Annotated in this window: 87 protein-coding genes, 2 tRNA genes, 4 rRNA genes and 2 pseudogenes (2 of these 95 running past the window's edge); 54 read left to right on the top strand and 41 right to left on the bottom strand. The window is 59.3% G+C overall.

Annotated features, from left to right (window positions below; genetic code table 11):
- The 7 genes from AB4P97_RS24880 to AB4P97_RS24850 all read right to left on the bottom strand — a co-directional run.
- Nucleotides 1–828, bottom strand: partial view of an efflux transporter outer membrane subunit gene (locus tag AB4P97_RS24880; protein WP_200892951.1) — the 5' portion only. It extends 723 nt beyond the left edge of the window; the window shows 828 of its 1,551 coding nt (coding positions 1–828); the start codon lies at nucleotides 826–828; its stop codon lies beyond the left edge, outside the window.
- Nucleotides 825–1,895 (bottom strand): HlyD family secretion protein, encoded by a 1,071-nt coding sequence (locus tag AB4P97_RS24875; RefSeq protein ID WP_395601740.1) that lies wholly within the window; start codon nucleotides 1,893–1,895, stop codon nucleotides 825–827. Before AB4P97_RS24875 ends, AB4P97_RS24880 begins: the two co-directional genes overlap by 4 nt.
- A 26-nt stretch (nucleotides 1,896–1,921) precedes the next feature.
- Nucleotides 1,922–3,460 (bottom strand): MFS transporter, encoded by a 1,539-nt coding sequence (locus tag AB4P97_RS24870; RefSeq protein WP_273878041.1) that lies wholly within the window; start codon nucleotides 3,458–3,460, stop codon nucleotides 1,922–1,924.
- 191 nt (nucleotides 3,461–3,651) lie between these two features.
- Entirely contained in the window at nucleotides 3,652–4,569 is a 918-nt protein-coding gene (locus tag AB4P97_RS24865) for a LysR family transcriptional regulator (RefSeq protein WP_395601739.1), read from the bottom strand.
- Between the two features lie 256 nt (nucleotides 4,570–4,825).
- Nucleotides 4,826–6,193, bottom strand: coding sequence for an HlyD family type I secretion periplasmic adaptor subunit (locus AB4P97_RS24860; protein WP_042557032.1), 1,368 nt, complete (start codon nucleotides 6,191–6,193; stop codon nucleotides 4,826–4,828).
- The gene (locus AB4P97_RS24855) at nucleotides 6,183–8,339 is read right to left on the bottom strand and encodes a type I secretion system permease/ATPase (protein ID WP_042557031.1); all 2,157 of its coding nucleotides are present in this window, start codon (nucleotides 8,337–8,339) and stop codon (nucleotides 6,183–6,185) included. The genes AB4P97_RS24860 and AB4P97_RS24855 overlap by 11 nt, the downstream gene beginning before the upstream one ends.
- A gap of 33 nt (nucleotides 8,340–8,372) precedes the next feature.
- The gene (locus AB4P97_RS24850; protein WP_395601738.1) at nucleotides 8,373–9,725 is read right to left on the bottom strand and encodes a TolC family outer membrane protein; all 1,353 of its coding nucleotides are present in this window, start codon (nucleotides 9,723–9,725) and stop codon (nucleotides 8,373–8,375) included.
- Between the two features lie 358 nt (nucleotides 9,726–10,083).
- Here AB4P97_RS24850 and AB4P97_RS24845 point away from each other — a divergent pair, with 358 nt between their 5' ends.
- The gene (locus AB4P97_RS24845) at nucleotides 10,084–26,322 is read left to right on the top strand and encodes a LapA family giant adhesin (RefSeq protein WP_395601737.1); all 16,239 of its coding nucleotides are present in this window, start codon (nucleotides 10,084–10,086) and stop codon (nucleotides 26,320–26,322) included.
- 148 nt (nucleotides 26,323–26,470) lie between these two features.
- Nucleotides 26,471–26,809, top strand: a complete 339-nt coding sequence (locus tag AB4P97_RS24840; RefSeq protein ID WP_042557024.1) for a hypothetical protein — start codon at nucleotides 26,471–26,473, stop codon at nucleotides 26,807–26,809.
- 98 nt (nucleotides 26,810–26,907) lie between these two features.
- On the opposite strand, the gene lapD is transcribed toward AB4P97_RS24840, so the two are convergent.
- Together lapD and lapG are read right to left on the bottom strand one after the other, a co-directional pair.
- Nucleotides 26,908–28,854, bottom strand: a complete 1,947-nt coding sequence (gene lapD / locus AB4P97_RS24835; RefSeq protein ID WP_395601736.1) for a cyclic di-GMP receptor LapD — start codon at nucleotides 28,852–28,854, stop codon at nucleotides 26,908–26,910.
- A gap of 14 nt (nucleotides 28,855–28,868) precedes the next feature.
- On the bottom strand, nucleotides 28,869–29,561 hold the full coding sequence (gene lapG, locus AB4P97_RS24830) for a cysteine protease LapG (protein ID WP_115148447.1): 693 nt from the start codon (nucleotides 29,559–29,561) through the stop codon (nucleotides 28,869–28,871).
- Between the two features lie 197 nt (nucleotides 29,562–29,758).
- Between lapG and AB4P97_RS24825 the strand changes: the two genes are divergently transcribed.
- The 5 genes from AB4P97_RS24825 (at nucleotide 29,759) to AB4P97_RS24805 (ending at nucleotide 36,836) form a co-directional block, all read left to right on the top strand.
- On the top strand, nucleotides 29,759–30,469 hold the full coding sequence (locus tag AB4P97_RS24825; protein ID WP_042557021.1) for a GntR family transcriptional regulator: 711 nt from the start codon (nucleotides 29,759–29,761) through the stop codon (nucleotides 30,467–30,469).
- A 768-nt stretch (nucleotides 30,470–31,237) separates the two neighbouring features.
- Nucleotides 31,238–32,014 (top strand): DUF3050 domain-containing protein, encoded by a 777-nt coding sequence (locus AB4P97_RS24820; RefSeq protein ID WP_395601735.1) that lies wholly within the window; start codon nucleotides 31,238–31,240, stop codon nucleotides 32,012–32,014.
- Nucleotides 32,011–32,940: a diiron oxygenase gene (locus AB4P97_RS24815; protein WP_395601734.1), complete on the top strand. Its 930-nt coding sequence runs from the start codon at nucleotides 32,011–32,013 to the stop codon at nucleotides 32,938–32,940. Before AB4P97_RS24820 ends, AB4P97_RS24815 begins: the two co-directional genes overlap by 4 nt.
- A 10-nt stretch (nucleotides 32,941–32,950) precedes the next feature.
- Nucleotides 32,951–36,346 carry an amino acid adenylation domain-containing protein gene (locus tag AB4P97_RS24810; protein WP_395601733.1) on the top strand — a complete coding sequence of 1,132 codons (3,396 nt, stop codon included), beginning with the start codon at nucleotides 32,951–32,953 and terminating at the stop codon, nucleotides 36,344–36,346.
- A gap of 22 nt (nucleotides 36,347–36,368) precedes the next feature.
- Nucleotides 36,369–36,836 carry an SRPBCC family protein gene (locus AB4P97_RS24805; protein WP_042557017.1) on the top strand — a complete coding sequence of 156 codons (468 nt, stop codon included), beginning with the start codon at nucleotides 36,369–36,371 and terminating at the stop codon, nucleotides 36,834–36,836.
- A 135-nt stretch (nucleotides 36,837–36,971) separates the two neighbouring features.
- On the opposite strand, the gene AB4P97_RS24800 is transcribed toward AB4P97_RS24805, so the two are convergent.
- Together AB4P97_RS24800 and AB4P97_RS24795 are read right to left on the bottom strand one after the other, a co-directional pair.
- A complete protein-coding gene (locus AB4P97_RS24800; RefSeq protein ID WP_371857642.1) occupies nucleotides 36,972–37,757 on the bottom strand; it encodes a methyl-accepting chemotaxis protein in 786 nt (261 codons plus the stop codon).
- Nucleotides 37,758–37,874: 117 nt separating this feature from the next.
- Nucleotides 37,875–38,852 (bottom strand): annotated as a pseudogene (locus AB4P97_RS24795) (cache domain-containing protein); the annotation flags it as partial.
- Between the two features lie 329 nt (nucleotides 38,853–39,181).
- On the opposite strand from AB4P97_RS24795, the gene AB4P97_RS24790 reads away from it, so the two are divergent.
- The 4 genes and pseudogenes from AB4P97_RS24790 to AB4P97_RS24775 all read left to right on the top strand — a co-directional run.
- The gene (locus AB4P97_RS24790; RefSeq protein ID WP_200616467.1) at nucleotides 39,182–39,682 is read left to right on the top strand and encodes a sigma-70 family RNA polymerase sigma factor; all 501 of its coding nucleotides are present in this window, start codon (nucleotides 39,182–39,184) and stop codon (nucleotides 39,680–39,682) included.
- Entirely contained in the window at nucleotides 39,682–40,683 is a 1,002-nt protein-coding gene (locus tag AB4P97_RS24785; RefSeq protein WP_395601732.1) for a FecR domain-containing protein, read from the top strand. The genes AB4P97_RS24790 and AB4P97_RS24785 overlap by 1 nt, the downstream gene beginning before the upstream one ends.
- Nucleotides 40,684–40,770: 87 nt before the next feature.
- Complete coding sequence (locus AB4P97_RS24780; protein WP_395601731.1) at nucleotides 40,771–43,275, top strand: TonB-dependent siderophore receptor; 2,505 nt, start codon at nucleotides 40,771–40,773, stop codon at nucleotides 43,273–43,275.
- 150 nt (nucleotides 43,276–43,425) lie between these two features.
- Nucleotides 43,426–43,632: pseudogene (locus AB4P97_RS24775) on the top strand (PepSY domain-containing protein); the annotation flags it as partial.
- Nucleotides 43,633–43,744: 112 nt separating this feature from the next.
- Here the strand turns inward: AB4P97_RS24775 and rrf (AB4P97_RS24770) are convergent.
- From rrf (AB4P97_RS24770) to AB4P97_RS24735, 8 genes are all read right to left on the bottom strand, one after another.
- Nucleotides 43,745–43,860: ribosomal RNA gene (rrf, locus tag AB4P97_RS24770) — 5S ribosomal RNA — on the bottom strand.
- A gap of 105 nt (nucleotides 43,861–43,965) precedes the next feature.
- A 5S ribosomal RNA gene (rrf, locus tag AB4P97_RS24765) occupies nucleotides 43,966–44,081 on the bottom strand.
- A 157-nt stretch (nucleotides 44,082–44,238) separates the two neighbouring features.
- A 23S ribosomal RNA gene (locus AB4P97_RS24760) occupies nucleotides 44,239–47,132 on the bottom strand.
- 241 nt (nucleotides 47,133–47,373) lie between these two features.
- Nucleotides 47,374–47,449, bottom strand: a tRNA-Ala gene (locus AB4P97_RS24755).
- Between the two features lie 10 nt (nucleotides 47,450–47,459).
- Nucleotides 47,460–47,536: transfer RNA gene (locus AB4P97_RS24750), tRNA-Ile, on the bottom strand.
- Nucleotides 47,537–47,659: 123 nt separating this feature from the next.
- A 16S ribosomal RNA gene (locus AB4P97_RS24745) occupies nucleotides 47,660–49,196 on the bottom strand.
- The 16S, 23S and 5S rRNA genes sit together here with 2 tRNA genes alongside, the layout of an rRNA operon.
- A gap of 644 nt (nucleotides 49,197–49,840) precedes the next feature.
- Nucleotides 49,841–51,061, bottom strand: a complete 1,221-nt coding sequence (locus tag AB4P97_RS24740) for a CaiB/BaiF CoA-transferase family protein (RefSeq protein ID WP_047299228.1) — start codon at nucleotides 51,059–51,061, stop codon at nucleotides 49,841–49,843.
- Nucleotides 51,062–51,074: 13 nt separating this feature from the next.
- Complete coding sequence (locus AB4P97_RS24735; protein ID WP_042557010.1) at nucleotides 51,075–52,256, bottom strand: acyl-CoA dehydrogenase; 1,182 nt, start codon at nucleotides 52,254–52,256, stop codon at nucleotides 51,075–51,077.
- Between the two features lie 157 nt (nucleotides 52,257–52,413).
- Here AB4P97_RS24735 and AB4P97_RS24730 point away from each other — a divergent pair, with 157 nt between their 5' ends.
- From AB4P97_RS24730 to AB4P97_RS24685, 10 genes are all read left to right on the top strand, one after another.
- A complete protein-coding gene (locus AB4P97_RS24730; protein WP_115147868.1) occupies nucleotides 52,414–53,313 on the top strand; it encodes a LysR family transcriptional regulator in 900 nt (299 codons plus the stop codon).
- A 434-nt stretch (nucleotides 53,314–53,747) separates the two neighbouring features.
- Nucleotides 53,748–54,869 (top strand): Re/Si-specific NAD(P)(+) transhydrogenase subunit alpha, encoded by a 1,122-nt coding sequence (locus AB4P97_RS24725; RefSeq protein ID WP_042557008.1) that lies wholly within the window; start codon nucleotides 53,748–53,750, stop codon nucleotides 54,867–54,869.
- 15 nt (nucleotides 54,870–54,884) lie between these two features.
- Nucleotides 54,885–55,205 carry an NAD(P) transhydrogenase subunit alpha gene (locus AB4P97_RS24720; RefSeq protein WP_003187417.1) on the top strand — a complete coding sequence of 107 codons (321 nt, stop codon included), beginning with the start codon at nucleotides 54,885–54,887 and terminating at the stop codon, nucleotides 55,203–55,205.
- Nucleotides 55,205–56,638 (top strand): NAD(P)(+) transhydrogenase (Re/Si-specific) subunit beta, encoded by a 1,434-nt coding sequence (locus AB4P97_RS24715; RefSeq protein WP_047299226.1) that lies wholly within the window; start codon nucleotides 55,205–55,207, stop codon nucleotides 56,636–56,638. The genes AB4P97_RS24720 and AB4P97_RS24715 overlap by 1 nt, the downstream gene beginning before the upstream one ends.
- A gap of 214 nt (nucleotides 56,639–56,852) precedes the next feature.
- Nucleotides 56,853–58,346 (top strand): acetyl-CoA hydrolase/transferase family protein, encoded by a 1,494-nt coding sequence (locus tag AB4P97_RS24710; protein ID WP_115147869.1) that lies wholly within the window; start codon nucleotides 56,853–56,855, stop codon nucleotides 58,344–58,346.
- Nucleotides 58,347–58,667: 321 nt separating this feature from the next.
- Nucleotides 58,668–58,883 (top strand): DUF1127 domain-containing protein, encoded by a 216-nt coding sequence (locus tag AB4P97_RS24705; RefSeq protein ID WP_009041553.1) that lies wholly within the window; start codon nucleotides 58,668–58,670, stop codon nucleotides 58,881–58,883.
- A gap of 336 nt (nucleotides 58,884–59,219) precedes the next feature.
- Complete coding sequence (locus AB4P97_RS24700; RefSeq protein WP_047299224.1) at nucleotides 59,220–59,537, top strand: DUF2388 domain-containing protein; 318 nt, start codon at nucleotides 59,220–59,222, stop codon at nucleotides 59,535–59,537.
- 107 nt (nucleotides 59,538–59,644) lie between these two features.
- A complete protein-coding gene (locus AB4P97_RS24695) occupies nucleotides 59,645–59,953 on the top strand; it encodes a DUF2388 domain-containing protein (protein ID WP_395601730.1) in 309 nt (102 codons plus the stop codon).
- 42 nt (nucleotides 59,954–59,995) lie between these two features.
- Nucleotides 59,996–60,316 carry a DUF2388 domain-containing protein gene (locus AB4P97_RS24690; RefSeq protein WP_042557003.1) on the top strand — a complete coding sequence of 107 codons (321 nt, stop codon included), beginning with the start codon at nucleotides 59,996–59,998 and terminating at the stop codon, nucleotides 60,314–60,316.
- Nucleotides 60,313–62,274, top strand: coding sequence for a DUF4105 domain-containing protein (locus AB4P97_RS24685; protein WP_395601729.1), 1,962 nt, complete (start codon nucleotides 60,313–60,315; stop codon nucleotides 62,272–62,274). The genes AB4P97_RS24690 and AB4P97_RS24685 overlap by 4 nt, the downstream gene beginning before the upstream one ends.
- 142 nt (nucleotides 62,275–62,416) lie before the next feature.
- On the opposite strand, the gene trpA is transcribed toward AB4P97_RS24685, so the two are convergent.
- Nucleotides 62,417–63,229 (bottom strand): tryptophan synthase subunit alpha, encoded by an 813-nt coding sequence (gene trpA / locus AB4P97_RS24680; protein ID WP_042557001.1) that lies wholly within the window; start codon nucleotides 63,227–63,229, stop codon nucleotides 62,417–62,419.
- Nucleotides 63,229–64,461, bottom strand: coding sequence for a tryptophan synthase subunit beta (trpB, locus tag AB4P97_RS24675; RefSeq protein WP_042557000.1), 1,233 nt, complete (start codon nucleotides 64,459–64,461; stop codon nucleotides 63,229–63,231). Before trpB ends, trpA begins: the two co-directional genes overlap by 1 nt.
- 120 nt (nucleotides 64,462–64,581) lie before the next feature.
- On the opposite strand from trpB, the gene AB4P97_RS24670 reads away from it, so the two are divergent.
- Nucleotides 64,582–65,499 carry a LysR family transcriptional regulator gene (locus tag AB4P97_RS24670; RefSeq protein ID WP_042556999.1) on the top strand — a complete coding sequence of 306 codons (918 nt, stop codon included), beginning with the start codon at nucleotides 64,582–64,584 and terminating at the stop codon, nucleotides 65,497–65,499.
- Here the strand turns inward: AB4P97_RS24670 and AB4P97_RS24665 are convergent.
- Nucleotides 65,472–65,798 carry a YqjD family protein gene (locus tag AB4P97_RS24665; RefSeq protein WP_042556998.1) on the bottom strand — a complete coding sequence of 109 codons (327 nt, stop codon included), beginning with the start codon at nucleotides 65,796–65,798 and terminating at the stop codon, nucleotides 65,472–65,474. The genes AB4P97_RS24670 and AB4P97_RS24665 overlap by 28 nt on opposite strands.
- 157 nt (nucleotides 65,799–65,955) lie before the next feature.
- Between AB4P97_RS24665 and AB4P97_RS24660 the strand changes: the two genes are divergently transcribed.
- Together AB4P97_RS24660 and AB4P97_RS24655 are read left to right on the top strand one after the other, a co-directional pair.
- Nucleotides 65,956–66,171, top strand: coding sequence for a dodecin (locus AB4P97_RS24660; protein WP_042556997.1), 216 nt, complete (start codon nucleotides 65,956–65,958; stop codon nucleotides 66,169–66,171).
- Nucleotides 66,172–66,299: 128 nt separating this feature from the next.
- A complete protein-coding gene (locus tag AB4P97_RS24655) occupies nucleotides 66,300–66,524 on the top strand; it encodes a DUF1161 domain-containing protein (protein WP_042556996.1) in 225 nt (74 codons plus the stop codon).
- A gap of 172 nt (nucleotides 66,525–66,696) precedes the next feature.
- Here AB4P97_RS24655 and AB4P97_RS24650 read toward each other — a convergent pair whose 3' ends face one another.
- Nucleotides 66,697–67,698 (bottom strand): LLM class flavin-dependent oxidoreductase, encoded by a 1,002-nt coding sequence (locus AB4P97_RS24650; protein ID WP_042556995.1) that lies wholly within the window; start codon nucleotides 67,696–67,698, stop codon nucleotides 66,697–66,699.
- Nucleotides 67,699–67,938: 240 nt separating this feature from the next.
- Here AB4P97_RS24650 and AB4P97_RS24645 point away from each other — a divergent pair, with 240 nt between their 5' ends.
- The gene (locus tag AB4P97_RS24645) at nucleotides 67,939–68,370 is read left to right on the top strand and encodes an OsmC family protein (protein ID WP_042556994.1); all 432 of its coding nucleotides are present in this window, start codon (nucleotides 67,939–67,941) and stop codon (nucleotides 68,368–68,370) included.
- A 255-nt stretch (nucleotides 68,371–68,625) separates the two neighbouring features.
- The gene (locus AB4P97_RS24640; protein WP_115147873.1) at nucleotides 68,626–68,865 is read left to right on the top strand and encodes a DUF1161 domain-containing protein; all 240 of its coding nucleotides are present in this window, start codon (nucleotides 68,626–68,628) and stop codon (nucleotides 68,863–68,865) included.
- Between the two features lie 6 nt (nucleotides 68,866–68,871).
- On the opposite strand, the gene AB4P97_RS24635 is transcribed toward AB4P97_RS24640, so the two are convergent.
- Nucleotides 68,872–69,291 (bottom strand): lipoprotein, encoded by a 420-nt coding sequence (locus AB4P97_RS24635; protein ID WP_047299219.1) that lies wholly within the window; start codon nucleotides 69,289–69,291, stop codon nucleotides 68,872–68,874.
- 40 nt (nucleotides 69,292–69,331) lie between these two features.
- Nucleotides 69,332–69,754, bottom strand: coding sequence for a hypothetical protein (locus AB4P97_RS24630; protein WP_047299218.1), 423 nt, complete (start codon nucleotides 69,752–69,754; stop codon nucleotides 69,332–69,334).
- A 59-nt stretch (nucleotides 69,755–69,813) separates the two neighbouring features.
- On the opposite strand from AB4P97_RS24630, the gene AB4P97_RS24625 reads away from it, so the two are divergent.
- The gene (locus AB4P97_RS24625; RefSeq protein ID WP_395601728.1) at nucleotides 69,814–70,890 is read left to right on the top strand and encodes an aminopeptidase; all 1,077 of its coding nucleotides are present in this window, start codon (nucleotides 69,814–69,816) and stop codon (nucleotides 70,888–70,890) included.
- Nucleotides 70,891–71,054: 164 nt separating this feature from the next.
- Here the strand turns inward: AB4P97_RS24625 and AB4P97_RS24620 are convergent, their stop codons facing one another.
- Nucleotides 71,055–71,705: an HAD family hydrolase gene (locus tag AB4P97_RS24620; RefSeq protein WP_042556989.1), complete on the bottom strand. Its 651-nt coding sequence runs from the start codon at nucleotides 71,703–71,705 to the stop codon at nucleotides 71,055–71,057.
- Between the two features lie 29 nt (nucleotides 71,706–71,734).
- A complete protein-coding gene (locus AB4P97_RS24615; protein WP_042556988.1) occupies nucleotides 71,735–72,280 on the bottom strand; it encodes a gamma carbonic anhydrase family protein in 546 nt (181 codons plus the stop codon).
- 89 nt (nucleotides 72,281–72,369) lie between these two features.
- Here AB4P97_RS24615 and prlC point away from each other — a divergent pair, with 89 nt between their 5' ends.
- From prlC to AB4P97_RS24600, 3 genes are all read left to right on the top strand, one after another.
- Nucleotides 72,370–74,421, top strand: coding sequence for an oligopeptidase A (gene prlC, locus AB4P97_RS24610; RefSeq protein ID WP_395601727.1), 2,052 nt, complete (start codon nucleotides 72,370–72,372; stop codon nucleotides 74,419–74,421).
- On the top strand, nucleotides 74,418–74,708 hold the full coding sequence (locus tag AB4P97_RS24605) for a YheV family putative zinc ribbon protein (RefSeq protein ID WP_042556987.1): 291 nt from the start codon (nucleotides 74,418–74,420) through the stop codon (nucleotides 74,706–74,708). The genes prlC and AB4P97_RS24605 overlap by 4 nt, the downstream gene beginning before the upstream one ends.
- 111 nt (nucleotides 74,709–74,819) lie before the next feature.
- Nucleotides 74,820–76,850 (top strand): M3 family metallopeptidase, encoded by a 2,031-nt coding sequence (locus tag AB4P97_RS24600; RefSeq protein WP_395601726.1) that lies wholly within the window; start codon nucleotides 74,820–74,822, stop codon nucleotides 76,848–76,850.
- On the opposite strand, the gene AB4P97_RS24595 is transcribed toward AB4P97_RS24600, so the two are convergent.
- Nucleotides 76,851–77,495, bottom strand: a complete 645-nt coding sequence (locus AB4P97_RS24595) for a tyrosine-protein phosphatase (RefSeq protein WP_273877460.1) — start codon at nucleotides 77,493–77,495, stop codon at nucleotides 76,851–76,853.
- Between the two features lie 307 nt (nucleotides 77,496–77,802).
- Here AB4P97_RS24595 and AB4P97_RS24590 point away from each other — a divergent pair, with 307 nt between their 5' ends.
- From AB4P97_RS24590 to AB4P97_RS24575, 4 genes are all read left to right on the top strand, one after another.
- Nucleotides 77,803–78,549: a gluconate 2-dehydrogenase subunit 3 family protein gene (locus AB4P97_RS24590; protein ID WP_042556984.1), complete on the top strand. Its 747-nt coding sequence runs from the start codon at nucleotides 77,803–77,805 to the stop codon at nucleotides 78,547–78,549.
- A gap of 2 nt (nucleotides 78,550–78,551) precedes the next feature.
- A complete protein-coding gene (locus tag AB4P97_RS24585; protein ID WP_042556983.1) occupies nucleotides 78,552–80,336 on the top strand; it encodes a GMC family oxidoreductase in 1,785 nt (594 codons plus the stop codon).
- Nucleotides 80,337–80,348: 12 nt separating this feature from the next.
- Nucleotides 80,349–81,650 (top strand): c-type cytochrome, encoded by a 1,302-nt coding sequence (locus AB4P97_RS24580; protein ID WP_395601725.1) that lies wholly within the window; start codon nucleotides 80,349–80,351, stop codon nucleotides 81,648–81,650.
- Between the two features lie 276 nt (nucleotides 81,651–81,926).
- Nucleotides 81,927–82,490 carry a hypothetical protein gene (locus tag AB4P97_RS24575; RefSeq protein WP_042556981.1) on the top strand — a complete coding sequence of 188 codons (564 nt, stop codon included), beginning with the start codon at nucleotides 81,927–81,929 and terminating at the stop codon, nucleotides 82,488–82,490.
- 123 nt (nucleotides 82,491–82,613) lie between these two features.
- Here AB4P97_RS24575 and AB4P97_RS24570 read toward each other — a convergent pair whose 3' ends face one another.
- Nucleotides 82,614–82,916, bottom strand: coding sequence for a hypothetical protein (locus AB4P97_RS24570; RefSeq protein ID WP_042556980.1), 303 nt, complete (start codon nucleotides 82,914–82,916; stop codon nucleotides 82,614–82,616).
- Nucleotides 82,917–83,161: 245 nt separating this feature from the next.
- Here AB4P97_RS24570 and AB4P97_RS24565 point away from each other — a divergent pair, with 245 nt between their 5' ends.
- From AB4P97_RS24565 to AB4P97_RS24555, 3 genes are all read left to right on the top strand, one after another.
- Nucleotides 83,162–84,220 carry a PA0069 family radical SAM protein gene (locus tag AB4P97_RS24565; protein WP_042556979.1) on the top strand — a complete coding sequence of 353 codons (1,059 nt, stop codon included), beginning with the start codon at nucleotides 83,162–83,164 and terminating at the stop codon, nucleotides 84,218–84,220.
- Between the two features lie 237 nt (nucleotides 84,221–84,457).
- A complete protein-coding gene (locus AB4P97_RS24560) occupies nucleotides 84,458–85,186 on the top strand; it encodes a carbonic anhydrase (protein ID WP_047299211.1) in 729 nt (242 codons plus the stop codon).
- A gap of 90 nt (nucleotides 85,187–85,276) precedes the next feature.
- Nucleotides 85,277–86,803 carry a SulP family inorganic anion transporter gene (locus AB4P97_RS24555; protein ID WP_395601724.1) on the top strand — a complete coding sequence of 509 codons (1,527 nt, stop codon included), beginning with the start codon at nucleotides 85,277–85,279 and terminating at the stop codon, nucleotides 86,801–86,803.
- Between the two features lie 135 nt (nucleotides 86,804–86,938).
- On the opposite strand, the gene AB4P97_RS24550 is transcribed toward AB4P97_RS24555, so the two are convergent.
- Nucleotides 86,939–87,589, bottom strand: a complete 651-nt coding sequence (locus AB4P97_RS24550; protein ID WP_042556976.1) for a hypothetical protein — start codon at nucleotides 87,587–87,589, stop codon at nucleotides 86,939–86,941.
- A 369-nt stretch (nucleotides 87,590–87,958) separates the two neighbouring features.
- Between AB4P97_RS24550 and coxB the strand changes: the two genes are divergently transcribed.
- From coxB to AB4P97_RS24530, 4 genes are all read left to right on the top strand, one after another.
- Nucleotides 87,959–89,086: a cytochrome c oxidase subunit II gene (gene coxB / locus AB4P97_RS24545; RefSeq protein ID WP_395597813.1), complete on the top strand. Its 1,128-nt coding sequence runs from the start codon at nucleotides 87,959–87,961 to the stop codon at nucleotides 89,084–89,086.
- A gap of 82 nt (nucleotides 89,087–89,168) precedes the next feature.
- The gene (gene ctaD, locus AB4P97_RS24540) at nucleotides 89,169–90,755 is read left to right on the top strand and encodes a cytochrome c oxidase subunit I (protein ID WP_042556974.1); all 1,587 of its coding nucleotides are present in this window, start codon (nucleotides 89,169–89,171) and stop codon (nucleotides 90,753–90,755) included.
- Between the two features lie 144 nt (nucleotides 90,756–90,899).
- A complete protein-coding gene (locus AB4P97_RS24535) occupies nucleotides 90,900–91,451 on the top strand; it encodes a cytochrome c oxidase assembly protein (RefSeq protein ID WP_042556973.1) in 552 nt (183 codons plus the stop codon).
- A gap of 24 nt (nucleotides 91,452–91,475) precedes the next feature.
- Nucleotides 91,476–92,363, top strand: a complete 888-nt coding sequence (locus AB4P97_RS24530) for a cytochrome c oxidase subunit 3 (RefSeq protein ID WP_042556972.1) — start codon at nucleotides 91,476–91,478, stop codon at nucleotides 92,361–92,363.
- Nucleotides 92,364–92,459: 96 nt separating this feature from the next.
- Here AB4P97_RS24530 and AB4P97_RS24525 read toward each other — a convergent pair whose 3' ends face one another.
- A complete protein-coding gene (locus tag AB4P97_RS24525; protein WP_115147881.1) occupies nucleotides 92,460–92,663 on the bottom strand; it encodes a twin transmembrane helix small protein in 204 nt (67 codons plus the stop codon).
- A gap of 70 nt (nucleotides 92,664–92,733) precedes the next feature.
- On the opposite strand from AB4P97_RS24525, the gene AB4P97_RS24520 reads away from it, so the two are divergent.
- The 5 genes from AB4P97_RS24520 to AB4P97_RS24500 are packed head-to-tail and all read left to right on the top strand — an operon-like array spanning nucleotide 92,734 to nucleotide 96,642.
- Nucleotides 92,734–93,474, top strand: a complete 741-nt coding sequence (locus tag AB4P97_RS24520; RefSeq protein WP_047299207.1) for an SURF1 family protein — start codon at nucleotides 92,734–92,736, stop codon at nucleotides 93,472–93,474.
- Entirely contained in the window at nucleotides 93,440–94,033 is a 594-nt protein-coding gene (locus AB4P97_RS24515) for a hypothetical protein (RefSeq protein WP_395601723.1), read from the top strand. The genes AB4P97_RS24520 and AB4P97_RS24515 overlap by 35 nt, the downstream gene beginning before the upstream one ends.
- 10 nt (nucleotides 94,034–94,043) lie before the next feature.
- Complete coding sequence (locus AB4P97_RS24510) at nucleotides 94,044–95,123, top strand: heme A synthase (RefSeq protein WP_395601722.1); 1,080 nt, start codon at nucleotides 94,044–94,046, stop codon at nucleotides 95,121–95,123.
- On the top strand, nucleotides 95,111–96,010 hold the full coding sequence (gene cyoE / locus AB4P97_RS24505) for a heme o synthase (protein ID WP_047299204.1): 900 nt from the start codon (nucleotides 95,111–95,113) through the stop codon (nucleotides 96,008–96,010). Before AB4P97_RS24510 ends, cyoE begins: the two co-directional genes overlap by 13 nt.
- A complete protein-coding gene (locus AB4P97_RS24500; protein WP_115147883.1) occupies nucleotides 96,007–96,642 on the top strand; it encodes an SCO family protein in 636 nt (211 codons plus the stop codon). The genes cyoE and AB4P97_RS24500 overlap by 4 nt, the downstream gene beginning before the upstream one ends.
- 174 nt (nucleotides 96,643–96,816) lie before the next feature.
- Here AB4P97_RS24500 and AB4P97_RS24495 read toward each other — a convergent pair whose 3' ends face one another.
- The 3 genes from AB4P97_RS24495 to AB4P97_RS24485 form a co-directional block, all read right to left on the bottom strand.
- Nucleotides 96,817–97,587 carry a MetQ/NlpA family ABC transporter substrate-binding protein gene (locus tag AB4P97_RS24495; RefSeq protein ID WP_042556965.1) on the bottom strand — a complete coding sequence of 257 codons (771 nt, stop codon included), beginning with the start codon at nucleotides 97,585–97,587 and terminating at the stop codon, nucleotides 96,817–96,819.
- A gap of 77 nt (nucleotides 97,588–97,664) precedes the next feature.
- The gene (locus AB4P97_RS24490) at nucleotides 97,665–98,339 is read right to left on the bottom strand and encodes a methionine ABC transporter permease (RefSeq protein WP_042556964.1); all 675 of its coding nucleotides are present in this window, start codon (nucleotides 98,337–98,339) and stop codon (nucleotides 97,665–97,667) included.
- Entirely contained in the window at nucleotides 98,339–99,346 is a 1,008-nt protein-coding gene (locus tag AB4P97_RS24485) for a methionine ABC transporter ATP-binding protein (protein WP_042556963.1), read from the bottom strand. Before AB4P97_RS24485 ends, AB4P97_RS24490 begins: the two co-directional genes overlap by 1 nt.
- A 263-nt stretch (nucleotides 99,347–99,609) precedes the next feature.
- On the opposite strand from AB4P97_RS24485, the gene katE reads away from it, so the two are divergent.
- Nucleotides 99,610–101,751 carry a catalase HPII gene (gene katE / locus AB4P97_RS24480; protein WP_042556962.1) on the top strand — a complete coding sequence of 714 codons (2,142 nt, stop codon included), beginning with the start codon at nucleotides 99,610–99,612 and terminating at the stop codon, nucleotides 101,749–101,751.
- A gap of 80 nt (nucleotides 101,752–101,831) precedes the next feature.
- Here katE and AB4P97_RS24475 read toward each other — a convergent pair whose 3' ends face one another.
- From AB4P97_RS24475 to AB4P97_RS24460, 4 genes are read right to left on the bottom strand one after another with little or no spacing between them, the layout of a single operon-like run.
- Nucleotides 101,832–102,545, bottom strand: coding sequence for a PA5502 family lipoprotein (locus AB4P97_RS24475; RefSeq protein ID WP_042556961.1), 714 nt, complete (start codon nucleotides 102,543–102,545; stop codon nucleotides 101,832–101,834).
- Between the two features lie 37 nt (nucleotides 102,546–102,582).
- A complete protein-coding gene (znuB, locus tag AB4P97_RS24470; protein ID WP_042556960.1) occupies nucleotides 102,583–103,371 on the bottom strand; it encodes a zinc ABC transporter permease subunit ZnuB in 789 nt (262 codons plus the stop codon).
- Complete coding sequence (znuC, locus tag AB4P97_RS24465) at nucleotides 103,364–104,149, bottom strand: zinc ABC transporter ATP-binding protein ZnuC (protein ID WP_042556959.1); 786 nt, start codon at nucleotides 104,147–104,149, stop codon at nucleotides 103,364–103,366. Before znuC ends, znuB begins: the two co-directional genes overlap by 8 nt.
- The gene (locus tag AB4P97_RS24460) at nucleotides 104,149–104,631 is read right to left on the bottom strand and encodes a Fur family transcriptional regulator (protein WP_042556958.1); all 483 of its coding nucleotides are present in this window, start codon (nucleotides 104,629–104,631) and stop codon (nucleotides 104,149–104,151) included. Before AB4P97_RS24460 ends, znuC begins: the two co-directional genes overlap by 1 nt.
- Before the next feature lie 66 nt (nucleotides 104,632–104,697).
- On the opposite strand from AB4P97_RS24460, the gene AB4P97_RS24455 reads away from it, so the two are divergent.
- Complete coding sequence (locus AB4P97_RS24455) at nucleotides 104,698–105,618, top strand: zinc ABC transporter substrate-binding protein (protein WP_080896088.1); 921 nt, start codon at nucleotides 104,698–104,700, stop codon at nucleotides 105,616–105,618.
- A gap of 91 nt (nucleotides 105,619–105,709) precedes the next feature.
- Here AB4P97_RS24455 and AB4P97_RS24450 read toward each other — a convergent pair whose 3' ends face one another.
- Both AB4P97_RS24450 and AB4P97_RS24445 read right to left on the bottom strand, forming a co-directional pair.
- Entirely contained in the window at nucleotides 105,710–106,663 is a 954-nt protein-coding gene (locus AB4P97_RS24450) for a homoserine kinase (RefSeq protein ID WP_395601721.1), read from the bottom strand.
- A gap of 60 nt (nucleotides 106,664–106,723) precedes the next feature.
- Nucleotides 106,724–107,014: a DUF2782 domain-containing protein gene (locus tag AB4P97_RS24445; RefSeq protein ID WP_042556955.1), complete on the bottom strand. Its 291-nt coding sequence runs from the start codon at nucleotides 107,012–107,014 to the stop codon at nucleotides 106,724–106,726.
- Between the two features lie 74 nt (nucleotides 107,015–107,088).
- Between AB4P97_RS24445 and polA the strand changes: the two genes are divergently transcribed.
- Nucleotides 107,089–109,893 (top strand): DNA polymerase I, encoded by a 2,805-nt coding sequence (gene polA, locus AB4P97_RS24440; protein WP_395601720.1) that lies wholly within the window; start codon nucleotides 107,089–107,091, stop codon nucleotides 109,891–109,893.
- 328 nt (nucleotides 109,894–110,221) lie between these two features.
- On the opposite strand, the gene yihA is transcribed toward polA, so the two are convergent.
- The gene (yihA, locus tag AB4P97_RS24435) at nucleotides 110,222–110,866 is read right to left on the bottom strand and encodes a ribosome biogenesis GTP-binding protein YihA/YsxC (protein WP_395601719.1); all 645 of its coding nucleotides are present in this window, start codon (nucleotides 110,864–110,866) and stop codon (nucleotides 110,222–110,224) included.
- A 217-nt stretch (nucleotides 110,867–111,083) separates the two neighbouring features.
- Here yihA and AB4P97_RS24430 point away from each other — a divergent pair, with 217 nt between their 5' ends.
- The 5 genes from AB4P97_RS24430 to AB4P97_RS24410 all read left to right on the top strand — a co-directional run.
- The gene (locus AB4P97_RS24430) at nucleotides 111,084–111,341 is read left to right on the top strand and encodes a cytochrome c5 family protein (RefSeq protein ID WP_042561931.1); all 258 of its coding nucleotides are present in this window, start codon (nucleotides 111,084–111,086) and stop codon (nucleotides 111,339–111,341) included.
- 45 nt (nucleotides 111,342–111,386) lie between these two features.
- Nucleotides 111,387–111,998 (top strand): cytochrome c, encoded by a 612-nt coding sequence (locus AB4P97_RS24425; protein ID WP_042556952.1) that lies wholly within the window; start codon nucleotides 111,387–111,389, stop codon nucleotides 111,996–111,998.
- Between the two features lie 188 nt (nucleotides 111,999–112,186).
- Nucleotides 112,187–112,828, top strand: a complete 642-nt coding sequence (locus AB4P97_RS24420) for a thiol:disulfide interchange protein DsbA/DsbL (protein WP_042556951.1) — start codon at nucleotides 112,187–112,189, stop codon at nucleotides 112,826–112,828.
- Between the two features lie 14 nt (nucleotides 112,829–112,842).
- Entirely contained in the window at nucleotides 112,843–113,721 is an 879-nt protein-coding gene (locus tag AB4P97_RS24415) for an endonuclease/exonuclease/phosphatase family protein (protein ID WP_115147887.1), read from the top strand.
- On the top strand, nucleotides 113,718–115,343 hold the 5' portion of the coding sequence (locus AB4P97_RS24410; RefSeq protein WP_395601718.1) for a diguanylate cyclase. Its footprint extends 438 nt past the window's final position; the window shows 1,626 of its 2,064 coding nt (coding positions 1–1,626); its start codon is at nucleotides 113,718–113,720; its stop codon lies beyond the right edge, outside the window. The genes AB4P97_RS24415 and AB4P97_RS24410 overlap by 4 nt, the downstream gene beginning before the upstream one ends.

The raw sequence follows: 115,343 nt of genomic DNA, 5'->3' as shown, positions 1-115,343 counted from the left end.
CTGTTCGAGTGCAGGCAAGCGAGACTCGATGGCGGCGACTTGCGCAGCGGCTTCGGCGACGTCCAGATCGGTCGCCACGCCATCATTGAGGCGCAGCTGCGAGAGCTTGAGGCTGTGGCGGGCGACGTCGAGATTCTGCTCGGTGACGGCACGAGTGTTCTGCACGCCGCGCAGCTGGATGTAGTTCTGCGCAGTGTCGGCGAGCACCGCCAATAGCACGCCGCGACGATCGTTTTCGGCGACTTCGAGGTTGGCGTCGGCGGCTTCGGTTTCCCGGCGCACGCGGCCCCAGAAATCCAGTTCCCACGAGGCGGAGAAACCGGCGTCCCACAGATTGAAGGCGGAATCGCCGTTGTGCCCGGACGGGTCATTCAGGCCTTCGCCGCTGTTGCGTTTGCGCCCGTAACTGCCGGTGGCGGCGGTATTCGGGTAGCGCTCGGCAGTGATGACCTGACGTGCGGCACGGCTCTGTTGCAGGCGACTGCTGGCCAGTTTCAGGTCGAGGTTGCTGCTGACAGCGCGCTGGGTCAGGGCCGACAGTTGCGAGTCGTTGAAGACTTCCCACCAGCGCTCGTCAAGGGGCTCGCTGACCGCTTGGCTGGGCGCGGATTTGGCTGGTTTTGCCCAGTTGGCGATTTGCGGGGCTTCGGGTTTGTGGAAGTCGGGGCCGACGGTGCAGGCGGTGAGGCCAGCAGCGATTACGACTGTGGATATCAATCGCTGCAAATTGCCTCTTCGCGAGCAGGCTCGCTCCCGCAGGTGGAACGCGTTGCACAATGTGGGAGCGAGCCTGCTCGCGAAGGCGTCGGTTCGGTCAACTCGATTCATCGCTGAGTCACCTCACGCACCGGATTCGCCGCCGTACGCGTATCAATACTCGCCTCCACCGACATACCCACCCGCAGGCGCTCGGCCAATGGCTGGCCCGGCTCGAGCATGATCTTCACCGGAATCCGCTGCACAACCTTGGTGAAGTTACCCGTGGCGTTGTCCGGTTTCACCGCCGCAAACGTCACGCCGGTGGCCGGCGCAATGCTTTCGACGCGACCGGTCAGCGCTTCGCCACCCAGACTATCAACGCGCACCTGTACTTCCTGCCCAGGCTTCACATCGGTCAGTTGTGTCTCCTGAAAATTGGCGACCACATAAGCCTGCTTCAACGGCACCACTGCCAGCAGTTTGCTGCCCGGCGTGACATAAGCGCCGACACGCACGGCACGCTCGCCGACCATGCCATCCTGCGGTGCGGTGATGCGTGTGTACGACAGTTCGAAACTGGCGATTTCCAGTGCCGCTTGTGCGTGTTTCAAACTGCCTTCGGCGGCATCTCGCTGGGCGGCGAGGATGTCGACCTGCTTGCGCTCCGCCGCCAGTTTTGCGCTGGCCGTGTCAAGGCGCGCACTGGCTTGATCGATGCGGGTGCGGGCCTGTTGCGCGTTCTGCACGGTACCGGCGCCGACACCGGCGAGGTGGTTGTAGCGATTCAATTCCTGCTGGGCGAAGGCCATTTCAGCCTTGGCCGACACCACTGAAGCTTGCGCCTGAGCGATCACCGAAGTCTGACGTTCCAGCGTCGCCTTGGCGTTCTGCAACTGCGCCCGGGCGACCAGGGTTTGCGCATCCGCCGCCTCGGCAGAAGCGCGCAAATCGCGATCATCGATCAACGCCAGCAACTGCCCCGCCGTCACTTGCTGGTTGTCTTCCACCAGCACTTCCTTGATGAACCCGGCCACGCGCGGCACCACCAGGGTGTAGTCGGCGGAAACGAACGCGTCGTTAGTGTTCTGCTGAGTGCGTTTGCCGAACAGGCCGGGCATCGCCAGATACACCAGCACGCCAACAGCCAACGTGGCCGCCAGGGCCACCGCGAGTTTTTGCTTTGCTTGAGTCGTCATGGAAACCTTCATTTTCAGTACAGCAATCAGGTCGGCGCGCGCGGTGGAAAGATCCGCGTCGGCAGCCAGAAAATCAGCAGGATCAGCGTCACTGCGACGCCCGCCATGCACACATAGAGATCGGAAGACGTCAGCACCACCGCTTGTTCGTGGAGGCGATGGGCGAGGCCCGGGTCGCTGCGGTCGGCCAGAGGCGAATTGCCGAGGCTGTCGACCAGCATGGTCGAGTGAAAATGCAGACGCGATGTGGTCAGCGCTTCGATCACTCCTGTGGCGACTACCGCCGCCAGGCCCTTCACGGTGTTAAACCACGCTGAAGCGAACGGCCCGTCCATGGGCTGGATGCTGCCGGTCGATAGCATCAGCAGCGGCAGTACCGACATCGGCTGGCCAAAAATCTGCAGCCATTGCAGGACATAGAAATTGTCGCGAATCCACTCCGAAGTCAGCAGCGACCCACCCAGACAGGACAGCGTCAGCATGCTCAAACCAATGCCCAGCACCCAACGGCAGTCGACCCAGCGCAGGTTGCACAGGGCCGCCACCAGCGGCAGCGCGATCAACTGCGGTAGCGCCGCGATCAGCATGATCGGCGCGGTCTGCACCGGCCGATAACCCTGCACTTGCGCCAGATAGCTCGACGGAATCAACACCACTGCTTGCAGCACGATCAACACGCCAGCCAGGGTCATCAGCGCGAACGCCAGGTTACGGATACCGAGCATCTGCAACTTGAAAAACGGAATCGGCTGCGACCACTCGTTGATCAGAAACGCCACCAGCAGCAGCGATCCCGAGATCAGCAAGGCGCTGATCAGGTTCGACTCGAACCAGTCCAGCCGATTGCCCTGCAACAGACCGATCACCAACATGCAGATCGCCGGAAAGCCCAGCAGCAGGCCCTTCCAGTTAAACGCCTTGAGACGTTCAAGGCGCAGTGGATCCTGCGGGATGCCGTAAGCCACCATCACCATGGCAATCAGGCACGGCACGATGATTTGCCAGAACGTCCATTGCCAGCCGACGTACTCGGTCCATAAACCGGCCAGCGGTGTACCCAGGCCCGGGCCAAAAGTGGCGGTCAGCGCATAACCGGCCAAGCCGTAGAGTTTGAAATTGGCCGGCAAGAAGCGCAGCGCAACAGTCATCAGCATCGGCGGCAACGCGCCGCCCGCCAACCCTTGCAAGGTGCGCATCAGCAGCAGGCTCTCGTAATTCGGGGCGAACGGACAGAGCAACCCGAGCAAGGTGAACAGGCTGATCGCGCAGAGGGTGAAGCGACGCAACGAAAAGGTCACAGAGCACCACGGCGCGAAGGCCATGGCCGCGACCGAGGTGGCGGTGTAACTGGCAACCAGCCAGGTACCTTCGTCGTAACCGATATTCAACGCGCCGCGAATGTCGGCCAGGGCGACCTTGGTCACCATCTCGTTGAGGCCCGACACCAGCACTGCCAGCAGCACGCCGACCAGCCCGATGATGATCCGCGCCCCGAACACCGGGGGCGTGACCGCCGTCGCCGGGCTGGCCGCAGCAAGAGTCGCCGGGACCGTCAGGGATGTCATGAGTGCAAACTCCGGAGGGAAAAATACCGGAGCATCTTAGTCGGGCTTAGTGCTGACGAAAATTGACTTGTTGGCAGGTTATAAGTGCGCCTGACGCAACTATGCAAGATCAAAAGATCGCAGCCTTCGGCAGCTCCTACAGGGAATGCATTTCAATGTAGGAGCTGCCGGAGGCTGCGATCTTTTGCTCTTCAAGGTTGGGCAGCGAGCCAGGTTTCGTCGCAGCAACTTTTGAGGGTTTCACGCAGCCAACGGTGTGCCGGATCCTTGTCAAAACGCGGGTGCCAGGCCTGAGTCAGCATCAGTGTCGGCAGCGGGATCGGCAGGTCGAATGAGCGCAGTTTCAATCCCAATCGCCGCACACTCAGCAGCGCTTCCTTGGGCACCGGCAGGATCAGGTCAGAGTCCGGCAAAGCGAACATCGCCGCATGGAAACTCGGCGCGATCACCGCCACTCGCCGCTCCAGGCCCAGTGCATTCAGCGCCGTATCGATAGGGCCGCGCGCGATGCCGCGGCGCGACATGCTGATATGGGAGAACCCGGCGTAGCGCTCGGCGGTGATCTCGCCATCAAGCAAGGGATGATCCTCGCGCACCAGACCGACAAAATGGGTGGAGAACAGGTTCTGAACCTTCACCTCTGGCGTCACCGGCCGAGTGTTGCTGACGCTCAGGTCGATGCGCCCCTCGCGCAGCGCTTCATCGTCGCCATCGCCTTCCGGGACGAAGCGCAGTTCACAGTGCGGCGCCTGCTGGTCAAGGGTGTCGAACAGTTTGCCGCCGTACACACCGATGAAAAAATCGTTGGCGCGGATGCTGAAGCGGCGGCGCAAACTGCTCAACTCCACGGTGTCCGCCGAGCGGAACAAAAGCGCAGCCTGTTCGACCACATCGCGCACCTGTTCGCGCAATTCCAATGCCTTGGGAGTCGGCACCAGGCCCCGACCGGCGCGCACCAGAATCGGATCACCGATGGCTTCACGGATCCGCGTCAAGGTCCGGCTCATCGCCGCCGGACTGAGGTTCATCCGCCGCGCGGCGCCAACCACGCTGCCCTCGTCGAGCAAGGCGTCGAGGGCGACCAGCAAGTTCATGTCCGGGAGTTGCATGCTGAGCACTCTTGGCTGATCTGGATTGATCTCTGCGCAATGCTAGCAAACATCCCTAAGTTAGTTGGCGCCTGTCTGGACTGAATGGTGAGTGACGATTTGTGTCACTTATTGGCGAAATGAGGCAATTTCACTGAAGCCATCGCTGGCAAGCCAGCTCCCACAGGTCCCGATGTTGAACACATAATCGTGTTCCAACCGAGAACCCTGTGGGAGCTGGCTTGCCAGCGATGAGGCCATTAAGGCCAATGGAGATCTAGCGCTCGTGCAACGCCTCGGCCCGCGCGCGAATGATCGGCTTGAGCAGATAACTCAACACCGACTTCTTGCCGGTGATGATATCCACCGACGCCACCATGCCCGGGATGATCAACAACGGCTTCTCATCGGTGCCCAGGTGGCTGCGCTCGGTGCGCACCTTGATGATGTAGTAAGTGGTTTTCTTGTCTTCGTCGGTGATCGTGTCGGCGCCGATCTGCTCCAGCTGAGCCTTCAGCCCGCCGTAAATGGTGTAGTCGTAGGCGGTGAATTTCACGATCGCCTCCTGTCCCGGGTGCAGGAATGCGATGTCCTGCGGACGGATCTTGGCTTCGACCAGCAACGTGTCGTCCAGCGGTACGATTTCCACCATGTCGCTGCCCGGCTGAATCACGCCACCGATGGTGTTGACCAGCAATTTGTTGACGATGCCGCGCACCGGCGATGTCACCAGCGTACGGCTGACGCGGTCTTCCAGCGCCTTACCGGTAGCCTGCGCCTTGTTCAGATCAGTGCGCGCTTCGTTCAACTGAGTGAGCGCTTCGCTGCGGAATTTGCCGCGCGTCTCATCAACCTTGCGCTGCACTTCCTTGATCGCCGACTCGGCGCGTGGAATCGCCAACGTGGTGGCGTCGAGCTGACCACGGGTTTCCACTTCGGCACGCTTGAGGCGCAGCACTTCAACCGGGGACACCGCGCCCTGCGCCACCAGCGGCTCGGACATGTTGATTTCCTGACGCTGCAAATTCAGCTGCTGGCGATACTGCGCCTGCTTGGAGCTGAACTCGCGCAGCTCTTGTTGACGCTGGATCAACTGCTCCTGCAAGCCACCTATCTCGTCGTGCAGTTGCTGACGACGGCTGATATACAACGATTCTTCACTTTTCGCCTGACCGGGAACGGCTTTGACCACGTCCTCCGGGAAATTCAGCGGGCGGTCATCGACCTCGGCGCTCAGGCGCTCGACGCGCAGCAGCATCGACTGCCGATCAGCCTCGGTTTCGCCGACGTTAGAGGCAAATCGCGTGTCATCAAGGCGAATAAGCGGTGCACCGGCTTCGACGATCTGGCCTTCCTTGACGAACAGTTCGGAAACGATCCCGCCCTCGAGGTTCTGGATTTTCTGGATCTTCGACGATGGAATCGCCTTGCCGTCGCCCTTGGTCACTTCGTCGATCACGGCAAAGTTGGCCCAGAGCATGAGGAACACGAAAAAGCCGATGATCGCCCAGATGGTCAGGCGCACGACGCGCGGGGCGTCCTCTATCAGCGCCTTGTTGACCTCGGGCAGCGGCTGGCCCTGCAGCGATGCAGTGCCTTTGAAGTAGCGACGGATCGAATCCTTGAAACCCGACTTAAGCAACACTGATCTGCCCCTTCTTCAACGCTTCCATCACCGCAGCTTTCGGGCCGTCGGCGAGAATCTGCCCGCGATCGATCACCAACAGACGATCCACCAGCGACAACAGGGAAGCCCGGTGCGTGACGAGCACCACGGTCTTGTTTTCAATCACCGCTGCGAGGCGTTGCTTGAGGCGTTCTTCGCCGGTGTTGTCCATCGCGCTGGTCGGCTCGTCCATCAGCAGGATCGGCGGATTGAGCAACAGCGCCCGGGCCAGCGCGACGTTCTGGCGCTGACCGCCGGACAGGTTTTGCCCGCGCTCGCCCACTTGCAGTTCGTAGCCTTGCGGGTGCAGGCGGGCGAACTCGTGGACACCGGCCAGTTCGGCGGCTTGCAGCACGAGTTCGTCTTCGACATAACGCGCGCCGGAAATCAGGTTGTCACGCAGGGTGCCGGCCAGTAGCTGGATGTCCTGCGGCACGTAGCCGATGTTGTAGCGCAACTCGCTGACGTCGATCTGGCGTATATCAACGCCGTCCACCAGCAACGCGCCGTCGTCCGGTTGATAGAGGCCAACCAGCAGTTTGGCGAGTGAACTCTTACCCGAGCCGCTACGGCCGATGATGCCGATTTTCTCGCCGGGACGGATCACCAGGTTGATGTTCTTCAACGCCGGGTTCTGTTGTTCGGGGTAGGTGAAGTTGAGCTGACGGCACTCGATGGCGCCTTGCAGGACCTTGCGGCTCAGCGGGCGCTCTTCGAAATTGCGTTCCTGCGGCAGCTCCATCATCTGGTCCACCGATGTCATCGTCACCCGCGCCTGCTGGTAGCGGGTCAGCAAACCCGACAGCGAAGCCAGCGGGCTGAGTGCGCGACCACTGAGCATGTAGCAGGCGATCAGACCACCCATGCTCAGATTGCCGGCGATGATCTGGTACACGCCGAAGACGATCATGATCACCCCGGCCAGTTGCTGAATCAGCAGGGTGATGTTCATCGCCAGACCGGACAGCATTTTCACCCGCAGTTCGAGGCGGCTGAGGGTGCCGATGGTCTGTTCCCACTGGTATTGGCGTTCGCTTTCAGCGTTGTTGACCTTGACCGCGTCGAGGCCGGCGAGGGTTTCGATCAGGCTCGACTGACGCTCTGCACCGAGGGCCATGGTGCGTTCCATGGTTGCCACCAGCGGCTTTTGCAGCGCGTAACCAATCAGCAGGGCTATCGGGAATGCCAGCACCGGAATCCACACCAGATGCCCGCCGAGAATGGCGATGACGATGAAGATCAGGATGGTGAACGGCAGGTCGATCAGGCTGGTCAGGGTCAGCGAGGCGAGGAAATCGCGCAGGCTCTGAAACTCATGGATGTTCTGCGCGAAGCTGCCGACCCGCGCCGGGCGATACTTCATCGACATGCCAACGATGCGCTCGAACAGCGTGGCGGAGATGATCAGGTCGGTTTTCTTCCCGGCCAGATCCAGACACAGGCTGCGCAGGCTCTTGAGGACCAGGTCGAACATGTACGCGCCGGTGATGCCCAGCGCGAGCACCCACAGGGTGGCTTCGGCCTGGTTCGGCACGACGCGGTCATAGACGTTCATCACGAACAGCGGCGCGGCCATGGCGATGATGTTGATCAGGAAACTGGCGGCGATGGCGTCGGCGTACAGCCAGCGCGAACGCTTGAGGGTGTCGCGGAACCACGAGCGTGCGCGCGGGATCAGCGTGCCGTGGTTAACGTCGAATTTGTGCTGCGGTTGAGCGAAGAAGACCTTGCCGGTGTAGTCGTCGGCCAGCAGTTCGCGACTGACCACGGATTCGCCGCCGTCGCTTTCGCTGAGCAGCACCCGCGCTTCGTTGTCACCTTGCCAGCCGAGCAGGACGGCACTGCGGCCATCCTTGAGCAGCAGCAACGCGGGCATGGCAATCGCTGGAATCTCTTCCAGCTTGCGCTGCAAAACCCGCCCTTGCAGACCGGCGCGAGCCGCCGCGCGGGGCAGCAACTCGACACTCAGACGTTGTTTGGGCAGCGGCAGGCCGGTCGTCAGCATCGCCGCGCTGGCGGGCTTCTGGTGCAGCATGCAAAGGGCGAGCAGACCGTCCAGCAACGGATCGTCGTGCAACGCGCGTGGATCATGACTGAGATGAACTCGACTGACTTCTGATTCCACGCTCGACACTCTTTAACAGTTGAAAGGGATAACTCAATTCATCCCAGGCAGCTGAACCTTGGGCTTCACGTCGTTCTGCACAACGGATGCCAACGGCGCGACCACTCCCTGGCTTCTGAGCAACTCGCCCATGGTCGCCTTGATTCGATACTGAGTAAATAACTGAATGTTTTTGATTTCAGCCAGACGCCGCGAAGCGGTGAACAACTCGTTTTCGCTGTCGAGCAAATCGAGCAGGGTACGCTCGCCGAGGCTGAACTGACGCTGGTAAGCAGTGCGCACCGAGGTGCTGTGATCAACGTACTGCTGGGCGATCGGCACCTGAGCGTTGGCGTTGTTGAGGGCATTCCAGGCCAAGCCAAGTTCTTCGTTCAGCTGACGCAGGGCGTTGTTGCGGATATCCAGCGCCTGGTTCGACAGGTACGACTTGGATTCCAGATCGGCCTTGTTGCTGCCGCCCGAATAGAGGTTGAAGCGCATGCGCAACATGGCCTGCCATTCGTTGCTGTGGCCGTTCTGACCGTCCAGATCGTTGTCGGCGGTGCGGCCCAGTTCGGCGTCGAAGCGTGGGTAGAAGGTCGACTTCGCGGTTTCGTACTGCTTCTCGGCAGCGGCGATATCAGACTCAGCCGACCGCAGGATCGGGCTGTTCTCCAGCATCTGCTGACGCGCTTCATTGAGGTTGGCCGGCATCATCGCCATGAACGGCGCCGGACGCTCCAGTTGATCCGGCATCTGGCCAACGGCGCTGAGGAAATTGGTTTCCGAGTCAGTGAGATTGGTCTGCTCGGTGATCAGATTATTGCGCGCCTGGGCCATCCGCGCTTCGGCCTGATCAAGGTCCGCGCCGCTGCCGACGCCACGCTGGGTGCGCAACTGGATCTGGTCGTAGATGCGCTGATGGCTCTTGAGGTTGTCCTCGGCCAGACGCACGAATTCGCGACGGGTCAGTACATCCAGATAAACCTGGGCAACTGTCAGCCCGGTGCGCTCGGAAGTACCCAGCAAAGAGTAGGCACGTGAATTAACGGTGGCTTGTTGACGCCCAACCTCGCTGGAAGTCGCAAAACCGTCAAAAACCATTTGCGACAGACGTAAACTTGACTCGCTACGGTTCAGGGTTTCCCAGTGATTGCCGCCGCTGTTGGCGCGGGTGGTCACGCTGTCAGTGCCTTCACGGCCATAACCGCCCAGCAGATCGACCTTGGGCAGGTATCCACCTTTGGCTGCTCTTAATTGATAATCCGCGGCTAAACGACTGTTGACCCCCGCCTGGATTTCCGGATGGACATCCAGTGCCTGCTGCATGGCTTCTGGTAAGGATTGTGCTTGTACGAAAGAGGCGGCGAGAGCGAAGGGTACAGCCATGAAGAGAGGCAAACGCATGGTAAAAATTTCCCAGAACTTCTTGTCTTGAATCACAGCTAAACGTGCTGCTGTGTCGGATGATTGGCGACTGGATTGACCGTATGTCGGAAAGTTCAAAACAGGAACTGGTTCACATGCAAAAGGACAGGTCGCCGCGGAATATCAATGTGACATTAGTGGGACGATTGTTTAGGATGGCACCCAGAAGGTCAATAGTTTGGCATAAAGTTAATATCGAAAGATTATAGCCAAATTATTGACGATTAGAAGCGTCAAAACTTTTTTCGCACATTTTTAAAGTACGTCCAGACTGAATTGGCATCCATGCCTTCAGGTTCATGGAAGTCAACTGAACGTGACACCCGGAGAGTCTTCAATGAGCAGTGTTGTTGCCATCGTCAAAAGCATTGTTGGTCAGGTATTCGTGGTGTCCCCAGAGGGCGTACGCCGCGTGCTCGTTGAGGGCGACCGACTGTTTGTCGGCGATCAGATCGACACCGGTCTTTCCGGCGCTGTAACACTTGAATTGGCTGATGGCCGCACCCTGGATCTGGGTCGTGAAACCCAATGGAGCGCCAGCGCGCCCGACTCCAGCACTGACCTGTCCGAAGCCACCGCGCAGGCTGCGCCGTCTGTAGAAGAACTGCAGCAGGCCATCGCCGCCGGTGTCGACCCGACTACCGCACTCGAAGCCACCGCTGCCGGCCCAAGCGCCGCAGGTACGGGTGGTGCAGCCGGCGGCGGTCATAGTTTCGTGATGCTCGACGCCACGGCAGATCGCGTTGATCCGACTATTGGTTTCCCGACGGCGGGCATCAATTCGGCCGGTCAGGCTGCACAGAACATCACCGGGGGCCAGAACACCGACACCACGACGAATGCCCTGCGTGATTCGACCCTGAGCCTCAGCGCAACGCCGACCATCACCGAAGCCGGCGGCGTGCTGGTGTACACCGCGACCCTGACCCAGGCGCCGCTCACCGACCTGACCATCACCCTGTCCAACGGCTCGGTGATTGTCATTCCGGCCGGCTCGACCACCGGTACCGTCAACGTACCGCTGGCACCGAACGACTCGGTTTATAACGACCCGACCCAGATCGACGTGACCGTCACCGGCACCACCGGCGGCAACGGCATCACCGTGACGCCGCCGACCACACCGGCCACGACTCAGGTTACCGACACAATCGACACCACCACCGTCACTCTGACGGCGGGGCCGAATGTCACCGAAGGTGGCCAGATCACCTACACCGCGACCCTGACCAACCCGGCGCAAACGCCGGTCACCGTCACCTTGTCGAACGGCTCGACCATCACCATCGGCGCGGGTCAGACCACCGGCACCGTCAACGTACCGACCCCGGCCAACGACGTTTACAACAATGGCAGCACCGTCAGCACCACCATCACTGGCGCTACCGGCGGCAACTTCGAAAACCTGGTGCCGAACCCGACGCCAGCAGTGACCACCATTACCGACTCGGTCGACAACACCGGCCTGACCCTGACCGCGACCGGCAGCGTCACCGAAGGTGGCCAGATCACCTACACCGCGACCCTGACCAACCCGGCGCAAACGCCGGTCACCGTCACCTTGTCGAACGGCTCGACCATCACCATCGGCGCGGGTCAGACCACCGGCACCGTCAACGTACCGACCCCGGCCAACGACGTTTACAACAATGGCAGCACCGTCAGCACCACCATCACTGGCGCTACCGGCGGCAACTTCGAAAACCTGGTGCCGAACCCGACGCCAGCAGTGACCACCATTACCGACTCGGTCGACAACACCGGCCTGACCCTGACCGCGACCGGCAGCGTCACCGAAGGTGGCCAGATCACCTACACCGCGACCCTGACCAACCCGGCGCAAACGCCGGTCACCGTCACCCTGTCGAACGGCTCGACCATCATCATTGATGCGGGCCAGACCACCGGCACCGTCAACGTGCCGACCCCGGCCAATGACGTCTACAACAATGGCAGCACTGTCAGCACCACCATCACTGGCGCTACCGGCGGCAACTTCGAAAACCTGGTGCCGAACCCGACACCAGCAGTGACCACCATCACTGACTCGGTCGACAACACCGGCCTGACCCTGACCGCGACCGGCAGCGTCACCGAGGGTGGCCAGATCACCTACACCGCGACCCTGACCAACCCGGCGCAAACGCCGGTCACCGTCACCCTGTCGAATGGCTCGACCATCACCATTGACGCGGGCCAGACCACCGGCACCGTCAACGTGCCGACTGCGGCCAATGACGTCTACAACAATGGCAGCACTGTCAGCACCACCATTACCGGCGCTACCGGTGGCAACTTCGAAAACCTGGTACCGAACCCGACGCCAGCAGTGACCACCATTACCGACTCGGTCGACAACACCGGACTGAGCCTGACCGCGACCGGCACGGTGGCTGAAGGTGGTTCGATCATTTACACAGCGACCCTGACCAATCCGGCTGGCACGCCAGTGACCGTTACCCTTTCGAACGGTTCTGTCATCACTATCGACGCTGGCAACACCACCGGCACCGTGACAGTTCCGGCGCCTGCTGATGACGTCTATAAAGACGCCGGCAAAGTCGAAGCGACCATTGCCACGGTTACCGGCGGCAATTTCGAGAACCTTGTCCCGAGTACCACGCCCGCGGTGACCGAAGTCACTGACACCGTCGACACTTCGACCGTGAAACTGACCGCTGATACTTCGGTGGCGGAAGGTGGCACCGTCACTTACACCGCCACTGTTGGTGCGCCAGTGACCGGCTCGCCGGTTGTCGTGACCTTGGCCAACGGTCAGAGCATCACCATCGCCGTCGGCCAGACCACTGGCACCGTGACGGCTGCCGCGCCGAACGATGCGCTGGCCGGTAATGCACCGCTGACCAACTCGATCACCGGCGTTTCCGGCGGCAACTACGAAGACCTCGTGGCCGACAAGACGCCGGTTTCGACCACCGTGACCGACGTCGCGGACACCACCAACCTGTCGCTGAGTGCAACGGGTTCTGTGGCTGAGGGTGGCCAGATCACCTACACCGCCACCCTGACCAACGCTGCTGGCTCACCCGTCACCGTGACTCTGTCGAACGGTGCCGTGATCACCATTGATGCCGGCAAAACGTCCGGCACCGTGACCGTTCCGGCGCCTGCCGATGACGTCTATATAGACGCTGGCAAAGTCGAAGCGACCATTGCCACGGCGACTGGCGGCAATTTCGAGAACCTGGTGCCGAGCACCGTTCCAGCCGTCACTGAGATTACCGACACCGTCGATACCTCGACCGTAAAACTGACTGCGACCGAGTCCGCTGCAGAAGGTGGCACCGTCACTTACACCGCGACTGTCGGTGCACCGGTGACGGGTTCTCCAGTGACCGTGACCCTGGCCAACGGCCAGAACATCACCATCGCCGTCGGCCAGACCACTGGCACCGTGACCACCACCGCACCGAACGATGCATTGGTTGGCCAAGCCCCGGTCACCAACTCGATCACCAACGTGACGGGCGGCAACTACGAAAATCTGGTCGCTGACAAAACCCCGGTCAGCACCACCGTGACTGACACCACCGACACCACCAACCTGTCGCTGACGGCGACCGGTTCTGTGGCTGAGGGTGGCCAGATCACCTACACCGCCACCCTGACCAACGCTGCTGGCTCGCCAGTCACCGTGACTCTGTCGAACGGTGCCGTGATCACCATTGAGGCCGGCAAAACGTCCGGCACCGTGACCGTTCCGGCGCCTGCCGATGACGTCTATATAGACGCTGGCAAAGTCGAAGCGACCATTGCCACGGCGACTGGCGGCAATTTCGAGAACCTGGTGCCGAGCACCGTTCCAGCCGTCACTGAGATTACCGACACCGTCGATACCTCGACCGTAAAACTGACTGCGACCGAGTCCGCTGCAGAAGGTGGCACCGTCACTTACACCGCGACTGTCGGTGCACCGGTGACGGGTTCTCCAGTGACCGTGACCCTGGCTAACGGCCAGAGCATCACCATCGGTGTTGGCCAGACCTCCGGCACCGCGACAACGATTGCCCCGAACGATGCATTGACCGGCCATGCACCGCTGGTCAACTCGATCACCGACGTAACCGGCGGCAACTACGAAAACCTCGTGGCCGACAAAACCCCGGTCAGCACCACCGTGACTGACACCACCGACACCACCAACCTGTCGCTGACGGCGACCGGTTCCGTGGCCGAGGGTGGCCAGATCACCTACACCGCGACACTGACCAACGCTGCCGGTTCGCCAGTGACCGTGACTCTGAGCAACGGCTCTGTAATCACTATCGAAGCGGGTAAAACCACCGGCACCGTGACCGTTCCTGCGCCAGCCGATGACGTCTACAAGGATGCCGGCAAAGTCGAAGTGACCATCAAGGATGCTACCGGCGGCAACTTCGAGAACCTGGTGCCGAGCACCGTTGCGGCCGTCACCGACGTGACCGATACCGTCGACACCACCACCGTCAAACTGACCGCCAGCGAAACCGCGGCTGAAGGTGGCAGCGTCATCTACACCGCTACCGTCGGCGCCCCCGTGACGGGTTCACCTATCGTGGTGACCCTGGCCAACGGCCAGAGCATCACCATTGCCGTGGGCCAGACCACAGGCACCGCGACCACTACCGCACCGAACGACGTATTGACCGGCCATACACCGCTGACCAACTCGATCACCAACGTGACCGGCGGCAACTACGAAAATCTGGTCGCTGACAAAACCCCGGTCAGCACCACCGTGACCGACACCGTCGACACCACCAATATCAGCCTGAGCGCGACCGGTTCGGTCGCCGAGGGCGGCTCGATCATCTACACCGCCACATTGACCAATGCAGCCGGCACGGCCATGACCGTGACCTTGAGCAACGGCGCGGTGATCAACATCGCCAAAGGCGCGACTACCGGCACCGCCACCGTCGCAGCTCCCGACGATGACGTGTACAAGGACGCCGGCAAAGTCGACGCGAGCATCACCACGACCACCGGCGGCAACTTCGAGAACCTGGTGGTCGACAAGACCCCTGCCGTCACCGACGTTACCGACACCATCGACAACAGCACCGTTTCGCTGACCGCCACGGCGAGCACCGTTGAAGGTGGCGTGGTGGTTTACACCGCGTCCTTGACCGCGCCGGTCACCGGCTCCCCGGTTGTCGTGACCCTGTCCAACGGCCAGACCATCACCATCCCGGTCGGCGCCAGCAGCGGGAGCGTCAACTTCACTGCTCCGAACGATGCACTCGCCGGTGGCAACACCCTGAGCGTGAAGATTGACGGCACCAGCGGCGGCAATTACGAAAATCTGGTGGCGGACAAAACCCCAGCCGTGACTTCGGTAACCGATACGGTCGACACCACCAACCTTTCGCTGAATGCGACCGGTTCTGTTGCCGAGGGTGGCCAGATCACCTACACCGCGACCCTGACCAACGCTGCCGGTTCGCCAGTCACCGTGACTCTGAGCAACGGCTCTGTAATCACTATCGAAGCGGGTAAAACCACCGGCACCGTGACCGTTCCTGCGCCAGCCGATGACGTCTACAAAGACGCTGGTAAAGTCGAAGTCACCATTAAGGAAGCGACTGGCGGTAACTTCGAGAACCTGGTGCCAAGCACCACACCAGCCGTGACCGACGTTACTGACACCATCGACACCTCGACCGTCAAACTCACCGCAACCGAATCCGCGGCTGAAGGCGGCACTGTTACTTACACAGCGACTGTGGGTGCACCGGTTACCGGTTCGCCTGTGGTCGTGACCCTGGCCAACGGTCAGACCATCACCATCGGTGTCGGCCAGACCACTGGCACCGCGATAACGACTGCGCCGAACGATGCATTGACTGGCCACGCGCCGATCACCAACTCGATCACCGACGTAACCGGTGGCAACTACGAAAACCTCGTAGCTGACAAAACTCCAGTCAGCACCACCGTGACCGACACTGTCGACACTACAAACCTGTCGCTGACTGCGACCGGTTCCGTGGCTGAGGGTGGCCAGATCACCTACACCGCGACCCTGACCAACCCGGCCGGCACGCCGGTTACGGTGACCCTGTCGAACGGCGCTGTGATCACCATCGAAGCTGGCAAGACGTCTGGTACCGTGACCGTTCCGGCGCCGACCGATGACGTTTACAAAGATGCGGGCAAAGTCGAAGCGACCATTTCGACTGCCACTGGCGGTAACTTCGAGAACCTGGTTCCAAGCACCACACCAGCCGTGACCGACGTTACTGACACCATCGACACCTCGACCGTCAAACTCACCGCGACAGAATCCGCGGCTGAAGGCGGCACTGTTACTTACACAGCGACTGTGGGTGCACCGGTTACCGGTTCGCCTGTTGTGGTAACCCTGGCCAACGGTCAGACCATCACCATCGGCGTTGGCCAGACCACTGGCACCGTGAGCACCACCGCACCGAATGATGTGTTGACCGGTCATGCACCGCTGACTAACTCGATCACCGACGTAACCGGCGGTAATTACGAAAACCTCGTAGCCGACAAAACCCCGGTCAGCACAACCGTAACTGACACCACCGACACCACCAACCTGTCGCTCAGCGCCACCGGTTCGGTAAATGAAGGCGGCCAGATCACTTACACTGCGACCCTGACCAACGCTGCCGGTTCGCCGGTTACCGTGACCCTGTCGAACGGCTCGGTGATCACGATCGAGGCGGGCAAAACCACTGGTACCGTGACCGTTCCTGCGCCGACCGATGACGTTTACAAAGATGCCGGCAAAGTCGAAGCAACCATTTCGACTGCCACTGGCGGCAACTTCGAAAACCTGGTGCCGAGCACTGTGCCGGCCGTGACCACCGTCAACGACACCATCGACACCTCCACCGTGTCGCTGAGCGCCACCGCGAACGTCGCCGAAGGCGAAACCGTGGTCTACACCGCAACCGTGACCGCACCGGTGACCGGCTCCCCAGTCGTGGTAACCCTGTCCAACGGCCAGACCATCACCATCGCCGTGGGCGAAACCACCGGCACTGTGAACTTCGTCGCGCCGAACAGCCCATTGGCTGGCGGCAGCTCCCTGAGCGTGACCATCGACGGCGCCACCGGCGGCAACTACGAAAACCTCGCTATCGACGGCAAGCCCGCTGACACCGCGGTTTCGGACACCACCGACACCACCAACCTGAACCTGACTGCGACCGATTCGGTGGCTGAAGGCGGTTCGATCGTTTACACCGCGACGCTGACCAACCCGGCCGGCACGCCGGTTACGGTGACCCTGTCGAACGGCGCTGTGATCACCATCGAAGCTGGCAAGACGTCTGGTACCGTGACCGTTCCTGCGCCGACCGATGACGTTTACAAAGATGCGGGCAAAGTCGAAGCGACCATTTCGACTGCCACTGGCGGCAACTTCGAGAATCTGGTGCCAAGCACGGTTCCGGCCGTGACCGACGTTACCGATACCATCGACACCACCACCGTCAAACTGACCGCGACCGAGTCGGCAGCTGAGGGTGGCACTGTTACTTACACCGCAACTGTCGGCGCGCCGGTAACGGGTTCGCCGGTTATCGTGACCTTGGCGAACGGTCAGACCATCACCATCGGCGTCGGCCAGACCACTGGCACTGCGACAACGACTGCGCCGAATGACGCGTTGACTGGTCATGCGCCAATCACCAACTCGATTACCGCGGTGAGCGGCGGTAATTACGAAGATCTGGTGGCTGACAAAACCCCGGTTTCGACAAACGTCACCGACACCGTCGACACCACCAACCTGTCGCTGACCGCGACCGGCAGCGTGGCCGAGGGTGGCCAGATCACCTACACCGCGACCCTGACCAATGCTGCTGGCTCGCCAGTGACCGTGACTCTGAGCAACGGTGCCGTGATCACCATTGATGCCGGCAAAACGTTCGGTACTGTGACCGTTCCGGCGCCGACCGATGACGTCTACAAAGACGCGGGCAAAGTCGAAGCGACCATTTCGACTGCCACTGGCGGCAACTTCGAGAATCTGGTGCCAAGCACCGTTCCAGCCGTGACCGACGTTACCGATACCATCGACACCACCACCGTCAAACTGACCGCGACCGAGTCGGCAGCTGAAGGTGGCACTGTCACTTACACCGCAACTGTCGGTGCTCCAGTAACGGGTTCGCCGGTTGTCGTGACCTTGGCTAACGGCCAGACCATCACCATCGGCGTCGGCCAGACTACCGGCACCGCGACCACCATTGCGCCAAACGACGCGTTGGCTGGTCATGCGCCGATTACCAATGCGATCACCGAGGTGAGCGGCGGTAATTACGAAGATCTGGTGGCTGACAAGACGCCTGTTTCGACAACTGTGACTGACACCGTCGACACCACCAACCTGTCGCTGACGGCAACCGGTTCTGTGGCCGAGGGTGGCCAGATCACCTACACCGCGACCCTGACCAACGCTGCTGGCTCGCCAGTGACCGTGACTCTGAGCAACGGCTCGGTAATCACTATCGAAGCGGGTAAAACCACCGGCACCGTGACCGTTCCGGCACCTGCCGATGACGTCTACAAAGACGCTGGCAAAGTCGAAGTCACCATTAAGGAAGCGACTGGCGGCAACTTCGAGAACCTGGTGCCAAGCACCGTTCCGGCCGTGACCGACGTTACCGATACCATCGACACCACCACCGTCAAACTGACCGCGACCGAATCGGCGGCTGAGGGTGGCACTGTCACTTACACCGCAACTGTCGGCGCGCCGGTAACGGGTTCGCCGGTTGTCGTGACCTTGGCTAACGGTCAGACCATCACCATCGGCGTTGGCCAAACCACTGGCACCGCGACCACCATTGCGCCAAACGACGCATTGGCTGGTCATGCGCCGATTACCAATGCGATCACCGAGGTGAGCGGCGGTAATTACGAAGATCTGGTGGCTGACAAGACGCCTGTTTCGACAACCGTGACTGACACCGTCGACACCACCAACCTGTCGCTGACCGCGACCGGCAGCGTGGCCGAGGGTGGTCAAATCACCTACACCGCGACCCTGACCAACGCTGCTGGTTCGCCAGTGACCGTGACTCTGAGCAATGGCTCGGTAATCACTATCGAAGCGGGTAAAACCACCGGCACCGTGACCGTTCCGGCGCCGACCGATGACGTCTACAAAGACGCGGGCAAAGTCGAAGCGACCATTTCGACTGCCACTGGCGGTAACTTCGAGAACCTGGTGCCAAGCACCGTTCCGGCCGTGACCGACGTTACCGATACCATCGACACCACCACTGTCAAACTGACCGCGACCGAATCGGCGGCTGAGGGTGGCACTGTCACTTACACCGCAACTGTCGGCGCGCCGGTAACGGGTTCGCCGGTTGTCGTGACCTTGGCTAACGGTCAGACCATCACCATCGGCGTTGGCCAAACCACTGGCACCGCGACCACCATTGCGCCAAACGACGCATTGGCTGGTCATGCGCCGATTACCAATGCGATCACCGAGGTGAGCGGCGGTAATTACGAAGATCTGGTGGCTGACAAGACGCCTGTTTCGACAACCGTGACTGACACCGTCGACACCACCAACCTGTCGCTGACCGCGACCGGCAGCGTGGCCGAGGGTGGTCAAATCACCTACACCGCGACCCTGACCAACGCTGCTGGTTCGCCAGTGACCGTGACTCTGAGCAATGGCTCGGTAATCACTATCGAAGCGGGTAAAACCACCGGCACCGTGACCGTTCCGGCGCCGACCGATGACGTCTACAAAGACGCGGGCAAAGTCGAAGCGACCATTTCGACTGCCACTGGCGGTAACTTCGAGAACCTGGTGCCAAGCACCGTTCCGGCCGTGACCGACGTTACCGATACCATCGACACCACCACTGTCAAACTGACCGCGACCGAATCGGCGGCTGAGGGTGGCACTGTCACTTACACCGCAACTGTCGGTGCTCCAGTAACGGGTTCGCCGGTTGTCGTGACCTTGGCTAACGGCCAGACCATCACCATCGGCGTCGGCCAGACTACTGGCACCGCGACCACCATTGCGCCAAACGACGCGTTGGCTGGTCATGCGCCGATTACCAATGCGATCACCGAGGTGAGCGGCGGTAATTACGAAGATCTGGTGGCTGACAAGACGCCTGTTTCGACAACTGTGACTGACACCGTCGACACCACCAACCTGTCGCTGACGGCAACCGGTTCTGTTGCCGAGGGTGGCCAGATCACCTACACCGCCACCTTGACCAACGCTGCTGGTTCGCCAGTCACCGTGACTCTGAGCAACGGCTCTGTAATCACCATCGAAGCGGGCAAAACCACCGGTACCGTAACCATTCCTGCGCCAGCCGATGACGTCTACAGAGACGCCGGTTCAGTACAGGCAACGATCAGCACCGCCACCGGTGGCAACTTCGAAAACCTGGTGCCAAGCACTGTTCCCGCAGTGACCAGCGTCACCGACACCATCGACACCACCACCGTGAAGCTGACCGCCACCGGCACAGCGGCTGAAGGCGGCAACGTCGTCTACACCGCTACCGTCGGAGCACCAGTGACCGACTCGCCTGTCGTCGTGACACTGGCCAACGGTCAGACGATTACTATCGGCGTCGGCCAGACCACTGGCACCGCGACCTTCGTTGCGCCGAACGATGCATTGACTGGCCACGCGCCAATCACCAACTCGATCACCGACATAACCGGCGGCAACTACGAAAACCTCGTAGCCGACAAAACCCCGGTCAGCACCACCGTGACCGACACTGTCGACACCACCAACCTGTCGCTGACCGCGACCGGTTCTGTTGCCGAAGGTGGTCAAATCACCTACACCGCGACGCTGACCAACGCTGCTGGTTCGCCAGTGACCGTGACCCTGTCGAACGGCTCGGTCATCACCATCGACGCTGGCAAAACTACCGGCACCGTGACCATTCCTGCGCCGACCGATGACGTCTACAGAGACGCCGGTTCCGTGCAGGCAACGATCAGCACCGCCACAGGTGGCAACTTCGAAAACCTGGTGCCGAGCACGACGCCAGCAGTGACCAGCGTCACCGACACCATCGACACCACCACCGTGAAGCTGACCGCCACCGGTACAGCCGCTGAAGGCGGCAACGTCGTCTACACCGCCACTGTCGGTGCTCCAGTCACCGGTTCGCCGGTTGTTGTGACCCTGGCTAACGGTCAGACCATCACCATCGGCGTCGGCCAAACCTCTGGCACTGCGATAACGACTGCGCCGAATGACGCGTTGACCGGTCACACCCCGCTGACCAACTCGATCACCAACGTAACCGGCGGCAACTACGAAAACCTCGTAGCCGACAAAACCCCGGTCAGCACCACCGTGACCGACACTGTCGACACTACAAACCTGTCGCTGACTGCGACCGGTTCTGTGGCCGAAGGTGGTCAAATCACCTACACCGCGACGCTGACCAACGCTGCTGGCTCACCAGTGACCGTGACCCTGTCGAACGGCTCGGTCATCACCATCGACGCTGGCAAAACCACCGGTACCGTAACCATTCCTGCGCCAGCCGATGACGTCTACAGAGACGCCGGTTCCGTGCAGGCAACGATCAGCACCGCCACCGGTGGCAACTTCGAAAACCTGGTGCCAAGCACTGTTCCAGCAGTGACCAGCGTCACCGACACCATCGACACCACCACCGTAAAGCTGACCGCCACCGGTACAGCGGCTGAGGGCGGCAACGTCGTCTACACCGCCACTGTCGGTGCTCCAGTCACCGACTCGCCTGTCGTCGTGACATTGGCTAACGGCCAGACCATCACTATCGGCGTCGGCCAGACCACTGGCACCGCGACCTTCGTTGCGCCGAACGATGTGTTGACCGGTCACGCGCCGATCACCAACTCGATCACCAACGTAACCGGCGGCAACTACGAAAACCTCGTAGCCGACAAAACCCCGGTCAGCACCACCGTGACCGACACCGTCGACACCACCAACCTGTCGCTGACCGCGACCGGCAGCGTGGCCGAAGGTGGTCAAATCACCTACACCGCAACGCTGACCAACGCTGCCGGTTCGCCAGTCACCGTGACTCTGAGCAACGGCTCTGTAATCACCATCGAAGCGGGCAAAACCACCGGTACCGTAACCATTCCTGCGCCAGCCGATGACGTCTACAGAGACGCCGGTTCCGTGCAGGCAACGATCAGCACCGCCACAGGTGGCAACTTCGAAAACCTGGTGCCAAGCACTGTTCCAGCAGTGACCAGCGTCACCGACACCATCGACACCACCACCGTGAAGCTGACCGCCACCGGCACAGCGGCTGAAGGCGGCAACGTCGTCTACACCGCCACTGTCGGTGCTCCAGTCACCGGCTCGCCTGTCGTCGTGACACTGGCCAACGGTCAGACGATTACTATCGGCGTCGGCCAGACCACTGGCACCGCGACCTTCGTTGCGCCGAACGATGTGTTGACTGGTCATGCGCCAATCACCAACTCGATCACCAACGTAACCGGCGGCAACTACGAAAACCTCGTAGCCGACAAAACCCCGGTCAGCACCACCGTAACCGACACCGTCGACACCACCAACCTGTCGCTGACCGCGACCGGCAGCGTGGCCGAGGGTGGCCAAATCACCTACACCGCGACGCTGACCAACGCTGCTGGTTCGCCAGTCACCGTGACTCTGAGTAACGGCTCGGTCATCACCATCGACGCTGGCAAGACCACCGGCACCGTGACCGTTCCTGCGCCAGCCGATGACGTCTACAGAGACGCCGGTTCCGTGCAGGCAACGATCAGCACCGCCACAGGTGGCAACTTCGAAAAACTGGTGCCGAGCACGACTCCGGCCGTGACCAGCGTCACCGACACCATCGACACCACGACTGCCAGCATCACCGGCAGCACCTCGGTAACTGAAGGTCAGACCGCCAGCTATACCGTCAGCCTGACGCACCCGGCGCAAACCGAGGTGACCCTGAAAATCGTCTACAGCGGCACCGCTGCCGACGGTTCGGACTTCACTGGCGTGTACACCGTGAAGATCCCGGCCGGCGCCAGCAGCGCGCAGTTCAACGTCGCGACCCTCGATGACAAGATCACCGAAGGCACCGAGAACTTCGTGGTCAAGATCGACTCGGCCACTGGCGGGAACTTCGAGAATCTGGCGGTCAGCACCACCAATGGCAGCGTCAGCACCTCGATCATCGACAACGATGCGCCACCGGTTATCGATCTGGACGCCAACAACTCCAGCGGCGCCACCGGGGCCGACTACAAGGTGACCTTTACCGAGAACACACCGGGCGCCGGCGTGTCGATAGCCGACACCGATATCAGAATCACCGACCCGGACAGCACCATGCTGACCGGCGCTACCGTTGTGCTGACCAACCGTCAGGACGGCGATGCGCTGAATCTGGGCAACAGCGTCAACGGCATCACGATCAATGCAATCAGCACCAACGGCACTGTCACCCTGACTCTGTCGGGTAACGCGACGCTTGCCGATTACATGCAGGCGATCAAGAACATCAGCTTCACCAACAACAGTGAAGATCCGAGCACCGTGCCGCGCATCATCACCGTGACCGTGACCGATGGCGGCAACTACTCCAACACCGCAACCACCACAGTCAATGTGGTGGCGGTGAACGACGCACCGGTTGCAGCGCCGATCAACGTCACCGGCACCGAAGACACCCCGCTGATCCTGGGCTGGTCGACCTTCGGCGTGACCGACGTTGACAGCCCGGCCAGCAGCCTCGGGGTGAAAATCACCCAACTGCCGGGTGAAGGCAAACTGCAGTACCTCGACGGTTCGACCTGGAAAGACGTCGCCAACAACCAGACCTTCAGCAAGGCTGACATCGACGCTGGCAAGCTGCGCTTCATGCCTGACGCCAACGAGTCGGGCGTGAACGGTTATGGCGGCACCGGCATGGGCAACAACCAGGCCGACTATGCGCAGATCAAGTTCCAGCCAACCGACGGCCAACTGCTGGGCAATACCGGCACCGTGAAGATCGACATCACGCCAGTGGCGGACGCTCCGACTCTGGGCGTCGCCGACAATAGCGTGAGGTCGACCGGGCTGATCAAGGAAGTCTGGACCGGTCTGTCGGGCCTTGGCACCAACGGCAACGGCGCAGACTCGACCACCCTGAAGAACGTGATCGACGGCGCGGGTACGCCTAACTCCAGCGGCAGCGTGACCAACGTGCAGTCCGACGGCAGCGTGACGGCTGGCACCGCATCGAAAACGTCGGGCCTGATCTACCTGGAAGCCGGCAAGACCTACAGCTTCAGTGGTGTGGCCGACGACAGCCTGCTGATCACCATCGGCGGCAAGAACGTGGCGTCGGGTACCTGGGGCGCGGGCGGCGCGATCAGCGGTTCGTTCACCCCGACCACCAGCGGCTACTACACCCTGGACATCTACCACCACAACCAGAGTGGCCCGGGCAGCTATGACGTGAACCTGTCGGTCAACGGCAGCACGCCAATTGACCTGAGCAGCGCTGGCGTGCCGATCTACACCGGCGTGCAGGATCTGGTGAACTCCGGCGTGACCGTCTCCGACCTGCACGGTACTAACGGCGAAGGCTATTACGACGGCTACAAACTCAACACCGGCGCCGAAGGCACCACGGTGAAACTGTCGGCGATCAACACCGCGCTGACCGACACCGACGGCTCGGAAACCCTGAGCGTGAAGATCAGCGGCGCACCGGTCGGTTCGGTACTGAGCGACGGCGCCGGCCATAGCTTCACCGTCACCGCGAGCAACGGCGAAGCCAACGTCACCGGTTGGAGCCTCGGTAGCCTGACCGTGACCCCGCCCACCTACTACAACGGCCAGTTCAACCTGACCGTGACTTCGACCTCCACCGAAGCCGTGGGCGGTTCGGCCAGCAGCACTGCGACCATTCCGGTCACCGTGGTACCGGCGGTCTACAACGCCATTACCGCGACTTCGGCTGATGACAATGTCGTCGGTACCGATGGCAACGACATCATTGTTGCCGACATCGGCGGTTTGACCGTAGTGCCGGGCACCAACTACAACATCGCGTTCATGGTCGACAGCTCCGGCAGTATGAGCACCTCGTCGCTCAACTCGGCCAAGGACTCGCTGACCTCGGTGTTCAACACCCTCAAGCAGAGCCTGGGCGGCAGCAACTCGGGCACGGTGAACATCTTCCTGGTGGACTTCGATGCCCAGGTCAATAAATCGGTGTCGGTAAACCTCAACGATCCGAGCGCGCTGACCCAGCTCAAGGCCGTGCTGGACTCCATGACGTCCGGCGGCGGTACCAACTACGAGGACGTGTTCAAAACTACGGCCAACTTCTTCCAAAGCACCGAAGCGGTAGCCAACACTGGTGCGAAGAACCTGACGTACTTCATCACCGATGGCCAGCCGACCTACTACCAGACCGGCGAATCGACCAACCCGTACCTGTACGGCAACAAAACCCTCGATAGCCTGATCACCACCACCAACTATAAGTTGGGGACCGCCGTCAGCCTGTATCCGGACAGCTCGCACCAGATCGATATCAGCGCGAACGGCTCTGTGAAGGTCTGGACCAAGTCGGGCGGCAGCTGGTCGTACCAGAACTTCAGCGGCACACTGCACGCCCAGGGCGACGGCACCTACGAGTTCTCCGGCCTGGCGGGCAGCGGTAACAGCACCGATTACTACACCACTGCCAACTCCAGCAGCAGCTTCTCGTTGCTCAGCAACCTGTCGAACGTCGAAGCCATCGGCCTTAACAGCGGTGTCAGCCTCAACGACCTGAAACCGTACGATTCGGACAAGACGCCGCAAACCAACATTGATCCGAAAGACCTGGCCAACTCGATCATCGGCCACACCGAAGCGACGATGCCGGGCAACGACACCGTCAACGGTGGTGCCGGCAACGACATCCTGTTCGGCGATCTGGTGAGCTTCAACGGCATTGCCGGCGAGGGTTACCAGGCAATGCAGGCGTTCGTCGCCAAGGAAACCGGCGTCGAGGTCAGCAAAGTCAGCACCAGCAATGTGCACCAGTACATCACCGAGCACTATCAGGCGTTCGATGTGTCCGGTTCGCATGACGGCAACGACACCCTGTTGGGCGGCGCGGGCAATGACATCCTGTTCGGCTCGGGCGGCAACGATTTGCTCGACGGCGGCAAAGGCAATGACATCCTGCTGGGCGGTACCGGCAACGACACGCTGATCGGCGGTCAGGGCAATGACATCCTGATCGGTGGTTCCGGTGCCGACACCTTCGTCTGGAAGGCGGGCGACACCGGCAGCGACGTGATCAAGGACTTCAAGGCCAGCGAAGGTGACCGTATCGACTTGCGTGATCTGTTGCAGGGCGAAACCGGCAGCACCATCGACAACTTCCTGAAGATCACCACGGTCGATGGCACGTCGTCGCTGCAAGTCAGCTCGGCAGGCAAGTTCAACTCGGGCGACGCCGCCGCAGCAACGCCGGACGTGACGATCAAACTGGAAGGCAACAACTGGTCGAGCGCCAACATCCACAACCTGATTGCCGGCAGCGACCCGACCATCAAAGTCGACCACAACAACAGCTGATCCACGTAAAAAACGGCCGCCCTTCCAGGGCGGCCGTCACGTTTGTGATGAGCGCAGCGGTGACGATTGGGTCGCCGCACCGCATACTTGCGCGCAGTTGGCTATGCTGCTGACAGCATGACGCTGGTTCATATCTGAGGGATGCCCAATGTTTTACGTGCAACGCGATGCGCAAGGTGAGTTGATTCGCGTGGAAGCTGCGGCCTACGCCGAGGCCACGGAAACGCTGCCGGCCGACCACCATGAAATCCAGGCCTGGTACGCCAACGAAGCCGTGGAAAACAGCCTCAAACAGCTCAAGCAGAGCGACTTTGAGATGATTCGGGTACTCGACGACCTGATTCAGGTGCTGACCAGCAAAGGTGTGATCCGCGTCACCGACCTGCCGGAAGCGGCCCAGGCCAAGCTGATGGATCGGACTCAGGCGCGTGAGGCATTGGGCGGGTTGAGTCAGTTGATTGATGAGGATGAGGGCGGGTTGATTTAGAAGCAAAAGATCGCAGCCTTCGGCAGCTCCTACAGGAAACGCATTCCAATGTAGGAGCTGCCGAAGGCTGCGATCTTTTCGCTTTCAAATCTTGAGATTTACTTCCAAGGCTTGGGCTCACCCAACAACTGCCCCTGAACCCCATACAAGCCCATCTCGCGAATCACCGACAACTCCCCTTCCGTCTCGACCCGCTCGGCAATCAGCGGCAGATCAATGCTGTGCGCCGCGCGCTGGATGGCTTCGATAAACAGACGCTTGTCGCTCTCCTGATCAATCGCCCGAATGTAGCTGCCATCAATCTTCAAGTACGCCAGCCCTAGCCGCGCCAGGTTGCCGATCATGCTGAAGCGTCCGCCGAAACGTTGCAGGCTCAGGGAGAAACCCAGTTCACGCAGACGCCGGGTCAATTGCTCCAGCACCGCTTGTTCAGGCAATTGCTCCTCGCCGATCTCAAGGGTCAGGCGTGGGCCGAGGTTGGAATGCATCCGCAAAATCTCGAAGATTTTGTTCAATGCCTGTGGGTCCGCCAACGTAGCCGAAGACAGGTTCAGCGCCAACGAATCCTCATGTTCTTTCATCTGCTCCAGCACACGCTCCAGCATCAGGCGATCGAGCCGTGCGGTCCAGCCGAAGCGCTCCAGCCACGGCAAGAAGCGGCCGGCCGGAACGGTCTGGCCCTGCTCGTCGAGCAAGCGCGACAGCACTTTGTAATGCAGCACCAGTTGCGTGTCTTGCGCGGCCACCACTGGCTGGAAATACAACTCGAAGCGCTGCTGACTCAGAGCCTGGTCAAGCAAGCGATGCCAGGCATGGTGATCGTCGCCAACATCGGCGTTCAGGCTGTGATCGATACACGCCCAGTTCTGCTCGCCCTGCCCTTCGGCCTGGGCCAATGCCTGATCGCCGAGACTGAGCACCGCTTGTGGTGAATCACCGTGTGCAAACGGTGCAAGACCGATCGAGGCTACCGCCGCCACGTCAGTTGCGCCGGTGGCGTGGAGGCTGCTCAGGGCACTGTCGAGGTTCTGCGCCAGTTGCAGCGCTTCCTCACGCACCAGGCCCGGCGCCAGCACGGCAAACTCACCGCCACGAATACGCGTGACGAGATTCTGGGTTTCCGGGTATTTGGCGCATTCGCGCGACAGTTGCTCGCCGACCGCTTTCAACAATTCATCGGTGCGCTGACCACCCAGGCGCTGGTTCAATCCGGCCAGATCCTGGACCCGTAACAGCAGCAGATAACCTGAGCTGGCCTGCTCCGCGTTGCTCACGCGATTGTTCAGTTGCATCTCGAAATAACGCCGGTTGGCCAGCCCCGTGAGGTTGTCCTGATAGGACTCGGCGCGCAGTTTTTCGCTGCGCTCGGCCTGCTCCTGAAACAGCGCCTTGAGCTTCTCGACCATCTGGTTCATCGCCTGCACCACACGGCGAAGTTCAGGGGTGCGCGGCAGGTCCGGCAGACTGAGGAATTCACGCCGGGCGATGGCGTGGGACTGTTTGACCATGTAATCCAGCGGCTTCAACTGGCGACGCAGCAGCAGCGCGCCGAGCACCGCACTCACGGCGCCGCAAACCAACAGCCAACCGAGGCTGCCCAACGCGCTCTGCCACAGCTTGGCCACGGCAAACATCGGATGGCTGACCACCTCGACCCGCGCGGCCTGTTCCCAGCCGCGACTGACCAATGCATCACCGCCGGCCGGCTCCAGACCGATCAGTTTGACGAACCAGTCCGGCACGTTACTCACCGTGGGCGCGCCGTTGCGCTCGACGATGGTCTGGTCGGTCTTCACATCGACCACGCGGATGCTCGCGTAGTAACCGCTGTCGAAAATCGAGCTGACCAGCAGCTCGACCATCGCCGGGTCGTCGATATTCGGCGTCAGCGACAACGCCAACGCCGTGGCGGCGTCCTGAGCGTGAGAGCGCAACTGGTTGACGTACTGGGTACGCGAGCTCTCCAGACTGACCATGAAGCTGCCGGTGAAGGCGACCACCAGGAACAGACAGATAGCGAGCAACAGCTGTTTGAACAAGGACATCTGAGCGCGTGCTCCTAGTTAATCGTTTCGATCGCGAAACCTTCGGCCTGCATTTTCTTCAGCACATCCTGCCAACGCGACAGGCGCTTGGTGTCGCCGACCTTTTTGTTGCCCTTGGCGCCCGGCAGATACAAACCTTCAGCATTGAAAGAGTAGACCGGCAGCAAATCGGTTCGCTGGGAGGCAGGCTGAATCGGATCGATCAGGCTGTCGAGCACCAGTGGCATGGCATCGGGAGTGGCATAGTACGTCAGCACCATGTGCGCGCGGTTCTGGCGCAGTGCCTTGACGTAAGTGATGCGCAGCTTGTCACTGGACACCCCGAGATGACGCAGGCTGAAATACTTGGCGATCGCATAGTCTTCGCAGTCACCGGCGCCTTTCCACAGTGCTTCGATGGGGGTTTCCCAATAGTCGACCTCATGCCACAGATCAATGTCTTCGACATAGCGCACCTGTTTGTTGAAGAACAGGTTCACCACTTTGAGTTTTTCCATTTCGCTGACCTGTTTCTGCGTGGCCAACAGATTTTGCCAGGCATCGATCCGCTGCTGTCCGGCGCCCAGCGGTCCGTAGATCGCCGTGGCCTTGCGGCTGATCGCGGAAAAATCCCAATCGGCATTCAGACCGCCCAGCATGAGGCCGGCCAGCAACAGTGCGCAGCCTAGCCAGCGCATCATCCGAGGGATCACGAAACGTACCGCCACAGCAGGTTTCCAGAGGGCAGGAAGGAAAGCGTTTGATGGTGAAGCTTAGCCCGTTAAAAAACAATGGCACCATGAGATCATCGTGACCGCGCTAAACTGTATTGCAGGCGTCGATCCTCTACACGGTTTGACAAGCTGTAGAGCAATCACTAGTGTCCTTTGGATCCAAATTCAGTCGACATACAGGGTGCGTAGTCGTGACACAGAAGCCCAAACCGCTGCAGAGCATTAAAGTCGATGGGCCCATTCCCGCACACTTGGCTCGCTCGATCATTGAAGAAACCTTGCGCGCAGCCATCCTTGATGGACGCTTGCCCTGCGGTACCGCCCTGCGCCAGCAGGATCTGGCCGATCTGTTCGGGGTCAGCCGCATGCCCGTGCGCGAAGCCTTGCGTCAGCTTGAGGCACAGGCGCTGCTGAGTGTGACCGCACACAAAGGCGCAGTGGTTGCGCCGCTGATTCAGGGTGATGCCACGCAAACCTACGAGCTGCGGATTCTGCTTGAGTCCGAAGCCATGCGCCAATCCATTCCGCTGCTGACCGCTGCCGATCACGAGCAGGCGGCCAGGTATATCGACGAGCTCGAGACCCAGCACGATTACACGGAGATCGGCCGGCTCAACCGTTTATTGCACATGGCGATGTACAGCAAGGCACCCAACCGGCGGCTATTACGGCTGGTCGAAGACGGGCTCAACGAAGAAGAGCGCTTCCTGCGCTTCAACCTCGAGGCCATGGGCCTGGGCAAGCTGTCTCAGGACGACCACCGCGCCATGCTGCAAGCGGTGATGGAGCGTGATGTCGAGCGCTCGGTGGCGCTGCTTGAGCAGCACCTCAACCGCGGTGTTGAAGTCATCAACCGCTATCTCGCCAGCCCTGAAGCACAACACCGCAAAGCCGCACGCTGACCCTGCACGCCGGGAGGGGAGCTATGCTTCTGCCCGGCGAATAACCCGCTTACAAATCCCCCGCCCTACGGGCACGAATCCGCTGGCATATCCCCTCCTGCGCTCTAACCTCCTGCGCCAAACAAGCCCGAAATCGGTACGCCTCGCGGTGACCAATCGGTAATAGCCGTGAAGGCCATTTACCCTCAGTCTTGAACCGCCAACACAATAAAGAACGGGCGACGCACCGCACTGAAGGCGCAGTCCCCGCAACAGGAACCTACGGAAGGAGCCTTGTCACGGGAAAAGGAAAGATCGGCGCCGTTCCAGGCCAACTTTCATCCCCTTAAACAACTTCAATTTTTTTAATTTAAAAGTTGCTTCGAGTGAGGCATTCACTCTGTTTATTCGATTTTGGTCTTTATTGACCGAAAGGAGCAACTTCGCCTGAATAAAACTTACTCGAAGAGTTTTATCGGACACTCTCACACTTGAAAAAACGACAACTAAAAATAATTAAAAAATATACTTGTTAAGTTGTTTTCCGATGTATTAGTTTTTCTCCGCCGAGCTTGAGATCTCTTCTCCTGCCGCACATAGCCCCACAGCATGAGCAATAGAGGGCGATACCTCGCCTGACTAGCGCGCTGTACGCATAGACGCTTAGTTCAACTTCATTAACTTGCATGAGGTCACTGCTCGCCCGAAAAAAAGTTTAACGAACCGCCGCTCCATCGATTACGCAGTTGCAACGTATTGTCCATTTCATATCAAGGATAGAGCCCCGTCATGTCTAATACAAAGCACCAACTTTCCCTGAAAAAAGCCGAGCTCAGCGCTCACCCGATTTTTGCCGAAATTGATTCAATGACTGTTTTGCGACGTTTCATGGAAAGCCACGTGTTTGCCGTGTGGGATTTCATGTCACTGACCAAACGCCTGCAGCAGGAACTGACCTGCACCCGTTTGCCCTGGCTGCCGCCGCGTGATCCGCATGCTGCGCGCCTGATCAACGAGATTGTCCTCGGAGAGGAATCCGACGACCGCCTGAGCCACGGTCATTACAGCCATTTCGAGTTGTATCTGGATGCCATGCGCGAAGTCGGCGCTAGCACCTCGGCGGCGGAACGCTTCGTCGCGCTGCAAAAGGAAGGCGTGAGTTATGACGTGGCGCTGCAAAGTGTCGACGTCGGTCCGGCCGCTGCCCAATTCGTCCGTGACACCTTGCGCACCGCCCTGCATGCGCCGGGGCACAGCGTGGCCGCCGCTTTCCTTCATGGTCGCGAAAGTGTGATCCCGACCATGTTCCAGCGCATCCTCGACGACTGGGGCATCGGCATCGAGCAGGCGCCGACCTTTCGCTATTACCTGGAGCGGCACATCGAGGTCGACTCCGAGGATCACGGCCCGGCGGCGGAGCAGTTGCTGGAGCGCCTGGTCAATGGCGATCCGCAACGCGAGGCCGAGGTATACGCCAGCGCCATCGCCGCCGTCGAAAGCCGCATCGCCCTGTGGGATGGCCTGCGCGTGAGCATGCGCGAGCCGTTGGCGGAGGTTGCCCAATGAACGCCGCCGACTATCAGTCCTTTGCAGATGTCTGGGAAAGCCGCGCCACCATCCGCACGCGCCCGCGCCGCATTCTGGAAAACGACGAGCGTCTGATCTATCCGCTCAGTCGCCAACCACTGGTGCTCAGCGAAACATTCCTGCGTGAATGCCCGCAGCAACGTGATTTCGCCTTGGTGCAGACGCTGTACAAGTTCATCAACGACGTGGTGATTTTCGAGACCGAAATCGTCGACAAGACCGCGCGCAGCATTGCCAAGAACCGCTTCGCCGTAGCGTTCCCGTTCGCCTGTCGTTACGACGCGATGACCGTTGTGGTCGACGAGGATTACCACGCGCTGGTGGCGATGGATTTCATGCAGCAGACGGTCGCCATGACCGGCATTGAGCCGATCCGCTTGCCGGATCAAATCGAACTGAGCCGGGCGATTCCCGCCGCTGTCGCGCTGGCGCCGGAACATCTGCGCAGCGCCGTGGAACTGATCTGCGTGGCCATCGCCGAGAACACCGTGACCGGCGACGTGGCGGCGTTCGCCCGCGACGATACGGTCAAGCCGTCGATCAAAGGCCTGATGGCCGACCACTTGCTCGACGAGGGTCGTCATTCCAGTTTCTGGGCGCGGATGGTGCGCATCTATTGGCACACCGCGAGCGTGGCTGATCGTGAAGCCATCGCGAAAATCCTGCCGGTGTTCATCGGCCATTACCTGACCAACGACATCCAGAAATCCTTCGATTTACGCCTGATCGATGCCCTGCAGGTCAGCGAAGGCACGCGCCTTTTGCTCAAGGAAGAGATGACCGGTCTGGCCTTCCCGATCAATCGCCATCACCCACTGGTGGGCAACATCATCAAGTTTTTCCACAACAGCTCGCTGCTCGACACACCGTGCGTGCAGCACGCCCTGCGCGACTACCTGGTTTGAGGAGGCCGACATGAAACGTCTCGATATTTTATTGATTGGCGCCAGCCAGGCGATGACCGACCTGGCGCAGGAACTTGAACAGCAGGGTCACTCCCTGGATCGCAGCGGCGCAGCGAAATCGACGGTGGATTTGATCATTGACGATGGCTTCATTGCGGCTGGCGACTTCTGCGCGATCCCACACCTGCATCTACGTTTGGGGGTCGGTGGGCATAGCAATGCAGGTCTGCCGTCGATCGACCTGCTGTGCTTTCTCGGCTCGACATTGATCAGCCGCGTGCCGATTGGCGATGAGCCGTCCGGCAACGGGCAGGCATTGCGCCAAAGGGTGCTGATGCACGTGGTGGACGAAGTGTCGTTGCTGGTCAGCCGCTACTCCCGCGACCCGGAATACTTGCGGTATGCCGCTGCGGTGACGGCGCCGGATTTCGAGCGGCTGGAAAACCTGCAGTTTCTCGACAGCCTTGCCTACGTTCATCGCCTTAACGCCACAGTGAATGCCGCACTACTGGAACGGGCGCAGATTCCGCTGATCGAGCGCCTGCAACAGAGCCTGATTCGCCACGCCGATCGGCCGGCGCTGCACCTCGCTGAGCAGTCGATCAGCTATCGACAGTTGTATGCGCATAGCCAGGCGATTCAACAGCGCTTGCAGCCCCTGCTCGCCCCGCATCCGCAGCCTTGGGTGGTAGGCATTTGTTTACCGAAAAGCCCCGCGCTGTTCGCCTCGATTCTGGCGATTCTCGGCAGTGGAGCGGTGTATCTGCCGCTGGAACCCAGCCATCCGTTGCAGCGCCAGCAATACATTCTGCAAAACGCGGGCGCGCTGCTGTTGCTGCATGACGGTTTGCACGCGCTGAGCGAATCGATGCCGGGGATGGATGTCAGCCACATCGACAGGGCCGACGCAAACCTCGCGCAACCGTTGATGCGCCAGCGCCCCGAACTCGACGCGCCGTGCATGGCGCTCTACACCTCGGGCACCACCGGGCATCCGAAGGGTGTGTTGCTCAGTCAGGCAAACCTTGCGCACTTCACTGCGTGGTACGCCGACTACACACAACTCAACACCAGTAGCCGGGTACTGCAGTTCTCTTCGCTGAGTTTCGACTCGTCGCTGATCGACATTTTCCCGACTTTGCTCGAAGGCGCCGAACTGGTAGTGCCCGACGACACGCAACGGCGCGATCCGCTGCAACTGGTCGCACTGATTCGCCGCCGACAACTTACACACGCGTTCCTGCCACCGGCGCTGTTGAGCATCCTGCCGCTGGAACAACTGCAAGGCGTGCAACAGGTAATGACGGGGGGCGATGTCTGCGAGCCGTTCGTCATCGAGCAACTGACCCGCCAAGGCAAACTGCACAACCTCTACGGCCCCACTGAAGCCACGGTTTTGATCACCGCGCGGCAGCTCGTACCGGGTGACAGCAATCGTACGCTCGGTGCACCGATCGCCAACAGCCATGTGCTGATTCTCGATGACGACCTGCAACCGGTGGCCGAGCACACCGTCGGCGAATTGTTCATCGTCGGCCCCGGTGTCTGCCTCGGTTACCTCAACAACCCACAGCAGACCGCCGAACGCTATCTGACCCTCGACCTGCCGGGCGGCGAGCAACTGCGCGCCTATCGCAGTGGCGACATGGCCAAGTGGGGCGAGCACGGCATCGAGCTGTGCGGGCGACGCGACAATCAGGTGAAGATCCGTGGCTTTCGGGTCGAGCCGGAAGAGATAGAACGCTGCCTGCGCGAGAGCCAGTTGTACCGACAGGTGGCGGTGGTGATCGACAGTCAGCGACGGATTCTGGCGTTTCTCGCCCAGCCGCAAACGGACGCCGCCCGCGACGCATTGAAAGCCCACGCCCAGCAGTTTTTACCCGACTACATGCAACCGGTGGCGTGGACTGAGCTGCCGAGCATGCCGTTCGCCAGCAATGGCAAGGTCGACCGAAAAGCGCTGCTGGGGTTACCGGTGAGCGTGCAGGACAACGGCCCGAAATGCCTGCCGGCCAATGAAGACGAGGTGCTGCTGCTGGAGATCTGGGCGGAGTTGCTGGAGCTGCCGACCAGCGATATTTCCACCGACGAGAGTTTCTTTAATCTCGGCGGCCACTCGATTCTGCTGTCGCGCATGTTGTTGCGCTTGCGTGAGGAATTCGGCCGCAGCATCTCGATCAATCGCTTCATCGAACAGCCGACCATCATCAAACTCGCCACGCTAGTGCGCGGCACCGATGACAGCGCCGTACTCAGCGTCCAGGCCATGGCCGACGCCGAGCGTACGCTGGACATCGAACCGCTGCCAATCAGCCGCATGGGCGATGTGCACAAGGTGATCGTCACCGGCGCCAACAGTTTTGTCGGCGTGCACATCGTCGAGGCGCTGCTCGGTTGGGGCGCCAGTGAAGTGGCGTGCCTGGTGCGCGACGGGGGCGGGCAAACAGCGGCGCAGCGCTTCGCTCAGGCACTGCGCGAAAACCGGCTGGAACATCTGGATCTGAGTCGGGTGCGGGTGTACGCGGCAGACATCACCCGTCCGCAACTCGGGCTGGGGGAGGACGACTATCAACGGCTGGACAGTGAGTTCGGTGCGCTGGTGCACAACGCGGCCAACGTCAATCACGTCCTTGATTACGAGTCGCTGGCAGCGGACAACGTCGAGCCGATTTTCGAGCTACTGCGCCTGTGCGAAGGGCGCAGCAAAAAGGTCTTCAATTTTGTCTCGACACTGTCGGCTTCAAGCACGGTCGACGACGCGGGTCGGGTGCTGGAACTGCCTGCCGCGCCGACGCCACCGATCTACATCCGCAATGGCTATAACCTGTCGAAATGGGTCGGCGAACGCATCCTCGAACGGGCGCGGACGCTGGGTGTACGGGTCAATCTGTATCGCCCCGGCAACATCAGTTTCAACAGCCTGAGCGGCGTCTGCCAGCCGCACAAAAACCGCTTGATGCTGATGCTCAAAGGCTCGATTCAGCTCGGCCAGGTGCCTGCATTCGCACTGAATTTCGACCTGATGCCGGTGGACTTTCTCGCCCGCTTCATCGCCTTTCACGCCAGCCGTTATTCGGCGGAACGGGCGGTGTTCAACCTGCACAACCCCGAGCCTCTGAGCTGGGACGCCTACGTCGCCTCGTTCCGCGATACCGGCAGCGAGTTCTCGCTGGTCAGCGTCGCCGACTGGCAACAACAACTGGGACGGGTCGACGCCGACAACGCGCTGTTCGGCGTGCTCGGTTTCTACCTCAACGGCTTCGAAGAAGACATCGGCGACATCTCTCTGATCGGCCACGCCAACGCGCAAGCCGGCGTGCAGCAGATGGGCGCGCATTACCCGGAAAAATCCCCGGCGCTGCTGCGCCGCGGCTGCGATTACCTGAAAGAAATCAACTTCATCTAGTTCATCAAAAAGGAGCAATACCATGAACACTCTGCAACCCGACACCCTGATCAAAAACCCGCACGGCTGCCACGTCATGTCTTCGGTTGAAGTACCAGCAGAAGCGACGAAAGTCTGGGCGGTGGTCGGCGACTTCGGCGGTTTCGACCGTTTCATTCCGGCGCTGTCGCACATCGAGATGACCGGTGAGGGTGTGTCCTCGCTGCGCAAGAAATTCTTCAGGGATGGCAACGTGGTGGTTGAACAACTCAACTCCCGCGACGAGCAGGCGCAAAGCATGACCTGGACGACGATCTACAACACGCTGGGCGTGGCCAATCTTTGGGCGGCGATGAAGGTTGAATCGTTGGGCGAAGGGCAGTCGCGGGCGACCTGGACGATCATTGCCGAGCCGGCCAGTGGAGGGGCGGAGGCATTGCCGGGATTCAAGGATTTTGTGCAGGGGTTTGCGGATGATGCGATGGGGAATGTGTTGAAGCTGTTCGTTTAGGGCTTGAGTTGAGCGGTGGGTGAACTACCGCCATCGCTGGCAAGCCAGCTCCCACAGGGTCCAGGTCGTTCACAAATGTTGTGTTCGCCAAAAAACCTGTGGGAGCGGACTTGTCCGCGATGAACGATAACGCGATCAGATCTTGAAGCTGTCCACCAACTGCTTCAAACGATTCGCCTGCTGCGACAACGCATCACAATCCTTCAACGTTTCGTTGAGGTTGGCCACGCTCTGCTGGTTCAACAGGTTGATCTGGTTAACGTCGACGTTGAGGGTTTCCACCACCGCCGTCTGCTCTTCAGTCGCAGCGGCTACCGACTGGTTCATGCCGTCGATTTCGCCGATGCGCTGGGTCACGCTGACCAGGCGCAAACCGGCCTGATTGGCCACTTCAACGCTCTGCTCGCTGGACGCCTGGCTGGCGTTCATGGTGCTCACCGCCTCACGCGAACCGACCTGCAACGACGTGATCATCTTGTGGATCTCTTCCGCCGATTCCTGGGTGCGATGGGCGAGGTTACGTACCTCGTCCGCCACTACCGCAAAACCGCGTCCGGCTTCACCTGCACGTGCTGCTTCAATCGCGGCGTTGAGCGCCAGCAGATTGGTCTGCTGCGAAATGCCTTTGATCACATCGAGGATGTGGCCGATGTTGTCGGTGCTGGCGTTCAGCGTTTCGATCTGCGTGCACGACAGGCTGATCTTCTGCGACAACTCGGTCATCGCCAGAATGGTTTGCTCCACCACCTGGCGACCGTCATCAGCCTGCTCACTCGCGCCGCTGGCGTGCTGCGAAGCATCGGCAGCATTGCGGGCGATTTCCTGAGTGGCGGCACCCAGTTCGTTGATCGCGGCGGCGACGCTGTTGGTGCGCGCACTTTGCTCGTCCGAACCGACGATGGAGGCGTTGGACGAAGCCATCACGCGTTGCGACAGGTCATGCACCTGGCGGGTCGCCGAAGACACTTCGGAAATCGACGCGTGAATCCGCTCGACAAACTGGTTGAACGAGCTGCCCAGTTCACCGAACTCATCTTTGCTCTCGACCGCCAGACGACGCGTCAAATCGCCTTCGCCCTGTGCGATGTCCTGCATCGCGCGGCCCATGGTGATCAGCGGACGCATCAGCACAGTGATCAAAAGGCTCAGGAACACGGCAATTGCACCCACCGCCACGAACATGGCGATCAGCGCCGAAGTACGGAACTGGCTGAGTGCGGCGTAGGCCTTGTCGCGATCGATCGACAGACCGATGTACCACTCGGCATTGGGCAAACCACTGACCGGGGTAAACGACAGGATGCGTTCCTGACCGTTGAGCACGACGTTCTGGTTGCCCTTCTCGATGCGGACGCTGGTGTTCGGGTAGATGTCTTTCAGGTTTTTCATCACCTGATCTTTGTCCGGGCTGACGATCACCTGGCCGTCACCGCTGACCAGGAACGCATGGCCGATGCCACCGAAGTCCACCGAGTTGATGATCTTCACCAGGGTTTCCAGGCTCAGGTCACCGCCGACCACGCCAATCAGCTCGCCGTTCTTCTTCACCGGCATGGCAATGGTCACTACCAGACCGCCGACAGCGGCCATGTACGGCGGCGTCAGCATGGTTTTGTCGGCTACCACTGCTTGCTTGTACCAAGGGCGCTGACGCGGGTCGTAACCGTCCGGCATCTTCGCGTCTGGGCGTTGGGTGAATACACCGTTGGCCTGGCCGACGTAGGTGAACTGGAAGTTCGAGGTGAAGGCTGGTTGATCGACCAGGCCCGGAAAGTCGGCTTCCTTGCCCTGATGGGCAACGTTCTGCGCGAGGTTTTCCAGCACCAGGATCCGCCCGCTCATCCAGTTCTGCACGCTGCTGGCGGTCAGATCGCCGGCCTGCTGCACGGAGGACTGGAGGTTCTGGCGAATGGTGTTTCGCTGCAGATAGTCGTTGTAGAGGGTGAATAAAGCGAAAGCCAGGACCACGACGCCCGAGGCGGCCAACAGGATTTTATGGCTGAACTTGAGATTCATTTCATGGGACTTCTTATGCAAAAGTGGGTATGCGTTCGGGGATGCAACATTCCATGTAGCTCCAAATATCCAATAGCTGGCAGGCAGCGTTCTGATGGCCGCTCTACTTTGGTGCACGCATGTCTCACCAGTCTGTCGGCACGTTTCGGAGAAATCTTAGGGCTGTGTGGGAAATGGATGGCATTAATGTCGGATTCCCGCCGAACGGCGTGCCAGAGCTGTCGCCTCTGTGTTTTTTATGAACGTTCTTCGAGGGAAGGTTGCAAAATTTCCTACCCTTGATAAAAATGCGACTAATTATCATTTGTGTCGTTCGGGCTGCCGCGTTCATGTCCTCACCTGAGTTTGCAGTACAGGCGCTTTACAGTAGTCATCACGGCTGGCTGAATGCCTGGCTGCGCGCGCGGCTCGGCAACGCGGCCGATGCAGCGGATCTGGCGCAAGATACTTTTGTACGCTTGCTGCAACGCACCGAACGTCTCGAACTCAAGACCCCTCGCGCCTTCCTGCGTACCATCGCGCGCGGCCTGGTGATCGACCACTGGCGCCGTGAAGAGATCGAACGTGCGTATCTGGAAACCATCGCCCATCTGCCCGAGGCCGAAACGCCGAGCGCCGAAGCCCGCGCGCTGGTGATCGAACTGCTGGAAAGCATCGCGCGCATGCTTGAAGGATTGAAGCCAAAAGTGCGTCAGGCGTTTCTTCTGGCGCAGTGCGAAGGTTTGACGCACAAGCAGATCGCCGAACAGATGGGATTATCGCTGCGTTCGGTTGAGCGCTACGTCGCCGATGCGCTCTATCACTGCTATGTGCTGCGGTACGACAGCTGATGCCTGTGGACAAGTTATCCCTCGGCCGCCGCGCCGAGCCCCAGCAACAGGTGGTCAAGCAGGCGATTCACTGGCTGCTGCGTCTGCGCAACAACCACGGTAATTCACGCTTGAGCCGCCAGTGCGAACAATGGCGCGCCGAGCATCATGAACATGAATTGGCGTGGCAACGGGTGCAGTCGCTGCAAGCCGAATTGAGCCACAACCTGCGCGCGGTGCCGGGTGCGCAAGTGGCGTTGAATACGTTGGAAAACAGTGCGCAGGGCCTGGGCCGGCGCCAGGCGTTGAAGCTGTTGTCTGGCGCATTGTTGCTGGGCTCCGCTACATGGCTGGCCAAGGACGCTTCGCCCTGGCAGCAATGGCGCGCCGATTACGCCACCGCGACGGGCGAGCGGCGTGGATTCCAGTTGCCAGACGGCACGCGGATCGAGCTCAACACCGCCAGTGCGGTGGATCTGGATTACACCGCGCAGCAAAGGCTGATCAAACTCACTCGCGGCGAAATTCTCGTCACCTGCGGCGGCGCGGACGAGGGCTCAGCCTTTGAACGGCCGCTGCGTGTGCAAAGTCGTCATGGCGTTTACGAGCCTCAGGGCGCGCGGTTCGTTTTGCGCCAGGACAGCGATTGCACGCGACTGAGCGTCACCAGTGGGCGTGTTGCCATTAACGCTGGCGGCACCTCGATCGAGGCGCTCGCCGGGCAGAGTTATCTGATCGATCACCATCACGTGCGCGCGGCGCCACCGCTGAATATGGATGTCGGCGCGTGGGCCGACGGTTTGATCGTCACGCGCAATATGCGTCTGGGCGATTTCCTCACTGAGGTCGGTCGTTATCGTCAGGGCTTTTTGAGCTGCGCGTCGGATGTGGCTGATTTGCGTCTGTCCGGCGTATTCCGCCTGGAGGACACCGACAAACTACTAGCGATCCTGCCGCGGACCTTGCCGGTGCAGCTGCGCTATCGCACTCGCTGGTGGGTAACCCTGGAAGCTGCAGTCTGAAATTTTTTTGGCGGGTTTTCGCAGCAAGTCCGGCTTAGTCAGTAAGCACTTCAACTCAGCCTTCGCGACTTCCTACGGAAACCTGAAATGACTGTCCGTACCACCTGTAAGAACCCTCTGAATTCCACTGCCGAATCGGGCCTGCTGCGCCACGCCGTTCGGGCAGCACTGTTCTCCACTGCGTTGGGCGTTGGTGCGTTACCGAGCCTGAGCCTGGCGGCCACTGCCAGTGCCAATGAGGTCAGCCATCGCTACAACATCGCCGCCGGGCCGTTGGGTGACGCGCTGAATCAGTTCGCGCGCCAGGCCGGCATCACGTTGTCGATGACCCCACAGCAGACTCAGGGGCGGCAATCCCTCGGGGTACAGGGCGAATACTCGACCGATCAGGCCTTCAGCCATTTGCTCGGCGGTTCGGGGCTCGAAGCGGTCAGTCAGGATGGCAGCAGCTATGTTCTGCGTTCGGTCGCAGAAACCGTAGCGCTGGCCTTGCCGACCACGGACATCAAAGGCTTCGCGCTCGGCAATGCGCTGGGCAGTATGGACGGCTACAACGCCACTCACAGCCAGATCGCCACCAAGACCAGTACCGCGTTGCGTGAAACGTCGCAAAGCGTGTCTGTGGTCACCCGTGAGCAAATGGATGACCAGGGCGCACAAACGGTTTCGCAAACGATGCGCTACACACCGGGCGTGCTGACCAATCCTTATGGCGCCACGCACCGTTACGACTACGTGGCGATGCGCGGTTTCAACGACGGCTCGGTGGATAACATCTACCTCGACGGCCTCAAGTCGATGGGCGACAGCGGCACCTACAGCACCATGCAGGTCGATCCGTATTTCCTTGAGCGCGTGGATATTCTCAAAGGCCCGTCGTCGGTGCTCTACGGCCGCAGCTCGCCGGGTGGTCTGGTGGCGCTGACCAGTAAAAAACCGTTGTACGAGACGTATCGGCAGGTGCAAGCAACGGTCGGCACGCAAGGCCAGCGCGGTGTCGGTTTTGACTTCAGCGGCCCGGTCGATGACGACAAGCGTATCGCCTATCGTCTGACTGGTTTGTCGGATCAGTCCGACACACAATTCGACCACAACAAGGAAAAGCGCTTCGCCCTCGCGCCGACCCTCAGCATTGATTTCACTGAGGACACGTCACTGACGCTACAGGCGTATCTGCAACACGATCCGGATGGCGGCTACCACGGTGGCGTACCCGCCGACGGTACGATTCATCAGCGTAATGGTCAGCGGATCTCGCCGCACTTCTTCGAGGGTGAGCCGAGCATTGATGGCTATTCCCGTGATCAGCAATCGTTCGGTTATCAGTTCGAGCATCGCTTCAACGATGTCTTCACGGCGCGGCAGAACTTCCGTTACCTCGATTCCAAAGTGAACATGGATCAGGTCTATGCCTATGGCTGGACCTCGCCGACCAGCAACGAGTTGAACCGCTACTACACGGGCGGTGACGAGCGCCTGCATGCCTTTATCGTCGACAACATGCTGCAGGCCGAATTTTTTACCGGCGCGACCAAGCACACAGTGCTGATGGGGGCGGATTATCAGCGGCGCAAAACCGTGGTCGACTGGACCAGCGGCGGCCTCGCACCGATCAACGCGTTCAATCCGGTTTATGGCAACTCGGCGATCGACCTGTACGGCAAGACCAGTTACCTGCGTCGACTGGAGCAAACCGGCGTTTACCTGCAAGACCTGATCGAGATGAACAAATGGCGCTTCTCGCTGGGTCTGCGTCAGGACTGGGTTGAGACGTCTGACGAAAACCGCATCGCCGAGGCCGGGCGCCCCGAGGGCAGCGAAATCAAAGACCAGCGCACCAAGCTGACTGGCCGCGCCGGTGCGCTCTACCTGTTCGATAACGGCTTGGCGCCTTACATCAGCTACTCCGAGTCGTTTAACCCTAACTCCTATGCCGACAGCGCGGGCAATCCGTTAGCCCCGACTGATGGCACGCAGTGGGAAGTGGGCCTGAAGTATCAGCCGCCGGGCACTGACGACCTATTTACCGCGTCGCTGTTCCACATTGATCAGGAAAACCTGGCGACCAAACTGCCGCAGGAAAACTTCTACCGCGCTGTAGGAGCTGTCCGCTCTCAGGGTCTGGAACTGGAAGCGCACATGCAACTGAGCGATCACCTGAAAGTCCTCGGCAGTTACACCTTCACTGATATCGAGTATTCGAAGTCGATGATCAGCACGCTGAGCACTCCTACCGACGTGATCGAGAACAAAGGCAATTCACCGACCCAAGCGCCTCGGCACATGACGTCGTTGTGGGCTGACTATAAGTTCGACAGTGCGGCACTCGATGGTCTGCGTTTGGGCGGCGGGGTGCGTTATGTCGGCTACAGCTGGGCGGACGCGGAGAACACCATGAAGGTCCCGTCCTACACGCTGTTCGACGCGTCGATTGGCTACGACCTGGGCAAAGTCGGCTTGAAGGGCGTTGACGTACGCCTGAACGCGAACAATCTGACAAACGAGTCCTACGTGGCATCCTGCGCCAGCCTGAACTTCTGCTACATGGGCGAAGAGCGCAATGTTGCAGCCACGGTCAGCTATCAGTTCTAAGCCATTGCCTTGTGCATAAAAAAGCCAGCCCCGGATGTTCAGGGGCTGGCTTTGTCGTATCAGTGGGGAAACATTTCATGCGCGCTGCCCGGCAACTGGGGATTGCTGCTGATGGGGTCGGTTGCCGTTGCTTGGGTGATCGATTGTTTCTGGCTGTTCTTTCACGGTACGGATGGGCGATTGCTAGGGCAGGAAATCGCAGGACATGGGACGTTGGGAGAACAGTTTTATCGGTTGCAGTTACCGATACATGGTGGACGGATCATCGGGTTTACTGGCCAAGTGATGATCGCGGTATTAGGCGTTTTGATTGCGGTTTTATCGGCAACTGGTGTCCGCATCTGGTGGCGCAAGTGACAGGCTCGACGTATCAGCAAGGCTCGCAAAGCAGCTTGATGGTTTGATTTTTATAAGCTCTGAAACAACAAAACCCCTGTCTGCGTTAGCAGACAGGGGTTTCGGAATTTAATCTTGACGATGACCTACTCTCACATGGGGAAACCCCACACTACCATCGGCGATGCATCGTTTCACTACTGAGTTCGGGATGGGATCAGGTGGTTCCAACGCTCTATGGTCGTCAAGAAATTCTATAACTGGCCCGTCAACACGATGACGAGACAGCAAAAACGGGTACTTCTACTAAAACAAAACCCCAACTGCTTTCGCAATTGGGGTTTCGGAATTTAATCTTGACGATGACCTACTCTCACATGGGGAAACCCCACACTACCATCGGCGATGCATCGTTTCACTGCTGAGTTCGGGATGGGATCAGGTGGTTCCAACGCTCTATGGTCGTCAAGAAATTCGGGTACCGAGTCGTGGCCAGATGGCCTCGCTTCAGCAAATTGGGTATGTGACAGCTTTCGGTGTTTTGTGAACATCGAACTTTCGGTTCGTTTCGTCTTCACACACCGCAATCTGATGCTCTTTCGAGTAGTCAAATTGCTTGGGTGTTATATGGTCAAGCCTCACGGGCAATTAGTATTGGTTAGCTCAACGCCTCACAGCGCTTACACACCCAACCTATCAACGTCGTAGTCTTCGACGGCCCTTCAGGGAACTCAAGGTTCCAGTGAGATCTCATCTTGAGGCAAGTTTCCCGCTTAGATGCTTTCAGCGGTTATCTTTCCCGAACATAGCTACCCGGCAATGCCACTGGCGTGACAACCGGAACACCAGAGGTTCGTCCACTCCGGTCCTCTCGTACTAGGAGCAGCCCCTCTCAAATCTCAAACGTCCACGGCAGATAGGGACCGAACTGTCTCACGACGTTCTAAACCCAGCTCGCGTACCACTTTAAATGGCGAACAGCCATACCCTTGGGACCGGCTTCAGCCCCAGGATGTGATGAGCCGACATCGAGGTGCCAAACACCGCCGTCGATATGAACTCTTGGGCGGTATCAGCCTGTTATCCCCGGAGTACCTTTTATCCGTTGAGCGATGGCCCTTCCATACAGAACCACCGGATCACTAAGACCTACTTTCGTACCTGCTCGACGTGTCTGTCTCGCAGTCAAGCGCGCTTTTGCCTTTATACTCTACGACCGATTTCCGACCGGTCTGAGCGCACCTTCGTACTCCTCCGTTACTCTTTAGGAGGAGACCGCCCCAGTCAAACTACCCACCATACACTGTCCTCGATCCGGATAACGGACCTGAGTTAGAACCTCAAAGTTGCCAGGGTGGTATTTCAAGGTTGGCTCCACGCGAACTGGCGTCCACGCTTCAAAGCCTCCCACCTATCCTACACAAGCAAATTCAAAGTCCAGTGCAAAGCTATAGTAAAGGTTCACGGGGTCTTTCCGTCTAGCCGCGGATACACTGCATCTTCACAGCGATTTCAATTTCACTGAGTCTCGGGTGGAGACAGCGCCGCCATCGTTACGCCATTCGTGCAGGTCGGAACTTACCCGACAAGGAATTTCGCTACCTTAGGACCGTTATAGTTACGGCCGCCGTTTACCGGGGCTTCGATCAAGAGCTTCGCGTTAGCTAACCCCATCAATTAACCTTCCGGCACCGGGCAGGCGTCACACCCTATACGTCCACTTTCGTGTTTGCAGAGTGCTGTGTTTTTAATAAACAGTCGCAGCGGCCTGGTATCTTCGACCGGCATGAGCTTACGGAGCAAGTCCTTCACCCTCACCGGCGCACCTTCTCCCGAAGTTACGGTGCCATTTTGCCTAGTTCCTTCACCCGAGTTCTCTCAAGCGCCTTGGTATTCTCTACCCAACCACCTGTGTCGGTTTGGGGTACGGTTCCTGGTTACCTGAAGCTTAGAAGCTTTTCTTGGAAGCATGGCATCAACCACTTCGTCATCTAAAAGATAACTCGTCATCAGCTCTCGGCCTTAGAATCCCGGATTTACCTAAGATTCCAGCCTACCACCTTAAACTTGGACAACCAACGCCAAGCTGGCCTAGCCTTCTCCGTCCCTCCATCGCAATAACCAGAAGTACAGGAATATTAACCTGTTTTCCATCGACTACGCTTTTCAGCCTCGCCTTAGGGACCGACTAACCCTGCGTCGATTAACGTTGCGCAGGAAACCTTGGTCTTTCGGCGTGGGTGTTTTTCACACCCATTGTCGTTACTCATGTCAGCATTCGCACTTCTGATACCTCCAGCAAGCTTCTCAACTCACCTTCACAGGCTTACAGAACGCTCCTCTACCGCATCATCCTAAGATGATACCCGTAGCTTCGGTGTATGGTTTGAGCCCCGTTACATCTTCCGCGCAGGCCGACTCGACTAGTGAGCTATTACGCTTTCTTTAAAGGGTGGCTGCTTCTAAGCCAACCTCCTAGCTGTCTAAGCCTTCCCACATCGTTTCCCACTTAACCATAACTTTGGGACCTTAGCTGACGGTCTGGGTTGTTTCCCTTTTCACGACGGACGTTAGCACCCGCCGTGTGTCTCCCATGCTCGGCACTTGTAGGTATTCGGAGTTTGCATCGGTTTGGTAAGTCGGGATGACCCCCTAGCCGAAACAGTGCTCTACCCCCTACAGTGATACATGAGGCGCTACCTAAATAGCTTTCGAGGAGAACCAGCTATCTCCGAGCTTGATTAGCCTTTCACTCCGATCCACAGGTCATCCGCTAACTTTTCAACGGTAGTCGGTTCGGTCCTCCAGTTAGTGTTACCCAACCTTCAACCTGCCCATGGATAGATCGCCCGGTTTCGGGTCTATTCCCAGCGACTAGACGCCCTATTAAGACTCGCTTTCGCTACGCCTCCCCTATTCGGTTAAGCTCGCCACTGAAAATAAGTCGCTGACCCATTATACAAAAGGTACGCAGTCACAGAACAAAGTCTGCTCCCACTGCTTGTACGCATACGGTTTCAGGATCTATTTCACTCCCCTCTCCGGGGTTCTTTTCGCCTTTCCCTCACGGTACTAGTTCACTATCGGTCAGTCAGTAGTATTTAGCCTTGGAGGATGGTCCCCCCATATTCAGACAAAGTTTCTCGTGCTCCGTCCTACTCGATTTCATGACTAAGAGATTTTCGCGTACAGGGCTATCACCCACTATGGCCGCACTTTCCAGAGCGTTCCGCTAATCTCAAAGCCACTTAAGGGCTAGTCCCCGTTCGCTCGCCACTACTAAGGGAATCTCGGTTGATTTCTTTTCCTCAGGGTACTTAGATGTTTCAGTTCCCCTGGTTCGCCTCTTGCACCTATGTATTCAGTACAAGATAACCATCTTATGATGGCTGGGTTCCCCCATTCAGACATCTCCGGATCAAAGTCTGTTTGCCGACTCCCCGAAGCTTTTCGCAGGCTACCACGTCTTTCATCGCCTCTGACTGCCAAGGCATCCACCGTATGCGCTTCTTCACTTGACCATATAACCCCAAGCAATCTGGTTATACTGTGAAGACGACATTCGCCGAAAATTCGATAATACTCAATTCAGAGTAACTCACAAATTTTACCTTAGCCTGATCCGTTACCAGTGAAAGTAACGTTCAGTCTATCTTTCTATCACATACCCAAATTTTTAAAGAACGATCTAATCAAAAGACTAGAAATCAATATTCAGCGCGAATATTCATTTCTAAACTCTCAAACTTACGAAGCAGTTTATGGTGGAGCCAAGCGGGATCGAACCGCTGACCTCCTGCGTGCAAGGCAGGCGCTCTCCCAGCTGAGCTATGGCCCCATAACAAAATTGGTGGGTCTGGGCAGATTCGAACTGCCGACCTCACCCTTATCAGGGGTGCGCTCTAACCAACTGAGCTACAGACCCAATTTCGAGCTTGTAACTGTTAGCTCAGAGCTATCAGCTTGGAGCTTAAAGCTGCTTCTATCGTCTTCTTCAATGAATCAAGCAATTCGTGTGGGAGCTCATGGAGCAGCTGATGTCGTCGATTAAGGAGGTGATCCAGCCGCAGGTTCCCCTACGGCTACCTTGTTACGACTTCACCCCAGTCATGAATCACACCGTGGTAACCGTCCTCCCGAAGGTTAGACTAGCTACTTCTGGTGCAACCCACTCCCATGGTGTGACGGGCGGTGTGTACAAGGCCCGGGAACGTATTCACCGTGACATTCTGATTCACGATTACTAGCGATTCCGACTTCACGCAGTCGAGTTGCAGACTGCGATCCGGACTACGATCGGTTTTATGGGATTAGCTCCACCTCGCGGCTTGGCAACCCTTTGTACCGACCATTGTAGCACGTGTGTAGCCCAGGCCGTAAGGGCCATGATGACTTGACGTCATCCCCACCTTCCTCCGGTTTGTCACCGGCAGTCTCCTTAGAGTGCCCACCATTACGTGCTGGTAACTAAGGACAAGGGTTGCGCTCGTTACGGGACTTAACCCAACATCTCACGACACGAGCTGACGACAGCCATGCAGCACCTGTCTCAATGTTCCCGAAGGCACCAATCCATCTCTGGAAAGTTCATTGGATGTCAAGGCCTGGTAAGGTTCTTCGCGTTGCTTCGAATTAAACCACATGCTCCACCGCTTGTGCGGGCCCCCGTCAATTCATTTGAGTTTTAACCTTGCGGCCGTACTCCCCAGGCGGTCAACTTAATGCGTTAGCTGCGCCACTAAGAGCTCAAGGCTCCCAACGGCTAGTTGACATCGTTTACGGCGTGGACTACCAGGGTATCTAATCCTGTTTGCTCCCCACGCTTTCGCACCTCAGTGTCAGTATCAGTCCAGGTGGTCGCCTTCGCCACTGGTGTTCCTTCCTATATCTACGCATTTCACCGCTACACAGGAAATTCCACCACCCTCTACCATACTCTAGCTTGTCAGTTTTGAATGCAGTTCCCAGGTTGAGCCCGGGGATTTCACATCCAACTTAACAAACCACCTACGCGCGCTTTACGCCCAGTAATTCCGATTAACGCTTGCACCCTCTGTATTACCGCGGCTGCTGGCACAGAGTTAGCCGGTGCTTATTCTGTCGGTAACGTCAAAACACTAACGTATTAGGTTAATGCCCTTCCTCCCAACTTAAAGTGCTTTACAATCCGAAGACCTTCTTCACACACGCGGCATGGCTGGATCAGGCTTTCGCCCATTGTCCAATATTCCCCACTGCTGCCTCCCGTAGGAGTCTGGACCGTGTCTCAGTTCCAGTGTGACTGATCATCCTCTCAGACCAGTTACGGATCGTCGCCTTGGTGAGCCATTACCTCACCAACTAGCTAATCCGACCTAGGCTCATCTGATAGCGCAAGGCCCGAAGGTCCCCTGCTTTCTCCCGTAGGACGTATGCGGTATTAGCGTTCCTTTCGAAACGTTGTCCCCCACTACCAGGCAGATTCCTAGGCATTACTCACCCGTCCGCCGCTGAATTCAGGAGCAAGCTCCTGTCATCCGCTCGACTTGCATGTGTTAGGCCTGCCGCCAGCGTTCAATCTGAGCCATGATCAAACTCTTCAGTTCAAACATCTTTGGGTTTTTAAGAAACCCTAAACTTGGCTCAGCAATCGTTGGTTACATCTTTGATTTCTCGCGGAGTAACTTGTGATGCTGATAATCTTGTTGACTATCAGTCTGACTCCACAAGCACCCACACGAATTGCTTGATTCAGTTGTTAAAGAGCGGTTGGTTAAGATCTTTCATCTCAACCGAGGCGCGCATTCTACAGCAGCCTCATTTGCTGTCAAGTGATTATTTTCAGAAGTTTTCGAAGAATTCCTCAACAACTTCAACCACTTGCGCTTCCGATCTCTCGTTAGCGGGAGGCGAATTCTACAGCGTTACTCGCTGTTGTCAACACCTCTTTTCCTCCGCTTTCGACCGAGAAGATCGAACCGTTAAAAGAGCCAAACATCACCGCTCTTTCAACTCCTTCCAGGCTTCGATGAACTGAAGCGACCCACTCTCGAAACCTACTTAACTCATTGAATCTCAAGGAGTTTTCCGTTTCGACTGCGCCGGAAGTGGGGCGAATTATAGACGTCTGGAATCTGCCGTCAACCGCTAATTTCGCTTTTCTTTCAATTACTTGCAGATTGATCAAGAAACGATCAGATCACCCTCTATATATAGAGGAAAATGCCAAGCCTTCTATATAGAAGGCTTCTTAAAGCACTCCATCCTCTTTCAGCACAGCCACCGCTCCCGCGCCCAAACCCAGGACTCTCTGCAAAACCTCCAAGGTGTGCTCACCCAACAAAGGAGGCGCAAGGCGATACTCGACAGGGGTTTGCGACATTCGAATAGGGCTCGCCACCTGAGGCACCATCCCCGCCAACGCATGGGGCAACTCTATTGCCAACCCGCGAGCCTTCACCTGCGGATCCTCAAACACCTGCGACAGATCATTGATCGGGCCACACGGCACGCCCGCCATCTCCAACTGAGCTACCCACTCAGCCGTGGTCTTGAAGACTGTCGCCTGGCGAATCAGAGGAATCAGCACCGCACGATTCGCCACCCGCAGCTTATTAGTAGTGAAGCGCGGATCATCAGCCCACTGTGGCTGACCCGCCACTTCAGCAAACTTGCGGAACTGCCCGTCATTGCCCACGGTAAGGATGAAATCGCCATCTGCCGTAGGAAAGTCCTGATAAGGCACGATGTTCGGATGCGCATTGCCCAGGCGCTTGGGTGCATTGCCCGTGGTCAGGTAGTTCATCGCTTGGTTAGCCAGGCAGGCTACCTGCACATCCAGCAATGCCATATCAATGTGCTGACCACCACCGTCGTGATCACGATGAGCCAGCGCCGCCAGTATCGCCACGGTCGAATACAGCCCGGTCAGGATATCCGTCAGCGCCACACCAACCTTCACCGGCCCGGCACCTTCATCTCCTTCTGGTCGACCGGTCAGACTCATCAGCCCACCCAGCCCCTGGATCATGAAGTCGTAACCGGCACGCTTGGCATAGGGCCCGGTCTGACCGAAGCCAGTGATCGAGCAGTAGATCAGATCCGGATTGATTGCCTTCAGCGACTCATAGTCCAACCCATAAGCCGCCAGGCCACCCACCTTGAAGTTCTCAATGAGGATGTCCGACTTGGCAGCGAGCTCGCGAACAAGCTTTTGACCCTCGGGACGCGTGAAGTCGATGGTCACCGATTGCTTGTTGCGGTTAGCCGACAGGTAGTAAGCCGCCTCCGACGTGTTCTCACCATAAGCGTCTTTAAGGAAGGGCGGCCCCCAGGCGCGAGTGTCGTCACCATTGCCCGGGCGCTCGACCTTGATCACTTCGGCGCCAAGGTCGGCAAGGATCTGCCCGGCCCACGGCCCGGCCAACACTCGCGATAAATCCAGTACCCGCAGATGCGACAGCGCGCCCATGGTCGCTCTCCTATTAATAGAACGCCTGCAGACCGGTTTGCGCGCGACCGAGGATCAGCGCGTGGACATCGTGCGTACCTTCATAGGTATTCACCACTTCCAGGTTGACCAAGTGGCGGGCCACACCGAACTCGTCGGAGATACCGTTGCCGCCCAGCATGTCGCGAGCCATGCGGGCGATATCCAGCGACTTGCCGCACGAGTTGCGCTTCATGATCGAAGTGATTTCGACCGCAGCCGTGCCTTCATCCTTCATGCGCCCCAAACGCAGGCAACCTTGCAGGGCCAGCGTGATCTCGGTCTGCATGTCCGCCAGTTTTTTCTGGATCAGCTGGGTAGCGGCCAAAGGACGGCCGAACTGCATACGGTCCAGCGTGTATTGGCGTGCGGTGTGCCAGCAGAACTCGGCTGCGCCCAGCGCACCCCAAGAGATGCCGTAGCGTGCGGAGTTGAGGCAGGTGAACGGACCTTTCAGACCACGCACGTCAGGGAAGATGTTTTCTTCCGGCACGAATACGTTGTCCATGACGATCTCACCGGTGATCGAGGCGCGCAGACCGACTTTGCCGTGGATCGCCGGAGCGCTCAGGCCCTTCCAGCCTTTCTCCAGCACGAAACCACGGATGTCGCCGGCATCGTCCTTGGCCCAAACCACGAACACATCGGCGATCGGGCTGTTGGTAATCCACATCTTCGCGCCAGTCAGGCTGTAGCCGCCGTCGACTTTGCGTGCACGAGTAATCATCGCGCCAGGGTCGGAACCGTGGTTAGGCTCGGTCAGACCGAAGCAGCCGATCCATTCGCCGGAAGCCAGTTTCGGCAGGTATTTCTGTTTCTGCGCCTCGGTGCCGAATTCGTTGATCGGCACCATTACCAGCGAGGACTGTACGCTCATCATCGAGCGATAGCCGGAATCGACACGCTCCACTTCACGGGCAATCAGGCCGTAGCTGACATAGTTGAGGCCACTGCCACCGTACTGCTCAGGAATGGTCGCGCCCAACAGGCCGACTTCACCCATCTCGCGGAAGATTGCCGGATCGGTCTTCTCATGGCGGAAAGCTTCGAGCACACGCGGCGCGAGCTTCTGCTGAGCGAACTGCTCGGCAGTGTCGCGGATCATGCGCTCTTCTTCGGTGAGCTGTTGATCCAGCAGCAGGGGATCGATCCAGTTGAAGCTAGCTTTACCGCCCATGAGTGTGCCCTCGTAAATCGGTGAATTAACGTGGCATTGATCCTAGGCGCGGTTCGCGGTCGCGGCAAACGAGGATTTCGCATTCTGTTGTGCTAATTTCTCACTCCGAAACAACGCCGATAGCCTTTTAACCGACGTATTAGTGAGGTTGAAGTACATGCGCAGGAAGATCCCCAGCACAACCGCTCTGATCAGTTTTGAGGCTGCCGCTCGTCACGAGAGTTTTACCAAGGCCGCTGAAGAGCTTTCCATCACCCAAGGCGCCATTTGCCGACAGATCGCCAGCCTTGAGGAGTTCCTCAGCGTGGAACTGTTCCGACGCTCGCGGCGCGGGGTAAAGCTGACCGAAGCAGGGCTTTCCTACAGCCGTCGAGTGGCGACTCAACTCGATGCGGTCGAGCGCGATACGCTGTCGGTGATGGGCCAGCAAGGCGCCAATGTGATCGAACTGGCGGTGGTGCCGACCTTCGGCACGCAATGGCTGTTGCCACGCTTGAAAGATTTCCAGCTCAAGCATCCGGAAGTCACCGTCAACCTGACTAACCGCACGCGGCCATTCCTGTTCGCCGATACCGACTTCGATGCCGCCATCTACTTCGGCGATGCCGATTGGTCCGGTACCGAGTCCCACAGACTGATGGGCGAAAATCCGATGCCCGTGTGCAGCCCCGCCCTACTCGGCAGCAAGGCAAAGCTGACAGCGCAAGAGGTTGCCGAGCTGCCGCTCTTGCAGCAGACCACCCGCCCCTATGCCTGGCGCCAGTGGTTCAACTCGCAACATCTGAATATCCCCCGCGACATGACAGGGCCGCGCTATGAACTATTCTCCATGCTGGCGCAGGCAGCCATGCACGACATGGGCATTGCGCTGATCCCGCCGTTCCTGATTCAGCGCGAGTTGGCCGAGAAGCGGCTGGTGATTGCCAACCCCCAGGCACTGTCCAGCATCAAGGCGTATTACCTGATGATTCCCGAGCGAAAGGTCGAATCGGCGTCCCTGAAGGCATTTCGCGACTGGCTGGTGAACCAGGCGCAGAGCTACAGCCTAGAAGGGTAGCGGCTTACAGCGTTAACTGACCTCGTAGTCAGAAAAATCAAAGCACTACAGATATAAGTATTTGTCGCATTTTCAGTGACTGTATCCGAAAGTCGTACAGACGTCCCACAAGCGCCTGCGGGCGTGGCTTTGAGCCTTCATTCGCGACTCATTACGCTCCATTCACGTCACCGATGAGATAAATCTTCGAATTCGTCCAGAATCCTTGTAAGGCACGGCCTGCAAGGGATTCAACCGGTCATGTGCGACATTCGGTCACGGCATGACTTGTAGTTAATTTTCCGTCACCCGTCATAATCCCTTGAAGGGCATAAAGTTCGCCTGCAAAATGCCGCGCCCCGCCTTGATTTAGCGGGATCGTGCTGATCGGCCGCCCCAGTCGCACCATCCGAAGTGCCTGGGTTTACTCAATAAGATCACGCAGGAGATTTGACGTGCACATTGGTGTTCCTCTCGAAACCCAGACCGGTGAAACACGGGTTGCTGCAACCCCGGAAACCATTAAAAAGCTGATCAGCCAAGGTCATAAGGTCACTGTTCAAACCGGCGCCGGCGTTAAAGCCAGCGTTGTCGACAGTGCTTATGAAGCGGCAGGCGCAACTATTGGCAGTGCCAACGATGCGTTTGGCGCCGAGTTGATTCTCAAAGTGGTCGCCCCAAGCGATGCCGAGCTGACGCTGATCAAGCGCGGTGCGGTGCTGGTTGGCATGCTTAACCCGTTCAACAACGACACCATCGCCAAAATGGCCGAGTGCGGGATTACCGCGTTCGCCCTGGAAGCAGCGCCGCGCACCTCGCGGGCGCAGAGTCTCGATGTGTTGTCGTCCCAGGCGAACATCGCCGGCTATAAGGCCGTGTTGCTGGCCGCTCACTACTATCCGCGCTTCATGCCGATGCTGATGACTGCTGCGGGCACTGTGAAAGCGGCGCGCGTGCTGATTCTTGGCGCAGGCGTGGCCGGGTTGCAGGCGATTGCTACGGCGAAACGTTTGGGTGCGGTTATCGAAGCGTCCGACGTGCGTCCGGCGGTGAAGGAACAGATCGAATCCCTCGGCGCCAAGTTCGTCGACGTGCCTTACGAGACCGATGAAGAGCGCGAATGCGCCGTCGGTGTCGGCGGTTACGCGCGTCCGATGCCGGCGAGCTGGATGCAGCGTCAGGCCCAGGCCGTGCATGAACGCGCCAAGCAGGCTGACATCGTCATCACTACTGCGCTGATCCCGGGCCGCAAGGCACCGACGCTGTTGAGTGCGGACACCGTGGCGCAAATGAAACCGGGCTCGGTGGTCATTGACCTCGCGGCTGCGCAGGGCGGTAACTGCCCGTTGACCGTAGCCGATCAGGTCGTGATCGAGAACGGCGTGACTATCGCCGGTCCGACCAATCTGGCCGGTGAAGTCGCCGCAGACGCTTCGGCGCTGTATGCACGCAACCTGCTGGACTTCCTGAAGCTGGTCTTCACTAAAGAAGGCCAGTTTGACGTCAACCTCGAAGACGACATCGTCGCCGCGTGCCTGATGTGCCGCGACGGCCAAGTCATCCGCAAAAACGCCTAAGCAGGGATTCAGACGATGGAAGAGCTTATCTCCCCCGGTATCTACAACCTGATCATCTTCGTGCTGGCGATTTATGTCGGTTATCACGTGGTCTGGAACGTAACACCTGCGCTGCACACGCCGCTGATGGCCGTGACCAACGCCATTTCGGCGATCGTGATCGTCGGCGCGATGCTGGCCGCTGCCCTGACGGTCACCCCGCTGGGCAAGACCATGGGCACCCTCGCCGTGGCGCTGGCCGCAGTGAATGTGTTCGGTGGCTTCCTGGTCACCCGCCGCATGCTTGAGATGTTCAAGAAGAAAGCCCCGAAAGTAAAAGAAGAGGCGCCGAAGTAATGAGCATGAATCTCGTCACGACGCTTTATCTGATCGCGTCGATCTGTTTCATCCAGGCCCTCAAAGGCTTGTCGCACCCAACCACGTCACGCCGCGGCAATCTGTTCGGCATGCTCGGCATGGGTCTGGCGATCATCACTACTGTAGGCCTCATCTATAAGCTCGGCGCTGAGCTGGCCACTGCTGGTATCGGTTATGTGATCGTCGGCCTGCTGGTCGGCGGTACCGCCGGTTCGATCATGGCCAAGCGTGTTGAAATGACCAAAATGCCGGAACTGGTCGCCTTCATGCACAGCATGATCGGCCTGGCAGCGGTGTTCATCGCCATTGCTGCCGTGGTTGAGCCGCAGTCGCTGGGCATCGTCAAGCAACTGGGCGACGCGATCCCGGCGGGTAACCGTCTGGAGCTGTTCCTCGGCGCGGCGATTGGTGCCATCACCTTCTCCGGTTCGGTGATCGCCTTCGGCAAGCTTTCGGGTAAGTACAAGTTCCGCCTGTTTCAGGGCGCACCGGTACAGTTCAGCGGTCAGCACAAGCTGAACGCGGTGCTGGGTCTGGCGACACTGGCACTCGGTTTGACCTTTATGTTCACCGGCAACCTCACCGCATTTGCTCTGATGCTGGCGCTGGCGTTCGTGATGGGCGTGCTGATCATCATCCCGATCGGCGGCGCAGACATGCCGGTGGTGGTGTCGATGCTCAACAGCTATTCAGGCTGGGCGGCAGCGGGTATCGGTTTCTCGCTGAACAACTCGATGCTGATCATTGCCGGCTCCCTCGTGGGTTCGAGCGGTGCGATCCTCTCGTACATCATGTGCAAGGCGATGAACCGTTCCTTCTTCAACGTATTGCTCGGTGGTTTTGGCAATACGGTTGATGCAGGCCCGGCCGGTGCGAAGGAAGCACGTCCGGTGAAATCCGGTTCGGCTGACGACGCGACGTTCCTGCTGACCAACGCCGACACCGTGATCATCGTTCCAGGCTACGGCCTGGCGGTAGCCCGTGCGCAGCATGCACTGAAAGAGTTGACCGAGAAGCTGACCCACCGTGGCGTGACCGTGAAGTACGCGATCCACCCAGTGGCCGGGCGGATGCCTGGACACATGAACGTACTGCTGGCCGAAGCCGAAGTGCCGTACGACCAGGTGTTCGAGATGGAAGACATCAACTCCGAGTTCGGTCAGGCCGATGTGGTGCTGGTGCTCGGCGCGAACGACGTGGTCAACCCGGCCGCCAAGAACGATCCGAAATCGCCGATTGCCGGTATGCCGATTCTCGAAGCGTTCAAGGCCAAGACCATCATCGTCAACAAGCGCTCGATGGCCAGCGGCTATGCCGGTCTGGACAACGAACTGTTCTACCTGGACAAGACCATGATGGTGTTCGGTGACGCGAAGAAAGTCATCGAAGACATGGTTAAAGCCGTCGAGTAACTTTCGCCTGCTGCACCAAACGCCCCGACTTGTCGGGGCGTTTTTGTTTGCGCAAACAGTCGGACAATATGCCGCGTTGTTGCAGATCCGGTAACGATGTTTTACTTGAAACCCGCGCAATAGACGCCTCTTTTGCGACCTTGGTAGCGGGACAGGCACCAGCCAAATTCACTAGACTGCGCATCCTGCTACTCGCTGCCCGAGATAAAAATACATGTACCGTGACCGTATTCGCCTGCCTTCGTTGTTGGACAAAGTGATGAGCGCCGCCGACGCTGCTGCTCTGATTGAGGACGGCATGACCGTCGGCATGAGCGGCTTCACCCGCGCCGGCGAAGCCAAGGCCGTCCCTCATGCACTGGCCGAGCGGGCCAAGGTCACGCCGCTGAAGATCAGCCTGATGACGGGCGCCAGTCTGGGCAACGACCTCGACAAGCAACTGACCGAAGCCGGCGTGCTGTCGCGGCGCATGCCGTTTCAGGTCGACAGCACCTTGCGCAAGGCGATCAACGCCGGGCAAGTGATGTTCATTGACCAGCATCTGTCGGAAACCGTCGAGCAACTGCGCAACCAGCAACTGAAGCTGCCGGACATCGCCGTCATCGAAGCCGTGGCCATCACCGAGCAGGGCCATATTGTGCCGACCACTTCGGTGGGCAACTCGGCGAGCTTCGCGATTTTCGCCAAACAGGTGATCGTCGAGATCAATCTGGCGCATAACGCCAACCTCGAAGGTCTGCACGACATCTATATCCCGACGTATCGTCCGACGCGTACGCCGATTCCGCTGGTGAAGGTCGACGACCGCATCGGCAGCACCGCGATCCCGATTCCACCGGAGAAGATCGTCGCCATCGTCATCACCCAGCAGCCGGACTCACCGTCCACGGTGTCGTCGCCGGATGTCGACACCAACGCCATCGCCGATCACCTGATCACTTTCTTCAAGCAGGAAGTCGACGCCGGGCGCATGACCAACAAGCTCGGCCCGCTGCAGGCCGGGATTGGCAACATCGCCAACGCGGTGATGTGCGGCCTGATCGACTCGCCGTTTGAAGACCTGACCATGTACTCCGAAGTGCTGCAGGACTCGACGTTCGACCTGATCGATGCCGGCAAGCTGAGCTTCGCTTCGGGCAGCTCGATCACGCTGTCGGAGCGGCGCAACACCGACGTGTTCGGCAACCTAGAGAAGTACAAGGACAAACTGGTGCTGCGTCCGCAGGAAATTTCCAACCACCCGGAAGTCGTGCGGCGCCTGGGGATCATCGGCATCAACACGGCGCTGGAGTTCGACATCTACGGCAACGTCAACTCTACCCACGTCTGCGGCACGCGGATGATGAACGGCATCGGCGGCTCCGGCGATTTCGCGCGCAACGCGCATCTGGCGGTGTTCGTGACGAAGTCGATCGCCAAGGGCGGCGCGATTTCCAGCGTTGTGCCGATGGTCAGCCACGTTGACCATACCGAACATGATGTCGACATTCTGGTAACCGAAGTAGGCCTGGCGGATCTGCGAGGCCTGGCGCCTCGCGAACGGGCCCGGGTGATCATCGACAATTGTGTGCACCCGGACTTTCGCCAGGCGCTGGATGACTACTTCACCGCCGCCTGCGCAATCGGTGGTCACACCCCACACATCCTGCGTGAAGCGTTGAGCTGGCACATCAATCTGGAAGAAACCGGGCGGATGCTGACGGTGTAATTCACACAGATGTTCCGTCGACGCAAACACAGTTTGCGTCGACGGTATTCAGAAATCCTCGATACCGTCAAAAACTGTACTGCTGTACCGGTCTTTTCCTACAGCAAATACCCACACTTTCTTCCGAAACCAGCAAAAACGCACCATTTAAGTGCGGACAGGTACAGTTTGCCCAATTTCGACCCGTACACCATCAATAAACAGTTAACTGGTCACTCACAATACAGTTGAACTGTATCTAGTGAGACTAGGCAAACGAGAGGATCATGGGCACCAGTCAAACCACTACCTGATCCCGCCACAAGCGGAAGGATGTCAACCATGGAACGTACACTCAGTTCCGAACTGTTCTTCGAAGACAAAGCTGCAAAAACCCAGGCTTCCATGCCTCTGCGCGTTCTCGCCAACCTGATGTTGTGGCAGCGCCGCATCTCCAGCCGCCACCAATTGGCCCGTCTGGATTCGCGTCTGCTGGCTGACGCCGGTATCAGCGAAGCACAACGCTACGAAGAGCTGAGCAAGCCGTTCTGGCGCTAAGTAGCGTCGCTGGCTCTGGTCGTTAGACCCACCGCCAGCAACCCGAATTGAATAAAACAAAACCCGTCGTGGGAAACCACGACGGGTTTTGTCGTTCTGGATGCTTCAAAACCGCAGAATAGACGCTTCGAGATTAAAACCAATACAGTTTTAGATTTATTAATATTCGCAAGTACAGTTAAAAGTATTCCGCAGGAGCCAGCATTCTGACCACTGGGCGAATTGCACAGAGCAGCCTAATATCCATTCAGTACGTGGCGAATGCTGTGCCGATGGCGTCTGACTCCTCAGATACCGAGCCACCTCTCTATACGGTTTATCCACAGGAGTTACCCCATGACCCGTCTTCGCATGCTCAGCGCCGCAGCCCTGTTGGCCGTGGCTGCCAACGCCAGCGCTACCAGCTTCATCGTGACCACTGACTCGATTGTCGGCGCCCTGAAAGCCTCCTCCGACGCTACTTCCGACGTCACCTCTTCCTTCCGTGACGACAAGATCGTGCTCGCTGCCCGTGACGACGCCGCCAGCTTCGTCGCCAGCCAAGGCGACATCCGAGGCGTGAAACTGGAAAGCGCGCTGGATCACATCCGTCATCAGGCGCCACAACTGCAAGCCACCGACGCTCAGCTGGCTCAAGCCATTCTGACTATCTAAGCAGTCGCGGCATGGCGGGGCACGCCGGTCGTGTCCCGATATTTCGGCGCTGGCTCTAGCCCGGGCGTTGCGCTAGCCTTACGGCTCGCCAACAGTTGCCGAGTCCCATGCCTTTTATTCAAAAACTCCTGATCCCTTGCGTACTGTTAACTGCTTGCTGGACGACCTCGGCCAACGCATTCGACGTCTCCACGCAAAACACCGTGGTGGGCGTCTGGGCGACCGGCATGGTGTCTTCCGCGCCGTTCGACCGTAAACTGCTGCTCGTCGCTCACGATGATGCGGCGGTATTTGTTGCCAGTGACGGTGAATTGCGCGGCGCTCGACTGGAATCCGCACTGCACTACCTGCGTAAAACCCGGCCGAAACTTCATGCCAGCGACCTTGAACTGGCAGAGGCAATTCTCGTCCAATAGTTAACCCAGTCCCTTGTTAACTTTGCCCTTCGGAGTCGTTCCATGCGTAGCCCGCTGATTGCTGCCGCCCTTGGCCTGTTTTTGTTGGCCGACCTGGCCCAAGCGCACACCCTAGTAGCCACCAGTAACATCATCGTTCGTGCCTCCCAGCGCACCATCGATTTCACGTCCGATACCACCACGTCGATTCGCGACTCGAAAATCATCCGCGAAGCCCACGACGACGCCGCCAGCTTTGTCGCCAGCAACGGTGATATCCGTGGCGCGCACCTGGAAGCCGCTCTCAACACCTTGCGCACACGCGTGCCGGAAGCGCGCGACGCCAGTGATCAGGTTCTCGCCGAAGCCATCCTCGCACTGTGAAGTCACTTGGCGCCTGGCTATTGGCCGGGGCGTTGTTGCTACTTGGCAACAGCGCCCACGCCGGCCTGCAATTGCGGCTCAAGACCGACGGTCTGAGCCCCGCCCAGCAACAGGCCAGCCAGGCGCTGATCGATGAAGCCATGCAGGCCTTGCCGCCGAGCTTTATCGAGCGGCTGGATCGGCGCATCGATGTCGGCTGGACCGATGACATGCCCGGTAATGCCTATGGCCAGGCAACCCTGGTCGCCGAACTCGATCTGAACCGCAAATTGCTCGCCGGTCTCACCGACGGCAGCGCGGCCAAAGAGAAGACCAATCGCCCCCACGGCACTGTGCGCCAGGAACTGCTCGCCACGGTGCTGCACGAAATCACCCACATTTATGACCGCGCACGCCTCTGGCCAAAAGCCGAGCGCACGCTGATCCAGCGCTGCACCCGGCGCTTCAACAGTGCCGGGCTGATCGGCATTCCCGATGAGTGCCGTGGCCAGAACGGGCGCCGTTTCACCCTTAGTGATGACCCGCGATTGCTCGACCTCGCCGGGTGGCCGCAATACGTCGGCCGTCGCGGCGAGCGCGAGCAAAACAACCGACAGATTGCCCGCAGCCCCGACCTGTACGAAATCTCCAGTCCCAAGGAGTTCGTCGCGGTCAACATGGAGTACTTCCTGCTCGACCCGAGCTACGCGTGCCGCCGCCCCGCGTTGTATCGCTACTACAAGGATCACTTCGGCTGGGCGCCACCGGCCCCGAATTCCTGCGCCAAAACCTTCGCGTTTCTGAACGCCGGCAACGACTTCGCCAAGCAACCATTGGGGCAAGTCGATCCGGAGCGTGTCTACGCCGTCGATTACTTACTGGCCGAGGCCAATCAGAACTGGGTCAGCCGCTGGGGTCACAGCATGTTGCGTCTGGTGATCTGTGCACCGGGTCGCCCGCGTGGCCCGGATTGCCGGCTCGATCTGGATCAACATCTGGTGCTGTCCTACCGCGCTTTCGTCGGTGATGTGCAGCTGTCGAGTTGGGACGGACTGGTCGGCAAGTACCCGTCCCGGCTGTTCGTTCTGCCGTTGGCGCAGGTGATCGACGAGTACACCAAGACCGAACTGCGCAGCCTCGCCTCGGTACCGCTGAATCTGTCGCGCAGCGAGATCGAAGGCGTGGTCGAACATGCCGCCGAGATGCATTGGAGCTACGACGGCAATTACTTCTTCCTGTCCAACAACTGCGCAGTGGAAGGCTTGAAACTATTGCGCAGCGGCAGCAACAACGCGCAACTCACCGGCCTCGACAGCATCATGCCCAACGGTCTGCTGGAAGTGCTCAAGGGCCGTGGTCTGGCCGATACGAGCGTGCTGGATGATCCGAAAGAAGCGCTGCGTCTGGGCTATCGCTTCGACTCGTTCCGCGATCGCTATCAGGCGATGTTCAACGTGCTGAAGAAGCAGCTGCCGATCAAACAGAACACCGTCGAAGAGTGGCTTTCGTTGTCGGCCGAAGAACGCCGCGAATGGTTCGATCGCGCCGACCTGCGCACCAGCGCCGCGCTGTTGCTGCTCGAGCAGGCGAGTTTCCGTCGCCAGTTGTTGCTCGCGCAGGACGAGGTCAAACAACGTTACCTCGGTGCGCGGGAACTGGAGAATGGCGGAATGGACAAGGCCAATGCGACCTTGCAGGAAATCCTCGCCAACAGTGGGTTCCTCAGTCGTCCGGCAGAACTGCTGGATTCGAAAGGCTACGGTTTGCCGCAACCAAGCGAGTTCAGCCGACTGGAAGCGGAAAGCAGCCAGCGGCAGAAGAAGCTGCTGTTACTTAGCGGCGATCTGGACAAGGAAGTGCGTAAGTTGCTGGAACCCAAGCGCGCCGCCGAAATTGCCGCCAGCGAGGCCAACGTGAAACAGATCGGCGAGCATTTGCGCAAATTGCACAAAGCGTCGGGCGGGCTGGAACTGCCGTAAAGGCAAAAAATCGCAGCCCGAGGCAATCCCTACAGAAATCACATGTAGGCGCTGCCACGGGCTGCGATCTTTTGACTGACTAACGATTAATCCGGAACCCCGGTGCCCAAGCACTCATTCCTCTGAATCAGGAACTCTACCTTTAGCTGGCGCGAGCCTTCCGCACGCCCTCTGCCAGTGCCGAGCACAGACTCAATACGCCGTCGATGGCCTGATCCGGAGTCTGGGCATTGGCGATGTGATCGATCAACGCCGAGCCCACCACAACCCCGTCAGCCAGACGCGCAATCGCGGCGGCCTGCTCTGGTGTGCGGATACCGAAACCAATGCTGATCGGCAGATCGGTGTGGCGGCGCAGGCGAGTGACCGCCTCTTCGACGTGCTCCAGCGTCGCCGCGCCGGCACCGGTGACACCGGCAACCGACACGTAGTACACAAAACCGGAACTGCCGTTGAGAACCTTCGGCAGACGCGCGTCGTCGGTGGTCGGCGTAGTCAGACGGATGAAATCCAGGCCGGCAGCCTGCGCCGGGTCGCACAGTTCGTCGTTGTGCTCCGGCGGCATGTCGACAACGATCAGGCCGTCGACGCCGGCCTCTTTGGCCTGCGCAATGAAACGCTCGACACCAAACTTGTGGATCGGGTTGTAGTAGCCCATCAGCACCAGCGGTGTGTCGCTGTTGTCTTCGCGAAACTCGCGAACCATTTGCAGGGTTTTCAGCAGATTCTGCTTGGCGCCCAATGCGCGGATGTTCGCCAGTTGAATCGCCGGGCCGTCAGCCATCGGATCGGTGAACGGCATGCCCAACTCGATCACGTCGGCACCGGCCTTCGGCAAGCCTTTGAGGATCGCCAGCGAAGTGTCGTAATCCGGATCACCGGCGGTGACGAAGGTCACCAGCGCGGCGCGATTCTGTTGTTTGAGTTCGGCAAAACGGGTTTGCAGGCGGCTCATCAGTGTTTCTCCTGCTTGGACTGTTCCATATGGTGCATAACGGTCTGCATGTCTTTGTCGCCACGGCCCGAAAGGTTGATCACCATCAGGTGATCCTTGGGCAGGGTCGGTGCGCGTTTGAATACTTCGGCCAGCGCGTGGGCGCTTTCCAGGGCAGGAATAATCCCTTCCAGGCGGCAGCATTTGTGGAATGCGTCGAGGGCTTCGTCGTCGGTCACCGAGGTGTACTGGACGCGGCCGATGTCATGCAACCATGCGTGTTCCGGGCCGATACCCGGGTAATCGAGGCCGGCGGAAATCGAGTGAGCGTCGATGATCTGGCCGTCGTCGTCCTGCAACAGGAAAGTACGGTTGCCGTGCAACACACCCGGTACGCCGCCATTCAGGCTGGCCGCGTGCTTGCCGGTTTCGATGCCGTAGCCGGCGGCTTCAACACCGATAATCTCAACGCTTTTGTCATCAAGGAACGGGTGGAACAGGCCCATGGCGTTGGAGCCGCCGCCGATGCATGCCACCAGGCTGTCCGGCAGACGACCTTCCTGCGCTTGCAGTTGGTCACGGGTTTCCTTGCCGATCACGGCCTGGAAGTCGCGAACCATCGCTGGATACGGGTGCGGGCCAGCCACGGTGCCGATCAGGTAGAAGGTGCTGTCGACATTGGTCACCCAGTCACGCAACGCTTCGTTCATCGCATCTTTCAGGGTGCCAGTGCCGGCCACTACCGGGATCACTTCGGCGCCCAGCAACTTCATGCGAAAAACGTTGGCCTGTTGGCGTTCGATGTCGGTGGTGCCCATGTAGATCACGCAGTCCAGACCGAAACGCGCGGCCACGGTAGCAGTCGCCACGCCGTGCATGCCGGCGCCCGTCTCGGCGATGATGCGTTTTTTGCCCATGCGCCGCGCCAGCAGAATCTGGCCGATGCAGTTATTGATCTTGTGCGCGCCTGTGTGGTTCAGCTCTTCGCGCTTGAGGTAGATCTTGGCGCCGCCGCAGAACTCGGTCAGACGCTCGGCGTAATACAGCGGGCTCGGACGTCCGACGTAGTCGCGCTGGAAGTAGGCCAATTCTTCTTTAAAGGCAGGGTCTTCCTTGGCTGTCTCGTATTCGCGGGCCAGCTCGAGGATCAACGGCATCAGGGTTTCAGCCACGTAGCGGCCACCGAACGAGCCAAACAGGCCGTTGGCGTCAGGGCCATTACGCAGATCGGAAGTGTTCGAAGTCTGGGTCATGTTTTGCTCCAGCAGAATCGGGAATGACGTGAGAAGACAATGACGCCCACTCTACCCCTGACCTTCTATGCTGAAAACCGATAAGATCGCCGCAACCTGTCAGGAAAACTCACAGATACCATGAGCCACGACCTTCCCCCGCTCAACGCTTTGCGCGCCTTCGAAGCCACTGCCAGGCTGAACAGCGTCAGCCAGGCCGCCGAACAACTGCACGTGACCCATGGCGCGGTCAGCCGCCAGCTCAAGGTGCTCGAAGAACACCTTGGCGTCAGCCTGTTCGTCAAGGATGGACGCGGCTTGAAACTCACAGATGCCGGTGTGCGTTTACGCGATGCCAGCGGCGAGGCGTTTGATCGCTTGCGCAGTGTTTGTGCCGAGCTGACGCAACGTACAGCCGATGCGCCGTTCGTGCTCGGCTGCTCGGGAAGCTTGCTGGCACGCTGGTTCATCCCGCGATTGGGAAGGCTGAATGCCGATCTACCGGATCTGCGCCTGCATTTATCGGCGGGTGAAGGTGATCTCGACCCGAGGCGACCGGGACTGGACGCGTTACTGCTGTTCGCAGAACCACCCTGGCCCGCAGACATGCAGGTTTACGAGCTGGCTGCAGAACGCATCGGTCCCGTCATGAGCCCGCTGTTCAACGGATATCAACGCCTGCAAACGGCGCCCGCCTCAGCGCTGCTCGACGAACCCTTGCTGCACACGACATCGCGGCCGCAAGCCTGGCCGAGCTGGGCACAGCAAAATCACCTCGACGCCAAGACGTTGAAGCTTGGGCAAGGTTTTGAGCATTTGTATTATTTGCTGGAAGCCGCAGTGGCGGGCCTTGGGGTGGCTATCGCGCCGGAGCCGCTGGTCACCGAAGACTTGAAGGCCGGTCGCCTGGTTGCGCCGTGGGGCTTCTGTGAAACCCCGGCGCAACTGGCGTTGTGGCTACCCAAGCGCGCCGCGGATGGGCGCGCCCGGCAACTGGCGCACTGGCTCAAACAAGAGCTGCGCCAGCCGGATCACTCGCCGCGCTTGAACAGCAAGTAAGCGGCCAGCAGACCCAAAGCACCCACCGCCACACCGGCGGTGGTCCATGGATGTTCCTGCGCGTAATCGCGGGTGGCGATCCCGGTCTCGCGGGTTTTCACTTTGACTTCTTCGTAGGCATCGCTGAGCAGGTGACGCGAATGTTTCAGCGCGCTTTCGGCATTGCTTTTCAGCGCCTTGAGAGTCTTGCGCGACTCGTCCGAAGCGTCGTCTTTCAGGCCTTCCAACGACTTGAGCAGACTCTCGATCTCCGCTTCCATGCTTTGCAATGAGGCTTTACGTAAAGAGGTGTTGGCCATGGTGGCTCTCCTGCATTGGTGATGAGTGGCGTGTGTTGATTGGGACTTCAGCGGATTGAGAAAGTGCAGAAATTCTGAACTTCGCTTGCGCAAAGCCGCCGAAATCAACAGTGCAAATTCACTGCTAGTCTCAATTCCACATCCCAAGGAGATCACCATGACTGACCACCACACGTACAAAAAAGTCGAGCTGGTCGGCTCGTCCCCAACCAGCATCGAAGACGCCATCAACAATGCGTTGGCAGAAGCCAACAAAAGCATCAAGCATCTGGAGTGGTTTGAAGTGACCGAGACGCGCGGCCACATCAAGGACGGTAAAGCTGCGCACTTTCAGGTGACACTGAAAGTCGGGTTCCGCATCGCCAGTAGCTGAGTTTGGTCTACGCTTCTGAACTTGCGCGCTGGCCGAGTGCCATAGGAATGGCAAAGCGCTACAAGGTGGGCACGTCGGGTGAATAACCCGATGCCCGCCTCTTTTAATCCGACCAGGGAGTGCGACCGATGAAGAAGTTCATGTTGGCAGTAGGTTTGTTGAGCCTTGCGGGTGGTGCATTTGCAGCCGGCAAGCCTTGTGAAGATCTGAAGGCAGAGATTGCGGCGAAACTGGATGCCAAGGGCGTTTCCGGGTATTCGCTGGAGATCGTCGACAAGGGAGCGGCAGCTGACGGCAAGGTCGTTGGCAGCTGTGAAGGCGGCGCCAAGGAAATCGTCTACAAACGCGGTTGATTGCGCCTGAAATGCAAAAGCCGACGCGAATGCGTCGGCTTTTTTGTGGGCAACCATTTTTCAATGTAGGAGCTGCGGCACGCTGCGATCTTTTGATCCTGTTCTCAAGATCCAGATCAAAAGATCGCAGCGTGCCGCAGCTCCTACACGTTTTCAGCGGGGCGAGATTCAGTTAGCCCTTCATCACCTGCGCCAGCAATTCGTACGAACGCACGCGATCGGCATGTTCATACAAGTCAGAGGTAAAGATCAGCTCATCAGCCTGGGTTTGCTCAATCAGCACCTCCAGTTTCGCGCGGATTTTCGCCGGGCTGCCGACCATCGCCAGACCCAGGAAATCTCCCACCGCTTCACGCTCATGGGGCAGCCACAGGCCATCCATGGTTTTCACCGGTGGGCGCTGCACCAGGCTTTGCCCACGCATCAACGCGAGGATTCGCTGGTACACCGAAGTCGCCAGGTAATCGGCTTGCTCATCAGTGTCCGCCGCCACCAGCGGCACACCGAGCATCACGTAAGGCTTGTCGAGCACCGCCGACGGCTTGAAGTGATTGCGGTAGACGCGGATGGCCTCGTGCATGAAGCGCGGGGCGAAATGCGAGGCGAAGGCGTAGGGCAAACCGCGCTCGCCGGCCAGTTGCGCACTGAACAGGCTGGAACCGAGCAGCCAGATCGGCACATTGGTACCGGTGCCGGGCATGGCGATCACCCGTTGATCCGGGGTGCGCGGGCCGAGATAACGCGCCAGCTCGGCAACGTCTTCCGGGAAGTCGTCAGCACTGCCGGAACGCTCACGGCGAAGTGCGCGAGCAGTCATTTGATCGGAACCCGGCGCCCGGCCCAAACCGAGATCGATACGACCCGGATACAGGCTTTCCAGTGTGCCGAACTGTTCGGCGATCACCAGCGGCGCATGGTTAGGCAGCATTACCCCGCCAGAACCGACACGGATGGTCGAGGTACCGCCCGCCAGATAACCGAGCAGCACCGAGGTGGCGGAACTGGCGATGCCGTCCATGTTGTGGTGTTCAGCCACCCAGAACCGCGTGTAACCGAATTTCTCGGCGTGCTGCGCCAGGTCCAGCGAATTGCGCAGCGACTGCGCCGGGCTGCCGTTCTCGCGCACGGGCACCAGATCGAGGGTGGAAAATTTTACGTCGGACAGTTGCTTCATAAACCTGCGTCTCCGAGTGAGGAGGCAGGTTCTTCTCGCAAACGAAAACCTGCCGAATCCATAAGCGTGTTCTATGCAATGAGGGCATATACCCGAGTTTCAATAGCAGGACGAAAAATCCTACTAAAAAAGTCAACGATTCAGATAGGCTGAACTTTGTCCCGACGTCTATCCTCAGAAGCCTTGCAAGCAAAAACCACGAAGGCGCGGCGTCCCGCGCCAGATCTTGAGGAGGCAGACATGGCTATCGTGAAGAAAGCATCCGCACATTGGGAAGGTGATCTGAAAACCGGCATCGGCTCGATTTCCACCGAAACCGGCGTCCTCAGAGAAGCACCCTACGGCTTCAAGGCGCGCTTCGAGGGCGGCAAAGGCACCAACCCTGAAGAACTGATCGGCGCGGCGCATGCCGGCTGTTTCTCCATGGCGTTTTCGATGATTCTCGGCGATGCCGGCCTCAAGGCCGACAGCATCGACACCCAGGCTGAAGTCACGCTCGATCAGGTTGAGGGCGGTTTCGCGATCTCCGCGGTGAAGCTGATTCTCAAGGCGAAAATTCCGGGCGCGACCCAAGAGCAGTTTGAAGAGCTCAGCAACAAAGCCAAAGAAGGATGCCCGGTGTCCAAGGTGTTGAATGCGAAGATTACCCTTGAGGCTTCGCTGGTCAGCTGATGTTCCAAGGCTGATTCGGGCTTTGGCAGTGCCGACGCCTTCGCGAGCAGGCTCGCTCCCACAGGGTTATGTGAACGCCACAAAACTCTGTAGGAGCGAGCCTGTTCGCGAAGACGATCTGGAAATTATCACGGGGGGGCAAAAGCTGATCAAAGTTTGTGAGCGAAGTCAGAACTCGCGTTTCAAAAATGTGGTCGTATACGTGACAGCAGCTTCAGCGCACGCCCGTGCGCGCTGCCTCAAGGAGCTTCATTCATGAAACGTATTGGCTTGGCGATTCTCTGCAGTGCACTGGCCACCTCCGCTTTTGCCGCACCTAAAGACTGTGAAGAACTCCGCAAAGAGATCGAAATCAAGATTCAGGCTAAAGCCGTGCCGTCCTACACGCTGGAAATCGTCAGCAAGGCAGAGGCCGAAAAGCACGACATCGCCATGGTCGTAGGCTCGTGTGAAAACGGCACCAAAGCAATCGTCTATCAGAAGAACGAGGACTGAAGTCGCTCAAGGTACACAGTTGACCTGTCGTTCCTTGGCAACGATCTGCCCCTGGCTATTGATCAACCGGGCGCTTGGCGTAAAGGCCAGCGACCGTGCCTCCAGCCGATAACGTTGCCCCGCCTCGAAATCATCGTAACGCACGGTCATGTAACACAGCCGCTCCTGCGGATCGGTGTCCATGCCCTGACCGCCGCCAAACACCTCGAAATCAAAACGCACCCTCAGTTCGTGACTCCCCGGCGTGACCTGGAAAAAACGTCCGTCGGTCATCCTTTGCTTGTCCACTCGATCGGCCATCAACACCTTGCCGCCGGGGGTGGGCATGGCAAAGTCGACCCAGGCCATGGTGGGATCGACCGCCGGCATCGGGCTCTGGCAGCCGGCAACCACACTTGCTGCAAGCAACAGCGTTAACCTGCGCATGATCAATGTCCTTTGGATGAGAGTGCCAGCATAGCGCCGATCAGGTTTTCTGACAGCCCGCCGGCGTACCCTGCCCGACGACTTTGCGCTGCTCGTCATAAAGTTTCGCCCACGGGCGGAAACCGATACTGCCGGCCTGCAACTGATAACGCTGGCCGGCGTTGAAGTCCTTGAATTTCACGCTCAACTGGCAATCACGCCAGAGCGGCTCGGCGTTCGGGCCGATATTCGTCGCCTCGACCGGGAATTGATAACGCACCTTCAGTTCATGACTGCCGGGCTGCACCTCGAAATAACGGTTGTCGACGGCGGCCTTGCTATCGACTTGCAGCGCCTGTAGCGCCGTGTCCTGCTGCCGGGCATCGAGATCGATCCAGGCTTGCGAAGGGTCAGGATCGGGCATTCCGAATCCGGCACAACCGGCCAGCGTCAGCAGGCCTCCTGTCAGCATCAACATGCGCATAGCGAAGCTCCAATGGGCGGGATAGTCTTGCGGGCAGACTTTCCAGAGGGTTTCTTATTTTGATCAGGCCGCTTCCAAGCCATCGGTTACTTGATCGCGTTTTTCGGATTTTGTTTCCGGGTGTGATGCTTTTGTTGCTCAACGGTTGTGCAAGCGTCAGCTATTACAGCCAGCTGGCCAGCGGTCAGTGGCAATTGCTGCAGGCCCGCGAACCGGTCGCCAACGTGATTGCCGACCCAAGCCGCGATGCGAAATTACGCACGCACCTGGTCCAGTCGCAGCAGGCCCGGTCTTTTGCCAGCGAACACCTGCATCTGCCGGACAACCAGAGTTATCGCCTGTACGCCGACATTTGCCGGCCTTTCGTGGTGTGGAATGTATTCACCACCACAGAGTTTTCCCTGACCCCGCAAAACCACTGCTTCCCGATTGCCGGGTGCGTGGCCTATCGCGGTTATTACAGTCAGAGCGCCGCGCGGGGTGAAGCTGCGATCCAGCGCTTGCAGGGCATGGACGTTTCAATTGGCGGTGTCGAGGCCTATTCGACGCTGGGCTGGTTCAACGACCCGATCCTCAATTCGATGATGGGCTGGGGCGACGAACGCCTGGCCACGCTGATCTTCCATGAACTGGCGCATCAGCAGTTCTATGTGAAGGACGACACCGAGTTCAACGAGTCGTTTGCCACGTTTGTCGAGCAGGAAGGTACTCGGCAATGGCGGGCGTTTCGCGGATTGCCGGCGGATACCAACTCCCGACTCAAGCAGCGTGATCAGTTCATCGCGTTGGTACTTGCTACGCGCTCGCGGCTGGAGACGTTGTATGCACAGCCGCTGCCCGTCGAGCAGATGCGCGAGCGCAAAGCGGCCGAGTTCGAGCAGTTTCGCCGGGATTACCGGGTGATGCGTGACAGCCAGTGGGCCGGGGACAAGCGTTATGACGCCTGGGTGAATACGCCGCTGAACAATGCGCGGCTGCTGCCCTTCGGGCTATATGACCAATGGGTGCCGGCGTTTGCGGCATTGTTCAGCCAAGTTGGAGGGGATTGGCTGAAGTTTTATGCGGAGGTCGAGAGGCTGGGTGGGTTGCCGGTTGTGGAGCGTAAATTGGCATTGAAAACTTTGGCAGACTCTTAGCCCTTCAGTGGCTGATCCGGCCTCATCGCTGGCAAGCCAGCTCCCACAGGGATTTTGCTGAACTTGAAACCACTTACCTGTGGGAACAGATCTCACAGTGAATGCGGTGCCCCTGGTGACACCGCTTTCATGTGGGAGCAGGCTTGCCAGCGATGACGTATTGATCAGCGCTGCAAAAATGCCTGGTGCAACTCGGCCAGCGTTTCAAAGTGATAAGCCGGTGTCTCGGCATTCAACTCTTCAAAACTGCCAAACCCATAACCCACCGCCGCCGCGTCCAGACCATTGCTGCGCGCGCCAATCAGGTCGTGCTTGCGATCGCCGATCATCAAGGTGTTCGCCGGGTCCAGCCCTTCTTCCGCGAGCAGGTGCGCAATCAGCTCAACCTTGTTGGTCCGCGTGCCATCCAGCTCACTGCCGTAGATCACCTTGAAGTGCCGGGCAAAGTCGAAGTGCCGGGCAATCTCGCGGGCGAACACCCAGGGTTTGGACGTTGCGATGTAGAGCTGCCGACCTTGGCCACTCAGGGTTTCCAGCAGCGGCGTGACGCCCTCGAACACGCGGTTTTCATACAGGCCGGTGACCTTGAAGCGCTCGCGATAGAAATTCACCGCCTCCCACGCCTTCGCTTCATCAAAGTCGTAAAACTGCATGAATGCCTGCAACAGCGGCGGGCCGATGAAGTGCTCAAGCTTGGTCAGGTCTGGCTCATCAATGCCAAGTTTGCTCAGCGCGAACTGGATAGAACGGGTGATGCCCTCACGCGGATCGGTCAGGGTGCCATCGAGGTCGAACAGTACGGTCTGGTAATGCATGAATATTCCTGAGCAGTCGCGAATTCGATTCAGAGTGTGTCGTAGCCTTCGGCCAGGTGCAGGTCCTTGAGCTTCACGTAGTTCGCCGCGCTGTAGGTGAAGAAGGCGTTTTCCTTGTCGGTCAGCGCCCGGACCTGTTTCACCGGGCTTCCCACGTAAAGGAAGCCGCTGTGCAGACGCTTACCCGGCGGCACCAGGCTGCCAGCGCCGATGATCACGTCGTCTTCGACCACCGCGCCGTCCATGACGATGCTGCCCATGCCGATCAACACGCGGCTGCCGACGGTGCAGCCATGCAGCATGACTTTGTGGGCGATGGTCACATCATCGCCGATCAACAACGGGAAGCCATCGGGGTTGAACGGGCCGGCGTGGGTAATGTGCAACACGCAGCCATCCTGCACGCTGGTGCGCGCACCGATGCGGATGCGGTGCATGTCGCCGCGGATGACTGTCAGCGGCCAGACGGAGCTGTCTTCGCCGATTTCGACGTCGCCGATCACCACCGCGGAGCCGTCGACAAAGGCGCCTTTGCTCAACTGCGGGGTATGGTTCTGGTATTTGCGAAGGGACACGATTAGTTCTCTCTCTGTCGCCGATAGCTGCGGTGAGTGTCGATTGTAATTAAGATGGGCACATGTTTCTTCCAGCCAAGGTGCCAACCGTGAGCGTGAACAACCCTCTTCTGCAGTCCTACGACCTGCCGCCGTTCTCCACGATCCGTGCCGAACACGTCCTGCCAGCCATCGAAACCATCCTGGCCGACAACCGCGTCGCCATCGCCGAAATCCTCAAGAGCCAAGGCCAGAACCCTACCTGGGCCGGCCTGGTATTGGCGATGGACGAACTCAATGATCGCCTCGGCGCAGCCTGGAGCCCGGTCAGCCACCTCAACGCCGTGTGCAACAGCGCCGAACTGCGTGAAGCCTACGAGTCGTGCCTGCCAGCGTTGAGCGCCTACTCCACCGAGATGGGCCAGAACCGCGAACTGTTCCAGGCCTTCGAAGCGCTGGCCAACAGTCCGGAAGCCGCCGGTTTCGACGTCGCGCAAAAAACTATCCTGGAACATGCCCTGCGTGACTTCCGTCTGTCGGGCATCGACCTGCCGGAGGCCGAACAGAAGCGCTACGCCGAAGTGCAAAGCAAGCTGTCCGAGCTGGGCAGCCGTTTCTCCAACCAGCTGCTCGATGCCACTCAAGCGTGGACCAAGCACATTACCGACGAAGCCGTCCTCGCCGGACTGACCGATTCGGCCAAGGCGCAAATGGCTGCCGCGGCCCAGGCCAAGGACCTCGATGGCTGGTTGATCACCCTGGAATTCCCAAGCTACTACGCGGTGATGACTTACGCCCAGGACCGTGCGCTGCGCGAAGAAGTCTACGCCGCCTACTGCACCCGCGCCTCGGATCAAGGCCCGAACGCCGGTCAGAACGACAACGGTCCGGTGATGGAAGAAATTCTCGACCTGCGTCAGGAGCTGGCAAAACTCTTGGGCTTCGCCAGTTTCTCCGAGTTGAGCCTTGCTACCAAAATGGCCGAGTCCAGCGATCAGGTGCTGAGCTTCCTGCGCGATCTGGCCAAACGCAGCAAGCCGTTCGCCGCCCAGGATCTGCAACAACTGCGCGCCTACGCCGCCGAGCAGGGTTGCGCTGATCTGCAAAGCTGGGATGTGGGTTTCTACGGCGAAAAACTTCGCGAACAACGCTACAGCGTCGCCCAGGAAACCCTGCGCGCCTACTTCCCGATCGACAAGGTTCTCGATGGTCTGTTCGCCATCGTCCAGCGTCTGTACGGCATCGAGATCGCCGAGCAGAAAGGCTTCGACACATGGCACCCGGATGTTCGCCTGTTCGAAATCAAGGAAAACGGCCAGCACGTCGGCCGCTTCTTCTTCGATCTGTATGCCCGCGCCAACAAGCGTGGCGGTGCGTGGATGGACGGCGCCCGCGACCGTCGCCGTACTGTCGATGGCGTGCTGCAAAGCCCGGTCGCCAATCTGGTGTGCAACTTCACCCCGGCCGACAGCGGCAAGCCTGCACTGCTGACCCACGATGAAGTGACCACGCTGTTCCACGAATTCGGCCACGGCCTGCATCACCTGCTGACCCGCGTCGAGCATGCCGGCGTGTCGGGCATCAACGGCGTGGCGTGGGATGCGGTCGAGCTGCCGAGCCAGTTCATGGAAAACTGGTGCTGGGAGCCGGAAGGCCTCGCGCTGATTTCCGGTCACTACGAAACCGGCGAAGCGCTGCCTCAGGACCTGCTGGAAAAAATGCTCGCGGCGAAGAACTTCCAGTCCGGCCTGATGATGGTGCGTCAGCTGGAATTCTCGCTGTTCGATTTCGAACTGCATGCCACTCACGGTGATGGCCGCAGCCCGCTGCAAGTGCTCGAAGGCGTACGTGACGAGGTGTCGGTGATGCGTCCTCCGGCCTACAACCGCTTCCCCAACAGCTTTGCGCACATCTTCGCCGGCGGTTACGCGGCGGGTTACTACAGCTACAAGTGGGCGGAAGTGCTGTCGGCCGATGCGTTTTCGAAATTCGAAGAAGACGGTGTGCTCAACGCTGAAACCGGTCGCGCCTTCCGCGAAGCGATTCTGGCGCGCGGCGGCTCGCAAGCGCCGATGGTGCTGTTCGTCGACTTCCGTGGCCGTGAGCCATCGATTGACGCACTGTTGCGTCACAGCGGCCTGACCGAGGGCGCGGCAGCATGAGTGAGGGGCCAGTGATCACCAAAAAACGCTTTATCGCCGGGGCTGTCTGCCCGGCGTGCAGCGAGCCGGACAGACTGATGATGTGGAACGAGGACACCGTGCCCCACCGCGAATGCGTGGCCTGCGGTTATTCCGACACGCTGAACGAGCAAGGGCTGTCGGTTCCAAAGGAGCTGGGCACGCGGGTCAACACCAGCGCGCTGAAACCGCCAGCGGACAAGAAAGTCCAGGCAGTGCAGTTTTTCCCTAATCCGAAACTTGCGAAAAAGCCTGACGAGCAACATTGAGTCAGTACCACCTTCCACCGATCAGCGGTGGAAGGTGGTAACTATCTACCGCCCTTCCCCTGCGCTTCCTGCCTAGGCTGGCCCTTTCAGCCAACCCTCAAGGAAGACGTCATGCCTGACACCAATCCGCTTTTACAACACTGGTCATTGCCCCCGTGGTCGGACATTCGCGCCGAGCATCTGCTGCCCGCCATCAACGTGATCGTTGCCGAAAACCAGCAGATCATTGCCCAAGTGATCGCCAGCCAGACCGAGCATCCAAACTGGGATGATCTGGTGGTGGCCATCGATTCGGCCGATGCGCGCCTGACGGAAGCAGTGGGCATTATCGACACGCTATCGAAGGTCAAATCCGACGACGCCGACTGGCTCAGGGAAAGCGCGTTGTGCAGCCACGCTGCAGGCCAATACATAGACGACAAGACCGCCAATCTCGAGTTGTACCGGACCTATCAACGCCTGGCGCAAAGTGCGGTTGCCGCCAGTTTCGATGATCAGCGCAAAGCCTCGCTGGCGAAGATTCTGCGCAGTTTCCGCTTGTCCGGTATCGAACTGCAGCCAGCGCAACAGCAAAAACTTGCCCGCCTGAGCCGGGATATCCGGAATCTGGAGCAATTGTTTCAAAGCAATCTGGAACTGGCCAACGCCGCGTGGAGCAAGCGCATCAACGACATCACGCTACTTCAAGGCCTGTCTGCCGAGGTACAGGCACGTCTGGCCCTCAAGGCGAAATCGGCTGGACACAGCGGCTGGTTGCTCACGCTGGATCAGAACACCTATCGACAAATCATGACTCATGCGCAAAACCGCGCGCTGCGTGAAGAGTACTTCACGGCCTGGATCAACCGCGCGTCTGATCGAGGCCCGCAGGCAGAAAAACTCGACAACGATCCGGTCCTCTCGGTGCTGGTCGCGTTGCGCCACGAAAAAGCCCAATTATTGGGCTTCGAGAATTTCGTCGAGTTGCGCCTGGCAAACCGTATGGCCACCTCCCCGGCGCAAGTCAGTGCGTTTATACGCCAGCAAATAGTACTGAATACGCCGCATCTGCTGAGTGATACGCAGGGGTTGAAAGCCTTTGCGCTCACCCTGGGGTATGCAGATATCCAACCGTGGGATGAGGAATTTCTCGCCGAGCAATTACGCCTGCAACAATTGAACGGGGCGCTAAAAGGCTTGCGCCAGTATTTTTCGCTTGATGACACGTTGCGTAAACTCTGCCGGTTCTGCGAGCACCTGTTTGGCATCACCATCGTCGAGCAGACAGCACTCAGCCACTGGCATGACAGCGTCCGACTGTTGGATATCAGCGAGCACGGGCAAGTGATCGGGCACATCTACGTTGACCCTTTCCACCGCGAAGACGCCACTGATTTTGCGTTCACCTCCGTGTTACGCATTCGCAGTATCAATGCCGAGGGGCGACCAGCGCTGCCGATCGCTTGCCTTAATTGCAATTTCCCGCCTGCCACCGAAGCGCACCCGTGCCTGCTCTCCCACGAAAACCTGCGGGTGCTGTTTCACGAGTTCGGCCATTGTTTGCAGCATGTGCTGACGCGCTCGCCCCATCGCAACCTGGCGGGGATCTCTCAACTGGGACGCGACACGGCGGAATTCGCCGGGCAGCTGTTCGAGCATTGGTGTCAGTCGCCAGACTTTCTGCTGTGGCTGGGGGCGCATTACCAGAGCGGCGAACGTCTGACAGCGGCGCGAGTCAACACCGCACTGGCTGCGCTTGGCGCCCAGACCAGTCGCTCAACCACCCTACTGCTGCTGACGGCGTTGTTTGATCTGGAGTTGCATCGCAGCCATGGTGATGGCCGCAGCATCGAACAGGTCTTCGAGGATTTGCAACGCGAGATGCCGCACCTGCGACTGTCGGGTTATCACCGTTTCGCCTTTGGCTTTGATTACCTGGTGACCGGTTACGAAGCGTCGGTCTATGCCTACAAGTGGTCAGGGGTGCTGGCGACCGAAGCGTTCAAGCGGTTCCAGCGGGACGGGGTTTTCAACCCGCAAGCGGGCCGCGCTTTTCGCGAGGCGTTCTTTGCCCCTGGCGACTCCGGCTCGTTGCTGACCGCGCTGGAAGCCTTTCTCGGCCAACCGGTCGACACGCAACTCTTTGCAGCCACCACCGATTGATCACTTCAGATTAACCGTCTGAAACCAGCTCTTCAGCGAACAGGTCGCAAACGCGCTGGTGCTGCAATCACCATTGGCCAGCGCGGTACGCAGCTTGTCGACATCAGCCTGCATCACATAGCGCACGCTGTCGCGGAAGTGGCCGCTTTCACCAAAACCACCTTGGGTCATTTCGTTCAGAGCGTCCTCTTTGCTCCAGCCTTGCACCACTACGCGGTACATCGCGGCCATCAGCCCGGTGCGGTCGGAACCGTGCTTGCAGTGCATCAACACCGGGCCACTGGCCTCGGCTTCCTGAATCGCACGCAGGGTCTTGAGCACATCACTGTCGTCGACGTGGTTGGTGCGATACGTTAATTGCACTTGATGAATGCCGGGCGTGGACAGCCAGTTGCTATCGGCTTCGGGCAGGAAGTTGATGACCGTGGCCACTTTCAGATTTTTCAATAACGGCACAGCACCGTCGTCGGGCAACGCGCTGCGGTACAGCGTTGGCGACATCTGGAACAGGTTGTATTGCACTTCAATCGGCTGCGCCCATTGCGCAGGACGAAGGGCCGCAGGCTCGGCAGCCTGTGCCGGAAACAACTGCAGGAGCATTACAAGCGACAAGCACACAGCAGGAAAAAAATGCACTCGGGACATGCTGGATTAACCGTATCGGGATTTTCAGTGACAGGAGCCTCAGCGTCGCCGTTTGGCGGTCAAAGCCCCGTGAGCCGGGTGTCAAAGAAGCGTGAATCGGCATTCTTTCCTCAACCCTCCCCGCGCAATTCCAGTCTTTTTTGCGCTTTATCGATTCATCCAGATGCTTAGCCTGCTACCATTTGTCACATCTTGTTGCAGACACGTCCCCCTTTTACGGGTCAAACCGGCCACGTCGCGACAGCAAATCCTCAAGCCGTTCGCAGAAACGGTTGACCAATCTTGATGCCTGATGAGGTGCAACCCAATGTCTGATGAAAATCGAGACAACCCGCGGCGTGATTTTTTACGCAAATCCCTGACCCTGATTCCAGTGGTCACCCTCGCCGGCACCGGTTTGGGCAGCAGTGTTCTGCATGCCTCGCCTGAAGCCGCTCCGGCCACACCCGCGGCGCCACCGGCTCGCGCTGACGCGGGCGTTTATCAGCCGAGCTATTTCACCGCAGAGGAATGGGCCTTCATCAATGCCGCCGTGGCGCAGCTGATTCCCGCTGACGCTCAAGGCCCAGGTGCGATCGAAGCGGGCGTGCCGGAATACATCGATCGTCAAATGAACACGCCCTACGCTGCCGGAGCCCTCTGGTACATGCAGGGTCCGTTCAACGCTGAAGCGGCGCCGGAGATGGGTTGGCAAAGCAAATTGGTCCCTAAAGAGATCTATCGTCTCGGCATCGCCGCCACGGATCAGTGGACCAAAGCCCTCAACGGTAAAACATTTGCTGAGCAAGACAGCGCTACCCGAGACGATTTGCTCAAGCAACTCGAAGCCGGCAAACCGCAGTTCGATAGCGTCCCGGCGAAGATTTTCTTCAACCTGCTGCTGCAAAACACCAAAGAAGGATTCTTCTGCGACCCGATCCATGGCGGCAATAAAGGCATGGTCGGCTGGACCATGATCGGCTTCCCCGGCGCCCGCGCCGATTTCATGGATTGGGTGGAACGCAACGAGCAATACCCCTTCCCGGCAGTTTCGATTCGCGGCGAGAGGGCGTGAGCATGGCAACCGTAATGAAGAAGGTCGACGCAGTGATCGTCGGTTTTGGCTGGACCGGCGCGATCATGGCCAAGGAACTGACCGAAGCCGGCCTCAACGTGCTGGCGCTGGAGCGCGGGCCGATGCAGGACACCTACCCCGACGGCAATTATCCGCAGGTGATCGACGAACTCACCTACAGCGTGCGCAAAAAACTCTTTCAGGACATCTCCAAAGAGACCGTCACCATTCGCCACAGCGTCAACGACATCGCCCTGCCGAACCGCCAGTTGGGTGCGTTCCTGCCGGGCAATGGCGTCGGCGGCGCCGGGCTGCACTGGTCGGGTGTGCACTTTCGCGTCGACCCGATCGAGTTGCGCATGCGCAGCCACTACGAAGAACGCTACGGCAAAAGCTTCATTCCCAAGGACATGACCATTCAGGACTTCGGCGTCAGCTATGAAGAGCTGGAGCCGTTCTTCGATTACGCCGAAAAAGTCTTCGGCACTTCGGGCCAGGCCTGGACCGTCAAAGGTCAGTTGGTCGGTCAGGGCAAGGGGGGTAACCCTTACGCGCCGGACCGCTCGAACCCTTTCCCGCTGGAAGCGCAGAAGAACACGGTTTCCGCACAGCTGTTCGGCAAAGCAGCCACAGAGGTTGGCTACAAACCCTACAACCTGCCTTCGGCAAATACTTCAGGGCCGTACACCAATCCCTACGGCGCGCAGATGGGCCCGTGCAACTTCTGCGGATTTTGCAGCGGTTACGTTTGCTACATGTATTCCAAAGCCTCGCCGAACGTGAACATTCTGCCGGCGCTCAAACCGTTGCCGAATTTCGAGCTGCGGGCCAATTCCCATGTGCTGCGGGTCAATCTCGACAGCAGCAAAACCAAAGCCACCGGCGTCACCTACATCGATGCGCAAGGTCGGGAGATCGAGCAACCGGCGGATCTGGTGATCCTCGGCGCGTTCCAGTTGCACAACGTGCGACTGATGCTGCTCTCCGGGATCGGCAAGCCTTACGATCCGATCAGCGGCGAAGGCGTGGTCGGGCGCAACTTCGCTTACCAGAACATGGCAACGATCAAGGCGTTCTTCGACAAGGACACCCACACCAACAACTTCATCGGGGCCGGCGGTAACGGTGTGGCGCTGGATGATTTCAACGCCGACAACTTCGACCACGGCCCGCACGGCTTCGTCGGCGGCTCGCCGATGTGGGTCAACCAGGCCGGCAGCCGACCGATTGCCGGCACCTCGAACCCGCCGGGCACGCCGGCCTGGGGCAGCGCATGGAAACGCGCGACCGCCGATTACTACACCCACCAGGTGTCGATGGACGCCCACGGCGCGCATCAGTCCTACAGAGGTAACTACCTCGATCTCGATCCGGTGTACCGCGATGCCTACGGCTTGCCGCTGCTGCGCATGACCTTCGACTGGCAGGAAAACGACATCAAGATGAACCGCTTCATGGTCGAGAAAATGGGCAAGGTCGCCGAAGCGATGGGCCCGAAAGCCATTGCGGTGATCGGCAAGAAAGTCGGCGACCACTTCAATACGGCGTCCTACCAGACCACCCACCTCAACGGTGGCGCGATCATGGGCACCGATCCGAAGAAGAGCGCGTTGAACCGTTACCTGCAGAGCTGGGACGTGCACAACGTCTTCGTTCCGGGCGCCTCGGCATTCCCGCAAGGCCTGGGCTACAACCCGACCGGTCTGGTCGCGGCGTTGACCTATTGGTCGGCGAAGGCGATCCGCGAGCAATACCTGAAAAACCCCGGCCCGCTGGTTCAGGCTTAAGGAGCGATGACCATGAAGAAGTTTGTTATCGCGTCCCTTGCGCTGCTCGGCAGTGCTGCTTTGCAAGCGGCCGAAGTCGATCAATCCTTGATCAAGCAGGGTGAATATCTGTCCCGCGCCGGTGACTGCGTGGCTTGCCACACCGCGAAAAACGGCAAGCCGTTCGCCGGGGGCCTGCCAATGGAAACCCCGATCGGCACGATCTACTCGACCAATATCACCCCGGATAAAACCGGCGTGGGTGATTACAGCTTCGAGGACTTTGATCAGGCAGTGCGTCATGGCGTCGCCAAAAACGGTAGTACGTTGTACCCGGCGATGCCGTATCCGTCCTACGCCCGTGTCAGCGAAACCGACATGAAAGCGTTGTACGCGTACTTCATGCACAGCGTTGAACCCGTCGCGCAAGAGAACAAGACCAGCGACATTCCATGGCCGTTGAGCATGCGCTGGCCACTGATGGGCTGGCGCTGGATGTTTGCGCCGAAGGTCGAGGACTACAAGTCGACGTCAGACGACCCGGTGATCGATCGTGGGGCGTATCTGGTAGAAGGGCTCGGACATTGCGGCGCCTGCCATACGCCGCGTGCCCTGACCATGCAGGAAAAATCCCTGAGTGCGGCCGATGGCAACCACTTTCTGGCCGGCAGCGCGCCGCTGGAAGGCTGGATCGCCAAGAGTCTGCGTGGCGATCACAAGGATGGGCTCGGCAGCTGGAGCGAGGAGCAACTGGTGCAATTCCTCAAGACCGGCCGCAGTGATCGCAGCGCCGTGTTCGGCGGCATGAGCGATGTGGTCACCCACAGCATGCAGTACATGACCGACGCCGACCTGACGGCGATTGCGCGCTATCTCAAGTCATTGCCGGCCAATGATCCGAACGATCAGCCACACCAATACGACGCGACAGCCGCCAAGGCCCTGTGGAACGGTGATGACAGCCAGCGCGGCGCCTCGGTGTACATCGACAACTGCGCGGCATGCCATCGCACCGACGGTCACGGTTACACCCGTGTGTTCCCGGCGCTGGCAGGCAACCCGGTGTTGCAATCAGACGACCCGACCTCGCTGATTCACATTGTGCTCAAGGGCGGTACATTGCCCGCGACGCACACTGCGCCATCGACTTTCACCATGCCTGGTTTTGCCTGGCGGTTATCGGATCAGGAAGTCGCGGACGTGGTGAGCTTCATTCGTGGTAGTTGGGGTAACAAGGGCGCGCCGGTGAAGGCTGCCGATGTCGCCAACCTGCGCAAGAACGATATGCAGACAACGTCCGGGGATGATCTGGGACAGGTCACCACGCATAACTGACTGTCGGAGTGCCTAGCCCGCCGATACAGCATGTATTTCTATGCTGGATCAGCGGGCATTCGTTTCTGGGCACTAAAACCAGGGGAAAATCTCATCTACTGTCAGACTTGGCAGGGTGCATATCCGAACAGTCGATGTAACTTTCCACGCGCCGAAAACCACAACTGTAAATACATACACCTGTCAACTCTGACAGTAGCTGTTATTTGCCGTCTGACTTACTGTCTGATTGACGCAATTCAAATCTCGATATTGCGCAGGCATGGAGCAAATCACATGAGCTATTCAGTCGTGGTTGAGTTTAAGGACATTAATGCAGACGGTAAGCAAGAAGCTGTAATTTCCCGTTATAACAATGGCTATGCGAACAATCTCAAACCTGATGCAGTTGTCACGACTTACGCCAACGCCCAGGGGGAATACGACCGCGCCGAAGGGGTGGATGATGTCGAGGGAAATGACGGGGTAGATGAATTTGACACGGACACCTATACCGTCGCGGCGAGTCTGGCCTCGAAGTTGGCAGGTTTGAGCACTGTGGGCGAGGGTCGCCTGTACAGCTGCATCCTCATATCGTCTGACGGTCAAGCGAGAACGGCTAAACCGACATGCGTGAATATTGATCTATTCAAAGTTTCAAATCACGATCTGTCTCAGCCTGACGCTAACGTAAAGTTAAAGATCAATGCCACAGGTTTTTATAAGGTGGAGGATACATTGGAGGGCGAAGGCAAATTCAACATCGATGCTGACGGTGATGAAGACTCTGATGCCAATGACAAACTGATTTTCGTCAATATCGCGAATTCGTTTGTTTCAATGAGAGGCTTCGCTGGATGAACCCGTTGCCCGACTCGCGTTAACCGGGTCGCCGAAAGGAATTGATTGGCAATGAATAGCCCTGCATAAACCATCTGTGCAGGGCTTTCTTTTGCGCCGATTAAAACGCAGTAAAACTTTCTGTTACGGATTGACGATACTCACATAAGCCTTGGCCAATGCCTCCAACTTGGCCTTGTCATCACTATCAATATCGCCGTCGCCGTCCACATCCTTCTTATCGGTGCGGATGGTGAACGACTTGCCACGATCGCTGGACACCGCGACAACATAAATCGAATCAACCAAGGACTCGGTCGACAGCTGCTCTTCCGCGTCCCAGCCCAGTTCCTTGCGAGCAAGTTGCATCGAAACAATGGTATTGGGCTCAGATTGGCTCGGCAGCATCATTTGCAGAAAAACACCACGCTGATTGAGAAACGACATAAATTAAATCCTTTTATAATTAATACACAGGCATCAGTGCCGGTAAGTTGCGAAGGCTATATTTGATAACTTCCCTTCACAACCAAACATATGTTTCCCGGGTTGTCTCTGGTTCTAACTATTTATATAAACAGCGAACAGAATCGCGAGAATGATCCGCGGCGGTTTTTCTGTGGCCGAACGGTACTGGATCGTCTCGGCCCTGCTCATATACTGTATGCATATACAGACACGAGGTTCGCCCAATGATCAGCCCTCTCCCCCCTCGCGGTCGCGGCACCGCGACCAACCCGCACAACCGCTTCGCGCCAAACCGCTCGGTGGCAGAGGACGACGGCTGGTATCAGGAAGTGCCCGAAACGCAAAACACCGAGGTGATGATCGAAACCGCAAAAACCATCATTACCCGCAACACTTCGCCCGACCTGCCCTTTGATCGCTCCATCAATCCCTATCGCGGCTGCGAGCATGGCTGCATCTATTGCTACGCTCGGCCCAGCCACGCCTATTGGGACATGTCGCCCGGGCTGGACTTCGAAACCAGGCTGATCGCCAAGACCAATGCCGCGCAGGTACTGGAAGAACAGTTGAGCAAACGCGGCTATCAATGTGCACCGATCAACCTGGGTTCCAATACCGATCCGTATCAGCCGATCGAACGCGAACATAAAATCACCCGTCAGATCCTCGAAGTGCTTTTGCGCTATCGGCATCCGGTAACCATCGTCACCAAGGGCTCGCTGATCCTGCGCGATCTCGACTTGCTGACCGAACTGGCGCAGCAGCGACTGGTGGCCGTGATGATCAGCCTCACGACGCTGGACGACGAACTCAAACGCATCCTCGAGCCGCGCGCCGCAGCGCCCAAGGCGCGGTTGCGGGCGATCCGGGTGATGCGCGAAGCGGGCATTCCGGTCGGTGTGCTGTGTTCACCGATGATTCCGATGATCAACGACAGCGAGATCGAAGGCCTGCTCACCGAAGCCCACGCTGCCGGTGCGCAAAGCGCTGCGTACATGATGCTGCGCCTGCCGCTGGAGGTGGCGCCGTTGTTTGAGGAATGGCTGCAAGCGCACTATCCGCAACGGGCGGCACACGTGCTGAGCCTGATTCGCCAGAGCCGTGGCGGTGAGCTTTATGACAGCCGTTTCGGTGCGCGCATGCGGGGCGAAGGGCCGTTCGCCGATCTGCTCGCCCAGCGCTTTGCCAAGGCGATCAAGCGTCTTGGCCTCAATCATCGCGAAGGCTACAACCTCGATTGCACGGCCTTCTGTCCGCCGGGTCGCCAGATGTCGTTGATTTAGCGACAATTGACTTATGGTCGAGGGGTTGGAAACCTTCCGCCGAAAACCTCAGTCACGTTTTTTGTGACCTGGAACACACGTTCTAGAGCGTTTGATTCAGTTTGAGTTAAGTTTCGGCGGCTACCTTGTTCATCGAGTGACTGACGGGTCGGGATGACCCGGATGTTTTAAACAGCCACTGGCTTCATACCGGAATACCGGGGCAAGACTCCCTGAATCCGCCAAAGAGGATGAATCATGAGTGACAAGGATAAACAGCCGCTGGCTGCGTCGGCGCAAACCCCTGAAGCGGAATCCGCCGATGCAGCGCTGCGACAGATCGTAGACGGCTTTTTACATTTTCATCATGAGGTCTTCCCGCAGCAGGAAGAACTCTTCAAGAAACTCGCCACGGCACAAGCGCCCAAGGCGATGTTCATCACTTGCGCCGACTCGCGCATCGTTCCCGAACTGATTACCCAGAGCTCGCCCGGCGATCTGTTCGTGACGCGTAACGTCGGCAACGTCGTGCCACCTTACGGCCAGATGAACGGCGGCGTTTCCACTGCCATCGAATACGCGGTACTGGCGCTGGGCGTGCAGCACATCATCATCTGCGGCCACTCCGATTGCGGCGCCATGCGTGCGGTGCTCAACCCCGATAGCCTGGAAAAAATGCCGACGGTCAAAGCCTGGTTGCGCCACGCCGAAGTCGCGAAAACCATGGTGCATGAGAACTGTCACTGCGCCGACGAAAAAGAAAGTATGCCGATCCTCACCGAGGAAAACGTCATCGCCCAATTGCAGCACTTGCGTACCCATCCCTCGGTAGCCTCACGCATGGCGAACGGTCATCTGTTCATCCATGGCTGGGTCTACAACATCGAAACCAGTGAAATCAAAGCTTACGACGCGGATCAGGGCCGTTTCCTGCCGCTCGATGGCAGCCATCCGATTCCGGTGGCGACGCCCAAAGCGCGCTTCTAAATCTTCCTGACAATCTGTGTGGTTTGACGCCGGCCGCTGTTTCAGCGGCCCGGCCTCGCCACGCCTGAAGAAAACTTCGGGAGAATCACCATGCGTGCTGCTCAATTGAAAGCTGTGTTGCCACGGGAGCTGCTCGCATCCGTGGTTGTGTTCTTGGTCGCCCTGCCGTTGTGCATGGGCATTGCAATCGCTTCAGGGTTGCCGCCAGCGAAGGGTTTGATCACCGGAATCATCGGTGGTCTGGTGGTAGGTTGGCTGGCGGGTTCACCGTTACAGGTCAGCGGGCCGGCGGCGGGTCTGGCGGTTTTGGTGTTCGAACTGGTGCGCCAGCACGGTATCGAGATGCTCGGGCCGATTTTGCTACTCGCCGGTTTCCTGCAACTGGTGGCCGGGCGACTGAAGCTCGGCTGCTGGTTTCGGGTCACGGCGCCAGCGGTGGTCTACGGCATGCTTGCCGGGATTGGCGTGTTGATCGTGCTGTCACAGGTGCATGTGATGCTCGATGCGTCGCCGAAACCTTCCGGGCTGGATAACCTTACGGCATTCCCCGCCGCGGTGGCGCAAGCCTTGCCGTCGTTTGGCTGGCAGGCAGGCCTGCTCGGGTTGTCGACGATTGCGATGATGTGGCTGTGGGAGAAATTCCGCCCGCACTCGCTGCGGTTCGTTCCCGGCGCATTGCTCGGTGTTGGCCTGGCGACGGGCGCCAGTCTGCTGCTGGCGTTGCAGGTGAAGCGGGTTGAGGTGCCGGCGAATCTGGCGGAAGCCATCGACTGGTTGAAACCGGCAGACCTGCTCAGTCTGGCCGATCCGACGCTACTGATCGCCGCGTTCGCCGTGGCGTTTATCGCCAGCGCGGAAACCCTGTTGTCGGCCGCCGCGGTAGACCGCATGCACAATGGCGTGCGTTCGGACTTCGACCGTGAACTCTCGGCGCAAGGTGTCGGCAACATGCTCTGCGGTCTGCTCGGCGCACTGCCGATGACCGGGGTGATCGTGCGCAGTTCGGCCAACGTCCAGGCCGGTGCAACCACGCGTTACTCGACGATCTTCCACGGTCTGTGGCTGCTGGCGTTCGTGCTGTTGCTGTCGAGTGTGCTGCAAAGCATTCCGGTGGCGAGTCTGGCGGGTGTGCTGGTGTATACCGGCTTCAAACTGGTCGACCTGAAAGCCTTCCGTGGTCTGGGCCGTTATGGGCGGATGCCGATGTTCACCTACGCCGCCACGGCGCTGGCGATCATCTTCACTGACCTGCTGACCGGTGTGCTGATCGGTTTTGGTCTGACGCTGGTGAAACTGGCCTTCAAGGCCTCGCGCCTGAAGATCAGCTTGATCGACCTGCCGCCGGAAGGGGAAATGGAGTTACGCCTGATCGGCGCGGCGACCTTCCTCAAAGTACCGGCGCTGACCCAGGTGCTGAACACGATTCCAGCAGGCTCGACGGTGCATGTGCCGCTCAATAATCTGAGCTACATCGACCATTCGTGTCTGGAGTTGCTGGAAGAATGGGGCCGGGCGAATGCGGCGAAGGGCTCGAAGCTGGTGATCGAGTCGCGTGGGTTGAAGCGCAGGCTTGAAGGCAGGGTGCGGACCAATACCGGAATCGGCGCGGCCGGCTAAAAACTCACTGTTGCGATAAACCCTGTGGGAGCTGGCTTGCCAGCGATAGCGGTCCGTCAATCACTGAAAGTGTTGACTGATCCACCGCTATCGCTGGCAAGCCAGCTCCCACAGGTATCTGGGTGTAGCTAAGGGTTACGCAGCAGGCTGATCCAGCTCCAACCCCACACCCAATCGGCGGCTCATGCAAGGCCAGCGTTTCCACGCCGCACCGGTCTCAGGGCTGCTGAGTTTTTCGCGGTAGATCTCGACTGATTCCAGCGCAAAACTTTCGTCGTTGAGCATCTCGTCGATGGCGTGATGTACCGCTTCGTCCAGTTGGTTGGCAAATTCCTCACCGATCAACTGGTGAGCAATCAAGTTGGCGACCGTCATGTCCAAGGGGATCAAGGGCTGGCCGAAATGCTTGATGTACAGGTCATTGACCTCTTCGACAAAACGGTGCGCCAGATAGGCTTCGTCCAGCAGGCTGTCCAGGCCAACGTGCCCGGCCATGATGGCTGGCGGCTGGAGGAAGTACTGCTCGGCGATTCTGAGCACCGGTTTGATCTGCGATTCAATTCCCGCTTCCCTGGCGACTTCATTGGCTGCATCCAGCAGGTCCGGTACTTCATCGATGTAGGCGGCGACAAAACGCGTCAGCACACCATTGGCGTCGGCTTCCGGCAATTGGATCGCCGGGTGTAAATGAGGCAGCTTGCTTTCCAGCTGACGGGTCAGCAGGCCGGTTTCTTTCTCGTGCTGTTGGGCTTTTTGGATCTGCTCGCGCAATGCGGCGGTGTTCATGAAAACTCCAGGGAACAAGGCAGTGAAATAGGGAAGACATAAGTTAGCTGGCTTACGAAAAATGCTAAGACGCATTTGTCATAATTATTTCATCCTTGATGCGCCCGCGTTATATCTGTTTGCCACCACTCGTCTGCATCCTTCTCCATTCCTGCCCTTGAACGCAAGTGCTCGCTGTTTCAGATCATTTACGAGCAAACATTGCAATTCTCAGTCGCTGTCTATACTCGCCAGTGAATGGAGTTAGCTGATGACGCCCGACTGCACCCGCAGCAAGGCTCGGCGATTCAAGTTCGTAGTCTGATGCAGCCGCTCCCTTGCCGCAGGCGAAAGCCTCCGGGATAACAAGAACGATAAGGGGAACCCGCAATGATGCGACATCCACACGTCTGGATGGGCCTCCTGTTGTGGTCGATTTTCAGCCCGGCCAATGCGGCCTGGACTGTGAATATGGCGCCTGGAGCGACTGAAATCAGTCACGCAGTATTCGACCTGCACATGACCATTTTCTGGATCTGTGTGGTGATCGGGGTCATCGTCTTCGGCGCCATGTTCTGGTCGATGATGGTGCACCGCCGTTCTACCGGGCAGGTCGCCGCAAAATTCCACGAAAGCACCACCGTCGAAATTCTCTGGACCGTCGTACCGCTGCTGATTCTGGTAGCGATGGCCGTGCCGGCGACCGCCACCCTGATCAAGATGTACGACAGCAGTGAGCCGGATATCGATATCCAGATCACCGGTTATCAGTGGAAGTGGCATTACAAATACCTGGGCCAGGACGTCGAGTTCTTCAGCAACCTGGCCACTCCCGCCGAGCAGATCCAGAACAAGGAAGCCAAGGGCGAGCATTACCTGCTTGAGGTCGACAAGCCGCTGGTGCTGCCGACCGGCGCCAAGGTGCGCTTCCTCGTGACCTCCGCTGACGTGATCCATTCCTGGTGGGTGCCGGCGTTTGCGGTCAAGCGCGATGCGATTCCGGGGTTCGTCAACGAAGCCTGGACCCGCGTCGACAAACCGGGCATTTACCGTGGCCAGTGCGCCGAACTGTGCGGCAAGGATCACGGCTTCATGCCGATCGTGGTCGAGGTCAAGGATAAGGCCGACTACGAAACCTGGCTCGCCGAGCGCAAAGCCGAGGCTGCGCAGCTCAAAGAACTGACCAGCAAGGAATGGACCCTCGATGAGCTCAAGGAGCGCGGCGACAAGGTCTATCACACCACTTGCGTCGCCTGTCACCAGGCCGAAGGCCAGGGCCTGCCGCCGATGTTCCCGGCGCTCAAGGGCTCGAAAATCGCCACCGGCCCGATCAAGGATCACCTGAGCATCGTCTTCCACGGCAAACCCGGCACCGCCATGGCGGCGTTCGGCAAGCAGCTGTCGGAAGTCGATATCGCCGCCGTTGTGACCTACGAACGTAACGCGTGGGGCAACAACAAGGGCGACATGGTGACGCCAAAAGAAGTGCTGGAGCTGAAACAGGCGGAAAGCAAATGAGCCGGTCTATTGCGTACTTCGTGAATCGGTCGGGGCTCCGCGCCCCGGCCCGCCCCGTCCACTCGCTTGAAGGAGACCGGCCATGAGCGCTGTCATCGATGACCACGGTCACGCCGACCACGCCCACGGCCCGGCCAAAGGCCTGATGCGCTGGGTGCTGACCACCAACCACAAGGACATCGGCACGCTGTACCTGTGGTTTGCGTTCTGCATGTTCCTGCTCGGCGGCTCGTTCGCCATGGTGATCCGCGCCGAGCTGTTCCAGCCCGGTTTACAGATCGTCGAACCGGCGTTCTTCAACCAGATGACCACCATGCACGGTTTGGTGATGGTGTTCGGTGCGGTGATGCCGGCGTTCGTCGGCCTCGCCAACTGGATGATCCCGTTGATGATCGGCGCGCCGGACATGGCCCTGCCGCGCATGAACAACTTCAGCTTCTGGCTGCTGCCGGCGGCGTTCCTGCTGCTAGTCTCGACCCTGTTCAGCCCCGGTGGCGGGCCGAACTTCGGCTGGACGTTCTACGCGCCGTTATCAACGACTTACGCACCTGAAAGCGTGACGTTCTTCATCTTTGCCATTCACCTGATGGGGATCAGCTCGATCATGGGCGCGATCAACGTGGTCGCGACCATCCTCAACCTGCGCGCCCCCGGCATGACGTTGATGAAAATGCCGCTGTTCGTCTGGACCTGGCTGATCACCGCGTTTCTGCTGATCGCGGTGATGCCGGTGCTGGCCGGGTGCGTGACGATGATGCTGATGGACATCCACTTCGGCACCAGTTTCTTCAGTGCTGCCGGTGGCGGTGACCCGGTGTTGTTCCAGCATGTGTTCTGGTTCTTCGGCCACCCCGAGGTGTACATCATGATCCTGCCGGCGTTCGGCGCCGTCAGCTCGATCATCCCGACGTTCTCGCGCAAACCGCTGTTCGGCTACACCTCGATGGTCTACGCCACGGCGAGCATCGCGTTCCTGTCGTTCATTGTCTGGGCGCACCACATGTTTGTGGTCGGTATTCCGTTGGTGGGCGAGCTGTTTTTCATGTACGCCACACTACTGATCGCCGTGCCCACCGGGGTCAAGGTGTTCAACTGGGCGAGCACCATGTGGCAAGGCTCGCTGACCTTCGAAACGCCGATGCTGTTCGCCGTGGCGTTCGTCATCCTGTTCTCCATTGGCGGGTTCTCCGGGCTGATGCTGGCCATCGCCCCGGCGGACTTCCAGTATCAGGACACCTACTTCGTGGTTGCGCATTTCCACTACGTGCTGGTGCCGGGGGCGATCTTCGGGATCTTCGCCTCGGCCTATTACTGGCTGCCGAAATGGACCGGGCACATGTACGACGAAACCCTCGGCAAGCTGCATTTCTGGTTGTCATTCATCGGGATGAACATGGCCTTCTTCCCGATGCACTTCGTGGGACTGGCGGGAATGCCGCGGCGGATTCCGGACTACAACCTGCAATTCGCCGACTTCAACATGGTCTCCTCGATCGGCGCGTTCATGTTCGGCGCCACGCAGATCTTCTTCCTGTTCATCGTCATCAAGACCATCCGTGGCGGCGAACCGGCACCGGCCAAACCGTGGGATGGCGCCGAAGGCCTGGAGTGGAGCGTGCCGTCGCCGGCGCCGTATCACACCTTCACTACGCCGCCGGAAGTGAAATGAACACCTCCAGCCCTGTGACAAACCCTGTGGGAGCTGCGGTGCGACGATTCGACTTGCCAGCGATGGGGCCAGCGCAGTGTGTCAGGCAGGCAGCCATCGCTGGCAAGCCAGCTCCCACAAGGATTCATGTGGAGGCTGAAAATCATGGCTGACTCGATCTCGCTGAAAAAACTGGTCACCCGCCTGCTCGGTGTGGTGGTCGCGATGTTCATTTTCGGTTTTGCCCTGGTGCCGATCTACGACGTGATGTGCAAAGCCTTCGGCATCAACGGCAAGACCGGCGGCCAGTACGAGGGTGAGCAGGTGGTTGATACCTCGCGCCAGGTGCGCGTGCAGTTTCTGTCGACCAACACTGCCGACATGCCATGGGATTTCTATCCCAAGCACGATGAACTCACGGCCAACCCCGGCGCAGTCAACGAGATGATCTTCATCGCCCGCAACCCCACCGACAAACCGATGAGTGCGCAAGCCGTACCGAGCATCGCGCCGAGTAATGCCGCCGCATATTTCCACAAGACCGAATGCTTTTGCTTTACCCAGCAGGTGCTGCAGCCCGGGCAACAGATCGAAATGCCGGTGCGTTTCATTGTTGACCGCGACATGCCCAAGGAAGTGAAGCACCTGACGCTGTCCTACACGCTGTTCGATATCACCGCCCGACATCCACCGGTGGCTGTAAACACTGGCGGTTAGCGTGCCCGATAAGGAGAACAATAAATGGCAACTCATGAGCACTATTACGTTCCGGCCCAGAGCAAGTGGCCGATCATCGCCACGATCGGGATGTTGGTCACCGTGTACGGTCTGGCCGTCTGGTTCAACGATCTGAAGGCAGCGCGCCCGGAATCCCATGGCCCGCTGATCTTTTTCGTCGGTGGCCTGCTGGTGGCGTACATGCTGTTCGGCTGGTTCGGCACGGTGATCAAGGAAAGCCGCGCGGGGCTATACAGCGCGCAGCTGGACCGCTCGTTCCGCTGGGGCATGAGTTGGTTCATCTTCTCCGAAGTGATGTTCTTCGTCGCTTTCTTCGGTGCGCTGTTCTACGTGCGGCACATTTCCGGCCCGGCACTCGGAGGTGAAGGCCCCAAAGGGGTCGCGCACATGCTTTGGCCAAACTTTCAGTTCACCTGGCCGCTGCTGAACACGCCGGACCCGAAACTGTTCCCGCCGGCCAAGGACGTCATCAGTCCGTGGGGCTTGCCGCTGATCAACACGATTCTGCTGGTCAGCTCAAGCGTGACCATCACCATCGCCCACCATGCGCTGAAGAAAGGCCATCGCGGCGCGCTGAAAATCTGGCTGGCGATCACCGTGCTGCTGGGCTGTGCGTTCCTTGGCTTCCAGGCCGAAGAATACATTCACGCTTATAAGGAGCTGGGCCTGACCCTGGGTTCGGGCATCTACGGCGCGACGTTCTTCATGCTCACCGGTTTCCACGGCGCCCACGTGACCATCGGCACGATCATTCTGTTTGTGATGCTGATGCGGATCATGAAGGGCCACTTCGACAACGAGCATCAGTTCGGCTTTGAAGCGGCGAGCTGGTATTGGCACTTCGTCGACGTGGTGTGGATCGGCTTGTTCATCTTCGTTTATGTGCTTTAACAACAGCTACAAGCCACAACAACAGCTTCAAGCTTCAAGCTTCAAGCTCAAAGCGGTAAGGCTTCTAACTTGCAGCTTGCAGCTTACCGCTTGCAGCTACCACCGCACGTGGGACACCAGTTGGCCGCTGTAGAAACCCCAGGCAATCAGGCCGACGGTTCCAGCGGCCAATGCCACCCGAACACTCAAGGCGATGACCAGTCGATTCGAGCTGCTGTCGTCCTTGACCAGGAAAAACAGGCCGCTGAACAGGCTGATCACCGTGGCAATCAGCATCAGGACGATAGCTGTTTTGAGCATGGGAAGACTCCGGGGGACAGGCGATGCAGTTGAGTATAGCGATCGCGACGACTGACTTTGTGGCGCAAGCATGAAGCGCTTTCGCCCGGGTGTGATTCCGACCGTGGTGGTGGCGTTGTTGCTGCCGCTGCTGGTGTCACTGGGTTTCTGGCAACTGAGCCGTGGCGCGGAGAAAACCGCCCTGCTCACCACTTACACGGAACGCCGCGCCGCAGAGCCGATGGCCAGCAGCGAACTACTGACCAGCGCCGACCCGGCCTATCGCCGCGTGCATCTGCAGGGCCAGTTCGATGGTGCCCACAGCCTGTTACTCGATAACCGCCAGCGTGACGGCAAAGTCGGCGTCGAAGTACTGCAACCGTTTCAGGATCAGCGCAGCGGTCTGTGGCTGCTGGTCAATCGCGGCTGGCTGCCGTGGCCGGATCGCCGCGTACCGCCGCAATTCAGCACGCCAACCGAATCGCTGAATATCGACGCCTGGGTTTATATCGCCCCCGGCGCGACTTTCCAGTTGCACGCCGACCCGGTCAGCCAGACCTGGCCGCAAACCATCACCGCCGTCGAGCCGGCCAAGCTGTGGAAAACCCTCGAACGCGACGGCTACGCCTATGAATTACGCGCCGAACCCGGCCCGGCCAGCTATCAAGCCGATTGGCCGGTGGTCGCGATGGGCCCGGAAAAACACCTCGGTTACGCCGTGCAGTGGTTCGCCATGAGCATTGCACTGCTCGGTCTCTACCTCTATCTCGGCTGGCACAACGCCAAGGAGAAACACCATGGGAACGGCCATGAATCCACCCAGCATGTCTGAAGCCAAAGTCCCGGTCAGTCGCCGACGCGGACGCATGCAACTGTTGCTGATCGTGCTCGGTGTAGTCGGCCCGATGCTTCTCGCCACCGGCATGTACAAATTGCAGTTCTGGGTGCCGGAAGGTCGCAGCTATCACGGTGAACTGCTCGGCAACGGCCAGACCCGCACCGACCTCGGCGTGCAAGCCGATGAACAACGCTGGCAGATGCTGGTGACCGCGCCCAAGGACTGCTCGGTGGATTGCCAGCAGTTGGTGTATCTGGCGCGGCAGATCCAGATCGGCCTCGGTCGTGAGGCCGGGCGCGCCACCCATGCCCTCGCCGCCGCGCAGCCGTTGAGCAGCGACTACGACGCCAAACTGACCCGCGAATATCCGCAGCTGCAACGCTATCCGCTGGATGCTGCGACGTTCAGCAAGACAACAGGGGACAACGCGACGCCGCAGCTGTGGATCATCGATCCGCACGGCAACCTCGTGCTGCGCTACGGCCCGAACGTAAAGGGTAAGGATCTGCTCAACGACCTACGCCATCTGCTGAAACTGTCGAACATCGGATAAGGGCATCGTCATGGCCAAACCTGGATTTCGCCTCGCGCTGTTTGCCACCCTGCTGGCACTGATTGTGGTGCTGCTCGGCGCCTACACACGCCTGACCCACGCCGGCCTCGGTTGCCCGGACTGGCCGGGTTGCTACGGATTTATCAGCGTGCCGAAAAGCGAAGCCCAACTGGCCCATGCCGAACTGCATTACCCCGAGGCGCCGGTCGAAGCACACAAGGGCTGGAACGAGATGATCCACCGCTACTTCGCTGGCGCCCTCGGCCTGATCATCTCAGTGCTGGCCGGCCGCGCGTGGGTCAATCGGCGTCATCCGGGCCTGCCATTGAAACTGCCACTGTTCTTGCTGGCGGTGGTCATCGCACAAGCCGCGTTCGGCATGTGGACAGTGACGCTCAAGCTCTGGCCACAAGTGGTCACCGGGCATTTGCTCGGTGGTTTCGCGACGTTGAGTCTGTTGTTTTTGCTGACCCTGAGATTGTCCGGTGTGCTGCCGGCGCTGACCGTGCCAAAGCGTTTGCAGTACTGGGCGACGGCCGGACTGTTGCTGGTGATCGGCCAGATCGCCCTCGGTGGCTGGGTCAGTTCCAACTACGCGGCGGTGGCCTGCATCGACTTCCCGACGTGCCATGGCGAATGGCTGCCAACCGCTGATTTCGCCAATGGCTTTCATCTGACCCAACATATCGGCCCGAATTATCTGGGCGGACAACTCGACAGCGACGCACGCACGGCGATTCATCTGACCCATCGCATCGGCGCGCTGCTGGTAACGCTGGTGCTGCTCGGTCTGGCCTGGCAACTGAAAGTGGTTGGCATGACCCGACTGGCCGGCCTGGTGCTCATCGCCCTCGCCGCGCAAATCACCCTCGGCATCAGCAACGTGGTGTTCCATCTGCCGCTGCCAATCGCCGTCGCCCACAACGCGGGCGGCGCAGCACTGTTGTTGTCGATGGTGCTGGTCAATTATCACGCGCGCACCAGCCTGGTTCGGGTCAAGCAGCCGCTGATCGCGCGGTGGCGCTTGAGCCCGCGTAAACACTCGGCGGCGCCCATCACAATAAAAGGAGAAACGCCGTGGCGATTCTGATTGGCGAACGTCCCGCGCAGGCGTTGTGGCGCGATTATCTGGAGCTGACCAAACCGAAAGTGGTGGTGCTGATGCTCATCACCTCGCTGGTCGGCATGTTTCTCGCGACCCGCGCCGGGGTGCCGTGGACGGTGCTGGTGTTCGGCAACCTGGGGATTGCGCTGTGTGCCGGCGGCGCGGCGGCGGTCAATCATGTGGTGGATCGACGCATCGACGCGCTGATGGCGCGCACCCACAAACGGCCGTTGGCCGAGGGCCGGGTGTCACCTGCCGCCGCGCTGACGTTTGCGCTGGTATTGGCGCTGCTGGGGCAGGCGTTGTTGCTGACCTTCACCAATCCGCTGACGGCGTGGCTGACGCTCGCTTCGTTGCTTGGTTACGCGGTGGTTTACACCGGTTTCCTCAAACGCGCGACGCCGCAGAACATCGTCATCGGTGGTCTGGCCGGCGCCGCGCCGCCGCTGCTCGGCTGGACCGCCGCCACTGGCCATGTCAGCGCCGAACCGTTGCTGCTGGTGCTGATCATCTTCGCCTGGACCCCGCCGCACTTCTGGGCGCTGGCGATTCATCGCAAAGAGGAATACGCCAAGGCCGACATCCCGATGCTGCCGGTCACCCACGGCGAGCACTACACCAAAGTGCACATTCTGCTGTACACCTTTGCGCTGCTGGCCGTGAGCCTGCTGCCGTATGTGATCCACATGAGCGGCATGCTCTACCTCGTTTGCGCCCTCGCCCTGGGCGCGAGGTTTCTGCAATGGGCCGTGGTGCTGTACCGTGGCACTCGGCCGCACGCGGCGATCAACACCTTCAAGTACTCTATTTATTACTTGTTCCTGTTGTTCATCGCCCTGCTCGTAGACCACTACTTACTGTTGAACCTATGACTCGAACCCAGAAAACCGTTTTCATCCTCGTCGCCGTGGTCGCGTTGATCCTCGGCCTTACCGTCAACAAAGTGCTGAGCGGCAAGGGCCAGGGCGACCCGACCGCGTTGATCGACGCCGGCATCATCCTGCTGCCGCAGAGCCGCAATCTGCCGGACGTGACGATGACGGACCAGGACGGCAAACCGGTCGCGATCAATGAGCTCAAGGGCAAGTGGAGTCTGCTGTTTTTCGGCTACACCTTCTGCCCGGACATCTGCCCGACCACCCTCGCGCAACTGCGCCAGATCAAAAGTGAACTGCCGAAGGACGCTGTGGACAAGTTGCAGATCGTGCTGGTCAGCGTCGACCCCAACCGTGATAACCCGAAGCAGTTGAAGCAGTATCTGGGCTATTTCGATCCGCAATTCGTCGGCCTGACACCGACCTCGATCGAAGAACTGCAGAAAGTCGCCAACGCGGTGAGTATTCCGTTTATTCCAGCGGACACCAGCAAGCCCAATTACACGGTGGATCACAGCGGCAATCTGGCGGTAATCGGGCCGGACGGCACGCAGCGCGGGTTTATTCGGGCGCCGCTGAACAACGCCAAACTGGTGGCGCAGTTGCCGGTGATGCTTAACCGCAAATAACACGCCACTGCCCCCTGTGGGAGCGAGCCTGCTCGCGAAGAGGTCGGCAGAGTCAACATCTACATTGCCTGACACACCGCTTTCGCGAGCAGGCTCGCTCCCACAAGGGACTGTGTTTTCGGGCACAAAAAAGGGGACGCACATGGCGTCCCCTTTTCGTTGCAGCAATCTGAATCAGAACGCCGGCAACACCGCACCCTTGTACTTCTCGGTAATGAATTGCTTCACCTCCGGACTGTGCAGGGCCGCGGCCAGTTTCTTCATCGCGTCGCTGTCCTTGTTGTCCGCACGGGACACGAGAATGTTCACGTAAGGCGAGTCATTACCCTCAATCACCAGCGCGTCCTTGGACGGATCGAGCTTGGCTTCCAGCGCGTAGTTGGTGTTGATCAGCGCCAGATCGACCTGAGTCAGCACACGCGGGATGGTCGCGGCTTCCAGTTCGCGGAACTTCAGGTCTTTCGGGTTTTGCGCGATGTCTTTGATGGTCGACAGGATGTTGGTCGGGTCCTTCAAGGTGATCACGCCAGCCTTGGCCAGCAGCAACAGCGCACGGCCGCCGTTGGTGGCGTCGTTCGGGATGACCACGTTGGCGCCGCCTGGCAATTCTTCGATCTTCTTGATCTTGCTCGAGTACGCGCCCAGTGGTTCCAGGTGTACGCCGGTCACGGCAACCAGGCTGGTGCCCTTGGCCTTGTTGAACTCATCAAGGTACGGCTGGTGCTGGAAGAAGTTGGCGTCCAGACGCTTTTCGGCAACCTGTACGTTCGGCTGAATGTAGTCGGTGAAGACCTTGACCTTCAGATCCACGCCTTCTTTGGCCAGTGCAGGCTTCACGAACTCGAGGATTTCAGCGTGCGGCACCGGGCTGGCGGCAACGGTCAGGGTTTCGGCGTGGGCCGAGAATGCCGCAACGGCAGCGAAAGCAGCGATCAGTTTTTTCATTCAGCTAACTCCTTATGAGGCGCCCGTCTGGCGCCTGCCAGCGAATGGCCGGCTCATCTCTTGATTACAAAAACCGGTTATTTGCGCGAGAAATGCACGACCAGTCGGTCGCCCACCATTTGCAACACTTGCACCAGGATCAGCAGCAACACCACGGTGACGATCATCACGTCAGTCTGGAAACGCTGGTAGCCGAAACGGATCGCCAGGTCGCCCAGGCCACCGGCACCCACCACACCGGCCATTGCCGTGTAGGAAACCAGTGTAATCGCTGTCACGGTAATCGCTGCGAAGATGCCCGGACGGGCCTCTGGCAACAACGCGTTGACGATGATCTGCCGAGTGGTCGCGCCCATCGACTGGGTCGCCTCGATGATGCCGCGATCGACTTCACGCAGCGCAGTTTCCACCAGACGCGCGAAGAACGGCGTTGCACCCACCACCAGCGGCGGAATCGCACCGGCCACGCCCAGCGAGGTGCCGGTGATCAGCACGGTGAACGGGATCATCACGATCAGCAGAATGATGAACGGCAGGGAGCGCAGGATGTTCACCGCCAGCGACATGAACGCGTAGACACCGCGGTTTTCCAGCAACTGACGCGGGCTGCACAAAAACAGCAGCACACCCAGCGGCAGACCGAGCAGCACGGTGAACAGCAGCGAACCGCCGAGCATCAGCATCGTGTCGCCGGTGGCCAGCCAGATTTCGTACCAGTCGATATTGGCGAAAAAGCTCATAAAGGCTTCCATTAACGCAGGACCTCCATGTGAACGTCAGCGGCGGTGAAGCGAGCGAACGCCGCTTCCATGTCGCCACCGGTGACGGCGAGGGTCAATTGCCCGTACGGAACGTCTTTGATGCGATCGATACGACCGGCCAGGATGCTGTAGTCGACACCGGTCTCGCGGGCGACGGTACCGAGCAATGGCGCGTAGGTCGCTTCGCCCTGGAAAGTCAGACGCACGATACGGCCCGGCACGTGAGCGAAGTCATCGCGCTGTTCGCTTTCGTCGATCTGCTCGCTTTCCTGCACGAAACGCTTGGTGGTCGGGTGCTGCGGATGCAGGAACACATCGGCTACCGAACCTTGCTCGACGATCACGCCGGCATCCATCACACCGACCTGATCGCACACACGGCGGATGACGTCCATCTCGTGGGTGATCAGTACGATGGTCAGTTTCAGCTCGCGATTGATCTCGGCCAGCAGTTGCAGGACCGAGGCCGTGGTCTGCGGGTCGAGAGCGCTGGTGGCTTCGTCGCACAGCAGAATCTTCGGCTTGGTCGCCAAAGCGCGGGCGATGCCGACACGCTGCTTCTGGCCACCGGACAACTGCGCCGGGTACTTCCTGGCGTGGTCGGAAAGACCGACCCGCGCCAGCAACTCGGCCACACGTTTGTCGATTTCGCTGCTCGACAACTCACCGGCCAAGGTCAGCGGCAACGCAACGTTGTCGGCGACAGTCTTGGACGCGAGCAGGTTGAAGTGCTGGAAGATCATCCCGACTTGCTGGCGGAAACGGCGCAGGCCGTTGGCGTCCAGCGCGGTGACTTCTTCGCCGTCGACGAAGATCTTGCCGCCACTGGATTCTTCCAGGCGATTGATCAGACGCAGCAGGGTACTTTTTCCCGCGCCGGAATGGCCGATCAGACCGAAGACCTGACCGTTCTCAATCGAGAGACTGGTCGGGTGCAGGGCGGGGATGTCCTTACCGGCGACGCGGTAAGTCTTGTGGACGTTTTGAAACTCGATCACGTAGCGAACCTTGTGGGGCGCGTTAGAAAAGGATCAGCGGTTAGCCGGGCGCGCATTTTAGCCTGTCCGTATAGAGGTTCTTAGCATTTATTTCGCATTTAACCTTCGAATTGGCAATAAGAAGATCAAAGGTCATAAAAAAGGAACGCCAGTTCCTTGTCATCGGTCACTACTTAAGCGACTTGAAAGCCTGGGTGCCGTGCCCGGGAACCACTCAAGAGTCCTCGGCACGTCCCGGGGGTCAAACGAGGAGTTTACGTCTGATGAGTACCAAGAAACCTGCCCCTGCAAAAAGTGAAATGGCCGGAACCGATACCCCGGATCGCGCCAACACCAACGCCAAGCTCGACAGTCTGGAGACCTTTCGCTCCGACGCCACCGGCCAGGCACTGCGCACCAACCAAGGCGTGAAGGTTGCCGACAACCAGAACACCCTCAAGGTCGGGGAGCGCGGGCCGTCGCTGCTGGAAGATTTCATCATGCGTGAAAAAATCACGCATTTTGACCATGAACGTATCCCGGAGCGTATCGTCCACGCCCGCGGCACCGGGGCCCATGGTTTTTTTCAAGCCTATGAAAATCATGCTGCGCTGACCAAAGCCGGATTCCTACAGGACCCTGGGAAGAAAACCCCGGTGTTCGTCCGCTTTTCCACGGTGCAAGGGCCACGCGGTTCCGGCGACACCGTGCGTGACGTGCGCGGTTTTGCCGTGAAGTTCTTCACCGACGAGGGCAACTTCGACCTGGTCGGCAACAACATGCCGGTGTTTTTCATTCAGGACGCGATCAAGTTCCCTGATTTCGTCCACGCGGTAAAACCTGAACCGCACAACGAAATCCCTACCGGTGGCTCGGCTCACGACACCTTCTGGGACTTCGTGTCGCTGGTGCCGGAGTCGGCGCACATGGTCATCTGGGCGATGTCCGACCGGGCGATCCCGAAGAGCCTTCGCAGCATGCAGGGCTTTGGCGTGCACACCTTCCGCCTGATCAATGCCGAGGGCAAATCGCGCTTCGTCAAATTCCACTGGCGCCCAACTGCGGGGACTTGCTCGCTGGTGTGGGACGAAGCGCAGAAGCTCGCCGGTAAAGACACCGACTATCACCGTCGCGATCTCTGGGAAGCCATCGAGATGGGCGACTACCCGGAATGGGAATTGGGCGTGCAGATCATCGAGGAGGAAAACGAGCACGATTTCGACTTCGACATCCTCGACCCGACCAAGCTGATCCCGGAAGAAATCGTGCCGATCACGCCGCTGGGCAAAATGACCCTCAACCGCAACCCGGACAACTTCTTCGCCGAGACCGAGCAGGTTGCGTTCTGCCCTGGCCACATTGTTCCGGGTATCGACTTCTCCAACGATCCGCTGCTGCAAGGTCGGCTATTTTCCTACACCGATACGCAAATCAGCCGACTCGGTGGGCCGAACTTTCATGAGCTGCCGATCAACCGCCCGGTGGCGCCGTTCCACAACGGTCAGCGCGATGCTCAGCACCGCACAACCATCGACAAGGGGCGCGCCTCTTACGAGCCGAATTCGATTGACGGCGGTTGGCCGAAAGAAACGCCACCGGCCGCGCAGGACGGTGGTTTCGAGAGCTATCCGGAACGTATCGACGCCGCCAAGATCCGTCAGCGCAGCCAGTCGTTCAGCGATCACTTCTCGCAGGCAACCTTGTTCTTCAACAGCATGAGCGAGCATGAGAAGGAACACATCATTGCCGCTTACAGCTTCGAGCTGGGCAAGGTTGAGCGCGAGTTCATCCGTGCACGGGAAGTGAACGAAATTCTGGCGAACATCGATCTGGAACTTGCCAAGCGCGTGGCGGAAAATCTCGGTCTTCCGGCACCCACCAAAGGCACGGTCGAAGCGCGCAAAACGTCTTTCGATCACTCACCGGCGCTGAGCCAGGCCAATTTGTTGCCAGAAAACATCAAGACGCGAAAAGTAGCGATTCTTGCTGCCAACGGCGTCGATGGTGCAGCGATTGATGCAATGAAGAAAGCACTGGCCGCTGAAGGTGCGCACGCTAAATTGCTCGGCCCGACCTCGGCGCCGGTAAAAACCGCCGATGGCAAAAGCCTGCCGGTGGATGCATCGATGGAAGGCATGCCTTCCGTGATCTTCGATGCGGTGTTCGTGCCGGGTGGCGCGGCGTCGATCAAAGCGTTGAGCGGTGACGGCGTGGCGTTGCATTACGTGCTGGAGGCGTACAAGCACCTGAAGGCGATTGCCTTGCACGGCGAAGCCAAGCAATTGCTGGATGTGCTGAAGCTGGAGGCAGATGCCGGGTTGCTCGAGGGTAAGGATGTCGGGGCGTTGACCAAACCGTTCTTTGCCGCGATCGGGCAGCATCGGGTTTGGGCTCGGGAGCCTAAGGCGAAAGCCGTTCCGGCGTAAAAGCAAAAGATCGCAGCCTTCGGCAGCTCCTACATGGGTTCACATTCGCCCTGTAAGAGCTGCCGGAGGCTGCGATCTTTTTACGGTTTACGCGGACTCAGCACCATCTGCGCCGGCACCGTGCGCAGAATCTGCTTCTCGATCTTCAGATCAAAATCCGGATTCAATTTCTTCACACGCTTGGTCAGCAAATTCGCCAGCCAGGGATAGTCATTGGTACGTGGCGCCTGAATAGTCACCGCACACTCGTAATTCACTACATCGGCGGCGATCGCATCCAATTGCCGGCGAAGTTTGGGACTATCGGTGATGTTCAGCGCGACCGTGGTGCTTTCGGCTGTCGGGTCAATCACTTTGGCTTTCGGCCGGGCTTCCGCAGCGAGCAACGCCGCCTCGGCTTTTTCAAGCTCGGCCTTGCGTGCTTCGGTAATGGCGCCGTTGACGCCACCGGTCAGCGCCGGGGCCTTGGGCATCAATACACGTGCACGGCTCAAAGCAGTTGCAGCAGCGTTTACATCACCCTTTTGCAAGACGATCTGGCTGCGACGCAGATACGCCTCGGCCAATTGCCGTTGATATTGCTCAAGGGATTGATCGTTGGGGGTTTCAGTCTGCAAAGTGGCCAACTGGGCTTCGGCAGTGGCCAATTCGCTGCTGGCCAGGCTTTGTTCCAGCTGCGCGATGGCCGTAGCCCGCGCATCGGGGACTTCAGCCACCGGCGGCGTGCTTTGGCAGGCGCCCAGCAGCACTGAAAATGCGACAAGGAGCAGATAACGGGAGGCGAACGGCTTCATTCCTGCGACTCTCTAATTGCGCAAAAAGCGGCCAAGTCTACACCCCACGACGAGGCAGAACAAAACTCAGCAGAAACAGTGCGGCCGCCGTCACAACGATTGACGGACCCGCCGGGGTGTCCTTGAACCATGACAGCGCCAGCCCGCCACACACGGCGAGCATGCCCAGCAGGCTCGCGCCCAGCGCCATCTGCTCTGGCGAACGAGCGTGACGCTGTGCCGCAGCCGCCGGAATGATCAACAGCGAAGTAATCAGCAATACGCCGACGATTTTCATCGCCACCGCGATCACCACCGCGATCAACAACATCAGCGCCATGCGCAAACCCGCGACCGGCAAGCCTTCAACCCTGGCCAGTTCCTCATGCACGGTGATCGCCAGCAGCGGCCGCCACAGCGTCACCAGCAACACCAGCACCGCCGCGCTGCCGCCGAGGATCCACGCCAGGTCAGTCGGGCTGATCGCCAGCAGGTCACCGAACAGATAGGCCATCAGGTCGATCCGCACTTCATGCATGAAGCTTAGTACGACAAGCCCGAGAGAGAGCGTGCTCGGTGCGAGAATTCCCAAAAGCGTGTCGGATGCCAGAGGCTGGCGCTGTTGCAACGTGACCAGCAACACCGCCAGCAGCAGGCAACCGACCGTGACCGCAACCGTCGGGCTGACATCCAGCAGAAAGCCCAGTGCCACGCCGAGCAATGCAGCATGGGACAAGGTATCGCCGAAATACGCCATGCGCCGCCACACCACAAACGAGCCAAGCGGCCCTGCGACCACCGCCAGCGCCAGACCTGCAAGCAGGGCATACAACAGAAAATCAGCCATGCTTGCAGTTGTCTCCATGAACGTGGGGTTGGCCCGAAACCGGGCCCTTGACCACTGAACCGTGCAGGTCGTGGGCGTGGTCGTGGTGGTGGTGATAAATCGCCAGGCTCGGCGCGTTCTTGCCGAACAGCTCGACAAACGCCGGATCGCCGCTGACTTGCTCGGGATGCCCAGAGCAGCAGACGTGACGGTTGAGGCAGACCACCTGGTCGGTGGTGCTCATCACCAGATGCAAATCATGGGAAACCATCAGCACGCCGCAGCCGTGGCGATCGCGCAGCCGGGTGATCAGGCTGTACAGCTCCGCCTGGCCAGCGACATCTACGCCTTGCACTGGTTCATCGAGCACCAGCAGTTCCGGTTCGCGCAGCAGGGCTCGGGCGAGCAGTACGCGCTGCATTTCACCACCGGAAACGCTCTGCACCGGGCTGTCGATGACGTGCTCGGCACCGACTTCTTTCAGAGCCGCCAGTGCACGCGGGCGATCAACGCCCGGCACCAAACGCAGAAAACGCAGCACCGAGAGCGGCAAGGTCGGATCGACGTGGAGCTTTTGCGGCATGTAGCCGACACGCAGTTTCGGCTTGCGCCAGACGCTGCCACTGTTCGGTTTCAACAATCCGAGCACGGCGCGCACCAGCGTGGTCTTGCCCGCGCCATTGGGGCCGATCAGGGTGACGATCTGCCCCGGCTCGACGCTCAGCTCGATGTTGTCCAGCACGGTTTGTCCGCCAAACGTGACGGCGACTTGCTCCAGACGGATCAGCGCATTGCTCATCAAGCCCCCTGGCAACCGGAGCACAGGCCGACCACTTCGACGGTCTGCGCTTCGACGATAAAACCGACATCCATGGCGCTGTTGATGATTGCGTCACTGATCACTTTTTGCTCAAGCTCGATGGCAGCGTGGCATTCGCGGCAGATCAGGAACTGGCCCTGATGCGCATGTTCCGGGTGCACACAGCCAACAAAGGCGTTGAGCGAGGAGATGCGATGCACCAGGCCGTTTTCCAGCAGGAAATCCAGCGCCCGGTACACGGTCGGCGGCGCGGCGCGGCGGCCGTCCTGCTCGCTCAGCACCGCCAGAATGTCGTAGGCACCCAGCGGTTTATGGCTTTGCCACACCAGCTCCAGCACTCGGCGGCGCAACGCAGTCAGGCGCAAGCCTTTCTGTGCACACAAAGTATCGGCCTCGGACAAAGCGCTGTGCACGCAATGAGAGTGGTCGTGGGGACGGCTGGCGATCGGTGTAATAGGCATGGGCGGCGACGAGTTTTGATAGAGACGTTATTATGTTACCCGTTCTCGCCTCCTTGAGTGGTCATCGTGTCCCGACTTTTTTCTGTTTTTGTGGCGTTTGTCGCCAGTTTCCTGCTGATCGGTTCGGCTCAGGCCGAGGTCAAAGTGCTCACCAGCATCAAACCGCTGCAGCTGATTGCCGCAGCCGTGCAGGACGGCGTGGCGATTCCCGAGGTACTACTGCCGCCGGGTGCCTCGCCGCACAACTATGCGCTGCGTCCATCCGACGTACGGAAGGTGCAATCGGTGGATCTGCTCTACTGGGTCGGCCCGAGCATGGAAGGTTTCCTGCCTCGCGTGCTGAACGGTCGTACGCTGCCGAGCGTCGCGGTGCAGGATCTGCCGGGGATGAAACTGCGCCATTTCGCTGAAGACAGTCATTCCCACGCCGAAGAAGCCGACGATCATGACCACGATCACCGTCCGGGCACGCTGGATGCGCACTTGTGGTTATCGCCGGTGAACGCGCGGGTGATTGCCGACAAAATGGCCGCTGATTTGAGTGCAGCTGATCCGGCGAATGCCGAGCGCTATCAAAGTAACGCCAAGGCTTTCGATGAGCGTCTTGATGCGTTGGATCTGCGTTTGAAGAAGCGTCTGGCCAGTGTTGAAGGCAAACCGTACTTCGTCTTTCACGAAGCGTTCGACTACTTCGAAGACGCTTACGGCTTGAAGCATACCGGCGTGTTCAGCGTGGCGGCCGAGGTGCAGCCGGGTGCCCAGCACGTCGCTGCGATGCGCAAGCGTTTGCAGGAAGTGGGCAAGACCTGCGTGTTCAGCGAGCCGCCATTGCGCCCGCGTCTGGCGGAAACGCTGGTCGCCGGCCTGCCGGTGAAACTGGCGGAACTGGATGCATTGGGCGGTTACACCCCGGCGACGGCTCAGGGGTATGAGCAGGTGCTGGAGAAGCTGGGCAATGATTTGGCGGGGTGCCTGGAGTCGTTGTAACCCCGGCATTCGTGTTGCCCCCATTCGCGAGCAGGCTCGCTCCCACAGGATTTCATTATTCCTTGTGGGAGCGAGCCTGCTCGCGAAGCTTTTAAAGGGCAAAAGGCAGATGAATGCTAACCATCTGCCGCTGCGCCAGGCGCTGCTCAAACTCCTGCGGATCGTGAATCAACACGTCCTGCCCGGCAAACTGCTCGGCCGCGATCAACCGCGACAGCCAGAACCGCACACACGCCACGCGCAGCATGGTCGGCCACAGCTCAGCCTCTGCCGCCGTAAACGGCCGTAGCGCCGCGTAGGCGCCGAGGAAAGCACGGGCACGCGGGCCATCGATCAGACCATCATCGTCCGAGCACCAATCGTTCAACGCAATCGCCACGTCATAGAGCATCGGGCCCGAGCAGGCGTTGTAGAAGTCGATCAGCCCGGTCAGATGCGTGCCTTCGAACATCGCGTTGTCGCGAAACAGGTCAGCGTGAATATTCGCCCGTGGCAGCGCGAGAATCTTGTCCTTGCGCGCAGTGATTTCATCCAGCGCCTTTTGCAGCAATGCGCGCGGCGCATCGCTCAGGTGCGAGAGCAACCCGGTGCCCTCCTCCAGCATCCAGTCGAGGCCACGATCGGTCTTGCGCTTGATCATGTGCTCGCCCTGGGTCGCCAGGTGCAGATGCGCCTGCAACTCGCCGACCTGCGCGCAATGCTGGGCGTTGGCGACCTTGATGTGCTTGCCAGCCAGACGCGGTTGCAGCAATGCCGGTTTGCCTTTGAGTTCACGCAACGCCACGCCGTCGGTGGTGCGCAGTGCATACGGCACCGGCAGATCGGCTTCGTGCAGCACGTCGAGCAGGTCGATGAAGAACGGCATCTCCTGCACCGGGCCGCGTTCGACCAGGGTCAGGACGAATTCGCCCTGCTCCAGGCTGATGAAGAAATTGGTGTTTTCGCTGCCGGCGGCAATCCCCTGGAAATCAAGCAGACGGCCAAGCCCGTAAGGGGCGAGAAAGGTTTCCAGCTCGGGCCGAGCCAGGGGGGTGAACACAGACATGGTTAAAAACTGCTCAGTTCGGGCGCCGCGTTCAACGCGGCGCCGATTAAAATTAAGAGACTACTTCCATTCGAAAATCTTCCACGACGGAATCAGCATATCCGGCTGATCCGAGCGAATGAAGTTCGCATCCGTCCCGTCTGCGCGCACAAGAAAGTAGGGCGGTGCGCCCTTCGGCGTGACTTTGATCGCATACAGGAAACCGTTTTGTCGATACTCCTGAATGGTCTTGTCGCCTTCCGTGCGAATGGTAACTTCGGGGTCCCCCGTCGGCGCATCATCCGCCGCCATCGCGGCCAATGGTGAAGCAGCAATCAACCCGACCAGCAGCAAGCGATTTAACGTACGCATGATAACCTTGTCCCTTTGTCGTCAACGGTCCCGCTATTCTAGCGCCGGGCCCGCCGAAAAGGTTGATTCTGCTCATGAGCCAAGCCCCCCTCGTCCTGGTGGACGGTTCGTCTTACCTGTACCGCGCTTTCCACGCCCTGCCTCCTTTGACCACCTCCAAAGGTCTGCCGACCGGTGCGGTCAAGGGCGTGCTGAACATGCTCAAAAGTTTGCGCAAACAGTACCCGGACAGTCCGTTCGCCGTGGTTTTCGACGCCAAGGGCGGCACATTTCGCGATGAGATGTACGCCGAATACAAGGCCAACCGCCCGAGCATGCCCGACGACATGCGCGTACAGATCGAGCCCCTGCACCAGAGCGTGATCGCCCTCGGCTTCCCGCTGCTGTGCGTGGAAGGCGTCGAGGCCGACGATGTGATCGGCACGCTGGCCCGCAGCAGTGCGGCGGCGGATCGCCCGGTGATCATCTCCACCGGCGACAAGGACATGGCACAACTGGTCGATGGCCACATTACCTTGGTCAATACCATGTCCGGTAGCTCGATGGACGTGGAGGGCGTGAAGGAGAAATTCGGCGTCGCTCCGGAGCAGATCATCGATTATCTGGCGCTGATGGGCGACTCTTCCGACAACATTCCGGGCGTTCCCGGCATCGGCCCGAAAACCGCATCCGGCCTGCTGGTCGGCGTCAACGGTGGCCTGACCGAACTGTATGCGCAGCTCGACATCGTGCCGACCCTGCCGATTCGCGGCGCCAAGACCCTGCCGGCCAAGCTCGAAGAACACAAGGAGATGGCTTTCCTCTCCTATCAACTGGCGACCATCAAGATCGACGTGCCGCTGGACGTCGAACTCGACGATTTGCAGATGCGCGCCGAAGATCCGGCCAAACTCTACGAGCTGTACACGCTGCTGGAATTCAAAAGCTGGATCAACGATCTCGATCGCGACGCCAAACGCCTGGAGCTGAGTAGCGCTGCGGCGCCTGAGCCGGCGGGCGATCTGTTCAGCGCGCCAGAGGCCGAGGCCCCGGCCGCTCCGGCTGAAGCGGCTTATGAAACCATCCTCGATCAGGCGCGTTTTGACGTCTGGCTGGAAAAACTCAAGAACGCCAAGCTGTTCGCCTTCGACACTGAAACCACGGGTATCGATGCGCAGCAGGCGCAGCTTGTCGGTCTGTCGTTCGCGGTGCAGGCCAACGAAGCGGCGTACATTCCGCTGACCCACTCCTACATCGGCGTGCCGGAGCAACTGGATCGCGACACCGTACTGCGCGCGCTCAAGCCGATTCTCGAAGACCCGAACAAACTCAAGGTCGGCCAACACGCCAAGTTCGACATGAACATTCTGGCCAACTGCGCCATCGGCGGCGATCAGAACGAAGGCATCACCGTGCGCGGCGTCGCCTTCGACACGATGCTTGAGTCCTACGTGCTCAACTCCACCGCCACCCGCCACGACATGGACAGCCTCGCGCAGAAGTACCTGGACCACACCACCGTGAGTTTCCAGGACATCGCCGGCAAAGGCGCCAAGCAACTGACCTTCGACCAAATCGCGCTGGAACAGGCCGGGCCGTATGCCGCCGAAGACGCCGACATCACCTTGCGTTTGCACCAGACGCTGTTCGAAAAACTCAGCGCCATTCCAAGCCTGGCCAGCGTGCTGACCGACATCGAGATTCCATTGGTACCGGTGCTGGCGCGCATCGAACGCCAGGGCGCATTCGTCGATGCCGAGCTGCTCGGTATCCAGAGCATTGAGCTGGGCAACAAGATGGTCGCGCTGGAGCGCGAAGCGTTCGAAATCGCTGGGGAAGAGTTCAACCTGGGCTCGCCCAAGCAGCTCGGCGTGATTCTCTACGAAAAACTCGGCCTGCCGGTTTTGAAGAAAACCGCCAAGGGCCAGCCGTCTACCGCCGAAGAAGTCTTGGCGAAACTGGCCGAGGACGATCACCGCTTGCCGAAAGTGCTGATGGCGCATCGCTCCATGAGCAAGCTGAAAAGCACCTACACCGATCGCCTGCCGGAGCAGATCAACCCGCGCACCGGGCGCGTCCACACCTCGTACCATCAGGCCGTGGCATCGACCGGGCGTCTGTCCTCCAGCGATCCGAACCTGCAGAACATTCCGGTGCGTACCGCTGAAGGCCGACGCATCCGTCAGGCCTTCGTCGCGCCAAAAGGCTACAAACTGCTGGCGGCGGACTATTCGCAGATCGAACTGCGGATCATGGCCCACCTGTCCAAGGACGAAGGCTTGATGAACGCCTTCCGCAACAATCTGGATGTGCACACCGCCACCGCTGCCGAAGTGTTCAAGGTCGAACTCAACGAAGTGACTTCCGACCAGCGCCGTGGCGCCAAGGCGATCAACTTCGGCCTGATCTACGGCATGGGCGCACAGAAACTCGGCAAGGACATTGGCGTCGACACCAAGACCGCCAAGGCTTACATCGACACCTACTTTGCGCGTTATCCGGGCGTTCGCGAGTACATGGATCGCACCCGCGCGCAGGCTGCGGATCAGGGTTATGTCGAAACGTTCTTCGGCCGTCGCCTGTACTTGCCGGAAATCAACTCCAACAAGCCGCAGGAACGCGCTGCCGCTGAACGCACGGCAATCAACGCGCCGATGCAAGGCACGGCAGCCGACATCATCAAGAAAGCCATGGTCGCGGTGGATAACTGGCTGACGACATCCGGGCTGGACGCGCGAGTCATACTGCAAGTGCACGATGAACTGGTGCTGGAGGTTCGCGAGGATCTGGTTGATCAGGTCAGCGCCGAAATTCGTCAGCACATGAGCGAAGCGGCGAAGCTGGATGTGCCGCTGCTGGTCGAAGTGGGTGTGGGCAATAACTGGGATGAGGCGCACTAAGCCATTTGAGCTGGTTTTGCTGCGGCTTCACGCCGCGGCAAACCCTTTGGAAGGTGCTTAGTCCGAATAGCGCTTGGGCTTATTCCAAAGCTTTTTGAAAAAAATCTGAACTAATCTTGCAGCTCACTACTCAGAGTTACTGAATGGCTGGTGAAGCCCTTCAATGCTCCTATGTTGTGTTAAGTGTTGGCAGATATCTGAACCCCGCCCTAGCGGTTCGGAACTTAAACCCCGGAATTTCTCCCTCCCCACTGAAATCCGGGGCTTTTTTTGCCCAAAAATCGGATGTGGTGCTACGCAAGACACCACAGACGATTTTGAAATCCTTTTACTCAGACGTTGTTTCGGCGCCTTTGTCGGCCAGTTCCATCCAGTCCGCCAACACAGTGTAGGCCTCTTCCAGACCCATGCGTTTCGGCGCCGAGAATAGCTGGATAGTCACCAGATCACCCCAACCCTTACGAATTTCCGCCTGAACCTTGAGCAGCGTGTTCTTCGCTGCGCCGTAGGTCAGCTTGTCCGCTTTGGTCAGCAGAATGTGCATCGGCATGCCGGCCGCAACCGCCCAGTCGAGCATCAGCAGGTCGAAGTCGGTCATTGGATGACGGATGTCCATCATCAGAATCAAACCCTTCAAACTCTCGCGGCCACCCAGGTAAGCCTCAAGGTGACGCTGCCAGTGCATCTTCAGCGGGATCGGTACTTTTGCATAACCGTAGCCCGGCAGGTCGACCAGACGACGATCTTCGTCTAGCTTGAAGAAGTTCAACAGCTGTGTGCGACCCGGAGTTTTCGAGGTACGCGCAAGGCTGGCGTGAGTCAGGGTGTTCAGCGCGCTGGATTTGCCGGCGTTGGAACGACCGGCAAATGCGACTTCAAAGCCTTCGTCGTCGGGGCACTGATCGACTTTGGCGGCACTGAGCATGAACGTGGACTGTTGGCACAGGCCGAGGATGGGATTTTTGAGCTGCATGGGATTTCCGATGTGGGCGGCGCCGGGAATGGGCGCGGAACGCGGTGTCGCTTCCGTTTCAGTGACGCCAGTATATAATGCCGCAGATTTTGTGTGTGCTTTGTCCCAGCGAAGGACGAAGTTTACGAGAGCGACAGACCTTGATTGCGCATTAGAACGCAAAACGCTCTCAACCCTGAAAAGGTCGTTTAAATGGCTGCTGGCTGCCGGAGTCTTGATGCCGCTTTGCAGCGCACAGGCTACACAGGATCCGGAAGCCGTGTACAACCGTGTTTGTAGTGCCTGTCATTCCGGCCAACTACCCATGGCGCCCGAAAGAGGCGATCAGGCAGCTTGGACGCCGAGGTTGGCGAAAGGTATGGAGACGCTGGTGCAACACGTGACCCAGGGTTTCAAGGCGATGCCGCCGCGTGGTTTGTGCATGGACTGCAGTGCCGAGGATTACCAAGCCATCATCCTTTGGATGAGCGAGTAAGCCCGGTCCATAACTCTTAACCCTTAGCCGTAGTTGGATTAGCTGATGAACAAATTGATCGTGAGTCTGCTGTTGACCGTGGGAATAACTGGCTTCGCCCATGCTGCAGGTGATGCCGCAGCAGGTCAGGCGAAAGTCGCTGTATGCGGAGCCTGCCATGGCCCGGACGGGAACAGCATGGCGCCAAACTTTCCAAAACTGGCCGGTCAAGGTGAACGCTACCTGACCAAGCAGCTACACGACATCAAGTCGGGCAAGCGCGTAGTTCTGGAAATGACTGGTCTGCTGACCAACCTCAGCGATCAGGATCTGGCCGACATGGCTGCCTACTTCGCCAGCCAGAAAGGCAGCGTCGGCGCCGCCGATCCCAAGCTTGTGGCGCGCGGTGAAGCCCTGTTCCGTGGTGGCAACCTGACCAAGGGCCTGCCAGCCTGCACCGGTTGCCACTCGCCCAATGGCAGCGGCAACGCTGCTGCCGGCTTCCCGCACCTGGGTGGCCAACACGCTTCATACATCGCCAAACAGCTGACCGATTTCCGCAAGGAAGAAGGCGGCCGTACCAACGATGGTGACACGATGACCATGCAGACCATTGCCAAGCGCCTGAGTGATGAAGACATCGCCGCGGTCTCCAGCTACATTCAGGGCCTGCACTAAGAGCCCTGGCTGCAACGGACATCTCGCGCAACGTTAACGCTCGATTAATCCGTCGCAGCAAGTATAAAAAGGGTGGCTTTGGCCGCCCTTTTTTGTGGCCGCTGCCGTTACACTACAGAACTCATGCCCGCCAAGGCCTGTCTGAAAACAGGTCGCGCGAGGCGACCCAATTTGTCCAGGAGTAAAGCATGCGTAATCTGATCATCAGCGCCGCCCTCGTCGCTGCCAGCCTGTTCGGCGTGACTGCCCAGGCCGCTGAAGCCCCTGCCGCCCCTTATGTAGAGCTGAGCAATCCGGTGCCGGTTGCCGTGCCTGGCAAGATCGAAGTGGTAGAGCTGTTCTGGTACGGCTGCCCGCATTGCTACTCCTTTGAGCCAGTGATCAATCCGTGGGTTGAAAAACTGCCATCCGACGTCAACTTCGTGCGTATTCCAGCCATGTTCGGCGGCCCATGGGACGCTCACGGCCAGATGTTCCTGACGCTGGAAGCTATGGGTGTTGAACACAAGGTTCACAGCGCTGTGTTTGAAGCGATCCAGAAGCAGCACAAGAAGCTGATCGACAAGAACGACATGGCTGACTTCCTCGCCACTCAAGGCGTGGACAAGGACAAGTTCCTCGCCACTTTCGACTCTTTCGCCATCAAGGGTCAGATCGTAAAGGCTCGCGAACTGGCCAAGAAGTATGAAATCACCGGCGTGCCAACCATGATCGTCAACGGCAAATATCGCTTCGACATCGGCTCCGCCGGTGGTGCCGAGCAAGCGCTGAAACTGGCTGACCAACTGGTTGCCAAAGAGCGAGCCACCAACAAGGCTGCTGCCAACTAAGCGCGGCAACCGCCATGCGCCGCTGGAAGACCGAACGCATCGTTGGCTTGCATGATCCGCAAGTCAACGAGCACCACCTGGCGTCCACGGGCCTGCCAGCGGATCATCGTCTGCGCTTGCTCAGTTTCAACATTCAGGTCGGTATCAGCACCGAGCGTTACCGGCATTACCTGACCCGCAGCTGGCAGCACCTGCTGCCGCACACCGGGCGCTCAGGCAACCTGCAGAAGATCGGCGACCTGCTCGGCGACTTCGACCTGGTCGCGTTGCAGGAGGCCGATGGCGGCAGCCTGCGCTCGGGCTACATCAATCAAGTCGAACACCTGGCCCATCTCGGCGCCTTCCCCTACTGGTATCAACAACTCAATCGCAACCTCGGTCGACTGGCCCAGCACAGCAATGGCGTGCTCAGTCGTCTCAAGCCGTGGGCGATCGAGGATCATCCGCTGCCCGGCCCAAAAGGTCGCGGCGCGATCCTGCTGCGTTTCGGCGAAGGCCCGGAAGCGCTGGTGGTGGTGATGATGCATTTGGCCCTTGGCGCGCGAACGCGCAGCCTACAACTGGCCTATATTCGTGATTTGATCGGTGGCTACAAACATCAGATATTGATGGGCGACATGAACACCCATGCCAGCGATCTGCTACAACAGTCGCCGTTACGCGATCTCGGCCTGCTGGCCCCGCAGGTGGAAGCGACATTCCCCAGCTGGCGTCCTCAGCGCTGCCTTGATCATATTTTGCTCAGCCCGACCCTGACCCTGGAAAAGGTCGAAGTGCTGGCACAACCGATTTCCGATCACCTGCCGGTCGCGGTAGAGATTCGTCTGCCGGGTTCGCTCACGGCCGATGCATTGCCCGCGTTGAGTCCTGCCCCTCGCGGAACCCCTGAATGAGCGACGAAGCCCAGCGCTGGAAAGAGAAATACCTCAAAAGCATCGAACAACAGGACAAACTCGAACGTCGCTGGGCCGCAAGGCTCGACCTGCTGCGCCGAGGCCTGGTGCGCAGCACGCTGGCCGCTGAGGGCACCGACCGCGTCGTTGATCAATGCATGAAAGAAATGCGCGACGTGGTGCGCTCCGACAACATGGACGCCGGCCTCGCCGCTCTGTTGCCGCGCCTGGAAAAAGCCGTGCTCGATTCCGAGCAGCGTCGCGAAACCCGGATCGATCAGGTCAGCACTGCACTGAACGCGCTGGTGACTCAGCTGCAAACGTTGCCGCTGCCACGGGAAGTCGCCCAGCCCCTGAAGAAATTTGCCAAACAACTGGATGGCCGTGTCGGTCAGGCCAGGGAACTGCCGCTGCTGCTGGGTGAACTCAGCGGCCTGCAGGGCAAGGCGTTGAGTCAGGTGGAGACACCCGCCGAACCTGGCCGGCCGGGGTTGCTGCAAAGGCTTTTCGGCAGCCGAGACAGCGAGGAGGCGCCGGAACCTACGGCGCAAGCTCAAGTTGCGCCGACGGCACAACCGGCAGTTGCACCTGCACCTGCAGACGAACCCGCCCCAGAGCCTGCCGCAGTCACTGAGCCACCGGTGGCCGCTGCCGTTACCCAGGACGCCGCGCCAACCGCGATTTCCGAGACACCTGCGCTTGCGCCTCAGCGCGAACCGCAAATAACGACCTTCGTGCCGCCAACGGTGACCAGCGAAGTGATCAAAGCTGCACCTGAAGCAGACGCAGTCGAATCCGAGCCCGAGCCCGAAACCGCTCCAGCACCTGCTCCGACGCCAGTTGTTTTACCCGTCGCCTTCAACCCCGACGAATTGATCCACCCCGGCGATCCAGAGCCGCTGTTCCTCGACACCCTGCCCCTGCCCCCGCCCATCGCTCAAGCACTGGCGGCGATCGATCCGGAGCAATCCGAGCACGACATCCTCTTCGCCCTGCCGGATTCCCCGGAGCCGTCCTACAGCTCCGTGGCCAAACACATCGAAGACACGCTGATCGGCCTGCTCGACGACCTGACCCTGCCCGAGCGACATCGCCCACAAGCCGAAGCCATGCGCGAGCGACTCAAGCACGGCTTGAACTGGTACGAACTGATCCCGATCCTCGACGATCTGGCGACGTTGATGCTGGCGATTACCGACAGCGGTCAGCACGAATTCGAAGCGTATCTGCAGCAACTCAACGAACGCCTCGAGGCGTTCCAGAGCAATTTGCAAGCCGCCAGCGAAGGCCATGCCGACAACAGTTCGGCGGCGCGGGCGATGGACACGCAGATCCGGGAGCAAGTCGACGGCTTGCAGACCAGTGTCCAGGAGGCTGCCGACCTGGATGACCTCAAGCAGGTGCTGGAAAATCATCTCGAAGGCTTGCTCGGCACCATGGATCAACACCAGAAGCAGCGTGATGCCCGGGAACAGGAAGTCGCGACGCGCCTCAAAGGTCTCTCCGAGCGCGTGGCGCACATGGAGCAAGAAGCCCAGGGCTTCCGCGAACACCTTGAAGAGCAACGCCAGAAGGCCCTTATCGATCCGCTCACCAGCCTGCCCAACCGCGCGGCCTGGAGC

Source organism: Pseudomonas sp. A1230 (assembly GCF_044218825.1).
GTDB lineage: Bacteria > Pseudomonadota > Gammaproteobacteria > Pseudomonadales > Pseudomonadaceae > Aquipseudomonas > Aquipseudomonas iridis.
The sequence above is the reverse complement of the archived record's forward strand: the minus strand, read 5'-3'. Positions and strand labels throughout refer to the sequence as shown.

Coding starts and splice junctions, on each gene's coding strand:
- AB4P97_RS24875 (WP_395601740.1), bottom strand. CDS start 1,895: ATGACGACTCAAGCAAAGCAAAAACTCGCGGTGGCCCTGGCGGCCACG.
- AB4P97_RS24870 (WP_273878041.1), bottom strand. CDS start 3,460: ATGACATCCCTGACGGTCCCGGCGACTCTTGCTGCGGCCAGCCCGGCG.
- AB4P97_RS24865 (WP_395601739.1), bottom strand. CDS start 4,569: ATGCAACTCCCGGACATGAACTTGCTGGTCGCCCTCGACGCCTTGCTC.
- AB4P97_RS24850 (WP_395601738.1), bottom strand. CDS start 9,725: ATGCGTTTGCCTCTCTTCATGGCTGTACCCTTCGCTCTCGCCGCCTCT.
- AB4P97_RS24845 (WP_395601737.1), top strand. CDS start 10,084: ATGAGCAGTGTTGTTGCCATCGTCAAAAGCATTGTTGGTCAGGTATTC.
- AB4P97_RS24840 (WP_042557024.1), top strand. CDS start 26,471: ATGTTTTACGTGCAACGCGATGCGCAAGGTGAGTTGATTCGCGTGGAA.
- lapD (WP_395601736.1), bottom strand. CDS start 28,854: ATGTCCTTGTTCAAACAGCTGTTGCTCGCTATCTGTCTGTTCCTGGTG.
- AB4P97_RS24820 (WP_395601735.1), top strand. CDS start 31,238: ATGTCTAATACAAAGCACCAACTTTCCCTGAAAAAAGCCGAGCTCAGC.
- AB4P97_RS24815 (WP_395601734.1), top strand. CDS start 32,011: ATGAACGCCGCCGACTATCAGTCCTTTGCAGATGTCTGGGAAAGCCGC.
- AB4P97_RS24810 (WP_395601733.1), top strand. CDS start 32,951: ATGAAACGTCTCGATATTTTATTGATTGGCGCCAGCCAGGCGATGACC.
- AB4P97_RS24805 (WP_042557017.1), top strand. CDS start 36,369: ATGAACACTCTGCAACCCGACACCCTGATCAAAAACCCGCACGGCTGC.
- AB4P97_RS24800 (WP_371857642.1), bottom strand. CDS start 37,757: ATGGCTTCGTCCAACGCCTCCATCGTCGGTTCGGACGAGCAAAGTGCG.
- AB4P97_RS24790 (WP_200616467.1), top strand. CDS start 39,182: ATGTCCTCACCTGAGTTTGCAGTACAGGCGCTTTACAGTAGTCATCAC.
- AB4P97_RS24785 (WP_395601732.1), top strand. CDS start 39,682: ATGCCTGTGGACAAGTTATCCCTCGGCCGCCGCGCCGAGCCCCAGCAA.
- AB4P97_RS24780 (WP_395601731.1), top strand. CDS start 40,771: ATGACTGTCCGTACCACCTGTAAGAACCCTCTGAATTCCACTGCCGAA.
- AB4P97_RS24740 (WP_047299228.1), bottom strand. CDS start 51,061: ATGGGCGCGCTGTCGCATCTGCGGGTACTGGATTTATCGCGAGTGTTG.
- AB4P97_RS24735 (WP_042557010.1), bottom strand. CDS start 52,256: ATGGGCGGTAAAGCTAGCTTCAACTGGATCGATCCCCTGCTGCTGGAT.
- AB4P97_RS24730 (WP_115147868.1), top strand. CDS start 52,414: ATGCGCAGGAAGATCCCCAGCACAACCGCTCTGATCAGTTTTGAGGCT.
- AB4P97_RS24720 (WP_003187417.1), top strand. CDS start 54,885: ATGGAAGAGCTTATCTCCCCCGGTATCTACAACCTGATCATCTTCGTG.
- AB4P97_RS24715 (WP_047299226.1), top strand. CDS start 55,205: ATGAGCATGAATCTCGTCACGACGCTTTATCTGATCGCGTCGATCTGT.
- AB4P97_RS24710 (WP_115147869.1), top strand. CDS start 56,853: ATGTACCGTGACCGTATTCGCCTGCCTTCGTTGTTGGACAAAGTGATG.
- AB4P97_RS24705 (WP_009041553.1), top strand. CDS start 58,668: ATGGAACGTACACTCAGTTCCGAACTGTTCTTCGAAGACAAAGCTGCA.
- AB4P97_RS24700 (WP_047299224.1), top strand. CDS start 59,220: ATGACCCGTCTTCGCATGCTCAGCGCCGCAGCCCTGTTGGCCGTGGCT.
- AB4P97_RS24695 (WP_395601730.1), top strand. CDS start 59,645: ATGCCTTTTATTCAAAAACTCCTGATCCCTTGCGTACTGTTAACTGCT.
- AB4P97_RS24690 (WP_042557003.1), top strand. CDS start 59,996: ATGCGTAGCCCGCTGATTGCTGCCGCCCTTGGCCTGTTTTTGTTGGCC.
- trpA (WP_042557001.1), bottom strand. CDS start 63,229: ATGAGCCGCCTGCAAACCCGTTTTGCCGAACTCAAACAACAGAATCGC.
- trpB (WP_042557000.1), bottom strand. CDS start 64,461: ATGACCCAGACTTCGAACACTTCCGATCTGCGTAATGGCCCTGACGCC.
- AB4P97_RS24670 (WP_042556999.1), top strand. CDS start 64,582: ATGAGCCACGACCTTCCCCCGCTCAACGCTTTGCGCGCCTTCGAAGCC.
- AB4P97_RS24665 (WP_042556998.1), bottom strand. CDS start 65,798: ATGGCCAACACCTCTTTACGTAAAGCCTCATTGCAAAGCATGGAAGCG.
- AB4P97_RS24660 (WP_042556997.1), top strand. CDS start 65,956: ATGACTGACCACCACACGTACAAAAAAGTCGAGCTGGTCGGCTCGTCC.
- AB4P97_RS24655 (WP_042556996.1), top strand. CDS start 66,300: ATGAAGAAGTTCATGTTGGCAGTAGGTTTGTTGAGCCTTGCGGGTGGT.
- AB4P97_RS24650 (WP_042556995.1), bottom strand. CDS start 67,698: ATGAAGCAACTGTCCGACGTAAAATTTTCCACCCTCGATCTGGTGCCC.
- AB4P97_RS24645 (WP_042556994.1), top strand. CDS start 67,939: ATGGCTATCGTGAAGAAAGCATCCGCACATTGGGAAGGTGATCTGAAA.
- AB4P97_RS24640 (WP_115147873.1), top strand. CDS start 68,626: ATGAAACGTATTGGCTTGGCGATTCTCTGCAGTGCACTGGCCACCTCC.
- AB4P97_RS24635 (WP_047299219.1), bottom strand. CDS start 69,291: ATGCGCAGGTTAACGCTGTTGCTTGCAGCAAGTGTGGTTGCCGGCTGC.
- AB4P97_RS24630 (WP_047299218.1), bottom strand. CDS start 69,754: ATGCGCATGTTGATGCTGACAGGAGGCCTGCTGACGCTGGCCGGTTGT.
- AB4P97_RS24620 (WP_042556989.1), bottom strand. CDS start 71,705: ATGCATTACCAGACCGTACTGTTCGACCTCGATGGCACCCTGACCGAT.
- AB4P97_RS24605 (WP_042556987.1), top strand. CDS start 74,418: ATGAGTGAGGGGCCAGTGATCACCAAAAAACGCTTTATCGCCGGGGCT.
- AB4P97_RS24600 (WP_395601726.1), top strand. CDS start 74,820: ATGCCTGACACCAATCCGCTTTTACAACACTGGTCATTGCCCCCGTGG.
- AB4P97_RS24595 (WP_273877460.1), bottom strand. CDS start 77,495: ATGTCCCGAGTGCATTTTTTTCCTGCTGTGTGCTTGTCGCTTGTAATG.
- AB4P97_RS24590 (WP_042556984.1), top strand. CDS start 77,803: ATGTCTGATGAAAATCGAGACAACCCGCGGCGTGATTTTTTACGCAAA.
- AB4P97_RS24585 (WP_042556983.1), top strand. CDS start 78,552: ATGGCAACCGTAATGAAGAAGGTCGACGCAGTGATCGTCGGTTTTGGC.
- AB4P97_RS24580 (WP_395601725.1), top strand. CDS start 80,349: ATGAAGAAGTTTGTTATCGCGTCCCTTGCGCTGCTCGGCAGTGCTGCT.
- AB4P97_RS24575 (WP_042556981.1), top strand. CDS start 81,927: ATGAGCTATTCAGTCGTGGTTGAGTTTAAGGACATTAATGCAGACGGT.
- AB4P97_RS24570 (WP_042556980.1), bottom strand. CDS start 82,916: ATGTCGTTTCTCAATCAGCGTGGTGTTTTTCTGCAAATGATGCTGCCG.
- AB4P97_RS24565 (WP_042556979.1), top strand. CDS start 83,162: ATGATCAGCCCTCTCCCCCCTCGCGGTCGCGGCACCGCGACCAACCCG.
- AB4P97_RS24560 (WP_047299211.1), top strand. CDS start 84,458: ATGAGTGACAAGGATAAACAGCCGCTGGCTGCGTCGGCGCAAACCCCT.
- AB4P97_RS24555 (WP_395601724.1), top strand. CDS start 85,277: ATGCGTGCTGCTCAATTGAAAGCTGTGTTGCCACGGGAGCTGCTCGCA.
- AB4P97_RS24550 (WP_042556976.1), bottom strand. CDS start 87,589: ATGAACACCGCCGCATTGCGCGAGCAGATCCAAAAAGCCCAACAGCAC.
- coxB (WP_395597813.1), top strand. CDS start 87,959: ATGATGCGACATCCACACGTCTGGATGGGCCTCCTGTTGTGGTCGATT.
- ctaD (WP_042556974.1), top strand. CDS start 89,169: ATGAGCGCTGTCATCGATGACCACGGTCACGCCGACCACGCCCACGGC.
- AB4P97_RS24535 (WP_042556973.1), top strand. CDS start 90,900: ATGGCTGACTCGATCTCGCTGAAAAAACTGGTCACCCGCCTGCTCGGT.
- AB4P97_RS24530 (WP_042556972.1), top strand. CDS start 91,476: ATGGCAACTCATGAGCACTATTACGTTCCGGCCCAGAGCAAGTGGCCG.
- AB4P97_RS24525 (WP_115147881.1), bottom strand. CDS start 92,663: ATGCTCAAAACAGCTATCGTCCTGATGCTGATTGCCACGGTGATCAGC.
- AB4P97_RS24520 (WP_047299207.1), top strand. CDS start 92,734: ATGAAGCGCTTTCGCCCGGGTGTGATTCCGACCGTGGTGGTGGCGTTG.
- AB4P97_RS24515 (WP_395601723.1), top strand. CDS start 93,440: ATGGGAACGGCCATGAATCCACCCAGCATGTCTGAAGCCAAAGTCCCG.
- AB4P97_RS24510 (WP_395601722.1), top strand. CDS start 94,044: ATGGCCAAACCTGGATTTCGCCTCGCGCTGTTTGCCACCCTGCTGGCA.
- AB4P97_RS24500 (WP_115147883.1), top strand. CDS start 96,007: ATGACTCGAACCCAGAAAACCGTTTTCATCCTCGTCGCCGTGGTCGCG.
- AB4P97_RS24495 (WP_042556965.1), bottom strand. CDS start 97,587: ATGAAAAAACTGATCGCTGCTTTCGCTGCCGTTGCGGCATTCTCGGCC.
- AB4P97_RS24490 (WP_042556964.1), bottom strand. CDS start 98,339: ATGGAAGCCTTTATGAGCTTTTTCGCCAATATCGACTGGTACGAAATC.
- katE (WP_042556962.1), top strand. CDS start 99,610: ATGAGTACCAAGAAACCTGCCCCTGCAAAAAGTGAAATGGCCGGAACC.
- AB4P97_RS24475 (WP_042556961.1), bottom strand. CDS start 102,545: ATGAAGCCGTTCGCCTCCCGTTATCTGCTCCTTGTCGCATTTTCAGTG.
- znuB (WP_042556960.1), bottom strand. CDS start 103,371: ATGGCTGATTTTCTGTTGTATGCCCTGCTTGCAGGTCTGGCGCTGGCG.
- znuC (WP_042556959.1), bottom strand. CDS start 104,149: ATGAGCAATGCGCTGATCCGTCTGGAGCAAGTCGCCGTCACGTTTGGC.
- AB4P97_RS24460 (WP_042556958.1), bottom strand. CDS start 104,631: ATGCCTATTACACCGATCGCCAGCCGTCCCCACGACCACTCTCATTGC.
- AB4P97_RS24450 (WP_395601721.1), bottom strand. CDS start 106,663: ATGTCTGTGTTCACCCCCCTGGCTCGGCCCGAGCTGGAAACCTTTCTC.
- AB4P97_RS24445 (WP_042556955.1), bottom strand. CDS start 107,014: ATGCGTACGTTAAATCGCTTGCTGCTGGTCGGGTTGATTGCTGCTTCA.
- polA (WP_395601720.1), top strand. CDS start 107,089: ATGAGCCAAGCCCCCCTCGTCCTGGTGGACGGTTCGTCTTACCTGTAC.
- yihA (WP_395601719.1), bottom strand. CDS start 110,866: ATGCAGCTCAAAAATCCCATCCTCGGCCTGTGCCAACAGTCCACGTTC.
- AB4P97_RS24430 (WP_042561931.1), top strand. CDS start 111,084: ATGCCGCTTTGCAGCGCACAGGCTACACAGGATCCGGAAGCCGTGTAC.
- AB4P97_RS24425 (WP_042556952.1), top strand. CDS start 111,387: ATGAACAAATTGATCGTGAGTCTGCTGTTGACCGTGGGAATAACTGGC.
- AB4P97_RS24420 (WP_042556951.1), top strand. CDS start 112,187: ATGCGTAATCTGATCATCAGCGCCGCCCTCGTCGCTGCCAGCCTGTTC.
- AB4P97_RS24415 (WP_115147887.1), top strand. CDS start 112,843: ATGCGCCGCTGGAAGACCGAACGCATCGTTGGCTTGCATGATCCGCAA.